This is a genomic window from Chryseobacterium sp. CBTAP 102, from assembly GCF_003201365.1.
Taxonomy (GTDB): Bacteria; Bacteroidota; Bacteroidia; order Flavobacteriales; family Weeksellaceae; genus Chryseobacterium; species Chryseobacterium candidae.
Genome location: NZ_QICX01000003.1, coordinates 1 through 115,343 on the forward strand (window position 1 = coordinate 1; position 115,343 = coordinate 115,343).

Annotated in this window: 86 protein-coding genes and 1 pseudogene (1 of these 87 running past the window's edge); 51 read left to right on the forward strand and 36 right to left on the reverse strand. The window is 36.9% G+C overall.

Going from position 1 to position 115,343, the window contains the following annotated elements; all coding sequences use genetic code 11:
* Together C8D70_RS05315 and C8D70_RS05320 are read left to right on the forward strand one after the other, a co-directional pair.
* Positions 1-183, forward strand: a pseudogene (locus C8D70_RS05315) (IS256 family transposase); the annotation flags it as partial.
* A gap of 133 nt (positions 184-316) precedes the next feature.
* Entirely contained in the window at positions 317-1,639 is a 1,323-nt protein-coding gene (locus C8D70_RS05320; RefSeq protein ID WP_146212855.1) for a hypothetical protein, read from the forward strand.
* Positions 1,640-1,748: 109 nt separating this feature from the next.
* On the opposite strand, the gene C8D70_RS05325 is transcribed toward C8D70_RS05320, so the two are convergent.
* The gene (locus tag C8D70_RS05325; protein WP_110366619.1) at positions 1,749-2,018 is read right to left on the reverse strand and encodes a heme oxygenase; all 270 of its coding nucleotides are present in this window, start codon (positions 2,016-2,018) and stop codon (positions 1,749-1,751) included.
* Positions 2,019-2,293: 275 nt separating this feature from the next.
* Here C8D70_RS05325 and C8D70_RS21165 point away from each other — a divergent pair, with 275 nt between their 5' ends.
* Positions 2,294-2,425 (forward strand): hypothetical protein, encoded by a 132-nt coding sequence (locus tag C8D70_RS21165; RefSeq protein ID WP_262509779.1) that lies wholly within the window; start codon positions 2,294-2,296, stop codon positions 2,423-2,425.
* A gap of 102 nt (positions 2,426-2,527) precedes the next feature.
* On the opposite strand, the gene C8D70_RS05330 is transcribed toward C8D70_RS21165, so the two are convergent.
* On the reverse strand, positions 2,528-3,625 hold the full coding sequence (locus C8D70_RS05330) for a calcium:proton antiporter (RefSeq protein ID WP_110366620.1): 1,098 nt from the start codon (positions 3,623-3,625) through the stop codon (positions 2,528-2,530).
* A gap of 439 nt (positions 3,626-4,064) precedes the next feature.
* On the opposite strand from C8D70_RS05330, the gene C8D70_RS05335 reads away from it, so the two are divergent.
* Positions 4,065-4,283: a hypothetical protein gene (locus tag C8D70_RS05335; protein ID WP_110366621.1), complete on the forward strand. Its 219-nt coding sequence runs from the start codon at positions 4,065-4,067 to the stop codon at positions 4,281-4,283.
* A 248-nt stretch (positions 4,284-4,531) separates the two neighbouring features.
* Here C8D70_RS05335 and C8D70_RS05340 read toward each other — a convergent pair whose 3' ends face one another.
* The 3 genes from C8D70_RS05340 to C8D70_RS05350 form a co-directional block, all read right to left on the reverse strand.
* On the reverse strand, positions 4,532-5,230 hold the full coding sequence (locus C8D70_RS05340) for a DUF1826 domain-containing protein (RefSeq protein WP_110366622.1): 699 nt from the start codon (positions 5,228-5,230) through the stop codon (positions 4,532-4,534).
* Positions 5,231-5,380: 150 nt separating this feature from the next.
* On the reverse strand, positions 5,381-7,246 hold the full coding sequence (locus tag C8D70_RS05345; RefSeq protein ID WP_110366623.1) for a T9SS type A sorting domain-containing protein: 1,866 nt from the start codon (positions 7,244-7,246) through the stop codon (positions 5,381-5,383).
* A gap of 70 nt (positions 7,247-7,316) precedes the next feature.
* Positions 7,317-12,185, reverse strand: a complete 4,869-nt coding sequence (locus tag C8D70_RS05350; protein WP_110366624.1) for a PKD domain-containing protein — start codon at positions 12,183-12,185, stop codon at positions 7,317-7,319.
* Positions 12,186-12,707: 522 nt separating this feature from the next.
* Between C8D70_RS05350 and glsA the strand changes: the two genes are divergently transcribed.
* The 16 genes from glsA (at position 12,708) to C8D70_RS05430 (ending at position 40,611) form a co-directional block, all read left to right on the forward strand.
* Positions 12,708-13,721 (forward strand): glutaminase A, encoded by a 1,014-nt coding sequence (gene glsA / locus C8D70_RS05355; RefSeq protein ID WP_110366625.1) that lies wholly within the window; start codon positions 12,708-12,710, stop codon positions 13,719-13,721.
* Positions 13,722-14,663: 942 nt separating this feature from the next.
* Entirely contained in the window at positions 14,664-21,686 is a 7,023-nt protein-coding gene (locus tag C8D70_RS05360; protein WP_110366626.1) for a type I polyketide synthase, read from the forward strand.
* Positions 21,687-21,705: 19 nt separating this feature from the next.
* Positions 21,706-25,962, forward strand: coding sequence for a type I polyketide synthase (locus C8D70_RS05365; RefSeq protein WP_110366627.1), 4,257 nt, complete (start codon positions 21,706-21,708; stop codon positions 25,960-25,962).
* Positions 25,950-26,249 (forward strand): acyl carrier protein, encoded by a 300-nt coding sequence (locus tag C8D70_RS05370; protein ID WP_110366628.1) that lies wholly within the window; start codon positions 25,950-25,952, stop codon positions 26,247-26,249. The genes C8D70_RS05365 and C8D70_RS05370 overlap by 13 nt, the downstream gene beginning before the upstream one ends.
* Entirely contained in the window at positions 26,240-27,022 is a 783-nt protein-coding gene (locus C8D70_RS05375) for an alpha/beta fold hydrolase (RefSeq protein ID WP_110366629.1), read from the forward strand. The genes C8D70_RS05370 and C8D70_RS05375 overlap by 10 nt, the downstream gene beginning before the upstream one ends.
* Positions 27,015-29,417: a glycosyltransferase gene (locus tag C8D70_RS05380; protein ID WP_110366630.1), complete on the forward strand. Its 2,403-nt coding sequence runs from the start codon at positions 27,015-27,017 to the stop codon at positions 29,415-29,417. The genes C8D70_RS05375 and C8D70_RS05380 overlap by 8 nt, the downstream gene beginning before the upstream one ends.
* Positions 29,418-29,420: 3 nt before the next feature.
* Positions 29,421-30,704 carry a condensation domain-containing protein gene (locus C8D70_RS05385; protein WP_110366631.1) on the forward strand — a complete coding sequence of 428 codons (1,284 nt, stop codon included), beginning with the start codon at positions 29,421-29,423 and terminating at the stop codon, positions 30,702-30,704.
* Complete coding sequence (locus C8D70_RS05390) at positions 30,701-31,954, forward strand: phthiocerol/phthiodiolone dimycocerosyl transferase family protein (RefSeq protein WP_110366632.1); 1,254 nt, start codon at positions 30,701-30,703, stop codon at positions 31,952-31,954. The genes C8D70_RS05385 and C8D70_RS05390 overlap by 4 nt, the downstream gene beginning before the upstream one ends.
* 62 nt (positions 31,955-32,016) lie before the next feature.
* Entirely contained in the window at positions 32,017-32,499 is a 483-nt protein-coding gene (locus C8D70_RS05395) for a hypothetical protein (protein WP_228407987.1), read from the forward strand.
* A gap of 206 nt (positions 32,500-32,705) precedes the next feature.
* Complete coding sequence (locus C8D70_RS05400) at positions 32,706-33,536, forward strand: helix-turn-helix domain-containing protein (protein WP_110366634.1); 831 nt, start codon at positions 32,706-32,708, stop codon at positions 33,534-33,536.
* A gap of 46 nt (positions 33,537-33,582) precedes the next feature.
* Positions 33,583-33,999 (forward strand): hypothetical protein, encoded by a 417-nt coding sequence (locus C8D70_RS05405; protein ID WP_076595539.1) that lies wholly within the window; start codon positions 33,583-33,585, stop codon positions 33,997-33,999.
* 314 nt (positions 34,000-34,313) lie between these two features.
* A complete protein-coding gene (locus C8D70_RS05410) occupies positions 34,314-34,835 on the forward strand; it encodes a hypothetical protein (RefSeq protein WP_076595538.1) in 522 nt (173 codons plus the stop codon).
* Positions 34,836-34,910: 75 nt separating this feature from the next.
* Positions 34,911-35,714: a molecular chaperone gene (locus tag C8D70_RS05415; protein ID WP_076595537.1), complete on the forward strand. Its 804-nt coding sequence runs from the start codon at positions 34,911-34,913 to the stop codon at positions 35,712-35,714.
* Positions 35,707-36,735, forward strand: coding sequence for a hypothetical protein (locus tag C8D70_RS05420; protein WP_110366635.1), 1,029 nt, complete (start codon positions 35,707-35,709; stop codon positions 36,733-36,735). Before C8D70_RS05415 ends, C8D70_RS05420 begins: the two co-directional genes overlap by 8 nt.
* A gap of 41 nt (positions 36,736-36,776) precedes the next feature.
* The gene (locus tag C8D70_RS05425; RefSeq protein WP_146212856.1) at positions 36,777-39,533 is read left to right on the forward strand and encodes a hypothetical protein; all 2,757 of its coding nucleotides are present in this window, start codon (positions 36,777-36,779) and stop codon (positions 39,531-39,533) included.
* Between the two features lie 118 nt (positions 39,534-39,651).
* Positions 39,652-40,611: a Fic family protein gene (locus C8D70_RS05430; RefSeq protein WP_181416099.1), complete on the forward strand. Its 960-nt coding sequence runs from the start codon at positions 39,652-39,654 to the stop codon at positions 40,609-40,611.
* A gap of 168 nt (positions 40,612-40,779) precedes the next feature.
* Here C8D70_RS05430 and C8D70_RS05435 read toward each other — a convergent pair whose 3' ends face one another.
* From C8D70_RS05435 to C8D70_RS05470, 8 genes are all read right to left on the reverse strand, one after another.
* Positions 40,780-41,688, reverse strand: a complete 909-nt coding sequence (locus C8D70_RS05435; RefSeq protein ID WP_110366638.1) for a DUF5655 domain-containing protein — start codon at positions 41,686-41,688, stop codon at positions 40,780-40,782.
* 14 nt (positions 41,689-41,702) lie between these two features.
* A complete protein-coding gene (locus C8D70_RS05440) occupies positions 41,703-42,008 on the reverse strand; it encodes a hypothetical protein (RefSeq protein ID WP_110366639.1) in 306 nt (101 codons plus the stop codon).
* A gap of 29 nt (positions 42,009-42,037) precedes the next feature.
* Entirely contained in the window at positions 42,038-45,061 is a 3,024-nt protein-coding gene (locus tag C8D70_RS05445; RefSeq protein WP_110366640.1) for a type I restriction endonuclease subunit R, read from the reverse strand.
* Position 45,062: 1 nt separating this feature from the next.
* Positions 45,063-46,874, reverse strand: a complete 1,812-nt coding sequence (locus C8D70_RS05450) for a DUF262 domain-containing protein (protein WP_110366641.1) — start codon at positions 46,872-46,874, stop codon at positions 45,063-45,065.
* A 36-nt stretch (positions 46,875-46,910) separates the two neighbouring features.
* Positions 46,911-49,991, reverse strand: a complete 3,081-nt coding sequence (locus C8D70_RS05455; protein WP_110366642.1) for a sacsin N-terminal ATP-binding-like domain-containing protein — start codon at positions 49,989-49,991, stop codon at positions 46,911-46,913.
* 42 nt (positions 49,992-50,033) lie between these two features.
* Entirely contained in the window at positions 50,034-51,362 is a 1,329-nt protein-coding gene (locus tag C8D70_RS05460) for a restriction endonuclease subunit S (protein WP_181416096.1), read from the reverse strand.
* 3 nt (positions 51,363-51,365) lie between these two features.
* The gene (locus tag C8D70_RS05465; RefSeq protein WP_110366644.1) at positions 51,366-53,714 is read right to left on the reverse strand and encodes a class I SAM-dependent DNA methyltransferase; all 2,349 of its coding nucleotides are present in this window, start codon (positions 53,712-53,714) and stop codon (positions 51,366-51,368) included.
* Between the two features lie 185 nt (positions 53,715-53,899).
* On the reverse strand, positions 53,900-54,337 hold the full coding sequence (locus C8D70_RS05470) for a helix-turn-helix domain-containing protein (protein ID WP_110366645.1): 438 nt from the start codon (positions 54,335-54,337) through the stop codon (positions 53,900-53,902).
* A gap of 300 nt (positions 54,338-54,637) precedes the next feature.
* Between C8D70_RS05470 and C8D70_RS05480 the strand changes: the two genes are divergently transcribed.
* The 8 genes from C8D70_RS05480 to C8D70_RS05515 all read left to right on the forward strand — a co-directional run bounded on the left by C8D70_RS05480 (position 54,638) and on the right by C8D70_RS05515 (position 64,747).
* Positions 54,638-55,135, forward strand: coding sequence for a hypothetical protein (locus C8D70_RS05480; protein ID WP_110366647.1), 498 nt, complete (start codon positions 54,638-54,640; stop codon positions 55,133-55,135).
* Positions 55,136-56,430: 1,295 nt separating this feature from the next.
* The gene (locus C8D70_RS05485) at positions 56,431-56,751 is read left to right on the forward strand and encodes a GIY-YIG nuclease family protein (RefSeq protein WP_110366648.1); all 321 of its coding nucleotides are present in this window, start codon (positions 56,431-56,433) and stop codon (positions 56,749-56,751) included.
* Between the two features lie 1,100 nt (positions 56,752-57,851).
* Positions 57,852-58,994, forward strand: coding sequence for a 1-acyl-sn-glycerol-3-phosphate acyltransferase (locus tag C8D70_RS05490; RefSeq protein ID WP_110366649.1), 1,143 nt, complete (start codon positions 57,852-57,854; stop codon positions 58,992-58,994).
* Positions 58,995-59,337: 343 nt separating this feature from the next.
* Positions 59,338-60,318, forward strand: coding sequence for an L-histidine N(alpha)-methyltransferase (gene egtD, locus C8D70_RS05495; protein ID WP_110366650.1), 981 nt, complete (start codon positions 59,338-59,340; stop codon positions 60,316-60,318).
* 89 nt (positions 60,319-60,407) lie between these two features.
* On the forward strand, positions 60,408-61,577 hold the full coding sequence (egtB, locus tag C8D70_RS05500) for an ergothioneine biosynthesis protein EgtB (RefSeq protein WP_110366651.1): 1,170 nt from the start codon (positions 60,408-60,410) through the stop codon (positions 61,575-61,577).
* Positions 61,578-61,587: 10 nt separating this feature from the next.
* Complete coding sequence (locus C8D70_RS05505; protein ID WP_110366652.1) at positions 61,588-62,508, forward strand: ABC transporter ATP-binding protein; 921 nt, start codon at positions 61,588-61,590, stop codon at positions 62,506-62,508.
* The gene (locus tag C8D70_RS05510; RefSeq protein ID WP_110366653.1) at positions 62,505-64,073 is read left to right on the forward strand and encodes an ABC transporter permease/substrate-binding protein; all 1,569 of its coding nucleotides are present in this window, start codon (positions 62,505-62,507) and stop codon (positions 64,071-64,073) included. Before C8D70_RS05505 ends, C8D70_RS05510 begins: the two co-directional genes overlap by 4 nt.
* Positions 64,074-64,201: 128 nt before the next feature.
* Entirely contained in the window at positions 64,202-64,747 is a 546-nt protein-coding gene (locus C8D70_RS05515) for a hypothetical protein (RefSeq protein ID WP_110366822.1), read from the forward strand.
* 207 nt (positions 64,748-64,954) lie between these two features.
* On the opposite strand, the gene C8D70_RS05520 is transcribed toward C8D70_RS05515, so the two are convergent.
* The 9 genes from C8D70_RS05520 to C8D70_RS05560 all read right to left on the reverse strand — a co-directional run bounded on the left by C8D70_RS05520 (position 64,955) and on the right by C8D70_RS05560 (position 72,832).
* Positions 64,955-66,442 carry a serine hydrolase gene (locus C8D70_RS05520; RefSeq protein WP_110366654.1) on the reverse strand — a complete coding sequence of 496 codons (1,488 nt, stop codon included), beginning with the start codon at positions 66,440-66,442 and terminating at the stop codon, positions 64,955-64,957.
* 88 nt (positions 66,443-66,530) lie between these two features.
* A complete protein-coding gene (locus C8D70_RS05525; RefSeq protein WP_110366655.1) occupies positions 66,531-67,103 on the reverse strand; it encodes a multiprotein-bridging factor 1 family protein in 573 nt (190 codons plus the stop codon).
* Between the two features lie 67 nt (positions 67,104-67,170).
* Positions 67,171-67,608 (reverse strand): hypothetical protein, encoded by a 438-nt coding sequence (locus C8D70_RS05530; RefSeq protein ID WP_110366656.1) that lies wholly within the window; start codon positions 67,606-67,608, stop codon positions 67,171-67,173.
* A 190-nt stretch (positions 67,609-67,798) separates the two neighbouring features.
* Positions 67,799-68,035, reverse strand: coding sequence for a GNAT family N-acetyltransferase (locus C8D70_RS05535; RefSeq protein WP_110366657.1), 237 nt, complete (start codon positions 68,033-68,035; stop codon positions 67,799-67,801).
* Positions 68,011-68,283: a hypothetical protein gene (locus tag C8D70_RS05540; protein ID WP_110366658.1), complete on the reverse strand. Its 273-nt coding sequence runs from the start codon at positions 68,281-68,283 to the stop codon at positions 68,011-68,013. Before C8D70_RS05540 ends, C8D70_RS05535 begins: the two co-directional genes overlap by 25 nt.
* Complete coding sequence (locus tag C8D70_RS05545) at positions 68,241-68,819, reverse strand: NAD(P)H-dependent oxidoreductase (protein WP_076597654.1); 579 nt, start codon at positions 68,817-68,819, stop codon at positions 68,241-68,243. The genes C8D70_RS05540 and C8D70_RS05545 overlap by 43 nt, the downstream gene beginning before the upstream one ends.
* Positions 68,816-69,838 (reverse strand): saccharopine dehydrogenase, encoded by a 1,023-nt coding sequence (locus C8D70_RS05550; RefSeq protein WP_110366659.1) that lies wholly within the window; start codon positions 69,836-69,838, stop codon positions 68,816-68,818. Before C8D70_RS05550 ends, C8D70_RS05545 begins: the two co-directional genes overlap by 4 nt.
* Positions 69,839-69,891: 53 nt before the next feature.
* A complete protein-coding gene (locus C8D70_RS05555; protein WP_076597656.1) occupies positions 69,892-70,458 on the reverse strand; it encodes a Crp/Fnr family transcriptional regulator in 567 nt (188 codons plus the stop codon).
* A gap of 604 nt (positions 70,459-71,062) precedes the next feature.
* Positions 71,063-72,832: an aminopeptidase P family protein gene (locus C8D70_RS05560; protein ID WP_110366660.1), complete on the reverse strand. Its 1,770-nt coding sequence runs from the start codon at positions 72,830-72,832 to the stop codon at positions 71,063-71,065.
* A 215-nt stretch (positions 72,833-73,047) separates the two neighbouring features.
* Here C8D70_RS05560 and C8D70_RS05565 point away from each other — a divergent pair, with 215 nt between their 5' ends.
* The 6 genes from C8D70_RS05565 (at position 73,048) to C8D70_RS05600 (ending at position 78,981) form a co-directional block, all read left to right on the forward strand.
* Positions 73,048-73,485, forward strand: coding sequence for a DUF6526 family protein (locus tag C8D70_RS05565; RefSeq protein ID WP_110366661.1), 438 nt, complete (start codon positions 73,048-73,050; stop codon positions 73,483-73,485).
* A 200-nt stretch (positions 73,486-73,685) separates the two neighbouring features.
* Positions 73,686-74,792, forward strand: a complete 1,107-nt coding sequence (locus C8D70_RS05575) for a DNA topoisomerase IB (protein ID WP_110366662.1) — start codon at positions 73,686-73,688, stop codon at positions 74,790-74,792.
* Positions 74,793-75,805: 1,013 nt separating this feature from the next.
* On the forward strand, positions 75,806-77,431 hold the full coding sequence (gene pruA / locus C8D70_RS05585; RefSeq protein ID WP_110366664.1) for an L-glutamate gamma-semialdehyde dehydrogenase: 1,626 nt from the start codon (positions 75,806-75,808) through the stop codon (positions 77,429-77,431).
* A gap of 375 nt (positions 77,432-77,806) precedes the next feature.
* Positions 77,807-78,028, forward strand: a complete 222-nt coding sequence (locus C8D70_RS05590) for a cytochrome C551 (RefSeq protein WP_110366665.1) — start codon at positions 77,807-77,809, stop codon at positions 78,026-78,028.
* Positions 78,029-78,240: 212 nt separating this feature from the next.
* Positions 78,241-78,459 carry a thioredoxin fold domain-containing protein gene (locus C8D70_RS21310; protein ID WP_410493705.1) on the forward strand — a complete coding sequence of 73 codons (219 nt, stop codon included), beginning with the start codon at positions 78,241-78,243 and terminating at the stop codon, positions 78,457-78,459.
* A gap of 309 nt (positions 78,460-78,768) precedes the next feature.
* The gene (locus C8D70_RS05600; protein WP_110366667.1) at positions 78,769-78,981 is read left to right on the forward strand and encodes a hypothetical protein; all 213 of its coding nucleotides are present in this window, start codon (positions 78,769-78,771) and stop codon (positions 78,979-78,981) included.
* Positions 78,982-79,299: 318 nt separating this feature from the next.
* Here the strand turns inward: C8D70_RS05600 and C8D70_RS05605 are convergent, their stop codons facing one another.
* Complete coding sequence (locus C8D70_RS05605) at positions 79,300-80,928, reverse strand: AraC family transcriptional regulator (protein ID WP_168801980.1); 1,629 nt, start codon at positions 80,926-80,928, stop codon at positions 79,300-79,302.
* Positions 80,929-81,229: 301 nt separating this feature from the next.
* On the opposite strand from C8D70_RS05605, the gene C8D70_RS05610 reads away from it, so the two are divergent.
* Positions 81,230-82,390, forward strand: a complete 1,161-nt coding sequence (locus C8D70_RS05610) for a thioredoxin family protein (protein WP_110366669.1) — start codon at positions 81,230-81,232, stop codon at positions 82,388-82,390.
* 72 nt (positions 82,391-82,462) lie between these two features.
* On the opposite strand, the gene C8D70_RS05615 is transcribed toward C8D70_RS05610, so the two are convergent.
* Positions 82,463-84,085, reverse strand: coding sequence for a hypothetical protein (locus C8D70_RS05615; RefSeq protein WP_110366670.1), 1,623 nt, complete (start codon positions 84,083-84,085; stop codon positions 82,463-82,465).
* A gap of 585 nt (positions 84,086-84,670) precedes the next feature.
* Positions 84,671-85,693 (reverse strand): 3-oxoacyl-ACP synthase III family protein, encoded by a 1,023-nt coding sequence (locus tag C8D70_RS05620; RefSeq protein WP_110366671.1) that lies wholly within the window; start codon positions 85,691-85,693, stop codon positions 84,671-84,673.
* A gap of 73 nt (positions 85,694-85,766) precedes the next feature.
* On the opposite strand from C8D70_RS05620, the gene C8D70_RS05625 reads away from it, so the two are divergent.
* The 4 genes from C8D70_RS05625 (at position 85,767) to C8D70_RS05640 (ending at position 89,348) form a co-directional block, all read left to right on the forward strand.
* Positions 85,767-86,666, forward strand: coding sequence for a CorA family divalent cation transporter (locus tag C8D70_RS05625; protein WP_076597668.1), 900 nt, complete (start codon positions 85,767-85,769; stop codon positions 86,664-86,666).
* A 108-nt stretch (positions 86,667-86,774) separates the two neighbouring features.
* Positions 86,775-88,361, forward strand: coding sequence for a patatin-like phospholipase family protein (locus C8D70_RS05630; protein WP_110366672.1), 1,587 nt, complete (start codon positions 86,775-86,777; stop codon positions 88,359-88,361).
* A 58-nt stretch (positions 88,362-88,419) separates the two neighbouring features.
* Positions 88,420-88,899, forward strand: a complete 480-nt coding sequence (locus tag C8D70_RS05635; RefSeq protein WP_110366673.1) for a hypothetical protein — start codon at positions 88,420-88,422, stop codon at positions 88,897-88,899.
* Positions 88,896-89,348: a hypothetical protein gene (locus tag C8D70_RS05640; RefSeq protein ID WP_110366674.1), complete on the forward strand. Its 453-nt coding sequence runs from the start codon at positions 88,896-88,898 to the stop codon at positions 89,346-89,348. The genes C8D70_RS05635 and C8D70_RS05640 overlap by 4 nt, the downstream gene beginning before the upstream one ends.
* A gap of 44 nt (positions 89,349-89,392) precedes the next feature.
* Here C8D70_RS05640 and C8D70_RS05645 read toward each other — a convergent pair whose 3' ends face one another.
* Positions 89,393-89,923 (reverse strand): NAD(P)H-dependent oxidoreductase, encoded by a 531-nt coding sequence (locus tag C8D70_RS05645; RefSeq protein ID WP_110366675.1) that lies wholly within the window; start codon positions 89,921-89,923, stop codon positions 89,393-89,395.
* A 91-nt stretch (positions 89,924-90,014) separates the two neighbouring features.
* Here C8D70_RS05645 and C8D70_RS05650 point away from each other — a divergent pair, with 91 nt between their 5' ends.
* Together C8D70_RS05650 and C8D70_RS05655 are read left to right on the forward strand one after the other, a co-directional pair.
* Complete coding sequence (locus C8D70_RS05650) at positions 90,015-90,380, forward strand: winged helix-turn-helix transcriptional regulator (RefSeq protein WP_110366676.1); 366 nt, start codon at positions 90,015-90,017, stop codon at positions 90,378-90,380.
* Positions 90,381-90,455: 75 nt separating this feature from the next.
* Complete coding sequence (locus C8D70_RS05655) at positions 90,456-90,965, forward strand: hypothetical protein (RefSeq protein WP_076597672.1); 510 nt, start codon at positions 90,456-90,458, stop codon at positions 90,963-90,965.
* A gap of 179 nt (positions 90,966-91,144) precedes the next feature.
* Here the strand turns inward: C8D70_RS05655 and C8D70_RS05660 are convergent, their stop codons facing one another.
* The gene (locus tag C8D70_RS05660; RefSeq protein WP_110366677.1) at positions 91,145-91,705 is read right to left on the reverse strand and encodes a DNA-3-methyladenine glycosylase I; all 561 of its coding nucleotides are present in this window, start codon (positions 91,703-91,705) and stop codon (positions 91,145-91,147) included.
* 181 nt (positions 91,706-91,886) lie between these two features.
* On the opposite strand from C8D70_RS05660, the gene C8D70_RS05665 reads away from it, so the two are divergent.
* A complete protein-coding gene (locus C8D70_RS05665; RefSeq protein WP_146212857.1) occupies positions 91,887-92,243 on the forward strand; it encodes a hypothetical protein in 357 nt (118 codons plus the stop codon).
* Positions 92,244-92,297: 54 nt separating this feature from the next.
* Positions 92,298-93,311, forward strand: a complete 1,014-nt coding sequence (locus tag C8D70_RS05670; RefSeq protein ID WP_110366679.1) for a TQO small subunit DoxD — start codon at positions 92,298-92,300, stop codon at positions 93,309-93,311.
* 945 nt (positions 93,312-94,256) lie between these two features.
* Here C8D70_RS05670 and C8D70_RS05675 read toward each other — a convergent pair.
* The 4 genes from C8D70_RS05675 to C8D70_RS05690 form a co-directional block, all read right to left on the reverse strand.
* Entirely contained in the window at positions 94,257-95,834 is a 1,578-nt protein-coding gene (locus C8D70_RS05675; RefSeq protein WP_076597676.1) for a DHA2 family efflux MFS transporter permease subunit, read from the reverse strand.
* 140 nt (positions 95,835-95,974) lie between these two features.
* Positions 95,975-97,078, reverse strand: a complete 1,104-nt coding sequence (locus C8D70_RS05680) for an HlyD family secretion protein (RefSeq protein WP_076597677.1) — start codon at positions 97,076-97,078, stop codon at positions 95,975-95,977.
* 16 nt (positions 97,079-97,094) lie between these two features.
* The gene (locus tag C8D70_RS05685) at positions 97,095-98,411 is read right to left on the reverse strand and encodes a TolC family protein (protein ID WP_110366680.1); all 1,317 of its coding nucleotides are present in this window, start codon (positions 98,409-98,411) and stop codon (positions 97,095-97,097) included.
* Entirely contained in the window at positions 98,395-99,021 is a 627-nt protein-coding gene (locus C8D70_RS05690) for a TetR/AcrR family transcriptional regulator (protein WP_228402647.1), read from the reverse strand. Before C8D70_RS05690 ends, C8D70_RS05685 begins: the two co-directional genes overlap by 17 nt.
* A 240-nt stretch (positions 99,022-99,261) precedes the next feature.
* Here C8D70_RS05690 and C8D70_RS05695 point away from each other — a divergent pair, with 240 nt between their 5' ends.
* Positions 99,262-99,492, forward strand: coding sequence for a hypothetical protein (locus C8D70_RS05695; RefSeq protein WP_110366681.1), 231 nt, complete (start codon positions 99,262-99,264; stop codon positions 99,490-99,492).
* A 54-nt stretch (positions 99,493-99,546) separates the two neighbouring features.
* On the opposite strand, the gene C8D70_RS05700 is transcribed toward C8D70_RS05695, so the two are convergent.
* Entirely contained in the window at positions 99,547-100,665 is a 1,119-nt protein-coding gene (locus C8D70_RS05700; RefSeq protein WP_110366682.1) for an ATP-binding protein, read from the reverse strand.
* Between the two features lie 331 nt (positions 100,666-100,996).
* Here C8D70_RS05700 and C8D70_RS05705 point away from each other — a divergent pair, with 331 nt between their 5' ends.
* From C8D70_RS05705 to C8D70_RS05715, 3 genes are read left to right on the forward strand one after another with little or no spacing between them, the layout of a single operon-like run.
* A complete protein-coding gene (locus C8D70_RS05705; protein ID WP_110366683.1) occupies positions 100,997-102,313 on the forward strand; it encodes a hypothetical protein in 1,317 nt (438 codons plus the stop codon).
* 1 nt (position 102,314) lies between these two features.
* Entirely contained in the window at positions 102,315-102,905 is a 591-nt protein-coding gene (gene lptC / locus C8D70_RS05710) for an LPS export ABC transporter periplasmic protein LptC (protein ID WP_076597683.1), read from the forward strand.
* Between the two features lie 11 nt (positions 102,906-102,916).
* Entirely contained in the window at positions 102,917-103,960 is a 1,044-nt protein-coding gene (locus C8D70_RS05715) for an anhydro-N-acetylmuramic acid kinase (RefSeq protein WP_110366684.1), read from the forward strand.
* Positions 103,961-104,273: 313 nt separating this feature from the next.
* On the opposite strand, the gene C8D70_RS05725 is transcribed toward C8D70_RS05715, so the two are convergent.
* On the reverse strand, positions 104,274-104,663 hold the full coding sequence (locus tag C8D70_RS05725; RefSeq protein WP_076597685.1) for an orotate phosphoribosyltransferase: 390 nt from the start codon (positions 104,661-104,663) through the stop codon (positions 104,274-104,276).
* A 36-nt stretch (positions 104,664-104,699) separates the two neighbouring features.
* Here C8D70_RS05725 and C8D70_RS05730 point away from each other — a divergent pair, with 36 nt between their 5' ends.
* Positions 104,700-105,308, forward strand: a complete 609-nt coding sequence (locus C8D70_RS05730) for an NUDIX hydrolase (RefSeq protein ID WP_076597686.1) — start codon at positions 104,700-104,702, stop codon at positions 105,306-105,308.
* A 157-nt stretch (positions 105,309-105,465) separates the two neighbouring features.
* Here the strand turns inward: C8D70_RS05730 and C8D70_RS05735 are convergent, their stop codons facing one another.
* Together C8D70_RS05735 and gldJ are read right to left on the reverse strand one after the other, a co-directional pair.
* Positions 105,466-106,737, reverse strand: coding sequence for a UDP-N-acetylmuramoyl-tripeptide--D-alanyl-D-alanine ligase (locus C8D70_RS05735; protein WP_110366685.1), 1,272 nt, complete (start codon positions 106,735-106,737; stop codon positions 105,466-105,468).
* Positions 106,738-106,890: 153 nt separating this feature from the next.
* A complete protein-coding gene (gene gldJ / locus C8D70_RS05740) occupies positions 106,891-108,492 on the reverse strand; it encodes a gliding motility lipoprotein GldJ (protein WP_076597391.1) in 1,602 nt (533 codons plus the stop codon).
* Between the two features lie 164 nt (positions 108,493-108,656).
* On the opposite strand from gldJ, the gene porU reads away from it, so the two are divergent.
* Both porU and porV read left to right on the forward strand, forming a co-directional pair.
* Positions 108,657-112,559 (forward strand): type IX secretion system sortase PorU, encoded by a 3,903-nt coding sequence (porU, locus tag C8D70_RS05745; RefSeq protein ID WP_110366686.1) that lies wholly within the window; start codon positions 108,657-108,659, stop codon positions 112,557-112,559.
* Positions 112,560-112,619: 60 nt separating this feature from the next.
* Positions 112,620-113,783, forward strand: coding sequence for a type IX secretion system outer membrane channel protein PorV (gene porV, locus C8D70_RS05750; protein ID WP_076597393.1), 1,164 nt, complete (start codon positions 112,620-112,622; stop codon positions 113,781-113,783).
* 138 nt (positions 113,784-113,921) lie between these two features.
* On the opposite strand, the gene blaCHM is transcribed toward porV, so the two are convergent.
* Complete coding sequence (gene blaCHM / locus C8D70_RS05755) at positions 113,922-114,680, reverse strand: CHM family subclass B1 metallo-beta-lactamase (protein ID WP_110366687.1); 759 nt, start codon at positions 114,678-114,680, stop codon at positions 113,922-113,924.
* A 231-nt stretch (positions 114,681-114,911) separates the two neighbouring features.
* Here blaCHM and C8D70_RS05760 point away from each other — a divergent pair, with 231 nt between their 5' ends.
* Positions 114,912-115,343: the start of an FUSC family protein gene (locus tag C8D70_RS05760; RefSeq protein WP_110366688.1), read on the forward strand. It continues 1,839 nt past the right edge of the window; only the first 432 of its 2,271 coding nucleotides appear in the window; the start codon lies at positions 114,912-114,914; its stop codon lies off the right edge, out of view.

Consider the following 115,343-nt stretch of genomic DNA (forward strand, 5'->3'; position numbering starts at 1 on the left):
CTCAACGGAAAAATCAGAAAATACACCAAAAACAAAATGTCTTTTCCTACAGATGATGCCGTCATGAAATCAGTGTATCTCGCTTTAAAAGAAGCTACTAAAAAATGGACAATGCAAATTCAAAATTGGGGTATTGTTCTCAACCAATTTATGCTTATTTTTGAAGAAAGGCTCAGGTTATAAAATCCAAGCCCTGACTTTTTAACTTACACACTTTGTGGGATAGTGTCATTTTTAAATGCTGTTGTCTTTTTTACAATTAACCACAATCTATTTCAGACACTTAATTAATAAAAAAATATTTTTATTATGTGTTATGTTATCAGGCTTATTAGGCTTTTTTCTCATTCCTAATGAAAACTCAAATTATGTTACTTTTTATTGCAATAATTCATCCATTGTTAGTAATAAGTATTGGATTGGTAATCTTTCAGGTGTTTTCTCTAATTTAATTATTTATGTATTACTTTTTTTTATCATAGCAGGAGATAAAGAAAAAGACATTGTTGCTGGTTATTATATAAATGAAGATTTGTCTCCATTACATCCTTTTTTTAAAAACTTATACAAAATTTCAGCAAAATATCTAATCTCATTATTGCTGCTTTTGGTATTAAATTTATCATTAATCTTAGCCAATAGTCAAAATGTTAATATTGTATTATTTATTACCCCTATTTTATATTTTTGTATTCCATTTTTGCTATTTGTTTCTGCGCTTTGTTATTTCATAGAATATCTTTTAGAGAATAAGTATATCAAATATTTTATTTATTACTCTTTTTTTATACTGCTTATTATTTATGATGATAAGCTTTTATACATTACAGGCCATTCAGAACTTTTTCTTTTTTATAAGAACCTAAATGTTCCTGTGAAAAACTTTGCAATTGGTTTTATTTCTAAAGAAAAAGTACTAAATCTAATAACAGTAAAACATTTTATAAAACCCAACTTTACATTTTATAAATTATTAATAATATTTTTAACTATCCTTATTACTTATATTTTGTCCTTTATTAAAATTAAAAGGATTTTTACCACTAATAATAGTAATGATGATCTGATTTATTTGAATAATTCTTCAACTGATATTAAAAATGATGATTTTTCAATTGAAAATAGATCTAATGGTAATCAAACAGACTTATCCTTGATTAGTTCTTTAAAAAAAGATTTCTTTTTATTCAGAATTAGCGTTAGTAATAAATCATTATCGTTTTTTTTCCTTTTTTGGATTCTCTCATTTATTGTACAGGAAAATTTTTTCCTTTTTACATTAGTGATATTGTTATTATTAAGTACTAAGGTAAATGATTTCTTCTTAGGTAAACCCTATTTTTATAATACGTTTATTTATGAAAAATTATATAGCTTTCCGTATATATTATATTTTATATCAAAATTTATAATTGTTTTGAGTTTTTATTGTTTATTACTTGTCCCATATTTTTTTCGTATTGGAGAGATACATGTTATTTTATTACTTATATTAAATTTTTCAATTATTTCAATTTTCCAATTAGCAAGTATTCATTTATTAAAAAATACTACTGTAGCAAATATTATATTAATTGTCATGTATGTAAGCTATGTTTCAAAATCTCCATTAATTGATATACTTTATTATAAATTTTAAAAAATCCCTTACAATATTTATGATAGAAATAGATCAAATTACCTATCTATTTTAAAAATGTTATACACTAATCGGGTGAATGTATGAAGTACTTCATTGTAATCAATGTTCAGATAACATCATAATCATTCATTATTGTTACGAAATAATGTTCAATTATTTCCTTAGCATTTTGGCACATCACTAAAAGGTCTTCTTTATGCGTATCTTCAAAAATAAAATCATCATGAACCTCAATAATAAACTCAGTCACTTTTTCAGTATTCATGAGATCATAAGCGATTAAATCATTTAAGTTATCTAATCTGCATTCTTCCTTAAAAAAGGGAAGCTTTCGGGAAATGGAATTTTTAAACTGAAAAAGACGTATTGTTTTCATAGCTTCTTCTATTGGGTTAATAATATAAATCTGTTTATCGTATAAACTGTATGAATGCTCAAACAGGCTTTTTTATGGATTCAGCGGTTAGATTTTTTTATCGTAATAAACAGGGATAAAAAGTTCTATATATCCAGAATAGTTTTACATATATCCTACCTTTTATAAGTCTTCCAGATTTCCAAGACGCCTTTGTTTCAATTGTTTATAAAAACAATTGCAAAGTTTTTCTTTTTTAAGGGGTGAAATTTACCGTTACAAAAAAATATTTCACAATGTCAAAAGAAAAAGACGGAAAAAAGAAATCAGATAAAACTCAACCTGCGAAATCTCCAAAAGAGAAACGGGAAGATAAAATAAATAAAAGAAGATACAGGGAAAACGAAGCCCGAAACAGCCATAACTGAATACGATCTCTGATCAAAAACGACATTAGACTTTGGGACTGAAGCTGTTTTAAACCCCGGCTAGGCAGTCCGGCATAATCCCTTAGTTTGAATACAAGGAACTTATGGCACTATCGTAATGAAAAGGTAAATTAAAAATATAGCGATCAGTACAATTCCCTGCATGATATTCGTTCTGCCCGTTGCCAGTGAAACGGTAATGATAAAAAGGGATAGTCCCAAAAGTATTGTTGATTTAATGTCTATTCCTAATGACATTCTTATCCCGGTTATTACAGATATAATGGCAATGGCAGGAATACTCAGTCCGATACTTGCCAAAGCAGAACCAAAAGCCAGGTTGAGTGAGGTTTGGATCTGATCACTTTTTGCCGCTCTGAATGCTGCCAGCCCTTCCGGAAGCAAAACAATTCCGGCAATAATGATACCCACCAGAGATTTTGGAGCTCCTGCTGAAACTACTATATGTTCAACATCTTTTGAAAGAAGTTTTGCCAGTAAAACGACTATTCCAAGAGACAAAACCAACAATAAACAACTAATAAACAATTGCTTGCGGGAAATCTTTTCATGAGTATTCTGTACAGGCTGACTGACGGATCGTTTATTTTGTGGAGAAATGAAAAAGCTTCGGTGTCTGAAGGTCTGGATCATGGTAAAGCCAAGGTAAAGCCCTAAAGAAATCAAAGCAATAAAAAGCAACTGAAAGGAAGTATACTCTCCTCCGAGATGGCTAACCGTATAATTAGGCAGAATAAGCACAAAAATAACAACAGAGGTAAGAGTAATGAGTGCAGTACTTACCCCCTGTAAAGTAAAACTTTGTTCCCTATATCTTAAAGAGCCAATTACAATGCAGCCTCCGATAATTCCGGTAAGGATTATCATCACTGCTGCAAAAACCGTATCCCTGGCAAGAGTAATAGTTTCTAACCCTTTAGCTCCCATCATGATTGAAATAATAAGTCCTACTTCTATCACTGTAATGGCAAATGCCAGAAGCAAAGTTCCGAATGGTTCACCCAGACGATGGGCAATGAGTTCGGAATGATACACCGCAGCCAAAACACTTCCCATTAAAAATAAAGCCAGAAGTACGGAGTAATACCCTGAAGAAAAAACAGAATTTCCAATATAAGAAAGCCATGCCAGAATGGGAACCAAAAACGTCCACATTCCTAAATATTTTTTTGTATCCATATAAAACAGTAATTTTTGTTGCGATCAACTGTATTCTTGAAAAAATTAACAGGATAGATATTTCCATTAAAACAGTTTTTACAAAGGATTTGAATATGCTCTGAAAGAATATCAAATAATGAAAGAAAAAGAAGTAAATAAAAACAAACTTATAGACCTGCTCAACAGTTCAGAATAGTTATTTAACAAGATACGAATAATCAACCACTTATTTTAGAATTATATATTATTAGTATTTTAAATTTTCTGATTCTTGTCTTTCCTCTTAAAACTCAGATCATATTCCTTCTTTTTTGAACCTCTGTCCCAGACACCTAACAATCCGAAAATTTTATAAAGTGTGATATGTGCAACAATAAAAAAATAATCTGTAATACAATAGATGAAAAAACATCCAACTTTGTAGTGTAGCAATTATGTTACACTAAAATTCAACCTTATGGACACAAACCGCAACAAAGGCGAAAAATTCTTTAAAACTCCCGGAGACTGGATTGAACAGTCAAAACAATTGAAAGAAAAATTTTCAATATTAACGGATCACGACCTGAAACTTGAAGAAGGTAAAGAAAAGGAAATGCTGGAAAGAATCGGAAACAGACTAAGAAAAAATCGTGAAGAGGTTCTCAGTATTATAAAAGAAATTAATCTTTCATAAATTGTCTCAAAAAAACAATTAAACACCACAAAAACAGTTATTTATAAAAATTTCTAACTATAAAAAAGGATGGAATATTAGAGAGTTGTATCCCTTTTATGTTCAGTAGCTTCTACTCTTTCAAGTTTAAATAAATAGCAAAAAAGGGTAATGTTTTAGTATTGTTTTACAGAGATATTTTTATCAAAAATAAAATCTAATATCAGAGATGTTGGATTTTATTTGTCTTTGAAAATATAACAGATCACTTAACAAATCAACAGCAGCCTGTACTCTCCATCATTTTCAACAGGTGCTCTGTGAACACAAGGTAAAGCCTCCTGATCAGGATGATCTACTGCAATGCGCCAAAGATGGCCAACCCCTAAATTGACAGGCTCTGCATTGGGTTTAGGCTGATAATGCAGATCAAAGAAATACTCTTTCAGGAAGTCTTCAAATTCTTCTTCAGTACCGTCATGTAATTTTCTGAGCTGTTCACGGATTTCAGGAATTAAAATTTTCTGTTCCACCTGATCATTGGGTATAATATCACTCGCTGTTCCATGATAAGTACAAAGAAAAGTGTCTGTTCCTACAGGTGAACGGTCAACATGATAGGAGTACACATCTGTTGAAATAAAACCGAGTTCCTCATCGCGCTCATAACATTTAAGCAAATTAAGAACCGGAGATGCTCCGAAATCTGTTAATAACTGCAGGTCAATCAGGATAATTTCTCTCGCCATACTCCCCTCTTCCGACAATTCCAATGCTAAGAGATCTTCGCCGGAAACTTCTGTAATATCATCTTTCAGCTGAAGCTTTGTGGCAATTTCTTTAAAGTCACCCACTAAATTTCTATGCCAGCAGACTGCATTCACAGTGCCTTGAAAATGGGTATTCACAAGTTCAGAAAAGGAAGAAACCATACCTACTTGATGATGGCCGGAAAACGTTTTGCTCATATGTTGGAATAAACAATTTCGCTGCTTAATTCTTTACAAAAATACGGAATAGATTTTTCAATTACATCAGATGAACTCTACAAAAAAACAGCATCCTTTGCAAAGAATGCCGTTTATATATAAGGGTATTAATTTTCAGTTTTGTTTTTGTTACTTCTTTAGTATTTTTTCCGTTACTGTAGAAGATTTTGTTTGAAGTTTGATGTAATATACTCCTTTTTGAAGAGAAGATAATACGATCTGTTCCTGCATCATATTCAAAGTTCCCTGTTTTACCAGCTGCCCGGCTGCTCCAAAGATTTCATAAGAAACCAAAGGCTCTTTGCTCCTGATGGTAAGTACATCCTGAACCGGATTAGGGTATAATTGCATTCCGGCCTGAGCAGCAGTTTCTTCTACTGACATCTGGCTGCACGCTGATTTAGCAAATTTTGTAAAAAAAGATTGAGATTTCCCTCCTGCTACATTAACAGCCATTGTATTGACATTATCATTGGCATCTGTAAATAACTGATCATGAAAAAAGCCTCCCACTACATAGTTACCGTCATTATCTGCTGCAACCGCCGTAAATTCATCGATAACATAAAAGTTACTGCGAATCTCTCCTGTTCCCAAAACATCTCCGGTATCTTTGTTAAGTCTCACCAATAAAGGATCTGATCTGTCTCCATCAGGACGTAGCATTGCATAGCTGCCCCAGACATCAGACCAGCTTCCTTTGGCGAATGCTATCTCGTTTCCATTAATGGCAATTGTTCCTTTGGTAAAACGATAGCCAAACTGAAGACCAGACATTGCTTCCGGAGTTCTTGCCCACTGTACCGCACCTGAAGCATTCATTTTCATAACAAACGGAACGGCCTCCACATAGCTTCTCAGAGGAAAAGTATAACTTCCGAAAGTAGCAGGCACCGTTATTCCGTTGTAATAACGTCCGGAAATATAAATATCTGAAGTCACCGGGTCTTTTATAATAGAATGAATTTCGTCATCCGTACTTGTTGTACCATTATTAAGTTCTTTTCTCCATACCTCAGCCCCTGTAGTACCGTCAAAAGCAAATACATAAGCAGCTTTCGTAAAAGGAACATTATTATAGGAAAGATCAACCAGATTACTGAATCCGGGATCCATTCTTTTACCGGCAATATAATAACGATTCAAGCTTTCATCGTATACAACATTCACTTTTCCCTCTCTTCCAACAATATTTATTGCATTTCCTGTGATAGGAAGAAGCAAAGGAGCCGCCGGGGTCATATTTCCATTATCATAATTGAACTTAACCGCATAATACTGATAGGTTGACGTAAAGGTGGAAGGTACGGTAATTAATCCGTTTAAATGGGTTCCTGCTCTGAATCCCATTACAGCGTGAATATTTTTGGAAGAATCCATATACATCATTTGAACATCACACATACGGGAGAAATAGTTAACATCTCCCTGTAAAGATTTGCTCCACGCCAGTGTACCATCCGAAGTATTATATTTTAACAGAAAAGCTGCTTTATGGGCAGGCTCTATTGTTTGGTCATAATAAGTATACAGGGGCTGTGTATGAGTATCATCAAAATGTACAGGAACCGCATCAGGATCTCCTACATAAGAATTGTTATAAAGCGTTGCCATCACGTATAATCCTCCGTTGTTATCCACTTTAATATGCCATGCATTTTCTCCGTCTCCTGAACCACCAATGGGTCTGGACCATCTTATATTTCCCGCACAATCAGCAGAGAACAGAAAAAGATCACTCAGCCCGTAATTGGTTACAGAAGTACCATTCAGGTTTTGTCCCTGTTCGCGCATCGTTGCAAGATAATAAGTGTTATTGTTGTTGTCCACTACAATATCCCTTATGGATTCATCAAAGACATAATGAAAGCCCGGATCTGCCGAACCTGTTAATCCTCCTGCCTGTTTTCCCCATTGCCATTGATAAGCCTGACTAAAAGATAATCCCGGTAGTATGAGAAGGAGTGCCCAAAGTTTGTTTTTAAATTGTATCATAAAAATTCATTTAATTATCACATACTATAAAAAACAGTGTTCTCCGGAGAGAACACTGCTTGATAAGCTACTAATTTTTAATTAGTTTTCCTTGTAATGAGGTATCTCCCGTTTGTACGATAACAATATAAACACCCTGCAGCCAGCTGGTAACTTCCACGTCTACCTCTCCGGAAGCCGTTTTCAGTTCCTTACGGAATTTGACATTGCCCATGGCATCAAAAACCGTAACCTGTTTTGCCATTAATTTTTCATTGCCCGTATTATACGAGATTTTCACTTTTTCCTTCGCAGGATTTGGGGTCATTTTCAGAGAAGAAACTGAAGTTGCCATCACACTTCTTCCTGCATTTTTCATACCCATCCAGTTAGGATCTACCGCTTTGGTAGTAAACTTACATGTTTCATTGGAGAATAAAATCTCATCAGCACCCTGGAAGCCTGAGTTTGGATAGAATGCCAATGGATTAGCGTTCATATCATACACTCCGCCTGCCGGAATCGTAATAATAGATGGAAGATAAATTCCAAATCCATTAAGACTGGAAACGGTAAGGCTGATCGGCTGGCTTCCGCCATTGTGGATAATACCATACACATTATAGTGATCTCCAACCCATTTCATATCTTTGATACTTGCTTCCAGTTTACATTCTGTTTCGAATCCACATTCTTTACCTGGATAGTAATTCATGGTTCCGGAAGTAAACTGACATCCAAGATGATCAATCTGTAACTGATAGGTTCCTGCAGCACCAATATATAAAGGATAAATATAATCATTGTTTCCACTCTGGATACTGTTTCCGAACAGCTGCCAGTCATGATGATCAAAGACTCCTTTTGGTCCTAAAACATAATTCTTTCTGAGACATTCATCATAACATCCTGTCGGGAATACCCACATCAGACTCTCAAGACTTAATGGCACCTGTGTATTACCTACAACTTTACATCCGCTTGGTGCAGTGTAAATAACCTGATAAGCACCACCTTCGTATACTGTGATAGACTGACCTGTCATTCCGTTGCTCCAGTTATACACTCCTGCAGACGGTCCTGATGCTGTTAACACAACCTGATAAGGCTGGCAGCTTACCATATTATAAGTTACCGAAACTGGTGCCGGAGGGCTATTTACAGTAACTGTAAAGCTTTTACTGCTTGTACATCCTAAAGTACCCGGAGTTCTAACTTCCAGTGTATACACATAAGTACCTGCAGATAATGGTCCTGTACTTAGAGCAATCGGATAAGGAGCAGAAGTCCATGGTACGACTACTGAATTTCCTTTTTTCCATTGATATTCCAATGTATTATCCGTTACAATACCAGTAAGTACTGCTGATGATCCTTCACAGATATTAGCTGTTCCTGCTATATTAACATATGGAGGGTTTTTAAGCGTTACAGGTATGGCTTTAGTACTCATAATACTTGTTCTGCATCCGTCTGATGATACCAGCACCGGCCAGTAGTTACCAGATTGTGTTGGAGTAAATACAGGAGAGTTTGGTGCACCTGGTACAGCCTGAGAACCATTCATCCAGATATATTGGTTAGGAGATCCAAGCGTACTGGTAAATACGATATTAGGAGCACTTCCAATACAAGCTACCAGAGCAGGAGGCGCCATATCACCATCCAGAGTCGCCTCTTTTACATTAACACCAATTACACCAGAACTATATTCACATCCCATAGGAGTTTTAATTTTCAGCTGAATGGTTTTTGTTCCTGCAGTATTATATGTTATTGTAGCATCTGGTCCTGTTGTAACGTAAGAGGTACCATCAAAGATCCAGGTATATGTATTTCCCGGAACATAGTTTATAGGACTGAACGTAACAGGTGAACGTGCACATAGCCAGCCTGGAACCAGGAAGGTGGTATCAGGAACAGGAGCTAATGTAATTGTCTGTGTAGTGGTACACGTTGGTTTCCCTGGTGCAGACACTGTCATTGTAAAGGTATAAGTACCCGGCGCAAGATTATACGTGGCCGATTGTCCTGTTTGAGCAGGCTGTCCCGGCGAAGTAAATGTATAGGTTATAGACGCAGGATTGATTTCAAATATCGTAGAGGTATTGAAAAGCGTTACTGTATATCCGCTTCCGTTACAAACTGTACTGATATTGAATTTAGGCTCATAGTTCTTTCTCACTTCTACCCCTTTACTGTACCAGCATGAACCATATCTCAGACGTACAAAAACAATGTGCGCGCCTGCAAGATTAGTCTGATATACTGGTGAAGCCGTTCCCTGACCGGAAACTAAAGTAAGTACAGTATCTGACAACCATTGGATCTCATCCGGAGTTCCGTTGTATGTTAAACCTGAAACAGTAATCGTGTTACAAGCAGACCATGCCGGAACGAAGTTAATCTGAGGGTTTGCCGTACAACTTCCACTGCTCGGGCAAGACTGAGTCACATTAATGTTCTGTGAAGAAACCACACAACCGTTAATATCTACAGCCTGCACTCTGTACGTTCCAAAAGCACCTGCTCCTGAGATGGTATATGAGTTGGTAGTTGCTCCTGGTATCATACTATTATTTTTATACCATTGCCAAGACAAGATATTTGTAAGTCCTGTAGAACTGTTAGCCGTAATAGTATACGGTGTCATCGTGGCAGGATCACAAACTGCAATATTATATACCGGAGAAACAGTAATAATAGTTTCAGGATATACAATAAAGTTAGCACTTGCCGTAGGCTTATAATTACATCCATTAGTACCTGTATAAGTTACAACAACCGTTTGAGAAACATTGTTTCCTGAATTGTTCTGGATATATCCGTTATTCGGGAAGCTGTAAATTCCGGCAGGATTAAATGCTGTAGTATACGTTCCACCAGGAAATGTGAAAGTCACACTTGTCGCCGAAGTAATGGTTCCCTGATTTACTGTAAAAGTAAGATTTGAACCCAAACAAATTCCACCAACATTGGTAAAGCTTACTACCGGAAGCTTTATTAAAGATACCGGCATCGTGATGATTTTTGTCACTCCGCATTTTACTACTTTCAGAATCAGATCAGTAGTATCTGTTGAAGAAATCTCGTTGAAGTTTACCGTGATATTAGCTGTACCCTGTCCTCCCACTACACTTCCGAAATTGGAACTTGCAAATGACCATTCCATAAAATCCGGAACAATACCATTCAGATTAGCACTGAATGTTTGGGTACTACTCGGGCAGAAAGGTCCTGAATTAGCATTAATACCAATAGTATTAAGGTCCAATTTCGTTACATTAAACGATTTCGGAGCTGAAAGACATGCGGCACTGCTGATAGATTTGTTCTGTGCAGATACTGTATATGATGTAGAACCGGCATTAAATATAACAGTAACAGATTGTCCTGCATTACTTCCCTGAATGGTTCCGTTGGTAACATTCCAAACCGGTACCATACCAGGATCTACTGAACTGATGGTATAAACATAAGGTTTTCCGGGACATACTTTTGTTTCTCCGGAAATGGTTCCGTTAGGTGCCTGTGGAATTGGTAATACCTTAATAATTCTTCCATTACTTTCACAACCTCCTCCTTGCTTGGTAGCCGTCACAGTATACGTTCCCGCTGTTGCAAAGTTGTAGTTGAATATTCCTGTCATTGGTGGAGAAGTATAAGTAGATGTTCCCGTTGTCACCTTCCAGATCACCGGTACATTAGGAACTGCTGTAAATCCCTGGCTAGTTCCTGCACAGATTTCATCCACACCACCACTTACCAATACTGGTGCTTCTACTACGATATCTATAGAAGCCTGTCCTTCACATGTCAATAAAGTATTGAAATAATTTGCCGTAAGGTGATAAGTACCTGGCTGATTTGCTTTGAAAACAATTTCATTTCTCTGCTGGGTGTTCGTCAGCTGACCTCCTGCCGGACCTGTCACATTCCACTGAACGCTCGTTGTAGGCCACTGAGGAATTGAATAGGTATACTGTCTGCCAGTACATATCACTTCCTGTCCTTTAATTTTTGCATTTTTTAAAACAACAGGAATTTTAATTGTCGTCCACTCAGGACAAGCACATTCTGACATGTACATTACATATCCGAAGCCGTCAAGCGGATCAACCTGATCCCAAACAACTTCGATTTCGTTACCGTTATTGTTAACAATTGATCCTCCGATAACTTTCCATTGTCCTTTGTTGCATCCATCCTGTACATTATATTTTTCAGTACTGCCTTCACATACTACGGAAGCACAGTTGATCTGTACAGGATCTGCTTTTAATACCTTGATTTGTTTTTTAATTCTATCCTGGCAACCACACTTGTTCGTTACCGTCAACTGAATAGTATAGTTTCCTGGATTAGCATACAAATGAGAAGGCTCAAAAGCGGTAGAAGTTGTACCATCTCCAAAGTCCCAGAAATAATTAACAATATCCGACCCGCCGTTCTGTTCAGAAAGGTTATCGAAATAGATTGTCGTATTCTTACATACAGTATCGGCAAGATTTAACATTTCAAATTTAGCAATTGGCCTGTTAATCTTTTCAATACAAATAGTCTGTGTTTCCACTGTTCCGTCATTATAGGTGATGACAGCCTGTAAAGATCCGTTACCTGCTGCTCCCCAGCTTACATTGGCCACGGTGTTCGAGGGTCCTAAAATAGCTGCAGTACCTCCCGAAACAGTCCATTGCACATTGGAAACATTCGGTCCCTGAATCTCATATTTTACCGTTGATTGTTCACAGACACGGAGACATTGGGATGAATTGATGTAGGAATAGGCGATTCCGTTGTCAGGGATCTGACCGTCTTTTTCGCCGCGGAATTCCTGGCATCCAACCTGGGCGGTCCATGTAATTCGAGCTTGTGCTTGTAGTACCCAAGGTACCAGAAGCCAACATAGCAGGAGCCATCTGAAGATGTGCTGCCTACCAAAATAGGTGTTGTTTTTCATAGTTATTAAAAAAGTGTTATTAATTTTTTGTCAAATTAATAAAAATAACAATACAAAAATCATTTAATCGTGAAAAAACAACATTATTTCACAATTGAATTCCAACAATATAGATTAATTCATGATTATATGTTATTTCACCAACCTATTAGTTATGGAAAAAAATCCTTGTCTTTGCTCAATTTGAGAGCAACAACCTGATTTCAACAGAATAAAATCATACATTTTGACCTATTAAAAACCAAAACCAACAACCAAAAATCAAATTAAATTATTTTTATACTTAAAATTGACGATTAATATTAAAATTAATCACATTAAAAAAAGATAAAAACAGCAAACTTTTTATCCACTTCTTCTTAAAAATCTCCAGTGTTTTCAACAATGCAGTCTTCTCCTATAAGTATCACCCATTCTTATCATAATCTGCAAGAAAAATCATGAGAATTGCCGACAAGATTAAAATAATTTATCTTTGTTTCCTGAGGATTATCATAAACATTATATTTCAACACATCCTATATGAAAAACAACAGCTTTTTACTCTCCGCAAAAGGAATCTGTACTGCAGCTTTTCTTTCCTTAAACACAATCCTTTATGCACAGAAAGCAGCAGATATCTCAACCCTTTCAGAAAAAACATTAAGTACCATTCTGGAAAAAAACAGAACGTATTATACTCAGGGAAAAGTAGCAGATTACATTCCTGAGCTAGGGAAAATGGATGCTAAGGCAATAGCTTTTTCAGTAGTTGATAAAAATGGAAAAGTATTCAATGCCGGTGATGTTAATAAAAAATTCACCATGCAGAGTATTTCCAAAATCATATCATTAATGGTAGCAGTAAACGAAAAAGGAGAAGCTCATATTTTCGACAAAATGGGATATTTCGGATCAGATAAACCCTTCAACCACTTTTCAAACCTTGAGACTACGGGAAAGCCGCTTAATCCAATGATGAATGCCGGAGCAATTCTTACCACTTCACTAATCTCCGGGGATGGCGAAAAACCATTCCTTAAAATACTGGATATGGTAAGATACATTACCAAAAATCCATCCCTAGATTATAACAAATCAGTTTACGAATCTGAAAAATCAACAGGCCACCGAAACCGTGGTATGTTTTACATCATGAAAAACAGCGGACTTATTTCCGGAAACGAAGACCAGCTGGACAATTATTTCAAGCAGTGTTCCATTGAACTTACCGCTGAAGACCTCGCAAAAATAGGTTACTTCTTTGCCAACCAGTGCGTTAGATTCGACGGAGATGCCACTTACAAAAACTCAGATACAGCAAAATTAGTAGAATCACAAATGCTGACAGCCGGAATGTATGAGTTCAGCGGTGAATATTCAAGAACAGTGGGCTTGCCAAGCAAATCCGGTGTCGGGGGCGGAATTACGGTAAGTGTTCCGGGAAAAATAGGAATCGGGGTATTCAGCCCTGCTTTAGATCAACATGGAAATTCTCTGGCCGGGTATCATATGATATTAGATCTGGCAAAGCAGTACGGATTAACTATATTTTAATATTTTCAGTAAACCTATTAGTAAGCAGATCGTTTATCAGCTATTCAAATCAATAAAAACGACACAATACATCCGTAAAATGGCTTATTAGTCAAAAAAAACATCAACAATCAACACATACAAAAACAGTAAGCATATCAGACACTTACTGTTTTTTTTATGAATTTCGGAAAGATATTTAAATTATTATTAAAAATATCTATCTGTTTATTTATCAAAAAGATATAAAAAGTTCATAAATAATTCAAATTAAATCACAATATATTGATTAATTTTAATTAAATTAGCTTTTTAATTTTATCAGATTCATAAAGGTATTTTTTACATTTTTGAACCTTATCTAGGGTATATTATCTTTTTGTAATATACCTGAAAACAATTCTCTTGTTTTTGAAATATTTTATTTTTTATTCCTATATTTGACTAACATTTTTTTTAACTATAACTATTTATAGTTAAAAAATATAAGATTGTACCGGCCATGTTTCTAAGAATAAGGAAACAATAAATATACTTTAATAGCATTTGAACAACAGATATTTTTACATTAAAAAATTGTTATCAAATAACATTTATGATTAAAGATATATTACAGTTTCATTATTTTTATTTTCTCATCACCTCAAATTGCTATTTATACATATAATATAAGCTTTTTTGCAATGAGATATCATTAATCATTTCTATACCGTAAATGCTATGAAAAACCTGACCAAAATCTGGCTATTATCCTTTGAAAAGCCAGATATAATTACTATAACACAAAATCTATCTGTAACTGACAGATCATTAAATAATTATCATAAAACAATATTAATTTTTAGCGATTTGATAAAAACCAATTTTATTATATCCTAACAAAAAGTAATGGTCTTACTATGCAAAGACCTTGCATTCTGTTATTAAACTCTTGCTATCATTCAATAATTCAATTAACACGCCATGAAAAAATTAACCATTATTGGACTGACGCCTTTTGAAAAGCCGGACGTTAACCTTGTATCCCGACTGCACCAGGCAGGTGCATTGCCCGTACTAAGTTTAGGAAATGAGCTAACGAAAGCCCAGGAAGCGTTACATCAACTTGATCAGATAGACGTACCATCCTATGGTATTTATTTTTCTAACGATGATTTCACCACTCTTCAAATTCCTGAAAAAGTAAGATTTGCGATCCTTCCGTTCGGAATGTCTAAGCCACTCAATATACCTGTTATTTTTCAGGTAACCAGTTTGGAAGAGGCCACACAGGCTGAACAGTCAGGAGCAGAAGGAATCATTATCAAAGGAAATGAAGCGGGTGGATTAGTAGGCTATGAGTCCACATTTGTATTATTCCAGCGTGTGATCAAAGAAATCCAGAGCATTCCGGTGTGGGTACAGGGAGGAATAGGCATCCATACCGCAGCAGCAGCAAAAGCTTTGGGAGCAACAGGAATTGTACTGGACAGCCAACTGGCTCTGTTTCCGGAAAGTTCGGTCCCTCAGGACCTGAAAGAAATCTGCTCAAAACTGAATGGTACAGAAACTAAAGTGATTGCTAACCATCGTGTACTGGTAAGACCCAATTCACCGGTTTTACCTGAGAATGCAACTGCCGAAGATCTGAGACAATACTTTACAGGTCTAGACCTCAGTACATGTTACATCCCAATGGGACAAGATATTTCATTAGCAACAGATCTGTATGAAGACTTCAAAACCCTGAGAAAACTGATTTTCGGTTTCAAAGAAGCCATGTATGGACACCTGAAGCAGGCAAAAGCACTGAAAGTAATTGATAAAAACAACTCTTTAGCTCAGGAATTGGGTCTGAACTACCCTATCGCTCAAGGTCCAATGACCCGTGTAAGTGATGTTCCTTCATTTGCCAATGCAGTAGCAGATGCCGGAGCTTTACCCTTTGTTGCTTTATCCTTATTGAAAGGAGAATCTGCAAAATCTTTGGTAATGGATACCAAAAAGCTGGCTGGTGAAAAAACATGGGGTGTAGGAATTTTAGGATTTGCTCCACAGGAATTAAGAGATGAACAGACATCATATATATTAGAAGCAAAACCTCCTGTAGTTTTGATTGCCGGAGGAAGACCCGCACAGGCTAAAGTATTTGAAAAAGCAGGAATAAAATCATTCTTACACGTTCCTTCCCCTGCCCTTCTGGATATTTTCCTCAAAGAAGGCGCGAAAAACTTTATTTTTGAAGGGCGCGAGTGTGGAGGCCACGTAGGCCCTTTGTCCAGTACAGTTCTCTGGGAAAAACAAATTGAACGTATTTTAAAAGAAGATCATCCTGAAAACATCAGTGTCTTTTTTGCAGGAGGAATTCATAACGCCTTTTCAACCGCATTCGTTTCTATTATGGCTGCACCATTGGCCGCAAGAGGAGTGAAAATCGGGGTATTGATGGGTACAGCTTATCTGTATACCCATGAAGCTGTACAAACGGGAGCTATTCAGGAAGAATTCCAGTCTCAGGCCATGCAGGCGAAGGATACCGTTTTACTGGAAACTGCTCCCGGACATGAAACCCGTTGTTTAAATACAGCTTTTGCTCACCACTTCAATACAGAAAAAGCAAAACTTCTTGCCGCCGGAATGGATAAAAAACAGGTATGGGAACAGCTTGAAAAATTAAATGTAGGCCGTTTACGTATTGCCGCTAAAGGAATAGAACGTCAGGGCGACAAATTGGTCAATATTCCTAAAGATGACCAACTGGACTTAGGAATGTATATGATCGGGCAGGTAGCCACCATGCAGAATCGTGTGATCTCATTGGCAGCCCTTCATCAAAGTGTGGTAGACAATTACAAACATATTCAGGATGCAGTATTACCGGAAGAACCGGTTTCTACGGAAAAACCTCTTGATATCGCCATCGTAGGGATGGAATGTATTTTTCCTGGTGCTAAAAACCTTGATGAATACTGGAGAAATATCATTTTAGGAAAAGACAGTGTTACCGAAGTACCGGATGAAAGATGGAATAAAGACCTTTATTATAAACCTGATTCCAACGAATCGGATGTATCTCATTCCAAATGGGGAGGATTTATTCCTAAAATCGATTTCGATCCTTTGGCATTCGGGATTCCGCCACAATCGCTCGCAGCCATTGAACCTACACAGCTTTTAACCTTATTAGTTGCAAAACGTGCAATGGAAGATGCCGGTTATGGCGAAAAACACATCAACAGAGAAAACATTTCTGTTATTATAGGTGCTGAAGGAGGTAATGACCTTGCCAACAGCTACAGTTTCAGAGGATATTATAAACAGGTCTTCGGAGAGCTTCACGAAGAAGTAAAAGAAGCCTTTCCACATACCACCGAGGATTCTTTTCCAGGTATTTTGGCCAATGTGATCGCAGGTAGGATTACGAACCGTCTGGATTTGGGCGGAAGAAACTTCACAGTAGACGCAGCCTGTGCTTCTTCTTTGGCCGCTATTGATCTGGCTTGCCAGGAACTTGTATTAGGAAAATCTGATATGGTTCTTGCCGGAGGTGCAGATTTACACAACGGAATTAATGATTACCTGATGTTCTCCAGCACGCATGCCTTATCCAGAAAAGGAAGATGTGCTACATTCGATGGTGATGCAGACGGTATCGCTCTTGGAGAAGGTATTGCCATCCTTGTTTTAAAAAGATATGAAGATGCTGTAAGGGATGGAGATCGTATTTACTCAGTAATAAAAGGAGTTGGAGGATCCAGTGACGGAAAAGCGTTAGGTTTGACCGCTCCTAGAAAAATAGGCCAGGTAAGAGCCTTAGAGCGTGCTTATTCCCAAGCTGGGATCAGTCCAGCTTCCGTAGGTCTTGTAGAAGCTCACGGTACAGGAACAGTAGTAGGTGACAAAACTGAATTAAGTGCATTGACTAATTTGTTCAGCCGTTCAGGAGCTTTACCGGGGCAGACTCATCTAGGTTCTGTGAAAACACAGATCGGGCATACCAAATGTGCGGCAGGATTAGCAGGATTAATCAAAGCTTCGCTTGCGGTATATCACGGTGTAAAGCCGCCTACCCTTCATCTTCAGCAGCCTAATGCCTATTACAATGCTGAAACCAGTCCATTTGCATTTCATTCAGAAAGTGGATTATGGTCAGAAAAAAACCGTTATGCAGGAATCAGTGCTTTTGGATTTGGGGGAACCAACTTCCATACGGTCATTGCCAACCATCCTAAACAGGATAATTCCATTGCCATGCAGTCGTGGCCTTCAGAATTGTTTGTGTTCCGCGGAGATAACTATGAAGAAGCGAAAGAACAGGCAAGTCAGGTTAAAGTATTATTAGAAATTAACGATGGTATTCCATTAAAAGATATTGCTTACAGTTTAAGCATCAGTTCAGAAAAGCCAATTCAGTTCAGTATTGTTGCAGACACTGCCGAAGACCTGATGATGAAGCTTGAACTTGTATTGCTGGGAATTGAGACAAAAGACACTTTTACCGTGAATAAAAAAGAAGGTAAAGTAGCATTCACATTCCCCGGACAAGGCAGCCAGAGAATCAATATGGCCCGTGACTTATTTGTTGTTTTCCCAGCCATGCGTAAGATTATTGATGAGTATCCTGAACTTGAAAAAGTAGTTTTCCCATCAAAAACCTTTAATGAAGCTGATTTAAAACAACAGAAAGAAACCATTAAAGATACGCGTTTAGCACAACCACTTTTAGGAATTGTAGACCTTGCACTGGCAAAATTCTTAGAATCATTGGGCATCGTTCCTGATATGCTGGCAGGTCATAGCTATGGTGAAATACCAGCTTTATGTTTTGCAGGAGTGTTTGGAGAAGATAAACTGGTTGACTTAAGCGTTCAGAGAGCTCAATCTATTTTAGACTCAGTAGAAGGTGGAGATCCGGGTTCAATGCTGGCGGCAAGTGCTACTCCGGAACGTTTACTGCCAATCATTGCTAAAGTAGAAGGATGTTATCCCGTAAACTTTAATGCTCCTACTCAATGTGTTATCGCAGGAAGTACAGAAGCCATCAATACTTTACTGGAAGTACTTAAACTGGAAGGTATTTCTGCTAAAAAACTGGAAGTTGCCTGTGCTTTCCACAGTCCGTTACTGGCAAAATCCAAGGATTTATATGCGGAAATACTGAAGGATATTCCTTTCAGTGAAATGCAGATTCCGGTGTGGTCTAATACTACAGCAGAAGTATATCCTTCAAATCCATCAGAAATAAAAGAAAGACTTACCGACCATCTGGTACAGCCTGTAAGATTTGTAGAACAGCTTCAGGCCATGTATAACGACGGTGCAAGAATCTTCATCGAAGTAGGACCAGGAAAAGTTCTTACCGGATTGACCAAATCCTGTCTTGAAAAAGATCAGCTTACCCTATATGTAGAAGACAACAGCCGTAATAAATTCAGTCATCTGCTTTGCATGCTGGCACAATATTTAGGAACTGGCAGAAGCTTTAATATTGATAAACTTTTTGACGGCAGAAGTGTTACGATTATCGATCTTAACCAACCTGAGCTTTACAAGAAAAGCCCTGCTATCTGGCGTGTTAACGGGCAGACAGCCCACCCAACTACCGGTAATCTGCCATCTAATGGTGCGTTGCCACTTATAAACCCTATTCCCATGAACAATTTTACCCATCAACCACAGACACCAGCAACTGAAGCTCAGTCTACCGCTGAACGTATGCTGCAGGAATATTTAAACAGTATGAAATTAATGATACAGGCACAGCGTGATGTGATGCTTTCCTTTATGGGACAGAATCCTCAGGCATTCCCTGCTCCTGTATACCATTCACCAGCACCAGCTGCTGCACACCAGCCTATATCTACGATTCCGGTTCAGCCTGTTCATCAGCAACCCGTAGCTGCAGCTCCTGTAAAGCAAGCTCCGTCAAGAGATATCAAATCCTTATTATTACAAGTAGTAAGTGACAAAACAGGATACCCTCAGGAAATGCTGGGTATGGAAATGGACCTGGAAGCGGATTTAAGTATCGACTCTATCAAAAGAGTTGAGATCATCGGAACACTTCGTAACGAACTGGGAACTCTGGGCAATGGAAATACCAGTGAAGACACCGTTATGGAGCAGCTTGCCGGAATAAAAACTTTAAGTGGTCTTGTTTCATGGCTTACTGAATTTTCTGGAGCTGAAACCACTGCTGCGACTAAAAAAAAAGGATCAGCTACTGAGCCTGCAGTTTCAAAATCACAAGCTCAGCCGGCATTCTCTCTTGAAGACCTTCAAAATGCAATTCTGAATATCGTTAGCGAAAAAACAGGATATCCAAAAGAAATGTTAGGAATTGATCTTGATCTGGAAGCTGATTTAAGCATAGATTCCATTAAACGGATGGAAATCATCGGTGATCTTAAAACTAAGATCGGATTTGGTCAAAACCTTGAACAGGCTGATGATGTGATGGAAAAACTGGCGGCCATCAAAACTCTTCGTGGTCTGGCAAGCTGGATCAGCGAAATGAATGGGGAAACCAACGAAACCACTCACGAAGCGAAAGAAGAAAATACTGCAGAGCCAACCCAAAATGTACTCTCACGTCTTCGTTTTGACATCACTCCTACCGATGCTTCTAAAATACAAAATACAGAAGTATTGCAGGGAAAACGCTTTGCGATTACACAAGATGACAGCAAGCAAACCTCAGCCATCAAAGATGCGTTAGAAAAACATGGAGCTATTGTAGAGCTGGTAGATACATATAAAGATCTTTCAAATATCGACGGATTAATTATGTTAGACCTATTCTCTGCGGTTGATAAGCCAAGTATTATCGATCACGTAGATCTGATCAAAAAACTGGATTTTGATAAAGCAAAATGGGTATATCTTATTTCAGATATTCCAGCACACCTTCAGGAAATTACAGATGCAAGCATATTACGTCATCATCAGGGATATCCGGGACTTTTCAAAAGTTTAGCAAGAGAATTTGATAATACAACTTGTAGATTAATCAGCCTTAGTACGCCTCAGGAAGTAGATCAGATTGCTGAAATTACGTTGAAAGAAATCCTTACCAATGATAAACCTGCTGAGGTGATTTATAAAAACGATCAGAGACACCAGGTAGACATCATTCCTTCTCCATTATCAACAAGCTTGAATGAAGCTCATATCCAATTAGATCAAAAATCTGTGGTATTGGTATTGGGAGGCGCACAGGGAATCACTGCCGAATTGGTAAAACACATGTCTCAGGCGTATCCTTGTACTTATATTCTGGTAGGAAGATCAGCGGATCCAAGAAATGATATTTCTGCGAAAGATTTTGAGGGAATGAAAACCAAAGAAGAAATCAGAGGTTTCCTGATCAAGTCAGGTCAATTCACTTCTCCTGCAGAAATAGAAAAAGAAACAACGAAGATTTTCAAAAACAATCAGATCCTGCGTACGATCCGTGATATGGAAGAGCTTGGAAATACCATCATTTACCAATCACTGGATCTTTGTGACGAAGAAGGTTTAAGCAATCTGATCAGCAGTATTTATGAAAAATACAACCGTCTGGATGGAGTGATTCATGGAGCAGGTCTTTTAGAAGATAAATTATTCAAACAAAAGACAACAAGCTCTTTCGGACGTGTATTTGACACCAAAGTGAAACCACTTCGTGTATTGGCAGAACAGCTTCGTTCAGACTGCCAGTTTGTAGTTCTGTTCTCAAGTATTGCTTCTGTATACGGCAACAAAGGCCAGACAGATTATGCTGCGGCCAACAGTGTACTGGATGATTACGCCAATGCTTTAAACAAAAGATTAAAAGGAAAAGTAATCTCGATCAACTGGGGACCCTGGAAAGGAGCCGGAATGGTTTCTTCCACCCTTGAATCAGAATATGAACGCAGAGGTATTTCTATGATCCCATTGGATGAAGGAAAAGAAATCTTCCTTAACGAGATCAAATACGGAACGGAAAGCCAGGTGCTGATCATGTCAGGAAATAATTGGTAAAACGCTGTATAAATTCAATATGAAAAAAACAGATGTAGCTGTAATTGGCCTATCCTGCGTCTTTCCCGGGGCACAGGATGCCAAAACTTTTTGGCAGAATATTGTCAATAAAGTTGATTCTACCGAACTCGCTCCGGAGCATCGGATAGATCCGGTTCATTTCAGTGATGTCACAAGTCCCGTTGACCGTTTTTACTGTCAGCGTGGAGGATTTATCCCTGACTATACTTTCGATCCTACCGCATTTGGTATTTTGCCATTAGCCGTTGAAGGAACAGAACCTGATCATCTGCTTACACTTGATCTGGTACAGAAAGCACTGGAAGATGCCGGCGTATTCCAAAAAAATACTTCCCTTGAAAAAGCGGGAATTATCATCGGTAAAGGAAACTACACAGGTCCAGGTGCGACCCGAGCTATAGAAATTGTAAGAACCGGAGAACAGATTTCTTCGTTATTACAGGAATTGCTGCCTCAGGTTTCTTCTGTGGATATTGAAAAAGTAAAACAAGCTTTCCAACAACGTAAAGGACGTTTCGCGGCCGATACTGCGATGGGATTAATACCCAATCTTGTAGCCTCTCTTGTCGCGAACCGCTTCAATTTAGGAGGCGCTGCATTCACTGTAGATGCCGCTTGTGCCTCTGCTTTGATTGCTGTAGATCATGCTGTACAGGAACTTCAGAGAGGCCGTTCCGATATCATGATCGCAGGAGGCGTACACACAGGCCAGAATGCTGCTTTCTGGAGTATTTTTGCTCAGCTGGGAGCCATGTCACGCCAACAACAAATCAAACCGTTCAGTAGTGATGCTGATGGTCTGTTGATTGGTGAAGGATGTGGTTTTGTTGTACTAAAAAGACTGGAAGATGCCATTCGGGATCAGGACAAAATCTATGCTGTGATCAAAGGAGTAGGCGTAAGCAGTGATGGTACCGGCACCAGCGTGATGAGTCCATCTGTAAAAGGTCAGTTGAAAGCACTGGAACAGGCATGGATGAATGCTGATTTAGATAAAAATAAAGTGGGATATCTTGAAGCTCATGGCACAGGAACTCCCCTTGGAGATAAAACAGAACTTCAGACCTTAGCCCAATTCTTCGGGAAAGAAGAAACCGCTCCTACGGCAGGTATCGGATCTGTGAAATCCAATATCGGGCATGCTATGCCGGCAGCAGGAATTGCTGGACTAATTAAAACCTGTTTAGCATTACATCATGATACTTTACCACCAACCTTGTATTGTGAGAATCCAACTTCGGAGATGCAGAATACAAGGTTTGAACCTGTACAGAAAGCCAGAAACTGGTCAAAAACAGGACTGCCAAAAGTAGCCGCAGTGAATGCTTTCGGATTTGGAGGAATCAATGCTCATGTTGTTTTGGAAGGCTATGATATGCCGAAAAAAGATCTGGTATTGATATTGGCAAGACACACCCATGAAGAACTGCTATCTGCATTACAAAATAATGAAACAGCTATTGGCGAAGGAGATTTTAGGGTTGCGATATTTGATCCAACACCTGCCAGAATAGAAAAAGCCATAAAAATTGTTTCCAAAAATATCATCTGGAAAAACAAACAGGATATCTGGTACACTTCTGCTCCGTTATTAAAAGATGGCAGTAAAGTAGCCTTTGTATTTCCTGGATTGGATGGACTGGCAAAAGGTGAAGTAGAAACGGTAAGCCGTTATTTTGGGCTTACAGCTCCTATTGAAACGGAAGGTGAAGGACTTTTAACCGATGCTTTAAACGTTTTCAACAATTGCAGTATCCTTGATAATTCATTGAAAAAAATGGGAATTATCCCGGATATGAATGCAGGACACAGTTTAGGAGAATGGTTAGCCGGTTATTCTTCAGAATTAGCAGAAGCCAACTCTGTAAAAGCCTTAATTGATGTCCTTCACCCTGAAACTTTTGAATTAAAAGATTCCAAATTCATCGCCATAGGAGCCGGAATTGATATTATAAAACCTTTTATTGCAGAAATTTCAAACCTTTATGTATCCAATGATAACTGCCCTAATCAGGTGATTCTTTGCGGAAGCAATGCAGCTTTGGATGAATTGGTTCCTTTGTTAAAGGCAAAACAGATTTTCCATCAGGTGCTACCGTTCCAATCCGGATTTCACTCTCCTTTTATCGCAGATAAACTGGATGTGATCCTTGCGGGAATGGAAAAAGCACAGTTCCAGCAGACAAAAATACCATTATGGTCTGCTACCACCTTAGAGCCATATCCTGCAGATCAGGCAGCGATCAGAAAACTGAGTGCAGAGCATTTGGTAGAACCCGTTCGTTTCCGTGAACTGACAGATAAATTATACGAAGAAGGCGCAAGAGTTTTCATTCAGGTCGGTACAGGAGGACTGATTGGATTTATTGATGATACTTTGAAGGGGAAAGCCTTCAGTACCATTGCTTCCAGCGTTCCGACCCGTTCTGCATTAGCACAACTACAGCGTGTAGTGGCTTCTTTATTTGTAGAAGGAAAAACAATTGCCCTTGATTTTCTGGAGATTCAGAATCATTCGAAAAGACCTTCAGGAAAAGGTATTAAGCTGGAATTAGGTTCTCCTATTATCCGTAATTTTAAAGAAGTAAAAGCCTTGGCTCAGTCATTTGATATGCCAAAACAATATACAGCAACGGCTTCAGCTATTGCCACCAAAAGTGGTCACCCGCTGGTACAGGCATTCCAGGATAACGTTGCGGATATGATCCGTATGCAGGAAGAAGTATTGACTTTATTCCAAAACCGTCCGGAGATCACCATCCAACGTCCGACAGCTCCAACAACACATGTTGCTCCAAAAGCACCAAGAAGTACAACCTTCTCAAAAGACTTGTATGTAACTCTGGAAAGCCATCCTTATCTGATCGACCACAGTTTATTGAGACAGCCTAAAGGATGGGCTCATGTTGCAGATATGGAACCGGTGATTCCGATGACGATGATCTTCGAACAGCTTGCAGAAATTGCAGAAGCTGAAGTTCCGGGAACATTGGTGCATAAAATCATGAATGTAAGCGTATTCCAATGGATGAACGTTGCCAAACCTTTCGAAAAAACCGTAAAAGGAGAATGGCGTTCACCGAATCACGCTTATCTTGATATTGAAAACTTTGCCAACGCAGAAGTAATTTTAAAATCAGCTTCTGTTGCAATACCTAATTTCAATCTTTCCATCGGTAATCTTTTACCTATCGAAAGAACGCCTGAAGAAATCTATGACATGCACATGTTCCATGGAGACAAATACCAGGGAATTACTGAAGTTTCAGCCGTTGGAGACAAAGGAATTATCGGAAAAATAAAAGGAAACGGTGGTAAAGGTTCTTTGCTTGATAATGCAGGACAGTTATTCGGACTTTGGCTGCAGCTTACTTTAGTGAAAGACCGTATTGCATTCCCTGTAAAAATCAGAGATATTGAATTCTTCGGAGATATGCATGATCAGGAAGGTATTTTTGAATGCACCTGTATGCTGACGGAACTTAATGATGAATTTGCCATCGCAGATATCATCCTGAAAAGAGACGGAAAAGTATGGTGTGCCATTACCGGTTGGCAAAACAGAAGACTGGAAATTGATGCTCCGTTATGGAATGTTTCCATGTCACCGCTGCACAACCGTCTTTCGGAAGAGATCGCTCCTGAAGTTTTCTTCTTCCATCAGGCATACACCCGAGTCGCTTCATGGGATTTTATCCTGAAAAGATATTTCAACCAAACGGAAAAACAGCACCACCAACAATTATTACCTAACAAGAAGAAAAACTGGATGGTAAGCCGTGTAGCAGTGAAAGATGCTGTAAGAAATCTCCTTCGTCAGGAAAAAAAACATGCCTGCTTCCCGATCACCTTTGAAATCCGTTCCGATGAAGTGGGGAAACCTTACCTCATCAGTGATTTTACAGAAGACATTCATATTTCTTTAGCTCACAAAGGAAAAGAAGCCGTAGGAATTGCGAGATATGGAAAATCTGTAGGAATTGATATGGAACTGATGGAAGAACGCAGCTCAGGATTCTATGACATGGTATTTACCGACAAAGAATTAACCTTATTAAAAGACAGAGATCAGGCAGAATGGACCACCCGTTTCTGGGTAGCCAAAGAAGCTTACGGAAAGTTTCTGGGAACAGGACTGAAAGGAAATCCTAAAGCCTTCGAAGTCGAAATGATAAAAGATGATCACCTGTGGATCAACAACATTGAAATCAAAACTATTAAACATAAAAATTATATTATCGGATGGACACTGTAAACGCAACATTAAAAATGAACCACGAAGAACTTTTTATTTTATTAAAAGGTTTTATTACTGAAGTGATAGGGGCTGAATTTGTAGAAGAGATGGATATTACTCCTGAAAGTTCATTCACCAAAGATCTTGAAATGGACAGCATCGAGATTGTCTCTTTCTCTGAAAAGATCAAGGCGCATTTTGGCGATCAGATCGACTTTACAGGTTGGTTATCTTCTATGGATCTTGACCAGCTTATTAATCTTGACCTTAGTATGATCATCAATTATATCTACGAATGCCAATAATCACTGTCAATAACAGACAAGTTCATATACAGGAACTCAACAAAGGAGCCGAACAAACCGTGGTACTCATCCACGGTATGTTCAGTAACCTGTCCATTTATTATTTTAATATTGCCCCTGTACTGGCCAAGCATTTCCATGTGGTGATGTACGATCTGAAAAGCCACGGTATGAGTGAACGCTTTTTGGATGGGTACGATCTTGACAACATGTCATCCGATTTAATAGGTTTAATAGATCACCTTCAACTGGAAAAAGTACACCTTGTCGGCTATAGTTTCGGAGGTCTTATTGCGTTGAAAACAGCTTTAGAATATCCTAACCGCGTCAATCAGCTCGTGGTGATGGAAGCTCCGGATCCTCAGGATGAAAAAGCCCGTAACATCATTGATGAATACAGCAAAGAATTTCTTGAGCACTATGTCGCCAATTTTACAGACACTACCAAAGTACAGATGGGTAAAAGACAAATGGAAAAGAACCATCGCATGTATGAATTTCTGTTTAATCAAACCACCATTAAAGCAGATATGATCAGGGAAAAAAATTTCCTTGGTGAAGCTGACTTCAAGGGATTGGAAACTTCCACTTTATTGCTTTATGGAGCTGATTCCAACTGCAGACCTACAGGTGAATGGCTGCAATCTCAAATCAGCCAGTCTGAACTTGAATTAATTCCGGGTGATCATAATATTCCTATCCAGGAACCTCAGCTCATCGCTGAAACGATCACTCAATTCTTATCTAAAATTTTAACACAAAACCATGGCTAAATTTGCATTTATAGTTCCACCATTAACAGGACATGTCAACCCTACCTTAAGCATCGGTGCTACGCTGCTGGAAAGAGGACATGAAGTAGCCTGGATCAGCCTTGACCCGACTTTAGAAGCTAAACTTCCCGAGGGAGGAAAATTATTACTGATCCAATACGATCAGACCGACGAAGAAAAGAAAGAAAGTGAACAATATCTCGATATTATCTCCAAAAAAGTAGTGTATGGTATAGACAGCGTTAAGTTCCTGTATGAAGAGGTTCTTATCCCGCTGAACAGACATTGCTATAACGGAGTTGTTGCTTTATTAAAAATAGAGCAACCCGATTTGATTATCGGGGATCATCAGTTATTTGCAGCTCCGGTTGCAGCCAAAACTCTTGGTATTCCTTATGCCACTTCTGTTACCGCTCCGGCAGCCATCAAAATTATGAATGAGCTTCCAAAAGTACACGAATGGGAAGTGAATCAGATCCTAGATTTACAGAAAGAATTGGGTTTCCATGAAGAACGCTCCCTGGCAACTTCAGATCTGTTGACACTTGTTTTGACTTCCAGTTATTTCTTTGGGGAAATGGATGATCTGCCTTCTCAATATCAGTTCACAGGTCCGGTTCTTACGGAAAGACGTATCTCATGTGAGTTTGATTGGGACCGATTAAAAAGTGCTGACAACAAAAAGATTTTAGTAAGTATCGGAACAACCTTCGATCATGATCATAAAAAAGCATTTTTCCAAAAGGTCATTGATGCCTTTAAAGATGAAGATCTGACTGTTGTAGTCGTCTCCGATCCACAACTTTTCGAACAGTGGCCGGATAACTTTATGGTGTATCAACAGGTTCCGCAACTGGATCTGCTGCCTCATCTTGACGGCGTAGTTTGCCATGGCGGTCATAATACCGTTTCTGAAACATTATCCAACGGAATTCCTTTGGTTGTGATCCCAATTGCGTATGACCAGTCGCATGTTGCAGGACGTGTGGTGCGTACAGAAGCAGGTGAGCGTCTTAATTTTAACCGATTTAAAGCCCATCACCTGAGAGAAGCTGTACAGCAGATTCTGAATAATCCAAGCTATGAAGATGCTGCCCGAAAAGTTGGACAGTCTTTTGTGGAAGCCGGAGGTTCAGCTACAGCAGCCAATTTATTGGAACAGGCTTTATCAAGAGCTTCAAAACCTGAAAAACCGTCTAAATTTTTATTCGTAGTTCCTCCGTTTTTCGGACATATAAGCCCTACCTTAAGTGTGGGAGCAAGCCTGATTGCTCGCGGACACGAAGTAAAATGGTTTGGAATTACGCCTTTAGACAGCAAACATATTCCCGAAGGAGGTTCTTACTTCTATCCTGAAGAAGATCTTATTCCATACCAGGAGGAAATCGCCCGGATTTTAAAAAGACAGGATGACGGACCCGCATGTTCCGGACCTGAAGTCATGAAACTGGCACTGGAAGAAACCTATGTTCCTTTCGCTAAAATGATGATGCCGGGATTAACGAGACTTACTGAAAGCTGGATGCCGGATGTGATTGTAAACGACTGTATCACTTTCGGAGGTGCTCTTTTCGCTCATAAACATCATATTCCTTGTGTAACGACAACTCCGGTTCCTCCGGATGTGATGGGAGACACGGAAAAAAGTGCCCCTAAAATCTGGGAATGGCAACAGAACTTAATCAAAGATCTTCAAAAAGAAGTGGGCATTCATGAGGAAGGCATTTACATCCATTCTCATAAACTGAATATGGTGTTTACTTCACAGGCTTTCGCCGGATTTGAAACCGTTCCGCCTCATATGAAATTTGTAGGCCCGGTAAAAGGCCGTCCGAATGATTCCCCATTTGACTGGGATAAATTAAACGCTTCTGCCACTCCAAAGATATTTGTATCGTTGGGAACACTGCTGGTAGATATCAGAAAAGCATTCTTTGAAAAAATCATCGCTGCATTTAAAGACCAGCCGGTTACCGTAATTGCCGCTACTCCACCGGAAATTTTTGAAGAATGGCCGGATAACTTCATCGTGAACAGCTTCGTTCCTCAGTCTGCGGTGATGCAGCAGATGGATATGGTGATATGCCACGGTGGTTTCAATACCGTAAATGATACTTTCCGTAACGGATTACCTATGTTGATCACGCCAATCGCTTACGATCATTTCCATATTGCAAAACTGATCGAACAGGCAGGCTGCGGAATCAGTATACGATACAAAAGACTGCGTGTAGATGCCCTTCGTGAAACGGTTTTTGAATTATTGGAAAATCCTAAATACAGAGCCGCCGCTCAGGAAGTCAGAAATACATTTACCCTTGCCGGAGGTAATGATAAAGCGGTAGAACTGTTAGAAAATTTTGTACAGGAACATTCAACATTAGCTTCTGTGTAGCCTATGAATCCACCTATAAAAAGAAGACTGTTATTTGGTGAGCGCATGTTGCTGGGAGACGGAACAGAACCCTTCAACGTGGTTATTGCGTTCCGGCTGAGAGGTTCTTTTACATTAAAAGAGATCCAGCAGGCTCTGGCACGAATCCAAAATAAACATCCATGGCTGAGAGCATTGATCAGTTATGACGAAAAAAATATTCCCTGGTTCAATGTTCCTGAAAAACCTGCTTCTATCCCTGTAAGAATCATCACCAGACAAAGTGAAGATCAGTGGCAGGAAGAATCCAGAAAAGAATGGAACACCAATTTTAATTACGAAAAATTGCCCCTGATCCGGTTTATCTGGATCAAGGGTGAAAACGTTTCTGATATGCTGTTTGCGTTCCACCATTGTTTATGCGATGGTGGCTCTGCTATGGCTTTTTCACATGAATTCCTGAAGGTACTGGAAAATCCTGCTGCTGAAATCGGGGTAGAAAAACCAATTTTAGGCATCGAAGATGTAGTTCCGGCCAGTATTCTGAACAGCCGCCGGCAGAAACTGAAAGCCAGATTTATCGGAAGGCTGGCTGCTACTGCCATCAAATGCATTCCCGTAGGTAGGAAAGCCGTGGAAAGACAGAATGACTATCTGATCCACTGGAAACTGGATGAAACCGTGAGCAAACAATTAATTGATTACTGCAAATCTCAGAAAGTAACCGTCAATACATTTTTGAGTGCAGCAGTATTGCAGGCATTTAAAAAAGTAAGAGGAGAAAAATCTTTCAATAAAGTTTCCTGCCCGGTGGATATCAGACGTTTCGCCAGGCAGATTAAAGAAGATCATATTTTTGCTTTTGGATTAATGATAGTGGTTTCTTCTGATGAAAAGCTAAGTTTTGAGGACAATCTAAGAGTGATGCAGAAATCTGTGGAACAGAAGACCTCAAAACTGAATCCTTATATCACGATGATGGTGATGGAATCCGGGCACGATGCGCTGAATAATTTCACCAGGCTTTTAAAGAACGGGAAATCTTCCAACGACTGTATGTTTTCCAATCTGGGACGTATTAAGATTCCTCATCAGTATAAAGCTTTCAGTGTAGATACTATTTTCAGCCCTACAGTAATAGGACCTTTAGGAAATACAACTACGATGGTGACCTCAACCTACCGTGGTGAAATGGATTTTTCATTCATGGGAAGCGAAGGATATTTACCTTACACCGATGCATTAGCTGTCCGTGATGAGGTAATACAGACTATTCATTCACAACTAAAACAAATGGCAGTATCATGATCAAAAGACCTTTAATGATGGTGGAAAGGATCATGTATGTAGATCCGGAAACGCCCTTAAACTGTATTTACACGGCAAGAATCAAGGGAAAAATTCCTGAACAAAATTTTAAAGCTGCTTTAGTAAGAATCCAGCAGAAGCATCCTATTCTGAGAACGAATATTGATCATAACATTGGATGCTATCCTTTTTTTATGGGACAAAGAGATATAGAACCTATTCCCCTTCGTATTGTTGAGCGTAAAACAGACGAGGACTGGTTTAAAGAATCTGAAAAAGGATGGTTTAAACTTTTTGAAACACCCAAAAAGCCATTGGCCGAAGTAGTATGGGTAAAGGGACAGGATACTTCTGAAATTCTTTGGATCATCCCCCACTGTATTTCAGACGGAACAACCGGAGTAACCTTAATTCGTGAACTTTTAAGCTTGCTGGACAATCCATATGCTCCATTAATTCCTTATGTTGCTTTTGAATCTGTTGATGATTTCCTGCCTTCAGATTTTAACACTGGAATAAAAAAATACAAAGCCAGCTTTTACCTGCTGTTTGCTAAAGTATTCTTTTTCATCCAAAGAAAAAGTAAAAAGAGAAACCAGGGAAAAAATTATGCGATTCACTGGAAAATGACTTCAGAGGACACCAAACTGATCACTGAAAAATGTAAAGCTAACGGAATTTCTGTGCATGCTTTGTTGTGCTCCTCGGTGATGCAGGCCTTTCGTGAAGTTCAGGGAGACCGTGCCAAAGGCAAAGTGATCAGTCCTGTAGATGTGCGGCATTTTATTCCGGAGATTAAAGAAGATCATTTATTTGCTTTTGCTCCTACAGTAGAACTTTCTGTGAAAAAAAACAGCAAGGATGTTATGAGCAATGCCAAAGAGATCAAAAAGGATCTTACTGAGAAAATCAACAAGATGGAAGCCCGTGAACTTCTGTGGATGGGTGAACACATGCATCCTGTTGTGGGGCGTATGATCAATATGCTGAAATCCAGTGAAGGCGGACATGATATCACCTTATCCAATATGGGAAAGGTAAATATCTCTAATGATTACAAAAATTTCAGTCTGGAAACAGTCTTTAGTCCTACCGTAGCTTTCCCATGGCTGAATTCAAATACTTTAGTCACCAGTACATACAACCAACAGATGGACTTCACTTTCATGTCCAATGAAAACTTTCTTCCCAAAGAAGAAGCTCATCTGATCAAAGATAAAGCCATCGAGTTATTGACCCTCTCTCTATGAAATTTAAAATAAAGCCTCCGAAACCCAGACCTATAAAGAAAACCACCCTCAAACGCTTTCTCATGAAGCGTACAATTTACTATGTCCTTCCGAATGTATTTTTTAATTTCATTATTGCCTATGCCAGTTTCAAAGAATTGGGCTACACGCATTTCTTTTCGGGAACTCAAAACCTGGCCCGCCTTACCCTGCCGATGGCGGTCTTCCTTCCGGTAGTTCTTACTATTGATATCATAAAAAGAGTAACGGATGCCGCCAGCCAGGAAGCCATAGATTTTACGGTGGACGAACAGTTGAATATCAAAAAACTGATGACCAAACTAAGCATTTTACACGGTTTGATTACCGGATTATTGGTATTATCCATCCTCTATATAGGACAGTATAATTTCTCAAAGGATTATAAACTGGATGCAACAGCAATGGCTGTGGTAGTGGGAATACTGGCGGGAATATTATCTGTGATTTTTGTGTATTTACCAGTATGGAGATTAAGAAGATGGATGTGCAAAGTAACACCAGTACCAGCAGATATAAACCCATAATTTTAAATAAAAACTGCTACAATACTGGATATCATTTAATTAAAAATAAAAAAAAATAACCATATCCGGATGATCATGAGGTTACAGATCATTTTTATGCACAGATTTAATTAATTTTTTTCTATGAAACTTAATATTTGATAAATTTTTTATATTTATATGGAAAATTTGCAAGAATTTTTCTTGAACAGAATGACCCACAATGTATGTACAAAATAACGGATCAGTTAAAAAATATAGGATTCAGTATCAATCGTTTAGATTACCTTATCAATAGAAATAACAACAAAAGAGAATTCAATACCTTGGAATATTTTTGTATCTATATTATTCTGGAAGATATCCAGTTAACGATAGATAATGTTCCCTACCCATTAAAAGGGGGAAATATTGCCTTCGTAGGCCCGCAAAAGAAAATCGTTTTCGGGGAAACCAAAAGATCAGATGTCTATTCCATTGCATTTTCATCCAGTTTTTATGAAAGATCAACCAAAGACAGCCTTTTTATCAATTCCCAGCTTTTTTATAATTATAATTCCGACATATTTATAGCTCCTTTCCTCGATGCAGAACAGATGAGAGTGATATTCCTGGAACGTATGGAAACTTTCCGGAAAAAAGATGAAAGCCTGTATATCTCTGCTGCCCATAATGCCATAGAAAGACTGATGCTGGACGCCCTTTTACATATTCCCACTGAAGAAATCAAAAAGGATATCAAATTTGATTATATGTATTATGTGAACCGCTTCAAAGTTCTGCTGCAAAGAGACTACAAAAAGGCAAAGAAAGTAGCATACTATGCAGAAGAACTTAATATCTCACCAAGGAAACTCACTGAGATGACAGAGTATGTACTTGGCAAAACAGCCAAACATATCATCATTGAAAAGCTCATTATCGAATGCAAAAAAGCTCTGAGTTTCTCAAACTCCACAATCTCTGAGATATCTTATGACCTGGGTTTCAGCAATGAAGGAAATTTTACCAATTTTATAAAAAAACATACGGGAAAAAATCCCTCCGAAATGAAATAATTTGTATATTTACATAAGTAACCTTTTGGGGAAAAATATAGGTTATATGCTTGCAAAGTACATTTTATTCATTTTGTTATATTTTGCTTTTACAAAATCTTTTGCACAGGCAGCAGACGGTTTAAGACTTAATGTAAGGCTTTATCCGGTGCAGATGCTTGCTGTGGGTACAGGATTTTCGGACGAGGGGAATGAGTCTTCCTTCCGGGAGGTTCAGTCTGTAATGATCTCAAGTCCGTCAGGGTTTCAGCTTAATGCACAGTATGATGAATATTTAGGTACAATCGGTAATACCGATACCAACAGAGAAAGATCTGAAGAATATCATCTTATCAGCCATCACAAAGGAGTGGTGCAAAAGAGATATATTATCGATCATGAGTTAGAAGATGCAATAAAAAATTTAAGCTCCAACACCAACTATGAGCAAAATTTTTTAATACTAACTCTAATTTCTCAGTAAAAAATCAAGCAAAGCCTTAAAAAAATAATTATGCACTGAATAACAATCTTGCAATTTATTCATTCCCTTTATATTAAGTAAAATTAATGTTTAATATCAATAAAGCATTTTTTTTACTTTATGGTGATTTTATCAGCATTTAAATGATACTTTTTATGTAATTATTCATAAAAAGAATTCATGCATGTGTGCTTATTTCTCTGTAAAAATTCACAAATAATAAGTATTTTTTCACAAAGATCCTGATGTTCTTTGTATTTACCTTTGCATCCGCAATTTTAAAATAATTAATACAAAAAAACGTCTTTAACCTTATGAAAAAATTTATTTTAGCATCTTTCGCTATCGTAGGATTCTCTACATTAAAAGCACAAAATGTAACACTGAATGTTAGACTTAAGCCCATCCAGACTCTTGTCGTTAACAACGCTCAGAAAATCGTTAACTTAGACTACGTAACTAAAGATGACTATGCAAACGGTGTAACTTCTGTAAACGCAGATCACTTAAGTATTTACAGTACAGGAGGATTTCAGGTAAAAGTAAAAGGTGGTAACGATGTATTAGAGTATGGAGGTAAAAACATCCAGGCTAACAGCATCCAGATTAAAGCAAGCGCAGGTTCTGACGCTGTAAACGGTGCTCAATATGCTCAGAATGTACAGTTATCAACTAACGAAGCAACTTTGGTAACTTCTTCTGCTGGAGGGGTAGACAAAAAAATTAACATTGAATACACAGGAGCCGGAGGTAACACTTACCTGAACAATTATATTGCCGGACAGGATCCTACAGTATACACTACTCAACTTACGTATACCATTATTTCTCAATAATAGCTATCATTATGTAATGATAAAGTGTTGTACCTACCACAACACTTTATCAACACTTAAAAACTAATCTCCGTCATGAGCAGACTTTCTCTTCTCCTTTTCAGTCTTCTTTTCCTATCCTCTTTTTACGGATATGCGCAAACAGGAGTTTCGGTTTCGCCGCCAAGACTGTATTTTGAATCGGGGAACGGAAACAGCAATACCCAGACCATAACGGTAACTAATGTAAGTGCCAAAAATTCTCTGGATCTTGCCATAAGCCTTGGAGACTGGGAATATGACGGCAAAGGTGAGAATGTAACATATCCTGCCAATACCCTTCCCTCTTCCTGCGCAAGTTGGGTTTCAGTAAAAAAAGAAGATAATTACTTCACGCTGGCTCCGGGAGAAAAAAAAGATATTGAGGTAACCATTACAGTTCCTAATGTGCTTTCAGACCAATTGGCTGCCCATACGGCTGTTCTGTATGTAAGCCAGATGAATCCGGTAGATGATGTGGATCATAAAGGCGCCAACATCAAAGTAAGCATCCGTTCAGGAATCAAATTATTCCACAAGATGCCTGCCGCCAAAACTAAAAAACTTGAAATCCAGAATCTGGTATACGGAAAAACAACCAATACAGTCAACCTCTTTTTTGACAACCAGGGAGATGTATGGGGTGACGGAAAAATATACACTGACTTTGTGAATACCCAAACCGGAAAAAAAGTGTCACTGGACCCTGTTATCTTTTATACTATGCCCGGAAACAAAAGGGAAATGGATATCCCGCTTCCGGCAGGCCTTGAAAAAGGAAAGTATACCGCTTCTGTAATGATTGATTACGGAGACAACAACAATCTGGAATTAGGAGAATTAAGTTTCAGCTATGAATAGTAAAACATTCTTCTGTTTCTTGCTGTTGATTTCCCTGAACTGCTTCTCACAGATCAATTACAACTCATGGGTGAACAGTTACCTGCAGATTAATTCTTACAGCGGAAATACCAATCCTGACGCTTATACTTTTACCCTGGCTGGTAATGGAGTGTTTAACATTCCTTACTGGAAAATATCCATGAGGCTGAAACAGCCTATCACCTCTACGGACGGGAATTATACGATGCCTGCCAACAAAATATCATTTCAGCCGGTTTCCACTTCAGGACAGGCTTATCCGGGACCTGTGCCCACCATTCCTCAGATCGGAATGCCGTTAAATACTTTTCTTCAGGCCAACCAGGAAGTCTTTTTAATTCCACAATCCAATGCAGCGTTATACAATCAGCCGCCCCAGCCCAATGGCTACTACAACCTGCAGGTAAAATACAGTCTGACTGTTATGGGAGGATCTTATCTGGGAAGCTACCCTTCCTGGACCAGATTTAACGCTCCAATACAGTTTACGGCGTATGACCAGTACAACAATATTATTGGCAGGGCTGATCATAATTTTCAGATTCACATCGGAACGCTCAGCGGAACTCCGACCGATGTACCCGAAATGTCGCTTCAGTTTTCTGCAAAAGCAGTCAACGGTTCACTGGAATTCAGGAGCATATCTGATTATGTTAACGGAGTAAGTGTCATCTATTCTAATGGACTGATTGTAAAAAGCAATACCAATTATCAGATCAAATTACGTTCTCTTCAGGGGCAGTTCAGCTCTCCAGCCGGAAATTTTATTCCTTTGGAAACCGTAAAACTTAATCTCACCCCCGTTTCAGGGAATACAGGCAATGTATATCCCATCTTACTGAGTGCTTCTCCCCAGCTTATCGCTACAGGAGGTTCCACCGGAAATTCCAGTCTATATTATGATATCAGATATTCCACCAAAGCCAATGATGAAAGGCTGATTAATGCCAAATCGGAAGAATATTCCACCACCCTTCAATACGAGATTATCCCCCAATAACCATGCTTCAAGACCTGTTCAAAAAAATCTTTTTCATTTTTTTGATTTCGTTTCAGATATGGATTCCGGCACAAAGCAGCTCCGGAGTAAGTCTTGATATCCGGAATGAATCCAGAACAGATAAAACAGGGATACTGGATCTGATCATCGTCCTTGACAATCAAAGCACAAATGATTTCAAAGGAAAGCTGAACATCACGATTCCTCAAGGTTTCAGAAATATTTCAGGAAACAATCTTCAGGTTGAAATGAAGCCTGGTGAACACCTTTTCTTACCTGTAAAAATACTGGTCAGCAATAATGCCGTTTCGGGAGAATCCCGTCTGGGTTTCCGTCTTTCGGACCTTCAGAATAAAACAACTACAGAAAAAGAAATACTGCACACAGTTACTGAAAACAATGCCATGCGCATCACTGCGGAAAATCCTCTGATCTATGTGAATAAGCCTACGGATTCAGTAGAAGTAAGGGCAAGGGTTTCCAACCTTGGGAACAGAAAGCAGAATGTAACGGTAGTCTTTAAAATTCCGGAAGCTGAGCAGGGAAATGCTTTTATAGAAAAAAAAGGAAGTATTGGTGTACAGAAAGACTCTGTGTTTGTGTTCCGTTTTCTGCCTTCCGGAATCAGATCCCGCAGTCCTCAGATTTCCGTTACTATTGCAGGCTTCAGAGAGCCGGACAGAGAAATATTCGGCAATACCAGTGTCTCTATCCAGAATGTTTCTTCAGTGCAGCGTTATGAAGATATGGAATCCACTGCTTTTTCCAATTTTACCAGGAACACCATCACCGCAAGTTACAGGCATGCCGGAGAAAACCTGGATATGTATCAGTTGGTAGGTTCGGGAGGCTTCAATCTTCCTTCAGGATATATTTTCATCCGGGGGAATATCTATACCATGACGAATCAGAGCGATCCTATTGTGAACAACACCTATCTTACCTATCACAGGGAAAAGAGCGAATTCACGATCGGAAATATCAATAAATTACTGGAACTCTCTATGTTTGGAAGAGGACTGGAATATGCCTACACTTCTCCAGATAAAAACAAGAAAATTGAAGCTGGTTTTGTAGACCAGACGTACAGCCTCATCGAAAGAAATTCTTTTCTGAAATATGGCTATGGATTTTACACCAGAGGAACTCTTGGGGCTCAAAATGCTTCCCGTAATATCTCCGGAACGTATATTTTCAGGGATGATCCTTACGAAAAAGCCAGACATCATGTAGCCGGAACAGACCTTCAGTATGCCTTCGGCAAAGACTGGAAAACGAATACCAAGTTATATGGCGGACTGAGTTTCTACGAAAACAACCAGCCCGCGAAGCCTTCCCTGGCTTTGGAATCACAATATTCCGGAATGATCAAAAAGGTGAATCTGAACGGAAATTATTTCTACAGCACAGATTATTATCCCGGAAACCGAAGGGGAATCCTGCAGATCCAGCAGAATTTCTCTGCAATGGTCTTCAAAGACCATTATGTATATGCCAACATCATGGCTTCCAACTTTTCGCCTAAATTTTACTTTTACAACAACACCCTGAATTCAAGCAATATAAGACTGGATACAGGAATCAACTTCCCTAAGAAAGGGAATTTCGGGATGGGACTTGGATATCAGTATCAGGAAGAAAACTCCAACTCTTATAATAATTTCTTCAATGCACAGCCTTATGAGAAAACGAAACAGCTGAAAGCACAGCGTTTTACGGAATACCTTACCTGGCTGAGTCCTGATAAGCAACATACCTCCATCTTAAGCATGGAGACAGGATTGGTTCAATATCCGGACAACGACAAACAGCAGTTCCAGATGAAAGTAAGCGGAACTTACAGCTACAAATGGCTTACCGTGAACGGGATCTATCAGCACGGAAGTTATTTCCTTTCCGAATATGCTTTTTCGAAAATGATGAATCAAAGCATTCCCTACGAAAAGCTGTCCCTTTCTGCTTTTGTGAATAAAAACTTCTTCAACCGTCAGCTGAATATCACCTCAGGGGTTTCTTATACGGATGATGTTCTGTATGGAAAATCACCTTCCGGCTTTATGAACCTGAAGTACTCAAGGGAAAAGTATGCCCTGTACCTGAACTCTTCCTACTTCAGCTATACTGCAGGAAGTTTCACCAATAATCTGTTGACCGTTGAAGCCGGTGTAACCGTCAATCTTAGAAACAGCACGCTGGATCCGGGTAAAAAAGGCAATATCAAAGCCTTTGTTTATTATGACCTGAATGAAAATAATGTCTATGATGAAGGCGACAAAGAAGCGGCAGGCTACCTGATTATGCTCAACAATATTTCATTTAAAACCGACCCTTCAGGTTCTATCAGTTATCGCTCCATTCCTTACGGAAAGTATGCCCTGAAACAGGTGATCCAGCAAGGCTGGTATTATGATGAAACCGAATTTACGGTAGACAAACACCACTACTCTTTTGAGATTCCTCTTCATCAAAACGGAACTACCCAAGGAAAAGTAACCTATGATTTTGATTCCAAAACCGCAGTAGATTTCACACCCAAAACCGGAGGTGTTCTCTTCAATATTTACCGCAACGAACAGTTAGTACAGCACATCATCACCGATGACAACGGGGAATTTGCCTCCTTCCTGCCCTCCGGAAATTACAGGATTGAACTGAACAAAAACTCTCTGCCTTCCAACACCTATTGCGAACGCTCTACAGATACCTTCAAAGTGGAAGCCGGGAAAATAGTAAAACTGGAACCTTTTGTGATTAAGGTAAGGGAAAAGGTAATCAGGGTGAAGAAGTTTGGGAATTAGAATGATAGAATAAAAGTTATTAGTTGTAGACTTCAATCACTAGTTTATTTTCAAAATATCTATCCGGTTCTCATATAAATCCCTATCTTTGATAGTATCATATGATACTATCAAGAATATGAAACCTCCCTATACCATTACAGACACCATTTTATTCTTAGTGGCTTCTATTTCTGAGAAGATAGGAGAAATCAATGCATCACATCTTTATAAACCTGTCACTGAATTAAGAAAGAAAAACAGAATCAAAACCATTAAGGCTTCATTGGAAATTGAGGGGAATACTATTACTGAAGAGCAGATAACTGCTTTGTTGGAAAATAAAAGAGTCATTGCTCCTCAAAAAGATATTCTTGAAGTACAGAATGCGATACAGGTGTATGAAGAAATCAATCAGCTTAATCCTTATCACTTAAAAGATCTGGAAAAAGCACATTCCATTCTGATGAAAGGTCTGGTTGCCCATCCCGGTAAGTTGAGAACCACTAATGTGGGCATCATTAAAGGTTCAAAAGTAGAACATATAGCACCGGGAGGCACCATGGTAAAAGGATTAATGAAAGACCTCTTTGCTTATCTGAAAAAAGACAAAGACCTGATTTTAATTAAAAGCTGTGTCTTCCACTATGAGTTTGAATTTATACATCCTTTTACAGATGGTAACGGAAGAATGGGCAGGCTCTGGCAAACCTTGATTCTGATGCAGCAATATCCTGTATTTGAATATTTGCCCGTAGAAGCCCTCATTAAGCAAAAACAGGCTGAATATTATAATACTTTATCAGAATCTGATAAAAAGGGAAATTCTACCCCTTTTATAGAATTTATGCTCGGTATAATCCTCGAATCTCTACAGGAACTTTTACAATCTCAAAATAAAACATTGTATACAGAAGACAGAATTTTCTTATTTAAAGAGAAAGTAAAACAAAATACGTTCAGCAGGAAAGACTATATGCAGAACTTCAGAAATATTTCTGCCCCCACTGCAAGCAGAGACCTGAAATGGGCGGTTGAACAGGGTATTTTATTAAAATCCGGAGAACAGAGGCTGACAGAATATTGGTTTAAAGAATAATGTTATAATGGCTGTGATTTTTGTGTATTTGTCACCGGGAAGATTGAGGAGATGGATGTGTAGGAGGATAGCTTTGGAATTAGTATCCAAAATATATGAGTTAAATTGAAATTTGATATGAAAAAGATCTGTATATTAAAATATCAGATCTTTTTTTAATTATTGAATTTAGAGAGCTTGCTTCACAAGACTCATAATATATTCTTGATTTTCTGTATCCTTAACAATTATTTCATAGTCTCCATTTCCATTATGGCCTTTAAGATCAGAAACATCTCTCATGATATTTTTAGGATCATCAAGTTGTCCTTTTTTAAGATTAATCCACATTTTCAATGAATTGGCTTGTACCTCTATATCAATCACATTTGTTTTTGTTTTAAATGCGATATACCACTTTTTAGGATGTACTTCCAGCTCAGAAGATAAGTTTAAAATCGCCTGTTTATAGCTTTCATAAAGCTCAATTACAGAATCATTTTTACCCGAAAGATATAGCTCTTCCGTATATACAGTAACTTCTTTAGTTACTTTATTTATAATAGAATTTTCTTCAGATTTCACCTCCTTAATATTAGGAGCTGCTTTAGATTTTTTTATAGGATTAATCAGTATAATATCATTTTCATACTGTTTAATTTCCCAAAGTTCTATTGGTAAATCTTTAAAATTGGAAGCCTGCTTTTGAAAGTCGGTAAATGCAGGAGACACAAAAACAACTTTAGACTGTGACCAATCAATATCTGCACGTTTAATGGTTTCATTTTGGCTTTCATTATACTCAACAATGAAATCTGCTTTGTATTCCAGCATTAAATTTAAATATGAAACTCCTTGGTCAACTACAGAAAAGTGTCTGTCTTTTTTATATTCGATAATCACAAAAGAATTGTTTTCACTATCATAAGCCAAAGTATCAATTCTGTTTGCTTTTATAGTAAACTCAGACTTTATAAATTTCAAATTGGTTAAAGTTTCGAGATTAGATTCAAAAACATTTTGAATATCTTTTTCAAGCTTAAATGATTTCTCGGCTAAGTTTTTTAGCTTTTTTTGATCTATACTATATAAATACATCTTATTATATACTGTTAAATTATATCGGAATCTTCTCCAAAATGCTCTTTAAGCATTCTTTCTAATAATTGGATGGCCCTGGATTCTGCAAACTGATTTCCATCAGAATACAGATCAAAAATTAAAATTCCTTTTTTCTGGTCTATACTATACTTAAAATAAAAATGATCAATATACTGCGCTCCTTTATGAGAAAGCAACTCATCAGAATCATATTCCCAACTACGAATTTTATTATGATCTATTTTATCAAATAAATTTTCAATCAACTTTTTCGGATTAGCTGTTGTTAATCTCAGTGAATCAATTTTGGTTTTCATGTTATTAATTTAAATTATAATGTGGAGCTTTAAATATTAATTGCCTGCTTAATCATATTGTAAAAAGCCTGATAAAAAGAGGAATCCTGAGCATATAATTTATAAAGCTCCAGTTCCTGTTTTCTTTGTTGAGACATTACTTCATCAAGAATTTTTTTCAATGCCAGATCTCTATTTTGTTCATCTGTATTTTGGGCAACTTTCATAGTAAAATCAGGATGTGCCTGAACTGATTTACTTAAAGAAATAAATTTGACTCTTTGATCTTCAGGAGTAGCTTCCCAACCCTGAAACCACTTTTCATTGAAGCCATTAATAATCCTTTCTAATTCATCTTTCTCAGCTTCCCCATGTGCGCCTCTAACGTTTGGATTCTGAGGAGTTAATTCTGTTTCAGAATCGTCCAGAGATATAGAAGTATTCAGTTTTACTCTTTCCAAACCATAAGTTGATAAATCTACTGATTCTAAAAGCTGATCTAAAGCATCCTGCTCTTTATCTTCAATTTTTAATTTTGGAATCAGAAATTTTAGAAACCAAAAAAGTTTTTCCCAAGAAACCATTTCGTAAGGAAGAATAGCTGCAATTTGTCCGTAAATCTTTACAAACTGTTTAGCTTTTATTTTATAATCTGCTTTTTGGTTATCATCTAATTCAAGATCTGAAACAAATCTTTGAGCTGCCACATCTATGATTGGGCTTAAAAATTGAGCGTCAATTTTATTAAAATACTTTTCATTAAAATCCTCTACTTCTGCCTGTTCATAGATTCCCGAATCATCTAAGCTGTCTTTTAATTCGTGCAATACATTAATATCAGTTGCACTGTTTAATGTAGTAGAAGTATAAAAAGGATCAAAGGATGTTTTAATATCTTCTACAGAATTAAAGAAATCCAATACAAAAAGATCTTCTGTTCGCTTATCTAATTTATTGGCAGAACGATTCAATCTTGATAAAGTCTGAACAGCTAAAACACCTTGCAGTTTTTTGTCTACATACATAGCAGAAAGTTTGGGCTGGTCAAATCCTGTAAGATATTTATTCGCAACTACCAGTATTCTGTATTCATCTTCATCAAACTTATCTTTAGTTTCGCTTTCTGCAAAACCATTCATTTGAGCTTCAGTGTATTCTATACCGTCTACTGTTTTAGTTCCGGAAAATGCGATCACAATTTTAAAAGGATTGCCTTTCTTCATTAACAGTTCAGCAAACGCCTTATAATATCGAATAGCAGATTCTATACTTTGTGTCACTACCATCGCTTTTGCCTTTCCCTTCAGCTTTTTTGGATTTACCACTGAGCTTGTAAAATGATCAAGCATTATTTCTGCTTTCGTACCAATGGTTTGCTTATGTTTTTCCACATAAGCTTTCAATTTTTTTTGAGCTTTTGAGGTATCGAACAACGGATTGTCTTCTATAGATTTTTCTAATTCATAATAACTTTTGTAAGTTGTATAATTAGCTAAGACATCTAAAATAAATCCTTCTTCAATGGCCTGTTTCATTGAGTACAAATGAAAAGGTTTGAAGGATCCATCTTCCTGTTTCTTTCCAAACTTTTCTAAAGTACTGTTCTTAGGCGTTGCCGTAAAGGCAAAATAAGACGCATTCTTAGTCATTTTCCTGGCCTGCATCGCTTGAAGGATCTTGTCCTGATAATCTTCATAGTCCTGATCCTCTCCTTTATTTCCAATAGCTTCATTCAATTTATCAGCAGAACTTCCGGATTGCGAACTATGTGCTTCGTCAATTATAACTGCAAATTGTTTATTGCTCATATCAGAAATATCTTTTACGATAACAGGAAATTTCTGTATAGTTGTAACTATAATTCTTTTGCCATTTTCCAATGCTGTTTTCAGGTCAGCAGAACTATATGCAGCTGCTACAATATTTTTAACTTCAGAAAATTCTTTAATATTATCCCTCAACTGCTTATCTAATAGTCGTCTGTCTGTTACCACAATCACAGAGTCAAAAATCGGCTGATTGGTTGATTTATTTCCTGCAACCGCATTATTTTCAGGATAAGCTTCTATAAGTTGGTACGCCAGCCAGGTAATAGAGTTGGATTTACCCGAACCTGCACTATGCTGAATAAGATAGGTTTCTCCAGCTCCTTTTTGGGTAGTATCTTTCATTAATCTTCGAACTACATCCAGCTGATGATATCTTGGAAAAAATAAAGTCTTTTTATTTAAAGCATCATTTTCACTACCGTCAAATCTTACGAAATGCTGGATAATATTAGCAATACTATCTCTGCGTAGAACATCCTGCCAGAAATAGGAAGTTTTATGACCAAAAGGATTGGGTGGATTTCCTTTCCCAAAATTATTACCCAGATTAAAAGGGAGAAAAAAGGTTTTAACCCCATCCAATTTGGTAGTCATATAAATCTCATCAGTATCTACGGCAAAGTGAACAATACACCTTCCGAAATTGAGTAAAGGCTGTGTTGTATCCCGTTTATATTTGTATTGATTAACTCCGTGTACCTTAGCGTTCTGCCCTGTCCATTGGTTTTTGAGTTCTATAGTAGAGATAGGAATACCATTGATGAAAATCACCATATCTATTTCTTCTAGTGGATTGGCAACTGAATACCTTAATTGTCGGGTAACAGAAAACTGATTACTCTCAAAATTATCTTTAATACTTTGACTGCTATTCTGTAAAGGAGCTACATAAAACAGCGTAAACTGTGCATCATCAACTGCCAGACCTTTACGAAGCAGTCTCAAAATACCATATTTTTTGACCAACTTATCGAAACGGTCAAGAATTTTAATTTTCCAATCCGACTGGCGTTTTAGTTTTTCCAGCTCTTCTTTTTGCGTGGTTTCAAGGAAGTCCCAAAAGCGAACCTCATCCAAAGCATATTTTGCATTGAAGTCACCAGGGTTTCCAATATAGTAACCATTACCGTTGTAAGGAGCATTTGAATCTGCTACAATTCCATTTTTTATATCTTCTGTTGAAATACCACAGAGTGCTTTTTCTATGGCAGTTTCCAGGGCGAGTTCGTTAGTTTGTGATGGCATATTACTGATCTAATCTGTTGTCATTAAACTTCCAGGTGTCCAATACTAAATCAAGAATTTTTTCTTGTCGTAAATTTATACTTCCTTTATTCCATTGTGGAAATTCAAATTTATAATTGGATTTAAACTTATTTAATGCAGTATGTGCTCCAATTGAAAATTCATGATCTAAAAGCTTTGTACTGATTATAGAAGAATTTTTATACTCATTCTGCTTTTTTTCATACCAGTCAGAATTTAAATCATTGAAATTATTTACAGCTTGATTAATTGTTGATTCCAACAATGTTACATTTCCCAGTCGGTATACGTAACTTCTGTAATCAGTCATATCTGCAAACTCATCTGTTAATAAACCATTTTTAGGTGTTTGTGGCAAGATGTGTTCTATTTGCAATGTATTGAGAAAGTCTTTTCCCTGAATAGGCAAATTACATTTGCTGAGAATGGTGTTTTCTATTTTTCCCAAAACATATCTTTCTCTATAGTTTGGGCTGTAATGTAAATGCGAAATTGTTTTAAACTTCGTTATAAAATCGCCCAATTTTTCTTTCAAATAAGGAATCATTGTTTCTGAAACAATATTAGCTACAGCTAAAATGTCTTTTTTATCGCGCAACTTAATCGCCCATTTCGAAAACAAATTTTCATTATACTTAGCCTGAATTCCAAGAGTATTACTATAAAAGAAAAAGCTTTCGAGTTGTTTTCCTAAGTATTCTATAACTTCATCCGAGACATTTTCGTGTAATGCTAAAAGAAGAATAAGATGCTGTCTGGATCTATATTTATTTATAAATCCAATATTGGTTATACTTGGATATGTTCCACCATCTTTTACCAATTCGGTTGCAATCACTAACTCAGAGTACCTTTTAGACAAGGCTTTCAACTCTTTAGCAAAAACTACTGGGTTTGTTTCATATTTTGTTTGTTTTTTCCCTTCATCAGTTAAAAACCATTTGTAGATATCATCTTCACGCAGAATCCCATCATAATAACGGGACATTAAAAAATATCTTAAAAAACGTAAAGGTGTATTTTCTTCACCACATTTTTGAAGATTAGAAACAATTTCCTTCCAAATATCTTTAATTGAATTAAACTCGTTTGGTTTAGCAGTGCTGAATAATAGATTTTTTACCAAATCCATTGCATTGAGACTGGAGCCTCTTTGATTTATTGTTTCAAATATTTTCAATGCACTGCTAAGATTTTCAGATTCAATAACTACCAGCTCAATTTTAGTTAGGAAATACCTCGCATATTTTACCAATGAATCTAAGCTTTCTTCTAAGTACAGTTGCAAATGACTGTAAATTTTAAAATACGCTTTTTCCATCTTTTCTATGGAGGCTGATCTTTCTTCGATAAAATCTTCCTTTACGATAAGATTTTTAAGATACCCTTTACTTTCTTCATACTGTAGTTCAAGCCTCAACTGTGTTTCATCGCTGTCCATATCGAAATCTGAAAGTAATTCTTCAACATTTTGTAAATATTTCGACTGTTTTGAATCTAACGCTTGCTCTTGCAATAAATCACGCAGGGCACATAGGGTAAGAACTATTGTTGTTAGTCTTTGCTGGCCATCAATTACATCATATTTTTCTTTATTGGCTACAATAATAATTGAACCTATAAAGTAACTCTTCTGTGCATGAGTGTTTTCATCATATTCATTATCTATATCAATTAAGAATTGCTCAACCTGGTCTTCTGGTCTCCAAACATATTCTCTTTGATAATCGGGAACTATAAAAAAGTAATCTTTTAATTTGGATATACTCTTAACTTCTGCTTTTATTTCCATATTTAGCTTTGTCTTTTGTTGAAATTCTACTATAAATTAAGCATTAATCATATGTTCTTTTAATTTATCAATAAAATCTTTAAATAAAATACCTTTAGTTTCAATTCTTTTTTGAGGAATATGCCCCCTGAATTCAATCAATTTTGTATTGTCAATTATTTTTTCAAACTCCCTATTTTCTTTTATTAGTTTCTCAAACTCATCACCTAAATCTAAATTAACACTGATATCATCTTTCAATTCAGTAAAGGAGATAGTTTCAATATCTATTTTATTCTTGGATTTGTAATTAGCCACATTAACTGTAATGACTGCATAATTCTCTTTATTATTCGCACAACGTTCGACTTGTCTTTTACTTAATGCCACTATGCCTTCAGAATCCCATCTTGATTTAACTTCAATATAGTAGATGGGTCTATCCGATTTATATATTATAAAGTCTTGTCCATTTTGTTCTTCAACACTTGTTAATTTTTGATCTGATGTTGATTCTATAATTTTTATTGTATCTCTCAATGAAGAATTCAATTCGCTTTCAATTATATCTTGGATTTTTAACCCAACTTCATTTATATATATTAAATGATTGGATTTTCTACTCTCCTCCTTTTGCTTTTCTTTACCTGCACGTACCAAGTCACTTAGATTATCAATTTTTGCTAGTTCACCTAACAAATTAATTTTTTCTGGCTTGACAGAAAGAATACTAAATAAGCTTTGCCTTGTACTTTCATCTTGAAATTTATACATTAAAATTTCTTCCTTTACTGCATTTATTTCTCTTAGCCAAATACCCCAAGTATATGGTTTTGAAGAAATTTTTTCAATTAAACCAATTACAACTTCAATAATATTTTTATCAACCGGAATAAATCTTCTTTCACTATTAAGCTTTTGTTCTATTTGGCTGCCTAGTTCAGCCCCCGAAACAAAACTACTATGCTGAAGAAAACATTCAAAGCCATCAAAAACTAAGTCATTGCGAATATCTCCGTCTAAAATTTTATTCCATTCATCTTTAAAAACTTCGTCTTTTACATTATCTTTTTTTAAAACAGATTGCGACTTCAAACAATAATTTTGGTTAGGAATACACTCCATTTTGTGCAAAAGTTCCTCTTTAAGATTTGTATTGGTATACATTATATTAATAATTTCTTTTAAATCATTAATATTTGTTTCTACATCATTTTTAACAATGTCTTTGATATATAAATTTGCCAGTAACTTAATTGCAGGTTGATAATTCATTTCAACAGTAGGCGAAGGCAATTCGTCAAAAGTAGGTTCAATTTTATATATTCTATTGTAGAATGAATTAAGATCAACATTTTGTTGCGTAATCCTATTTAAGCCAATGAATTTATTTAAATATTCAGTTAAGTAAGAGTATTTGATTTCTCTTGAGGAAAGTGATATTTTTTCTTTTTCAAGATTATCTAACAATTCATTACAAAATTTACTAAAATCCTCTTTAAATTTTTCTCTGTTATAGATATTTATATTCTCTAAAAACTCAAAATCGTCATGAATATATTTTTCACTAACTGATGCATTGATATTATTTATTATCTCTATAAGCAATGTTTCTTTATTCTCCCATTTTACAAGATTTTCAATTGTTTTGAAATCTCCATGCATATTTGGAATAAGTGACACTTTATTAAGCAAAGTAACATCTGTTCTGATTTGCTTTATAAATTCTTTATAAGATTCTTTACTATTTATAAATTCATAATTTGCACCACTTTCAATTGAAACAATTTCAGCTATTTTATTTAATGATAAAATATTAAAATTTTTGTCTGCATTTTTATTCCAACTATTTATGTACTCGCTAAGAATACAATATGTTTCATAGGGTGGAATTTTACGAAATTGCGTCAATAAAGTATATAATTCTTTTTTTGCTTGTTCTTGTAATCGTAAAATCGTTTCGTCAAAAAATTCAAGATTACTAAGAGCATATTTTTCACCATCAAATTCAAGACGTTTAATATCCTTAATATTTTCAATGAATTCACTTTTCAAATTTTTCTCAAAACTTGAATCAGAAGCTGTAAATGAAATTTTAGCCATATCTACAATTGACACATTTTCATCTTCTTTGATTCTTTTTAGTGCTAATTCAAATGCAATTTTTAATAAGCTTTCATTGATTTCAACATCAATTTTCAACTCCTCATTTTCTTTTATTTTATGCAGATAATCTCTCTCCCTATTAGGTTTAAAATCATTAGCATGAATGATGAAATTATAACCTGCACTGCCAGTATCCATCAGAGGATAAAAGAGAAACTGTTTTGGAATCTCATCAATAATTCGCTCTTCATTTGCTAATACTACTACAACCTTATTTTCTTTATCTTTTAATATTGGTACTTTTATTGGCTCATTATTTACCATTATAGAAACTTCTCTGTCAGAACTCTCATTCCTTTGATATTTTAATGTGGTATTATCATATGTAAGTTTTACTTGCGAAAGTTTATCATTAAAACAGAATATATAGGGTAATACTGTTTCAACATATTTGAGCATCGAGCCAATATGTTCTTTACCTTTATCAGATGCAACATACTCAAAAGAAGTATATTGTAAATGATCTTTTTGAGCTAATTTTAGATCATCACAAAGTGTTTCTATTTTATCATCTTGTGAAATAAGTTTATCTGTAAGTTCATCAATACTTACAGCATCCCGATCAATCTCAAAGTTTTTTAATAATCTATAGCTATTATCGTCAGTTAATAAAGAGCCATTGACAAAAATCTTTTTCCCATAAATATGAGTACTCAAAAAACCTGTTCCGTACTGACCTAGTTTTTCACTATTATCTCCGTAAGATTTTCCTACACTATATTGATTTATTAATCCACCAAATTCATCATCTGTAAATGGTCTACCATTATGTTTAAATAATAGCCCCATATCTGTTTTTGCAATTTCAATGATCCCATTTTCCTTTACGGTGTCCAAAGCATTTTGGAATAGCTCCCAGATCGCTCTTTTCTCAGCATATTCGGGAACTATTTCCCTTATTCCAGTAAAAATCTTATTTGCTGAAGATTCAAAGAACCCTCTCTTTCGTTTATCTCCGTAAGATGCACACATTCAATTTTTGTTTTATGTTATTAGTTTTTTATTTGTTTTATTTCAGCTCACCCTCACCTTCCCCGTCACCACATTATCTATCAGCACCGTTTTATACTCTTTCAGCTTCTCTATTTCCTGCTGCTTCAGCAATATAGCTTTTTCTATTTTCTTATTCTTTGCGTTATATTCAGAAAGAATTTCTTTTTGTTCATTTATAGGTGGTACAACAACACTTAATATAGAATACTTATCAGCACCAATATTTTCTATGGTAGCTTTATTGAAAATTGCAGATTTCCAATTATCAAATAAATTAGAATTAGTATAAAGATAAAGATAGTCACTTAAAATAATCTCTTCGCTTGCTTCTGCCTTTATCAAATATCCAGCAAAAGAGTAATGCTTTTCGAAAGACATTGAAGTTTTGAATTGATAGCTCTTCCCAACTGTAGCTCCACTTCTTGCAAAAAGAATATCACCATCTTTTAGTAAATAATCTTTTCCCTGCTGCCAAGTTAATGACAATTTCTTTTCTTCAGATAACTTTCCATCAAATCCAAAATCAGTAATTCTAATATATCTTGGTAATTCTAAATCATATTCAACTCCTGATTCGTTTGCTCCATATTTTAGTTTTGAACTTAAACAATACTTCAACTTTCTCACCTCCCAATGCTCCGGAATTTCCCCTATCCAATCCACACCACTGTCTTTAATTTTTACATTCTCATCCAACCCTTTGGTAACAGCTTTTTGGATGAGAATTTGACGGCGTTCTTTCAGCAGTTCGATTTCTTTTTCCTTGATGGCAATGGTTTGATCTATTTTAGAAGTTTTGTCGTCAAGAAAGGTAGCAATTGTTTCTTGTTCAGAAATATTAGGATACACAATTGGTAGATTAGAAAGAACTCCCATACCAATATTTTGTTGAGTTCCAAAACTCCAGTTGAGTTCAACGCTTTTCTTAAAATAAATTGATTGTAATACAAAAAAAAGAAACTTTGGTTTTAATCTATAGCTTGATCTAAACACAGCTAAAGGTGACCAAATACTAAATTCTAAATCCGTTTCAACTATGGCAATATTTCCTGTAGTTGCTCCTGATTTAACCATATAAATATCATTTCTTTTGGGACTATATTTTTTACAGAACTCGTCATGATCTTTTTGCGAAATGTAACCTCTTTTTTTGGTAAAATCTAAACTATTATTCTTAACAGCTTCTGCTGAAATAAATGGAATACCAGTCTCATACAAAATTGGAGTAGTATGTGGACCATCTGTTATTGGTATTTCAAGCAAATTTTTTACTGCGGTACGTTTCCAATGCCTTGGAATCTCCCCAATCCAGTCTACACCGCTGTCTTTATATTTTTCGTATCGCTGCATCATCTAAAAATTTAAAATTTCAGCCAGCAATCCATCGCCTTCCTGTTCTAATGCAAGAATATCTTTCGTTACTTCTTCCAAACTTCGTAATGGTATAGGTTGATAAAAATATTTATTGAAGCTTAATTCATACCCGATCTTTACAGAATCCAGTGCAATCCAGCTTTCTTCTACATAAGGTTTTACTTCTCTCAGAAAATACTCCTGTATATTATCTTTTAAAGGAATGCTTTCACTGTCACGCAGGTCGCTTTCGGTTTCATATATGGTATATTCCCCTTTCTTAGTTGTTGGGAAATAGCCATAATAAGGTAAGTCTTTTTCTGTACAACCTAAATAATCCAGTAAATCAGACAGTTTTTGACTGTTTAACTTTTCTACTTTTTTGATGACTTTATCAGCTTCTTCATCATACCAGCTTACCGTATCAAGAATCTGTTTCTTTTCAGAAGCAGAAAGTTTGGTTTTATCCAGCTTCAGAACTTCATCTACTTTAGCAACAAATTCATTAAAATTGGTATATACTTCTGTTCCCAATACTTCCATCAAACGAACTGCTGTTTGGTAAAGCTGCTCCTGTCTGTTCCAACTTTCTTTTTTTAGATAAACTGCCAATTGCTTAGCATTAATATTCAGGTCATGCTTTTCTATGTAGTTTTCAACTTCTTTTTTGTATTTCTCTAAACCTTCGTACACTTCCATCCCATAGGTATCATACAGCTCTTTTGAAAATGCAGGTTGAGATTTATCCCATTTCAATGCTTCAATTTTCTCGGAAGTAAATTGAGATTTCAAACGTTTGGGTCTTTCTATATTAACTTTATAATATCCAAAGTCAGCATTTTCAAAAACTTTACTGGCGATATTTCCAGTGTCTTTTTTGTCAAGTTCATCCAGTTGAAGATAACACTTGACAATCTCCTGAATATGCTGTTTGGTAAGTTCACAGTTTTTATTACCAAGATTTTTTCTCAATTTCTGATACATTTCACTGGCATCAATCAGCTGAACTTTACCTTTACGTTGAGCAGGCTTATTATTGTTGAGAATCCAGACATAAGTGGTAATTCCTGTATTATAAAAAATATTATTGGGAAGCTGGATAATCACATCCAGCAAATCATTTTCAATAATGTATCTACGTATATTGCTTTCTCCACCACCTGCATCTCCTGTAAACAGGCTCGATCCATTGTGAACAGACGCAATACGGCTACCTATGGTATTTTTGGAAGTAACGGCTTTCATTTTATCTACCATTTCCATCAGGAAAAGCAATTGACCGTCGCTGCTTCTTGGTACAGCGTCAACAACTTCTTCTTCGCCCCAGTAATTTTTTAGTTTGATAAGAAATCGGTTGTCTATGACATCTTTTCCGTCTTTAATGTACTTCTGTTCACTCGCCCAGCTTTTTCCATATGGCGGATTAGACAGCATAAAATCGAATTTCGTTCCGGCAAATTCATCCGTAGACAAAGTAGAACCTACTTTGATGTGTTCAGGATCTTTACCCTTAATCATCATGTCCGATTTGCAGATGGCATAGGTTTCATCATTTACCTCCTTTCCAAAAAGATACACCGAAGTATTAGTAGCTTTAATTTCGCCCTCTTCATCTGTGATAAAGAGTTCAGACTCCGTAAGCATTCCACCTGTTCCGCAGGCTGGGTCGTATATGGTAATCACTGGTGGAATTTTATCCTTAATCGGTTCAAACACCAAATGCGTCATCAGGTCGATGACTTCTCTTGGCGTATAGTGTTCTCCGGCTTCTTCATTGTTCTCTTCATTAAATCTTCTGATTAATTCTTCAAAAACATAGCCCATGCCAAGATTGGTCAAAGCAGGTAGTTTTCTTCCCGAAGTATCCGGTTTTTCAAAAGGCGTAAGATTGATATCCGGTGACGTGAATTTCTCCAACACATCCAGCAACACATCCTTGTTTGCCATATGTTTGATCTGTGCCCGAAGTTTGAACATCTCAATAATTTCCTGCACATTGGCACTGAAACCATTCAAGTAATCTTCAAAATTTCCAAGCAGAATCTGCTGGCTGTTAGTTGCTGAAGCATAAAGACTTTGGAGTGTCCATTCGCTGGTGTTATAAAAAACATATTTAGAAGCGGCAGTCAATCCTTTATCATCAAAGCCTGAATAATCATTTTCTTTTTGATATTGAGCCTCCTCAAGTACATCAAGTTTAGTTGGCTCCAGCAATGCGTCTAATCTTCTTAAGACTACCATTGGCAGGATAACATCCCTATATTTCCCTCTTACATAAACGTCTCTTAAACAATCATCTGCAATACTCCAGATAAACGAGACCAGCTTGTTGTGTACAGCGTGATTCATTCAAAAATTTTAAAGAGCACAATTTACAACTTTTGTGGCTACTGCTAAATAAGGAAAACCGTAAAAGGTAAAATAATATATTAAAGATTTGATCTGTTTTTATACACTTTAAAAATAGATCTTCTCATCATTATCAAAATAAAAAGGTTCAGCACGTGCTGAACCTTTTTAATATCTTAAATAAATTATTTCCTTTCAATCAACCTTTCCAGCCTCACCATCATCTCATCCTTCTCCTTCAGCATCCTTTCATAAAGTTCCATCTTTTCATCGTTTAATTTCTTGATCTCTTCTAGTGCTTCCAGCCATTTTTCAGTAGTGTTAATAGTAGGATTTATCTGAAACACTTGACCTGTTGCATTATCATTGACAGTAGTCACTGTATTCGCAATAATATTCACAGCCTGCTCCTCATCAAAATTCTGAAATGCTTCCACCGGAATTTTCAATACTTCAGAAATTCTTTTCAGTACAGGGTCTTCAATAATTTCTTTCTGTTCCAGCAGAGAAATTTTCTTCTGGCTCCAGTCGTCCCCAAGGTCAAAAGCCAGTGCTTCCTGCTTGATGCCCAGCATTTCCCTGAATCGTTTCACATTGCGTCCCTGATGTATTTTGTGTTCCATGATCAATCAATATGTATGAAGTTCTAAATATAGAAAAATATTTAGAAAAACACGGCTTAAAAAGCAGCTTAATTACAATCTCAGTTCTTCACCATGATACCCTGGAAACGGACCTCCTCTCCTATTTCGCCATTTCCGTTTTTACAGCCTCTTTTTTTCATCAAAAACAACAAAAAAACAAAAGCTGTTATCAGGTTTTCACTTTCTGGTGAACACCTTCTGAAAATCTTACAACACTCTATTTTTCTATGCATTACACTCGCTATATTTGATCCTGCAAACCCAAAAAAGCACAATATTATGGCACTAGACAATTTAATCAGTTTAAGTTTCACTACTGAAGAACTTACTCAACTCGATAAGGCGTTACAATCTATTGAAACAGTGTTATCAGGAAAAACCATCAACCTTACCCCGGAAGAAAGACAACAATACGGAAGTATTGCAGAACAGAACAAACTCTTTGTGAACAAAGCCAAAATCTACATGGAGCAATATCCCCAGTATATTCCGAACTTTTTAGATAAAGCGGAATTCGATAAAGATTATCTGGGAAGAGAACAGGTAGAACAACGCCTGCAAATCATGAGCTCATTAACAGAACAGCTGTCTGATACTAAAGTATTACTGGATCATGATAACTATCACAACGCCATCACCTTCTATAGAAACATGAAATTCCTTTCAGGAGAAAATGTACCGGGTACCAATGTCATTTATGAAGATATGAAACAGTTTTTCATCACTACAGCCACTTCTACCCCTCCGGTAACTCCCTCTGATGAAGTAAAGAACTAACTACAATCGGTCATACAAGTATCAACAGGCGGTTCTTAAGTTCCGCTACCCATTTCTACAAGTGTCTGTACCCCCTTACCCAAGGGGGTATTACCATTTAAAAACTGCCTGCAGGTTATTAATGAAGTGCCTGCAACTTATTCCGAAATGCCTGCAGACACTTAACCAACTTGTTGCCGTTATTTCAAGACCGGTTGTTAATACATAGACAACCTGTTTCAGGGGCTTAGGTATACCGTTACAGGTATTTAAGAAGTAGCTGTGGACACTTGTATAAGTGGCTGGAGTAATAGGTAATAGTGGCTGGGATTATTTTTGAGTTTTCAGAGAATGCTGTTTAGACTCCTGAATGACAAGGTGGGTGCTTATGTGTGCGTGTAATGATACTTATCTACTCCGAATCACCATACAAACTATCCGCGTAGACTATCCACAACGTTTGTCATTCCGTAGGAATCCAGGCACAGAAAGCTTTCTGATGATAAATGAGGATAAACTACTGTTTAGATTCCTACGGAATGACAAAGTGGGCGCATGATGATGCATGTAATGATAATTATCTACTCCGAATCACCATACAAACTATCCGCGTAGACTATCCACAACGTTTGTCATTCCGTAGGAATCCTGGCACAGAAAGCTTTCTGATGATAAATGATGATGAATTGACAGTGTAGATTCCTGCGGAAAGACAAGGTGCGCGAATGATGATGCGTGTAATGATACTTATCTACTCCGAATCACCATACAAACTATCCGCGTAGACTATCCACTCCAATTGTCATTCCGTAGGAATCCATCCACAGAAAGCTTTCTGATGATAAATGATGATAAACTACTGTTTAGATTCCTGCGGAATGACAAGGTGGGCGCATGATGATGCATGTAATGATACTTATCTACTCCGGATCACCATACAAACTATCCGCTTAGACTATCCACAACGTTTATCATTCCGTAGGAATCCAGGCACAGAAAGCTTTCTGATGATAAATGAGGATAAACTATTGTTTAGATTCCTGCGGAATGACAAAGTGGGCGCTTATTTGTGTGTGTGTGTGTACATGTGCATAGTTACTTGCTTCAGACATAATACAAACTGCTCGCTTAGCCTATCCACAACGTTTGTCATTCCGTAGGAATCCAGGCACAGAAAGCTTTCTGATGATAAATGAGGATAAACTATTGTTTAGATTCCTGCGGAATGACAAGGTGGGCGTTTATTTGTACGTGCATTACCGCTTATTTCCTTCAGACATCAAATTTTTTGTAACTTTTGTAAAACAAATACACAAATGACTGCATTTTCAAAAGGAAGATATACCTACTATATCTATATTCTTACCAATAAAAACAGAAAAGTACTTTATACTGGTGTTACAGGAAACCTCCATAGGAGATTGTATCAACACAAAACAAAGCTAAATCCAGGCAGTTTCACAGCAAGATATAATCTTGAATTTCTAGTTTATTATGAAAAATATAATTGGATTCACCATGCTATTCAAAGAGAGAAGGAAATCAAAAACTGGTCAAGAATGAAGAAACTTGAACTGATAAGGAGCACAAATCCTAATTTAGAATTTTTGAATTACCTTTTTGAAAATTGGATTTAACACTTACATTTCATATGAATTACCAAATTGGATATCGTCAGATTAATAAAGTAAACAGTTCGTAGAGAATGTTTTAATTCGGAGGGTAAAATAAGAGCTTAGATTCCTACGGAATGACAAGGTGGGTGCTTATGTGCGTGTAATGATACTTATCAACTCTGCAGCGCCTTACAAACTATCCGCTTAGACTATCCACAACGTTTGTCATTCCGTAGGAATCCAGGCACAGAAAGTATTCTGATGATAAATGAGGATAAACTATTGTTTAGATTCCTACGGAATGACAAGGTGGGCGTTTATTTGTGTGTGTACATGTGCATAGTTACTTGCTTCAGACATAATACAAACTATCCGCGTAGACTATCCACTCCAATTGTCATTCCGTAGGAATCCAGGCATAGAAAGTATTCTGATGATAAATGAGGATAAACTACTGTTTAGATTCCTACGGAATGACAAAGTGGGCGCTTATTTGTGTGTGTACATGTGCATAGTTACTTGCTTCAGACATAATACAAACTGCTCGCTTAGCCTATCCACAACGTTTGTCATTCCGTAGGAATCCAGGCATAGAANNNTGTGTGTGTACATGTGCATAGTTACTTGCTTCAGACATAATACAAACTGCTCGCTTAGCCTATCCACAACGTTTGTCATTCCGTAGGAATCCAGGCATAGAAAGTATTCTGATGATAAATGAGGATAAACTACTGTTTAGATTCTTACGGAATGACAAAGTGGGCGCTTATTTGTGTGTGTACATGTGCATAGTTACTTGCTTCAGACATAATACAAACTGCTCGCTTAGCCTATCCACAACATTTGTCATTCCGTAGGAATCCAGGCACAGAAAGCTTTCTGATGATAAATGAGGATAAACTATTGTTTAGATTCCTGCGGAATGACAAAGTGGGCGCTTATTTGTGTGTGTGTTTGTTTGTGTGTGCATAGTGAACGGATGAAGGAGTGCGTCAAGATACTTATTGCACAGTTGTTTTAACCAACTCCTACGCCCCTCATAATACTTTAACACCCTTTATAGCCTCTCCCCCGATAAATTTTCGTTCTTTTGCAAAAAGTTTTAATTTTTACCCAACCGCATGTCTAAGTTTGATGAAATCCGGTATTTCAATGATCAGGAAGTCAATGAGAGATTACAGAGCATAGCCCGTGATCCCATGATGAAAGCCTTTATGAATTTTACTTTTCCTGATACAGATGAGCAGGTTTGGCTGGAACAGTTTAAGAATGTTCATTCCATCAGTGATTTTCAGCATCAGTTTGTAGCCTATGCCGTTCGCCAGATCCTTTCAAAAAGTTCTGACGGTTTAACGACTTCAGGATTTGATAAGCTGGATAAAAACACCTCTTACCTTTTCATCTCGAACCACAGGGATATCGTCCTGGATACTTCATTGCTTAATCTGGTATTGCTGGAAGGCGGTTATGTAATGACAGCTTCTGCCATTGGGGATAATCTTGTCCGCAAGAATTTCTTAAACGTACTGGCTAAACTGAACCGTAACTTCCTGGTACAAAGAGGACTGCCACTTCGTGAACAACTTACCAGTTCACAGACGATGTCTGAGTACATTAAAGAGCTGCTCCTTCAGGAAAACCGTTCTGTATGGATTGCCCAGCGTGAAGGCCGTACCAAAAACGGCAACGATTCTACCCAGCAAGGGGTTTTGAAAATGCTTGCCATGGCATCCGGAGATCAACCTGTTATAGATTATTTTAAAACATTAAAGATTGTTCCGGTCTCCATCTCCTATGAGTATGATCCTACAGATTCGTTAAAAATGCCTCAACTGCTGGCACAGCACAGGGATGAGGAATACATTAAAGGTAAAAATGAAGATTTCACCAATATCATCAGCGGAATTCTGGGACAAAAGAAACGCATCCACCTCCATGCAGGTGATGTTCTGGACAAAGAACTGGATGAAATTGCAGCCACCATTGACAACAAAAATAAACAGCTGCAGGCCATTGCACAGGTGATTGACCGCTCCATCATCAGTAATTATAAGCTTTGGCCAACCAAGTACATTGCTTATGATCTTCTGCACAACACAAATACTTACGCTTCCAAATACACAGAACAGGAAAAACAGTTATTTGTCCGCAGGCTTGAAATGCGTATTGATCCTTCAGATCCTGTTTCCAGAGAGTACTTCCTGACCATGTATGCCAATCCTCTGGTGAATAAACTAAAGGTTGAAGAGGGTTTTGAAAGCTAGCTTTAAATAATAAAGTGGCTGCCTCCTATGTTTGCAGTCAGTTACGAGCGTGGGCTGTCGCTCCTGCTGGGATTAACAAAATTTAAAATAATGTTAAATGTTTAAATCCTTAGGTTCTTTCTATCCGCTTAATACCGGATTATTGGCTTTATAACCCTTACACCATCTTTCTGCCGGAATAATTCGTGATGGGTAAAAAAGTACCACATCTGTTAAAAACATCAATATTATCATTCTATTAAAAGTAAAATTGTTTATATTTAGTTAGATATATTCAAAAAAATCCATGTTGTAAAAGGCAGGATAATTGCAATAATCTACAAAATCACACAAAATAATACTTATGAATGTACAGCTGGACCCACAATCTAAGACTGAAAAGAATGCTGATCATTTCCGTTCAGATATTTTGAACGGACTTAAAAATACTCCTAAAAAATTATCTTCAAAATATTTTTACGATAAGATAGGAGATCATCTTTTTCAGCAAATTATGGATATGCCTTCCTATTATCTGACCCGTTGTGAACTGGATATTTTCAAAAATAAAACAGATGAACTTATTGATCTCCTTATTCCCGGAAATGAATCTTTTGACCTGATTGAATTAGGGGCAGGAGACGCCATGAAATCCACCTATTTACTTGAAAAGCTGATCAGCAAAGGGGTTAACTTCACTTATATGCCGATTGATATCTCAGGAAATATTCTTTCCATACTTCATAAAAAACTGAGCAGCCAGTTTCCGGAAATCAAAATAACCTGTCTGGAAGGAGATTATTTTGAAATGCTTCAAAAAGCAGCTTCATTATCTGACCGGAGAAAAGTTGTGTTATTTCTGGGAAGTAATATCGGAAATATGACTCCGGAAGAGGCCGAAGATTTCTGTCTGCATCTGAATAAAAATTTATCTCAAAAAGATCGTGTCCTGATAGGTTTTGATCTAAAGAAAAATCCGCATATTATCCTGAATGCCTACAATGATAAAGAAGGAATTACAGCTTCTTTTAACCTTAATCTTCTTACCCGCATTAACAATGAACTGGGCGGTAATTTTGATCTGAAACAATTTCAACATTACCAGACTTATGATCCCGTTACCGGAGCCTGCAGAAGTTTTCTGATAAGCCTTATCAGACAGGATGTGACTATTGACAATACCAGGATTTCTTTTGAAGAAAACGAATTGATCGATATGGAAATTTCCCAAAAATTTTCTTCCGAAAAAATCAGGGAATTAGCCCAAAAAACAGGTTTTACCATCACAGGAGAGATCAATGATTCTAAAAAATGGTTTGTAGATACCATCTGGCAGGTACAATAAAAAGAGATGATACACACAACGCATCTGCAAAAGTGAAAAAATAAAATATCCTTCTTTCATTGAACTTCAATCATTAAAAACTAAAAGACATGACCCCAGAGATCATCACAAAAGATATTACTAAAAAGTATATGGACATCCGCAGACGTTCTGAAGAAATCTGTGCCCCACTGGAAATAGAAGATTATGTGGTACAGCCGATTGTAGATGTAAGCCCTCCGAAATGGCATCTTGGCCATACCACATGGTTTTTTGAAACCTTCATTCTTACCCCGCATTTTCCGGATTACAAGGTTTTTGATCCGCAGTATAATTTTGTTTTCAACAGCTACTATGAGACTATCGGAGCGCGGGTGATCCGGACCGACCGTGGAAACCTCAGCCGTCCTTCTGTTTCAGAGGTGTATCAATATCGAAAATATGTAGATGAGCATATGGAAGCTTTTCTTGAAAGCTCATTTCTGACAGAAGCCCTTAAACCGCTTTTGGAACTGGGGCTTAACCATGAGCAGCAGCATCAGGAGTTATTAATTACCGATATTAAATATATTTTGGGACATAATCCTCTTTTCCCAGCCTATACAAAAGAAAAATCCGTACAAATGAACTCCGGAGATCTGGAAATGCTGAGGTTTTCTGAAGGCATCTATGAAATTGGATTTAAAGGAGATGAATTTTGTTTTGATAATGAACTGGGAAGGCATAAAGTATATCTTACAGACTTTGAAATTGCCAGCCGGCTTGTTACCAATAGTGAATATTTAGAATTTATGAAAGCAGGCGGATATGAAGATTTCAGATACTGGCATGCTGAAGGATGGGACTGGGTGAAACAGAATTCCGCAAAATCTCCACTGTACTGGCATTATATTGAAGACCAATGGATGTATTACACACTCCATGGCTTACAGGAAATAGACCCTCATGCCCCATTGTGCCACATCAATTTCTATGAAGCATCTGCTTTTGCCTCCTGGAAAGGAATGCGTCTGCCCACTGAAGAAGAATGGGAAACGGCTTCGGATTATTTTGACTGGGGAACACGCTGGGAATGGACAAATTCTGCTTATCTGCCCTACCCTCATTTTAAGAAAGAAGCAGGAGCTGTAGGTGAGTACAACGGAAAATTCATGATCAATCAAATGGTTTTGAGAGGGGCTTCAGAAGCTACTCCCCCGGGACACAGCAGAAATACATACCGTAATTTTTTTCAGCCTGATTTAAAATGGCAGTTCACAGGAATAAGACTTGCTCAGTAATTTTTTACCGATGATCACAGTAGAATCCATTTCAAAGAGCTTCAACGGAAAAAAGGCAGTAGATCAAATTTCTTTTCAGGCACTTGATCAGGAGATCCTTGTTCTTTTAGGAACCAGCGGGTGCGGGAAAACGACCACACTTAAGATGATCAACCGCCTCATAGAAGCAGATTCCGGAAATATTTTCATAGATGGCAAAAATATCCGTGATCAGAAAGCCGAGGAACTGAGAATGGGAATTGGTTTTGTCATGCAGCATTCGGGACTATTTCCCCATTATACCATTCAGCAGAATATTGCGGTAGTTCCTGAGCTATTGAAATGGGACAAAAAGAAAACAGAAAGAAAAACATATGAGCTTTTGACCAAGCTTCACCTTTCTGAAGAGATACTTTCACGATTTCCTCATGAATTAAGCGGCGGACAGCAGCAACGGGCAGGCATTGCCAGAGCACTGATTGCAGACAACCCTGTTTTGCTGATGGACGAACCTTTCGGAGCACTCGATAATATTACCAGGGCTGATATTCATTCGGAATTTAAATCGTTGGAAGAACTTAAAAACAAAACCATCATATTGGTTACCCATGATGTACAGGAAGCCTTTGAGCTGGGCCACCGGATATGTCTGATGGATCAGGGAAAAATTGTACAGATGGGTACTCCCAGGGAAATGCTTTACCATCCTGCAACCCATTTTGTGCGCAATTTTTTTGCTGAAAACAGGCTTTTACTGGAATATAAGGTAACGGCTCTACATCATATCAGCCCATTTCTCCCTCCGGAAAATTCATACTTAAGGCGATACAGTACATCCAATACCAGTGTGTGGGATATTTTACAGCAATTGAGTTCTGATCACCAAAACGCTGAGGTTTACGAGCAACTGGTCAGAGCGTTTAATCAGTATAGAAAATCACAGATGGTATGACGCAGCAACAGAGTTTTTGGCAATTTATTGCTGAACAGCAGGAAAAGCTCACCACCCAGATCATTCAGCATCTCGGGCTTACGTTTTTGTCTTTGCTTTTGGCCATCCTTGTTGGAGTGCCTTTAGGAATACTTATTTCCAGAAAAAAAAGACTTTCCAGCCCGGTGCTGGGCATTGCCGGTATTTTACAAACCATTCCGAGTATTGCATTGCTGGGATTTATGATTCCTGTTTTCGGCATTGGTCCGAAGCCAGCCATTGCCGCTTTATTAATCTATGCTCTTCTTCCCATTATGCGGAATACCTACACTGGAATTATGGGTGTAGATCCCGCAGTGATTGAAGCTGCTAAAGCAATGGGGATGAACAAAAGCCAGCTTCTTTTTAAGGTAAAACTTCCTTTGGCCATGCCGGTTATCATTGCCGGTATCAGGACTGCTGCTGTAATTAATGTAGGAGTGGCTACACTGGCTTCTTTTGTGGCAGCAGGTGGTTTGGGAGAGTTTATCTTCGGAGGCATTTCACTCAACAATACGAATATGATCATGGCTGGAGCCATTCCGGCAGCATTATTGGCTGTTTTTCTGGATCAGTTCATTGCCATGATCCAGAAATCAGGTTACCGTTTTTTTCAAAAACTGAAATATATTCTTCCTGTTATCCTTATTATTCTGGGAGCAGGCTATCTTCTGACTTTTGTATCACACCGGACAATTAAGGCGGGTTTTACACCGGAATTTATGGGTAGACAGGATGGGGACATCGGGCTTCGTTCAGTATATGGGCTTAACGTTAATCCCCTTGTGGTAAGTGATGCAATTATGTATAAGGCTGCGTATGAGAATGAGCTGGATCTTATCAGCGGATATTCTACAGATGGCAGAATCAAAGCTTATGATCTGTATGTGCTGAATGATGATAAAAAAATATTTCCGCCTTATTATGCAGCCCCTATCATCAAAACCAAAACACTGAAAAAATTTCCGGAATTGGAAAAAACCTTAAATCTATTGGCCGGGAAGTTCAATGATTCTATCATGACGGATCTGAATTACAGAGCTGATCATCTGCATCAGAATCCTGAAAAGATTGCAAAGGACTTTCTCATCAGAAATAATCTGTATAAAAGCCCAGGAAAAGGAAATGCAGGAACTGTCAGGATTGGATCAAAAATCTTTGGGGAACAATATATTCTCGCAGAAATGTATACTATGCTTATTGAAGGGTATACAGATTATAAAGTGGAAACCAAAACGGGTTTAGGGGGAACAAAAATATGTTTTGATGCCTTAATGAATGATGCCATAGACTTTTATCCTGAATATACGGGAACAGGGCTTCTGGTGCTTTTAAAACCTACAGCAGAGACCATCAGAAATGTTTCCAAAAGTCCCGACATCACTTATCAGTATGTGAATTCAGAGTTTGAAAAACAATATGGGATCCAATGGCTGAAACCGTTGGGGTTTAACAATGCCTATGCTCTGATGATGCGAAGAAAGCAGGCAGAAGAACTTCATATCAAAAGCATATCTGATCTTGCTCATTATTTTGATGGAAACTAAATTTCTGTTGACAGCCCGGATAGATTGAACAAAGACTATTTGTATTTTTTCTCAACAACAGGAAAAGTCTTCTGAAATCCCTCATTTTTTTCAAAAGCCCTATCTTCGTACCTTAAAAAATGGACAAAATGAAGAAATTCCTATTGCTGGCTTCGGCTGTATTTTTTTTCCAATCCTGTATGGTAAGAGCTGCTACAAAAGTAGTATCAGGTGCAGTAAACTTAAGTTATAAAGCGGTAAAAGGTACAGTAAACGGAATCAGCTGGGCAGTAAGCAAGGCGAAGGGAAAAATAGATGAAGACCGTTTGGATGGTACGTGGAAAGTAGTGGGTGTTTATCGTGGTTCTTTTGAGGACTTTTCAAAGGATCAGAATCCTGATGGTTCGTTTACTTCGGAATGTACGGAAGGTTTTGACCAGATTGTTTTCAAGGCCAAAAAGTCTAAATTCAAGCCGGTGCACTGCAGCACACAGGATGAAGATTGGGTGAAATATTCTATGGAGTTTGGAAAAAATCCTTCTACCAAAGAAAAGGAAAATTATATAGAATACAATTCCAGCAATTATATTTCTGTGATAGATGTCACCAATAAAACAATGGTTCTGGAAGGCAATCTGATGCCCAAATTAGGATTTTCCGGTGGTAAATTGTATCTCCTTGAGAAAGTAAAATAGAAATACAAAGGGTGAGGTTATTTCAAAAACTGCTCTGCAATAAAATAACCTCCTCCTATTACTGAATGACTCCTGCTGCAATGATGATATAATATTGCCACATAGCTTTCGTTTTATTTCTGTTCATCCCATTTCATCCTGAAAACAAACACTTACCTATTTCAGATCGACACTCCGATTACACAAATATTTTTATTGTATAAACAGTTATCTGGTTTCTGTCTCTACGATCTTCTTTCCTTCCTTACCCAGATAATGTAGAACCAGCTTCTCATACACTTTATAACCATCATCTACATTGGTAAAAATTACAATTCCTTTTCCTGAATTGGGCAATACGATGGTAATACACTGCGTGCCAAGATCGGCGCCGCTGTGGGATAAAGCATAATCACCATTTCCGAGATCATAGATTTCGAATCCCAATCCGAAGTATTTATTTTCTTTCGTTTTTACCTGTTTTCTGATCATTTCCTGAAAAATTTCCGGTTTCAGATTCTTCCCATTCATGACACTGACCATAAAATTCCCGTAATCTGTTATCGTGGTATGGAGATCATCGGCGGCATTAGCCGTTTTATTTTTCACGGTTGGATAAGCTTTACCTTCTTTATCATATCCTATGGCAAATCTTGATTCATCGGTATTCTGATCCCAAACATAATTGGTATCATTCATCCTGAGTGGCTGAAAAATATGCTCTTTCGCAAGCTGATCGAGTGATTTTCCAAATTTCTTTTCCAGAGCCTTCCGAAGGTATTCAAAACCTTCACCTGAGTATTGGTATTTTGTGCCGGGATCAAACTGAAAATTCAGTTTTTTGTCTGCATTCATCCATCTCCAGTTGGGAAAGCCAGTCTGATGGCTCAGGATCAATCTGGTGGTTAATTGGGTATGCCTTGGATCAGCCACAATATCAGGATCAGTCCAGTATGCATCTAAAGGCTCATCAAGCTTCCATTTCCCAAGACTTATCAACCGTAAGGCAACCATTGCTGTAACAGGTTTGGTGAGAGATGCTACATTGAATAAGGTATTGGAAGGTGCTGAAATTCCGTTCTTTATCCCGCCAAAAACTTTTACCTGCTTTAGCTTCTCATCTTCGATAATTCCCAGTCCCAGAGCAGGAATGTTGTTTTCTTTCAGCCAATTTTGCATCGACTGATCGTTATCAAACATGGTTTCATTATCGGTAGTCTGCTTCGGATGGTGATTAAAACTCAATGAATTTTTAAGCTTCCACTCAGCATTTTCCAATATCCATAAATGGGTAAACTTTGCTTCCCCGACTAATTTCTCAGCCTGACTCCCCATTTTTTCATAAAACAGATGATCCCCGTTCTGAATGGCTGCGTAGATCTTTCCGTCTTTATACATGGGATAAATTTCTGTGCTTTTATTAATCAGAACTCTTTTTATCTGGTAAGTTTCCGGAGATTTGCATAATCCGTTTTTAAAGTCAGTGATAAAATTTTTTCTGTCCTCGAAACCGCCTTTATCGTGATAAAATTCAAACCTGTCGCTTAACAGACTTTCCATCTGCTTCGTGTTGCAGGTATTGTAGCCCACAGAAAAAAACAGGCTGTCTTTCGATATAATGGTTTTGTAAAGAGGATCGGTTTTTTCTGTCTGTGCCTGCATGATGTTCACAAACAGAATTAAAAAAGGAAGGATAAACCCTGAAGACTTTGTCATTGTTATTTTTTATGACAAAGATTCAATTTCATTTTGTTTTTCTGCTAAAAATGAACCCGACAAAAACCCGACAAAGGCCTGACAGGATTTATATCATACTGAATTTCAGCCTGAAATAGAGTTTTTTATTTTTATCGATTTCTGCTGCATTGCGAAGGATAATCAACACATTGGAAAGCACAATCAGAATCATAAGGATCAGGGTAAACTGTTTTCCGAACTTTAAAAAGATTCCGAGCATGAAGGTAATAGGAGCCATTACTGTCCAGATCATCTGAACCGAAATAATCTGCCTTGCCAGACTGTTTCTCTGTTTCATACTGTGCATGAGTATGAGCGGAACAAAAATATTCAGTGGAGGTAAAAGGGTAAAAATTAATGAGGAAAGATTAATGATTTTAATATAAGAATAGTTGATTGGATTCTCTTCTTCTTTTACTTCTATTTCCACCTCATTTACTTCTGAAAGTACTTGAGGCTGTTCCTGCTGTAATTCAAACTCTTCTATTCCTAAAGTCTGCGCCAGTACTCTGAGCGTATGTCCTTTAGGTTCTGTTCCTGCTTCTATACGTTGAATGGTTCTTACAGATATTTTTGATTTTTCTGACAGTTCTTCCTGAGTCAGATTTTTTTGTTCTCTTATGGCTTTTAGCTTGGACATGGTATGCCTTCCGATTAATTTTCGTCAGCTAATTTACATTTTTTCAGGTCCGGAAACAAGATACAGATTACTCCTGTTCTTCCTTTGACTTCTTTTTTAAAGTTTCCGCTTCAGAGTTTTTCCCTCCGAAAAGCTTTTGGGTATAGGTATACCAGATTCCGCATAAAGAGATGACTATCAGTAATGAAATAGTGAGCCACAGCATTCTGAAACCGTAGTTTTCAGCAATAAAAGATCCTAAAAGTGGGGAAAGGAATAAAGCAGCCGAAAATATTCCTCCAAATAGACCCATATAAGCCCCTATATTTTTGTCTTCCGCCCTTATAGACGTGATTGCTGATAAAAAAGGGATTACCCACACATTGAATTCCTCCGTCAAGCAGACCCGAAGAAATGGCAGAACCATTGATCCTGAACGGTAGATCAGCATAATAACAGAAAGCATCCAGGACTCCCTTGCTAATCCTTTATAAGCATCTGAAAAAAAAGTAATGATATTGCTCATGTCACTTTAAGGCCAGTATTTCTTGAATAATTTTTCCGGAAAACACATATACTTCTTTCTATGGTAATTGAACTGAGTAATCTCCGAAACCCTGAAAAATATCATCTGCTCTTTCCGGGATATGAATGGGCAAATAATAATCACCCAATGAATGAGCAAAAAGTTTTCAGGATTCCGGAATTATTACACATTAAACTTTCCTGATCAGCAGATAGAAATGATGAAGATCATAGAACTGATTGTTTTTATAAACAGCATCAATAGAAATTCCTTCTTCAAGAAAACCGTTGTTTTTCAGCACTTTCATAGGAGCTGTATTATATTCAAAAACTCTGGCAAAAATCTGTTTCAGATCCAGGTTGTTTATGGCATAGTCTATGAGTTTTTTCGTTGAATTGCTGACTATTTTCTTTCCCCTATCCAGAATCCGGGCTCTGCGCTTTTTCTGTACACTTCAGGTTGCTTAATAAGACTTATCATTCCTGCAAAATGACCATTGTATTCTATCGCAAACGTAAGCTGAGAATCTTCCGCAGATACGATATCAATAAATTGAAAGGCATCTTTAAGGGTATAGGGATGAGGAAATATATCCCTCATATTGTCCCATACTTTTAAAAATTTCGGGCAGCTTATTTTTGTTTCTTTCCAAGCTCCTTTACTTTCTTCAGCCATTGAGACCGCTGTTCATCCTTAGAATTCCGGATTATGCCAATATAAGTCAGTTTAACAGGTTTTACCCCACAATATTCCAGTACAGATTTTTTAAGCTGATTCACGCTGGGCCTGCCAAAAAACAGACGGTAATACCAACCCGGCTGGTCTAAAGTGGTAATAATGTGAGCGGTCTTTCCTTTCAACAGCTTGTCCCACCACACAGAATTTTCACGGTATTTATAAGCCATTCCGGGTAAAAAAAGACGGTCTATAAATCCTTTCATTAGCGCCGGAAATCCTCCCCACCAAACCGGGTGTATCCAAACCAAATGATCTGCCCACTGAATAATTTCCCAGGCTTTCAACAGATCCGGCTCAAGCTCCATTCTTTTCTGATATCCAAACTGTAAGTTGGGATTAAAGTTTAAATCCGTAATTACTATTTCTTTTACTTCAGCTCCAGCTTCCATTGCACCTGATCTGTAAGCTTCTGCTATCCCAAAATTGAAAGAATCTTTGTTGGGATGTCCGTTGATAATGACTGTTTTTTTCATGATTTCACCTTAATATTGATGGAATCATAGGCATTAAGCTGTGCCATTAATGATAAAGGCTCATGCAGCTGGTGGCTGAAATACACTTTATTTTGATGAGGGTTTCTCAACAGTTCCTCGGTATGCAGAACGGCAGATAAAGCGGTTAGTTCTGCCTGCCCTTTTTCACTCTGCAAACTCAGCTTCTTTTCTCCGGAATGGCTATTAACTACAATTTCAAAGACCGCCTGATCTCCGTTACCACTGGATCCAAAAATCATTTTTCTTTCCTTTAATGACAAAATATTGTAGATTCTGAGATATTGAAATGATCCCAGCAGCCAGGTAATGAATCTTGAATTATAAGTCATTTTCACACTTACATCGGAAATCCTTTCTACTTTGTTGAGAATATACAGATCGGGCACATCAAAATTATAGGCATTTCTTTTCCCTATCCCAAAAGAAAAATTAAAAGCTTCTGTATCCAGAAAATGCCTTATAAAAACCTGCTTATCATTCTTATAATGCACAAAAGGAACTGCTACGTTTTCTGCCATAAAGTGAGCTGAACTCTCGCCTGCAAGATCCTTTACGGAATAATAGACAAAGAGTTTTACTTCATTAATATCTCCTGAGTCTGAAAGAATATTAGCCAACCCCGGGACAATCCCGCCCATCCATCCTGAGCTGAAGACAATTCTGCTGTTGATGTCGGATTTTCTGGCAATATCATAAGCTTTCACCAAAGCCGGAGTAGGCTTGGTAATATCCAGATAATCTATTTGATGATCAATGGCAAAACGAAGTACATGATCTTCTTTATCATTCACAGAAAGAATGATGAGTTGTATTTTCTTCTCAATGATCACTTTAAAAGAGGAAGGATCTGTAACATCGATTTTCAGGTCTTTGTCTGTTTTTCCCCCTTTTCTTCCTCCGATGAAAACAGTAAGATGAGGATTTCTTGATTTCAGAATCCTGGAAATTGTTTTACCAACCAATCCATTGCCACCAATAATTAAAATATTTTGCTCCATAACTTTTTTTGACAAAAGTAGAGAGCCGATGTTTCAATAAGCAGGACAAATGTCTAAAAAGAAACTTCCTTTCTGATGCGGCTCAGGTGACGTTGGGTAATGCCAAGGTAGGAAGCAAGATACTGTAATGGAATATTTTGAATATAATCAGGATGTTTTTTTAATAATGTTTCGTAACGCCGGGCAGCGCTGTCTCTTTGCAGCTGAAAAAACCGTGTTTCAAGTTCAAGATATTCCTGTTCGGCAATAATCTTTAAAAATTTTGTCCAGTTTATGCTATTCTTTACCAGTTCATCTACCGCTTCTTTTTTAAGGATAATCACCTCTGCATTAGTAATGGCCTGCATACTTTCTTTACTCGGGCATCCTGAAACAAATGAGGAATAGGCAGCGATCATATGATTGGGAAACCGGAAGCAGTAGGTCATATCTTTTCCATCATCAGAAGTATAAAAAGAACGGAAAATACCAGACTTTACCAATCCTACTTCCTTACAAAGCTCTCCTTCCTGTATGAAATATTCATTTTTACTGATATGTCTGACTTCGGAAAACTTAAGGAGTTCTTCAATTTCATTCTCTGAAAACAGATTAAAGCTTCGAAAATATTCACGTTCCATTCTATAAATAAGTTTCAGCGAAAATAAATAAAATACTTCTTTGTAAACGCTGCGTTTTCATTTTTATAGAATTCTATTTTAAGAAAGCAAAGACGGAGACTATCTCAAAAATGAAATAATTTGGCTTTTGTCATTGACTTTGTCGAATCTTCGATTTCTGACGAAGGAAAAATCTCATTAATAATCAGAATCGTGAGATTCTTCACTACATTCCTGAACTGCGTTCGCAGACTTTCAGTCTGTGTTCAGAATGATACTTTTAGACTTGGGATAGCTTCTTTTTAAGAGAAGGAATAGTCATACAAATTTCAATTGAAAACAAAAAAAATCATCTCAGGACGAGATGATCTACCGTTTTGAATTTACTTGAGTTATTTATGAAGATATGAATGATGTTTTGTTGTAACAAAGATAAGTCAACCTTATTTTTTATGCATCAGTGAAATCCCCAGAATTATATCCGTAAAAATACGGTTGTATAAAAAGAAAAGTCCTGCAGGAAATACCTTACAGGACTTTGGATTATCTAACAATATTCAGTTTAATATTTACAATTCAGGGTTTAAAGTTATGATGGTCATCTGCTTTCACCTTTGAATCTTTATTAAAGAGGGCTTACCAGTTGAAGGAACCATTCTTTAACTTCACCTTCCAAGTATGGAGCAAGCTTTTCCTCACAGGTTTTATGGTAACCGTTCAGCCAGGCGATTTCGCTTTCTGAAAGCATTTCTTTCACCACTGTATCTTTGAAGAACGGACAGAATGTTAGTGTTTCAAATTCATAGAATGTTCCGTGAATTGTTGTTTCTGATTCTTTTACGGCAATAAGATTTTCGTGACGAATTCCATAATGTCCTTCAAGATAGTACCCCGGTTCGTTTGAACATACCATTCCCGGAAGAAGTTCCTGAGGATTCAGATCTTTTCTGATATTTTGCGGTCCTTCATGTACATTCATGAAACTTCCTACCCCATGTCCCGTTCCGTGGTTGAAATCTTTCCCTTCCATCCATAGCGGAAGCCTTGCAATAGCATCCAGTTGTACTCCTTTTGTTCCTTTCGGGAATTTTACCATTGATAAACGGATCAGTCCTTGTAATACCAATGTTGAATTTCTTTTAAACTCTTCCGATGGTGTTCCTAAGGCAAAAGTTCTTGTAATATCTGTAGTTCCTTCAAGGTACTGACCTCCTGAGTCTACCAGGATTGTTTCCTCGTTGGTTACTTCTTTGCTTCCTTCTTTTTTGGCAGAATAGTGCATAATAGCACCGTTATCTTTATATCCTACGATAGAACCAAAGCTTTCTCCGACAAAATTTTCACCTTCTGCACGGAATCCTTTCAGTTTTTGTCCTATAGAATATTCATTCATCGTTTCTTTTCCTGCATTGTGCGTTAGCCAATAAAGGAATTTTACCATGGCTACTCCGTCTCTTACCATTACTGTTCTGAAACCTTCCAGCTCAGCTTCATTTTTCTGGGCTTTCATCAGGTTGCCGGGAACCGGAGCTTTGATAAACTGATTGTCTGATTTTAATGTTTCAAAAATCTGTTGGTTGCTGTTCGGAGAAACCAGAACTTTTTCGTTTTTGAAGGTCTTCAGGTAATTGTAGAATTCTTCGTAAGGCATCATTTTTACAAAGGAATCATCCATTTGTTTTCTGGCTGCCACTTCCATTTTCTCTAATCCTGTGAACAGAACAGCATCATTTTTAGTGATTACAATATATCCTAAGAATACCGGATTGCTTTCTACATCACTTCCTCTCAGATTCAGTGTCCATGCCACATCATCCAGACTTGAGATAATGTGTACGGTAGCTTCCTGCTCTTCCATTTTCTGACGGATTGCAGCAATTTTATCGGATACTGATTTACCAGCTCTTTCTACCGGATGAACAAAAATAGGATTAGCAGATGGAGTTCCTCTGTCTTTCCAGACTTCTTTTAAAAGCGGAGCATCTGCAAGTGTAATATTTTTGGAATTGAATTTTTGAGAAAGCAGTTCCCAGTTGGCATGAGAGGCTGCAACAGCATTTACCGCCACTTTACCACCTGCTGGAATTTCTGAAATAATCCAGTCGATATAATTAGGAGTTCCTTCCATCCCATCTTTAAAAAGATCAATTCCGGAACCTTCCAGTTCAATAGCAGCTTGTGTAAAGTATCTTCCGTCTGTCCAAAGTCCCGCTTTGTCTTTGGTAACTACCACAAAACCGGCAGAACCTAAGAAACCTGACAGCCATGCTCTCTCCTGCCATTCTTCAGGAAGGTATTCACTCATATGCGGATCTGCAGAATATACTATAAATGCATCAACATTATTTTTCTGCATTTCTTCACGAAGTGCAGCAACTTTTTCCTTTGAAGTCATTCTTTTTATTTTTAACCACCGAAAGTTACAAAAAATTTGATGTCTGAAGGGTAAATCTACCGCTATTTTGCTTAATAATTCTTTATTGTAAATGAGTTCAAATAAAATCAAAATACTAAATATATTTCATAAAAGAAATCATTTTTAAGTAAAAAAAACTACCACATTATCAAAATAATAATTTTTTTGGAAAGATTATTGCTTCATTCTATATCATGAAACAGCAAAACTATAATAACCACAGGAAATTTTATCCGCCCTATCATTTTATTTATCTTCCATTACTTATAATAGTGGAGATTTTAGGAATTTATAAAATCTGGGACGACCCCGGAAATCAGCTGATCTGGATATTATTTTCTGTTGTAATTTTTCTGCTTTTTTATCTGGCATTCATGACAAGACAGCATTACGCGCTGGGACTTCAAAACCGGATGGTGATCCTGGAGTTTAAACAGCGTTATTTCGAGATTTTCAATAAAAGATCGGATGAAACTGCTGAGAAACTGAAGTTCGATCAGATTGCTGCATTGAGATTTACGTATGATGAAGAGTTCAAAGAGCTTTTATACAAAGCACTTCATGAAAATATCTCAGGAGACGAAATTAAAAGGTCTATCAAAAAATGGAGAGCAGACCGACTCCGAATCTAGTACACCCACAAAAATTGAAACCTATGAAAAAATGGAGCTTTTACAGTATTACAATATTAATGTTGTTGACACTCACAAGTTGTGAAGCTGTAGAAACGATTTTTAAGGCAGGAATGTGGTGGGGAATAATCTTAGTCTGTGTGATAGCAGGGATTCTTTTACTGATTTTTTCGAGGGGTAAAAACTCTTAACCATGTTTTATGGAGAAGAATACAGACTTGGAGATGATTTCTCACCTTAAGCCTTCAAAAATTGTTAAAATAATGAAGGATCCGGAAGCTTCTGCAAAGGCGGTGCATCTTGTATATACCACCGATGCAGAAACCGCCGGAATTACCCGTAAAAAAACCGGAAAGAAATACTCTTATTATAAAGACGGAGAAAAAATAAAGGATAAAGAAGAAATTACCAGGATCAATAAACTGGTAATTCCACCTGCCTGGGAAAATGTCTGGATCTGTGCTCTTGATAACGGCCATCTTCAGGCAACAGGCTTTGATGTAAAAAAAAGAAAACAATACCGCTACCACCCTCTGTGGAGTGCTTTAAGAAATCATACAAAATTTTACAGGATGCTTCAGTTCGGGTATGCATTACCGGACATGCGTCTGCATATAGAACAGGATCTTGCCCTGAGAAATTTTGAGAAAAGAAAAATTCTGGCTTTGATTGTAAGCCTTATGCAAAGAACCAATATCCGTATTGGAAATAATGTATATGAAAAGCTGTACGGTTCTTTCGGCCTGACCACATTAAAGGATAAACATGTAAAGGTAAAAGGACAAAAAATTTCTTTTTCTTTTAAAGGAAAGAAAGGTATTATGCATAAAATTGACCTCAGAAGTAAAAGGCTGGCAAGGCTGGTACAGAAATGCAAGGATATTCCCGGGAAAGAGCTTTTTCAGTATTTTGATGATGAAGGAAACCGCCATTCTGTAGATTCCGGAATGGTCAATGAATATATCAAAGAGATCAGTGGTGAAGATTTTACGGCTAAGGATTTCAGAACATGGTCCGGAACCGTAAGTGCTCTGATCGCTTTTAAAGAAATCGGGTATGCAGAGAATGACACTGAATATAAAAAGAAGGTAAAAGAAGCCCTCGACATTGTTGCAGAACACCTGGGAAATACATCGACGGTCTGCAGAAAGTATTATGTTCATCCTTTAGTCATCAACCTTTACGAGAACAATACGATCAAAAAATATCTTGATGAACTGGAAGTCATAGAAGAAAATGACGGAAAAGCCGATCTTACAAAAGAGGAAAGACTGGTTCTGAAGATTCTGGAAAACGAGAAGATGTAGAATATGGAAGAATGGAAGCTGGGAAAGGGAAGTTATGAAACTCCTAAAACAGTTTTCTGAATTCTCAACTTATTTTGATCAGACTAATGCACAATATTTCCGGCATCTGACTTCCCGCTTCCATCCGGACTATATTGAAATCCTATTGTTATTCAAAAACTGAACTCTGTACTCTTTTGGGGTAATCCCTGCAATCTTTTTGATATGTAAAATGGGAATGATTTTTACGGATTGGTATTGACGTGATTACAAACCATACCGGATCATTAAAAATGAAGAAAAGTGATTAACAGTCCGCTATCTGCAGGCAATGATATAGAATGTATCTTGGCGCTGTAATATAATCACCGTTTTGAACAGCAGCAACCTGTTTATTGTAAGTATAGCCTGCAAAGAAATAGTGTAGCCAATGCTGTGCAAGTAATGAATCAAATTTCACTTTCTCGCAGTTATTGGAATCCTGTATATCTGAAAAATTGTAAATTTCAGGCTGCGTCTGCTGAAGAAGATTAATTTTTGAAATGATTTCAGAGTATGAACGAGTTTTTCCTTTCTGCGCAAGAAGAACCGCACACAACGCTGAGAAAAATAAGACTTTTTTTCATACTTGTTTAATAATGATGTAAAATTAGAACAATCCCAACCCTTCGCCTTTCAAAAAGATTATTTAAAATGTTCAAAATTGCAGTAAAAGTGAATTTATATAAATTTAACATTCTGCCATAAATCCTTTATTTACAGCAGTTAACAGTTGTTTTTAAACCAGGACAAATCATTTATTATCCTTATTACTATAATTACAACAAACGGATGATTTTTTTTGTTTAATCTAAAAAACAAGATAAATATGTTAATATTCCATACCGTTTACAATTAAAAACGAAGTATCTATTATTAACTGTGCTGCATCGGATTTTATCTGATAAAAACAGGCGGTATTTTTTCTTTCTTTATAATTATTGTAAATTTGTATACACATCTTATTTAAATTTAATAAAATAATAAAACGTAATATGTCAAAAGCAATTTCGCAAGTACCATTAGCGGTAAACGAGCCTGTAAACTCATACGAACCGGGATCTCCGGAAGTTAAAAGCCTTATCGACACTTATAAAAAAATGTGGGCTGAAAAGGTAGAAATCCCAATGATCATCAATGGAAAAGAAGTAAAGACTGATACAAAAGTACAGCTTCAGTCTCCACAGGATCACGCTCATGATTTCGGGTTTTACTACCAGGGTGGTATGCAGCATGTGGATGACGCTATCAACGCGGCATTGGCAGCTAAAAAAGAATGGAATGAACTGGGCTGGGAACAGCGTGCAGCAATTTTCTTAAAAGCAGCTGATCTTTTGGCTGGTCCTTACAGAGATGTAATTAATGCTGCAACAATGATCGGACAGTCTAAAAATGTACATCAGGCTGAAATTGATGCAGCTTGTGAGTTCATCGATTTCCTAAGATTCAATGTAGAGTTCATGACAGAAATGTATGCTGAGCAGCCGGTTTCTGACAATGGAATCTGGAATCGTGTTGAATACAGACCATTAGAAGGATTCTGTTTTGCCGTAACTCCATTTAACTTTACCGCAATTTCCGGAAATCTTCCGACTTGTATGGCAATGTTAGGAAATGTTGTGGTTTGGAAGCCATCTGACAAGCAGGTATATTCTGCAAAAGTAATCATGGATGTATTAACAGAAGCGGGTCTTCCTGCAGGGGTTATCAACATGATCTTTACGGATGGTAAAGAAACGGCTGAAAAAGTATTGGCTCATAAAGATTTCGCAGGTCTTCACTTCACTGGTTCTACAAAAGTATTCCAGGGAATGTGGAAAATGATCGGTGATAATATCCACAACTACAGAACATATCCAAGAATCGTTGGAGAAACTGGTGGTAAAGACTTCGTTATTGCTCACCCGTCTGCTAACGTAGAAGCTGTAGCAACGGCATTGGTAAGAGGTGCTTTCGAATATCAGGGTCAGAAATGTTCTGCGGCTTCAAGAGCGTATGTGCCGAAATCTCTTTGGGCTGATGTGAAAAAAGTAATGGAAACTCAGATGAGCTCTATTAAAGTAGGTTCTCCAGAAGATACTTCAAACTTCGTAAACGCTGTAATTGATAAAAATTCTTTTGAAAAATGTAAAGGATATATCGACAGAGCAAATGCTTCTGACGAAGCTACTGTGGCGATCGGTGGAAAATATGACGATTCTAAAGGATGGTTTGTACACCCAACGGTAATTGAAACTACAAATCCTCACTACGAAAGTATGGTGGAAGAGATCTTTGGCCCGATCTTATCAATCTACGTATATGAAGATCAGGACTGGAAAGAAACGCTGAAACTGGTAGATTCTACTTCTCCTTATTCATTAACAGGTTCTGTATTCTCACAAGACCGTTACGCAATCAGCGAAGCATACAAAGCTTTAGAAAATGCATCAGGTAACTTCTATATCAATGATAAACCTACAGGTGCCGTAGTAGGCCAGCAGCCTTTCGGTGGTGGCAGAGCATCAGGAACCAATGATAAGGCAGGTTCTAAAATGAACCTTCTGAGATGGGTTTCTGTAAGAAGCGTAAAAGAGACTTTCGTTTCTCCTAAAAACTACAAATATCCTTACCTAGGGTAATTAATAAATAATGATTAATAAGTAATAGGCAATGAGTAATTGTTGTCTGTTCTTGGAATACAGCCTCGGAATTTCGGTTTCGGGGCTTTTTTGTGGAGTGCGAGACACGAGGTTTGAGAGTGGGAAGGTTTGAGAGTTTGAGGGTTATAGCGTTTGAGAATATTAGAGTATGAGAGTATTTCTGGTAATAAAGTATTTTTTGGACTACAATCAACATTAAACACTATACGTTAAACTCGCATATCCCGTATCTCGAAACCCAGTATCTCCACTAACATCTTTTAACAAAATTTACCGATATTTTACGATTCTCCCAGCCTTGTTAGGAATAATTGTTGATTTTTTTATTAATACAACACCACAAAATAAAATAATATGAAAAAGTTATTGCTAACAGCCGTCGGAATAGGAATATTTACAGTGAGCTGTGGAACCAAAGAATCGACAATGTCAACCAGTAGCCGTGATTCAGCAACAGTAGAGAACACACAGAAAAATATAGATCCTGCAGCTACTGATACCATGACTACAAAAATGAAGAATCCCGACTCTATCCAAATGAAAAAGGATTCTGCGGCAATGTCTCCTGTCAAATAGTATTTTATACCTCTAATTTAAAATGGAAATCCACAAATCACTCATTGTGGATTTTTTTATACTTTCTACTATCATTTTTTTATCTTTGATGGAAACAACACAACAATGATAAAAAAATTTCAGCTGCCTTATCTTATCAAGATATCAAATTTGATAATGGTGCATTTCCTGAAATTATATCCAAAGCTGAAAAATACTATAAATCAGTATTTATTAATGCTTATACATACTGGTGTGATCCCTGTAAACTCATGGCTAAAAATATATTCATCCTGCAATCTGTGACTGAATACTATATCCAGCATTTCATAAATGTAAACATTAATACAGAAAAAGGTGTAGGGATTGAATTAGTAGAAAAATACCACATAAACTCTTATCCCACTTACTTATTTATTAATGGAAAGGTGAGCTTATTCACAGAGGTTTAGGTTATTTTACAGAAAAAGAGTTTATTCAACCCGGCAAAGATGCAGATGATGCAAATAAAAAGCTGAATTTCTGAAAAAAATTAATTTTCTTCAACACTAAAATGATCTGTAGCCTTATTCAGGGTATATAAAGATCTCTTTAGGTAATATACAGATCCTTCAAAAAAGATCATGGAGAAAGGCTGTGGCAGCAATTCTTAACATCAGAAAATATAAAGAGCGGTGTTTTATTTCCAAAAAAAGTGTTTGTTTACAATTGCATTCAAGATTTATTATATTTACTCAAGAAAACCAGTCAAAAAAATTACTATGAAAAAATTATTCTCTACAGGAGCAGTTGTTGGACTTCTTTTCCTTGGAAGTTGTGCTCAAAACAAAGAAAAAAGAGAAGAATATAAAGAAGCTCATAATAAAGATTCTCTAAGAAACAGGATGGGAGACTCCGCTGTAGCCAATTCTATACAGACTCCGGCAGCTGCCGATACGTCAAAAACCAAAACCGACAGCACAAAACTTAAATAAAATCACAAATCCACAGATTACTGTGGATTTGCACTTAAAAAAACTTGACTGAAAAAAAACCGGGCAATCAACCCCGATTATGATATATGATTTTCTTCCTGCTCAGAAGAATATATCATTAAAAAGCTAAAAATGGGAATCGCAGTTTGTCTTATAATGATCTTAATTCAGAAATGAAATAAAAGTGATAAGCTGTAACAGAATTGTGTGTGTACTGTGAAACTGGCGCAAAGATATGATAGCAAAGGTTTCCTTTCAAATAATAGGTTGTTCATTTTCGTGAAAATGGCAAGATAGAATTAAATTAAGCCTCTCTTTTTAATCATTTTCAGGAAAATGAACATTTTTATCTGATGTGTTTTCAGCATCCAGATATTTGATATATGCTGATGGAGAATAGTCTGTAACCGCTTTAAAGACGGCGGCAAATTTGCTGTGTGAAGAGAATCCGCATTCGTCAGCCAGAATACTTATTTTATATTGTCTGTACTTCTCATCATTAATTAGTTTGTCTACAATATAGTTGATTCTTAAACGATTGATATACGTTTTGAAATCTGCATTTTTATGCTGATTGATTACGTAAGACAGATATTTTGTATTGGTATTCAGTTCCCCTGCAAGAAAAGACAAAGACATTCCTTTATTGTTATAAAGATTACCTTTTTCAAAATCTTCAAGCAGTTCAAGTAATTTCGATTCGGTTTCGGAAGTCATCAGGGAATCATTCCTTCTTCGGTCTGCTTCCGAGTCTTTTTCATCAACTTCTTCCACAAATATATTCGAAAACTCAGAATCGCCGGATTGAGCTAAAGGATAATGAGTTCTGCTACTGATCATATGTAACTGAGTTCTTATAATATTTCTGAATTTTGAGCGTTGTTTTCTCTGCTTTGTCCTGAATAAAACAAGTAAGCCAACCAGCGAAGTAAACAGAATGACAATGGCAGTATTTTTCACCAGATTCATCTGCCCTCCTTTCTTATTGCTATTCCCTTTCAGAGTCTCAGCTCCCATTGTTACAAAACTTTGATTACGGGCTGCTATGCTGTCATAAGCATGCATATATTTCACCGCATATAATGAAGCTTTAAAATTATCTCCTATTCCTTCATAGTAATCATTTATATTGGAATAAACTGCTTTTTTTAGTTTAAGACTTCGGGATGTATCTGCAATTTTTTCTGCTTTTTTAAGATACCGTTCAGCATCGTTCCAGTTTTTCTGCTTTAGGCGGATCCCTCCTAATCCATTGTATACCAATCCCAGGGTACAGCTTCCATTTTTAAGCAATCCTTCTGCTTTTCGGTAATAACTTTCGGAAACAGAATAATCATTAAGTTTGAAATAGACATCTCCCAACAGCTGATAAGAAGCTGCTGCTGTTCTGTTCTTATTATTGCTGTTTATTTTTCCAAAATATTTCAGAGAGGACTCAATATTCCGTATTGCATTGGGAAAATTCCCCATCTCCATTTCATAGAAGGCCATTTCCTGATTCAGGAGTCCAGCCGCTTCATTACTTTTCTGAAAATCAACAATCTGTCCTGAAGCATACAGTCCTTTTACAATATATTTTTTGGATCTTTCGTATAACCCTACCTGTCTATATTGCCTCGCAAGTAATCTGGTCACCACAGCCATCCATTCCGGATCATTAATCTGATTGATCACAGAATGGGCATTTTCACTGTAACAGATTGCTTTTTTAAGTTCACCTGCATGCTGATATAGTTCTGAAGAGAGCACAAGGCATTTTATTTTCTCTGAGGGTTTTTGTGCCTTCATGTAGAGAGAATCTGCAGTTTTTATTGCTTTGGGTAAATCCTTATAGGCTGTTACGGAAGAAGTTCTCTCACAGATAAGGTCAAAGTTACTTTTTTTCTGAGCGAATAGGGGGACTGATATTGTCAGCAGAAACAAAAATTTCAAAAGACTTTTAGTCATAGAAGAACAAATTATTATTTTGATTTTATAATAATTCATCATTATTTTTACGGGAGTGTCTTTTTGTTTTTTACAAAACTAGTGATATTTTATTTTTTATTAAAACATTATATTGAAATTTAATCATTTAACACAAAACAATCATTTACGTTAATTTTAATAATAAAACCAAAATAATAAAAGATTATCTTTAATACAAGCTGACACCTGTATTAAAATCAAAGTTCCTGTGTAATTATTTTCAATATGAACGGCTCATGTGTCATCATATTTATTACATTTGCAGGGAATAAAAAGTTTTATGAAAAAAATAGCAATACTTTCCTCAATCTTTATAGGAGCCCTTGCATGGGCGCAGGGAATCAAATTTGAAGAAGGCAATTTCGCCTCTATTCTTGCCAAAGCAAAAAAAGAAAAAAAACTGGTCTTTATTGATGCATATGCCTCATGGTGTGGACCTTGTAAACTGATGGTTAAAAACATTTTCCCTCTTCAGTCTGTAGGAGAGTATTACAACTCTCACTTTATCAATGCTAAAATTGATATGGAAAAAGGAGAAGGAATTGAGCTGGCCAAAAAATATAATGTAAAAGCATTTCCTACTTATCTTTTTATAGACGGAAACGGTGAAGCGGTACACAGAACATTAGGATATGTGGAAGAAAAAGACTTTATCCAGTTTGCAAAAGACGCAGAAGATCCAAACAAAAGACTCACTTCTCTGAAGCAGCAGTTTGAAAAAGGGGAAAAAGATCCTGAGTTTTTAAAAAATCTTGCGGTCCTTACCATGTATAACGATGCTGAGTTTGCCGGGAAAGTTCTTAACCGTTACTTTCAGCAGAAAACAAGTTTAGATCAGGAAGATATCCAAATGCTTCTTTCAGGAGTACAAATTACAGATAGTCCTTTGTACAAAATTTTCCAGGATAAAAAAGCTGATATCATTAAATTCTTCCCTGAGGATAAATATGAAAAGTTTGATAAAAATATTAAGCTGAACACCATTTCTAAAAAAGCCTATAATCCGGATACAAAGAAATGGGATGACAGCTATTTTATGGCTGAAACCCAGAAATTCCTGAGCAAAGAAGAAGCTGATAAGATCTTAAAAAGAATGAAAGCCAACAGAGCTTTAAAGAATAAAGATATTCCTGAGTATGAGAAATTAATTCTTGACCTTTACAAAGATTATTCTGCAGTTGGTTCTGATGAACTGAATTCTCTAGCATGGAACTTTTTTGAAAATGTAAGCAATAAAACTTCTCTGGAAAAAGCCATTGCCTGGGCACAGGAATCTGTAAAGAAAGATCAGAATTTTGCCAATACAGATACTTTAGCGAATCTTTACAATAAGGTTGGTGATAAGAAAAATGCAAAAATGTGGGCTGAAAAATCTATTGAGCTGGCCAAAAGTACAGGACAGGATTCTTCCGACACGGAAAAGCTATTGAAAAGTCTTTAATTGGATAGACATTAGTTAATAATAAAACCGCAGAACTGAGGTTCCGCGGTTTTTTATTTATTTTGTAAATGCTTAGTTATTATATACTAAAATCTGCATCTTAGTAAGCATGGATTCTGTATCACCATTATAACCTCCATAACCAGAAGGTACAAAATTCACCGTTGCAGATCCGAACCATGCAGAATATTGTACTTTAAATGTATAAGTTCCTGCTGTAAGGGTTACTGATTTCAAAAATGTCACCGGAACCGGCATACTTCCCAAAGCTGTGCCTCCAGGAAAGCTTCCTGCTTTAGAAGCAAAGGCTGAAGAAATTTTTGTTCCGTTTTGTACAAGGGCAAAAACCCCCTGACTCGAGTTACCGTCTACCAATGTTGCATATCCCAAAACAGTAAATAAAAAGGTCTGAGTTCTTCCTGCAGGAACTGTCAGAGTAATTGTTGCGCCTGGCACATCAATTGTCGTTCCCTGTGCGGCTGTAGCAGCAGTAGTTCCCTGTACATAATAAGCGCCGTTAATAGTTCCGCTTATTGTATTCAGGGTTTGCCATGTTGGTGCTGCTCCTGCCCCGCCGGATGTTAAAATCTGCCCTGAAGTACCTGCACTGCCCGCAGTAGTGCCATTACCTCCCACATTGATTTCATTGGTAACCTGTAAGGCACCATTAACGTGTAGAGCTCTTTGCGGTGTAGATGTTCCTATACCTATTCTTCCGGAATTAGCATCTGTAAGATACATCAGCTCGTTGGGAATCCGCCCAACACTAAAAGACAGGTAACGATCCCCTGTTGCCGTTGTTGTGGAAACATCACCAAAGTTAATACGTGAAATAGGTCCTGTAAATACTGAAGATGAAGATTTCATATTAATACCGAAATTATCTGTACGGTTACCATAGCCAAACCCATCTTGTCCAACATTAATATCCAATGCATTTTTAGTCTGGGCTGTAGTAACTGCTGCATTAAGCAACTGACTGCCTTCTACGTGTAATTTACTTGAAGGAGTAGTGGTTCCAATTCCCAGACGGTTATTGGCAGCATCCACAGATAAGGTAGTTCCATCTACAGAAAATGCATTGGTCTGTGTTCCTGTAAATGTAAGGGTATTGGCTCCCTGTGTTACCGTTCTGTTCCCTGCAAGAGTACCGTCTGCGGTATAGATATTAGTAGGGGAAGCTCCAGCTGCTCCTCCGTCGGTAGACCTCCAGAATGAATTGCTGAAAACAAATTCCAATGCTTTGCCATTAGGAATAGTAACGCCATCCAGTGTAGCCCCAAATCCACCTGTGGTATTGTTATAAACAATAAGCCGCTGGCCCGGGTTGGGAGCGGCAAAGGCAGAAATGGCCACCGTAGCTGTAGCGGCTCCGGTAAGCTGTACCTGGCTTACATTAACCGGAATAGTAACAGCATTACCCGCAACGGCTAAAGCAGTTTCACGGTTGGTAATGGCCCCATTAACATCCAATGTAGTACCGGGAGCAGTAAGCCCGAGCCCCAGATTACCATTAGAGATCATCACCAGGTCATCTTTAGCCTGAACGGCATTAGGAACTCCTGTTGTCGGATTATTCTTTAACCCGTCAATATTAAATACTCCCTGAGGATTGGAAGTGTTAATCCCAACTTGTGATTTTACCACTAAAGAAAATGTGGTAAACAAGCCTGCTAGTAATAAATTTTTTCTCATAATGTATATATTTAAATTAATATTTGCTCATACAAACTTCTTAATAAGCCACTTGTATTACTAAACTGAATGGCTGGGAACGATCTTTCAGTTTTATAAATATTTTTAAAGGAATAATTTTATTTAAAGTTACAAAAAAAACATACACAAGTAACTAAATACCTAAAAATCTATCACTTAAATATAAAATTTAATATATAAACAGCAAATTATCTGAAAACAAAACACAATTAAGTGAAATATTTATAAGAGAAAATAGACTTTAATAATGTAAAAATTATTTAAAAAAAATCCTTATAAAGGGATATTACCCATCAGTAAATGAACAAGAAAATGGACAAAATCATAGCCGGAAATGTATAAAGCCATTCTCTATGCTAACGAAATTTGTATAGCTGGCAGCAACACCACATTATGCCTGGTTAATAGTTTTTTGACAAGAAAGCTTTATCTCAAAACCTAATAATGCCGGCAGATCATCCTTTGCATGAAAATTGTTCACCGGCAAAGAGTGTGGGGAATAATAAAAAAGTCCTTTTTAACTGGTTGTAAAAAGGACTCTTCTAATTTTCATATAGGAATAAATTAATATTCAAACAAGACGCTTCCCCACGTAAATCCGCTTCCGAATGCTGAAAGAAGTACAAGGTCTCCTCTTTTGATTTTCCCTTGTTCAATCGCTTCGCTTAAAGCAATGGGAATAGAGGCTGCTGTTGTATTTCCATATTTCTGGATGTTATTAAAGATTTTATCCTCCGGTAATCCAAATTTTTCCTGTACAAACTGAGCAATTCTCAGGTTGGCCTGATGTGGAATGAACATGTCAAGATCTTCAATGGTTTTTCCAGCTTTATTCAATGCCTCCATCATCGTTTCAGGGAATCTTGTTACCGCATGTTTGAATACGAAGTTTCCGTTCATAATAGGATATACTTCTTTGTTTGTTACATTTTCAGGATCTCTTCTCATTCTGTCACTCCATCCGTATTTTGATCCCGGAAACTGGGTACAAAGATCGTCTGCATATTTTCCTTCAGAATGCATATTCACCGCTAAAATATCTCCTGCATTTTCATTTTCTGATGCAGAAAGAACAACAGCTCCTGCCCCATCACCGAAAATGACCGATACACCTCTCCCTTCGTCAGAAAAATCAAGTCCGAAAGAGTGAACCTCTGCTCCCACCACCAGAATATTTTTATAAGTACCTGATTTGATGAATGCATTGGCAACGCTCATAGCATATACAAATCCTGAACACTGGTTTCTTACATCCAATGCTCCAATGGTATCACATCCCAGCATATCCTGAAGTAATACCCCACACCCCGGAAAATAATAATCCGGCGAAAGCGTTGCAAAAACAATATAATCAATATCTTTTGAGGTAAGGCCGGCATTATGGATGGCTTTTTCTGCAGCTTTAAACCCCAGATAAGCGGTAGTTTCCTGAGAGTCATCTCTGTTTTTTCTATGTCTTCTTTCCTTAATACCTGTTCTTTCTGTAATCCATTCGTCATTGGTTGTCATGAGTTTTGCCAAATCATCATTTGTAACAACGTTATCTGGAACATAAAATCCGAACCCTTTTATTGTACTTTTAATCATATAGTTTTTTAATTTTGGCAAAGATAAAACTTATTTAACACATAGTTTTTCAAAATATTAGTATTTTTACTTTATGCCAATTGATACGATATACAGAACCTCCCAGTGCGAATGGGTAGATGTAGAGGCTCCTACTTTAGAAGACCTGAAATTTCTTCATGAAAGATATGAAATCAACAATCTTCTTCTGGAAGATACGATGGATCCTAATCACCTTCCGAAATATGAAGAAGACGGGAATGTAAAATTCTTTTTACTCCGTGAAAGTACAGAGCTGGAAAGAAAGAATTTGAACACCATCAGTGATATCAGTACCAAAATCGGGATTTTTCTGGTGGAAAATACCATTATTACCATCCACAGGATGAAGACCAGAAGTATTTCAGATACCAGAAAAAAGGTTTCTTTGATTCAGGAAGATCTTAAACCTCAGCAAATCATTCTGATGATTGCGATATTGATCATGAAAAGCTTTGATGATGAATCTTTAAGTCTGTTCGAAACAATGGACAATATAGAGAATGAAATTTTTCTTAAAAACACCAATCATACCAGCCAGATCCGCCGTCTTTACAAGCTGAAACGAAAATCAGGATTAAATTCCCGTGTATTGGTAATTTCTACAGATGCTATTGATAAATTTAAACTGCTGAATTTACAGGACTCAGAAACTGTTGATCTAAAAGATAAACATAAAGATGTGGTTGCCGATTTTGATCATTTAAATATTCAGATCACCAACCTTATTTCTATGTTTCTGGCACTTTCGGATCAAAAAGCGAATCAGGTGATGAAAGTTCTGGCGATTTATTCCGTTTACTTCTTACCAATTACCTTTATTGCCGGAGTTTATGGGATGAATTTCGATAATATGCCTGAGCTTCATCATAAGTACGGATATTTTATAACATTGGGAGTAATGGCAACGGTTGTGATCAGTACGTTTATTTATGTGAGACGAAGACAGTGGTAATTTAATATAAACACAAAGTTGCAAAGAAGAATATGTTATTATATTCTCAGTAAAATAAAACACTGTAGATTACTTTTTGACTTTAACACACCATCAAAACAAAATACCATGGCTCCTGAAAACCTTAACAAAATTCTGGAAGATTCTTCTCTGTCAGATGCATCCAAGGACAAATTGCTTGCTTTACACAGGAATATCTCTGCCAAAGAATTCTCTGATCTTCTGGATCAGAATGGTAATCAGTATATAGAATTTGTACAGGAAGGAGGTGGCGTCTGGGGAAGTGCATTGGTAGGCTATCTTTATGGGTTGGAAATATTTGGAATCCGTTTTCTGAAAGTAGCAGGAACGAGTGCCGGAGCTATTAATACCATGCTTATTGCTGCCTGTAAGACCAAAGAAGAACCTAAAAGTGAACTTATTAAGGATATTCTTTTCAGCTGGGATTTTTCGGATTTTATGGATGGAAAAAGTTATGTAAAAACGACTCTCCATGCGATGCTGAACAACAAAGATTTCTTTAAGATCAATGCTGTTATTGCCGCTATCCTTTTTATTATTCTGATCAGTATTCCTTTTCTGGCATCATCATCAACAATACTGAACGCCAAACTGATGTTTCTGATTCCCCTGATTCCGGCTGTTATTCTCTCTTTCTGTATCCAAAAACTGTATAATAACTTCAGGAAAGAAAACAGCGGACTGAATCCCGGAAATACCTTTCAGAATACCATGCAAAATGCACTGGATCAATTTGGAATACAAACAGTTGCCGATCTCAACAAAAAATTCATTCAGAAAGGACAGGAACTCAATCTCAGCTACCGCTATGGGAACGGGCAGGAATATTATCAGATGGCTTTGCAAAACATTGAAAAAATTAAAATCAAAAATCAGGAACATATCGACCAGACCCGATACAGAATTTTCTATGAAAGTGCGGTCAATAATGACTATTATAAAAACAATCCGTTTTATCTTCTTACATCAGAATATGTTGTTATTGCCACTGATATCAATGCCAAAATTAAAGTAGAACTTCCTACGATGGCCAATCTCTACTGGTCCGAAGAGGAACTGAAACATATCAGTCCTGCCGAATTTGTAAGAGCTTCTATGGCAGTTCCTTTTTTCTTTGAACCTTTCCAGAAACAAATCAATAGAGACGATGATTCCGTAAAATATGCCTGGAGATACTGGATGAATACGAAACCCGAAGACATTAATCCTTCAGGAGTTTTCATTGATGGTGGCAGTATTTCCAACTTTCCTATTGACCTGTTTCATGCGGATGAAGTTTTTTATCCCAGAATGCCTCTTTTTGGAGTGCAGCTAACCAGTGATTCAGCTATTCTCTCTGAAAAAGGAAAAACAAGTGAAGAAATCCTTAAAACACCTTTCAGCTATGCCGGAAATATCATCAACACTCTGAAAGGTTTTAATGATAAGACATTCCTTACCAAACATACTTTTTACCGTTTATACAGCATACAAAGCGTTAATTGCGGTACCAGCAGCTGGCTGAATTTCTTTATGAAAAAAGAAGAAAAGGAAGATCTTTTCAACAGAGGTTTTCAGGCTGCCCTTGATTTTCTCAACACATTTGATTGGGAAAAGTACAAATATGAAAGAATGATGCTTACCATGAAGGAGAAAAAAATACTGAAAGAAGAGGATACGCCTACTGTGGGATAAAGATTTTATAGTAATATGAAATACAAGAAAATCAATAGAATCTTTAAATAAAAAATAGATGAACTGGATTATAAGAAGTACAAAGAAAGTAAAATTCCATACTAATCTTCAGGAAGTTTTAAAGCCTATATGGGATGATCTTGCCATTTATAAATGGATTTTGACAGATTTAGATTTTATATCTGATCAGACTCTTCCCATTAATTTTGATGAAGATTATTTTGTGTTGGATCATCCGGAATTTGAACTGCTCTATCAAAGCAATACTCAGATCATTTGGGGGATCATTTCAGCCGTTCCAAATAATATTGAACCCGATACTTCAGCCATTTCTATCTTATCTGCTGAAGATACAAGTGTTTGGGAATCTAATCAATTTTTAATACCAGAAAGTATTTTAGAAATTATTGCTTTTGACAGCGGGTATACTATTGTAAAATTTAAAGATAAAAGTCTCTCAGATCAATTTGAAAACTATTTTAAGGAACAAGTAATAGATCTGCAAAAGTTCAATGAGAAATATATTAATCGAACATGAAAAAATTGATCTCAGAAAAATTTCATATTATTCTTTTGATACTCACTTTTGGATTTATTATATTCTGTTTAATTAGTGCTAATTCAGGAATTAATGATCTGCTCAAAAGTCCGAAATATACCATTGGAGAAGCTATATCGGACTGGCATCACAAAAACAATAATGGTGTAGGAATAGATTATAAATATCATGTTAATGGTATTACTTATTCTAAAACTGCTAATGTCTCTTATCAGAAAGGAGATAAATTCCTGATCATTTTTGATTCTATAAAACCTGATAATTCGGCAATACTTGACATCTACTCTATTGAAAACTATCTTATAGATTTAAAAGTTCCTTCAAAAGGTTGGAAATATCAGGATGTTCCCTTTAATATTGATAGTAATACCATAAAGAAATATATTCAGGACTGGAATCCAGAGCCTTTTGAATATATTCAGAAATAAAGTTGAACTCTTGAATTCCAGAGCCCAACTTCATTTTTATATTGTTATAAATTATCCAAGAATTCCAGATACATCGGAACACTTCTGTTGATCCATTCATCGGAAGAATCTCTTTCAATTCCGTAATAAACAAAGGGTTCTTTATAATCGGCTTTTATATAATCAAAAGTCAGTTCATAAGGTCGGAGAAGTTCCTTCATCGTGTATTTATATTCTCCGGCTTTAGAATATCCATCTTCATCTATTCCTGCGGTAACAGCCAGTGATATTTTCTTTCCGGCCAGTTTGAAACCGCTTTTGCTTCCATACGCCCAGCCATATAAAACCACCTCATCCAGCCATTGTTTGAAAAGCGGCGGACTGCTGAACCAGTAAAAAGGAAACTGAAATACAATCTTGTTATAAGATTCCATCAGCTTTTGCTCTTCTGCTACATTGATTTTTCCATCAGGATAAGCCTCGTACAGCTGATGAACAGTATATTTTTCAGGGTGTTTTTTTAACTCGTCGATCCATTTTTTATTGATCGCTGATTTTTCAATATCAGGATGCGTCACAATCACTAATGTTTTCATTATGCTTAAATTTCTGATACAAAATTACTGAACGTTACTTACATTTTGTACATTAGCAACCTATTGTATGGTACTATAAAAAATGTAAGTAATGACAAAAATAAAAGAAAGCTCTACCAATTTTGCCAATAAAAAAGCCCTTGCAGATGAATGCCCGGAAATCTATGCATCCAACATTATCGGAGGGCAATGGGCATTGGCAATCTGCTGTTATCTGATCAATGGAAAAATGAGATTTGGTGAACTTAAAAAAAAGCTTCAGAACATTACCGAACGTATGCTTACCCTTCAGCTTCGCAGGCTTGAAGAAGATGAAATCATCACCAGAACCGTGTATGCCGAAGTTCCTCCAAAGGTAGAATATGAACTTACAGAAATCGGGTACAAGCTGAAACCCATTATCCTCGAACTCGAAAAATGGGGTAACGAACATAAACAGATTATGGAAAAGAAATAAAAAGATTGGTTAAAGAATTTTCATAGTATAATTTTTTACCTAATTTAATTCTTATTAAATATTAAAACAATCTCTATGAAAAACCTTACTTTTTTTCTCTCTTTTACGGCTCTCACTTTTTTAGGAAATCTTCTGAATGCACAAAAAATTTCTGATGGCCAAACACTTGAAGTCAACGGTATGGCTGTTACCTTTACTATCCTCAATAAAGAAAGTATAGAATCCGGTGGAAAATCCTATGACCGTTATAAAGTTTCTGCAACCATAAAAAATACATCAGATAAGGCATACAATATCAGACTCTCTGCTTTTCCTCAAATTGTAAGCGGTATAGGTCTTGTGGAACTTGACTGCATAAATGCAACAGGAGCCAGGCTGACCTCAAAAAAGATAGAATTAAAAATGAAAGCCCAGATGATCAATGTTACTTACTCTGCCTACGACAAATCCGGAAAATTTGTTAACAGTACAATCCCTGTAACCGGAAGTTATTACTTTGATCCGGGAGATACCATCAGTGATGATGCAATTTTCATTGTTCCTCAAGGTGAAAAACCGGATGTTTCCGTAAGAAGTATGAAATAGAACAGCACTTTATACAATCTCTTTGTACCCTATTCAATCAGTTTAGAAGTTGATTGAAGCTTTGAAAGGGTAAAAAAAATGGATTCCTCCGGAATGACACAGTGTATGCATAATGTCAAACAGTCCTATATGTCATTCCGGAGGAATCCAGGCTTATTAATTGAAAGAATAGCTGTATTCTACTTCCTCTCAGCCTCTTTCCAAAAAGGTTTTTGATCCAATACTTTCGAATGAATTGGACAGGATTCATGGTGAGCTCCCTTCAGATATCCGGTGCTCATAAGAAATTCATTGACAATCTCTCCTCCTGTGAATTTGAACGTTTTCTTGAATAACTTCATCCATTCCTGCAATGTTTTGGGGTGATGATGTTCCAGCCATTTTTCGAATGAACCAAATTCCTTTTGAAGCTCAACAATTGTTTTTGCATTTTCAATGGCAGCATTCACTTTCAGTTTGTTTCTGATAATCCCCGGATCATTTAAAAGTCTTTCACGGTCTTCCTCCGTATAGGCCGCTATTTGCTGAATATTAAAATTGTCATACGCTTTTCTGAAGCTTTCTTCTTTTTTCAGAACCGTTTCCCAGCTTAGTCCTGCCTGGTTGATTTCCAGAATCAGTCTTCCAAACAGTTCATTATCATCATGGATAGGATATCCGTAATAGTTGTCATGGTAATTTTTGTGCAGTTCTTTCCTGCTTTCAGGCTGCATTCCTTCTATGGCTAAACAATAACTCATTGAAATATTCTGTTTAAATTCTAAATAATATGGTAAAGATAAGACAGCTTTGTGACAACTGTCCGTCAGCAGTATTTTAAAGTTAATAATAATTCTATCTTCAAGATAATTTTCTGCAATTTATTAAACTTACATTGAAATAAAGTGTAGTTTTGTAATTATGCCCAATTCAGGACTTCATATGAAAAACTATAAAGCAGTCATTACGCTGCTTATATTGGTCTTTTCATTGTCTCCGTGCTCTGTAAAAAGAAATGTTCTTGATATTTTTGATGTTCAGCTCATCAGCGGGCTGAATAAGGCAAAAACAACTACCTCAATTTCCTTCAGCTGTGATTCCGCTTTTGCTTCTTCAGAAGCTGCCGTTTCAAAAACCAAAATTCATCACCGATACAATAAATTTTTATCCGGTTTTAATTCTGGTAAATCCAATTTTTTTGAAGAAAAGGCTTTTCTCAATAACTATTCCGGGTATTCTACCGGTAACAGCCCTCCGAAATATATTCTGTTTAAAAGACTGAGACTTCATCTGATTTAATTTTTTCAGATCAAATTATAAAAATCAGTTTTTTACAATACAATAGTAATTTCAATGAAACATATTTTAAACAGCCGGTCTACAGACATGGCCGGATTATATACTTTATCCCTCCGCATGGTGATCGGATGGACTTACTTTTCAGCGTTCTGGCGCAGATTGATCCTCGAAAACAAGCTTATTCCTGATGAAAAGGGATATATCGGGGAAAAATTCAATCATTTTTTACCCAATGCACTCGGAATAAAACCTATTATTGAATATCTGGTGACTCATCCCGATGCTTTACAACGCTCTATGATGATTTTTACCATTATTGAAGCGGTTGTAGGATTATTCATTATTCTCGGATTATTTACACGGTTAATGAGTATCGGAATTTTCAGTCTTGCCCTCGGAATATTACTGGGTTCAGGCTGGCTGGGAACAACCTGTCTTGATGAATGGCAGATCGGAGTTTTAGGAATTGCCGGCGGATTCGTACTGTTTCTTACCGGAAGCGGTCCTTATTCACTGGATTATTATTTCATGAAGAATAACAAAAGCTTCACTCAAAAAAGATGGTTTCAGTGGCTTGGCTCAGGAAATGTTCCTGTCTCAAACCCAAAAGTATTTGTGCTCGCAGGCTCAATTATTATATTTGGATTGACTCTTTTTACCAATCAGTATTTTCATGGAGGTGTATGGGGAGCACTGCATAATAAATCGGTAAAACCAAAACTGGAAGTTTCAAATATCTCTCATCAGCATTCAAAGTTAACATTTGAAGTCTACCGGACGGAAGGAGCTGATGTATATGGTTCTTTCCTGATAGGAATTCATATTCTGGATAAAAACGGAAAAGTTTTAAAGGAACTTGATCATAAAGAACTGGCCGGATTTTCTAAAGAAAATATTCAAAACCATTATGTTGCCAAAGTAAAACCGGGAAAACACAGTCTGGTAATTCCATTGGGAGCAAAAGCTGATGTAACTTTGAATATTGATGATATTTTCCAAAAAAATGATATCCACAGTCTGAAACTGATTGATGTAAGTGGTATTGAATGGATAGAGAAAATTGATTAGGAGTTCGGGATGCAATGCGTTCGTAGTATGTTTTGGCTAAAAGCCAATCCATGATTATTAATAGCAAAAGAGGCTGTCTCAAAAGTCAAACAATCTGGCTTTTGTCATTCTGACGAAGGAAGAATCTCATTGATAACCAAACATATGAGATTCTTCACTACATTTCATTTCGTTCAGAATGACACTTTTGAGACAGCCTCTCCTATTGAATGCTGTTGTACAATTTCCGGGTATTATTCATGTTGGAGGCTATTTCCCGGAGACGATGACATGATAGCTGCATGTGCTGTCCGGATCAAGCCTGAGTACTTTAATATCCAATAAAACATCCAGTCCCATAGTCTCGCAAATGCCCTGTATAAAAAGGTTTGACCACTGACCATTTCAACAGACCTGCAATTTGCAGACTATGAGTGATTTTATGGTAACGGTCTACTCCTTTAATGAGCAATTCGCATTTGTAGTCATTTAATTCTTTAAATTCAAAATTATATTCGGGACTGGATGTAAAAATGGCTTCCATCAATATTTTTGCAACAGCAGGAATTCCAGGCTGCAGGTTGGGTTTCGCTTCAAAAAATCATGGTTAAGTTTAAATAATAAGTCTAAATACAATATTCAATACAGCTTTCCTGAAATTAGAAATTTGTCTTCATAAAATATGAAAACAAATAAAAAAAATCCTTCGGTTGGTATTAATATCCGATGTTTAGATGAAGATCCGGTACTGTATTCCTGTAAGTCCTTTTTGAAAAAACTGCGGAAAGGTGAGGGAATTTATTCATATCTTTTTCATTTGGTGATGTAAAGCTAGAAAAAATAAATAAACTCTCCAACAAGTGATATTATTTTTTATTTAACAAAATGAGAACAAAAGGTATTGTTTTTCATTATTTTACAAAATAAAAAACCTTCGAGAATTTCGAAGGTTTTTTTATTTAAAATTTAGTGCATGGCTTCACTCAAATCTATTTTTTCTTTACTCTTTCTTTCTTTTACGAGTAAGATAAACGGAATACATATCAGGAATACGATTCCGAGGTAAAGAAATACATCCATATAAGATAAAACAGTGGCCTGTTTTGTTACAGATAAGTCGAGCATTTTATAGGCAGCATTCATTGCGGCATCAGGAGTCATTCCTTTCGCAATAAAATTGGCTTTCAATGCGGCCAGCCTTTGCTGAACATCAAAACTGTTTTCGTCCAGATGGGAAATTAAGTTATTTCTGTACTTCTGTCCTGCATTGGCAATAAAGGTAGTGATGGCTGCAATCCCGAAAGATCCTCCCAGCTGTCTCATCATCCCTGTAAAAGCCGCTCCCTGCCCAATCTCCTGCCCTTTCAGTGTACTTAATGACAAAGAGGTAATCGGAATAAATAATAATCCCAAGCCTGCTCCTCTTACAATCAGCATCCAGAAGAAGGCATCTTTGCCGGTATCCGGTGTCAGAATTTTGTATCCCCAGAAGCTGTAAACGAAGAAGATAAAGAGTCCTAATGAAACCAGGATCTGCTGTTTTGCTCCTTTTGCCAGTAGTCTGCCAATGATAGGCATCATGAAAGCCGTCGTTAACGCAGCCGGAATCATCAAAGCTCCTGACTGAAGTGCCGTCCATCCCAAAATACTCTGGGTATACAATGGAACAATGAATGTAGAACCGTACAATCCAAATCCAAGAACGAATGACATCATAGTTCCGATTCTCAGGTTACTGTTTTTAAGTACTCTGAGCTCAACAATCGGATACTTGAAGGTAAGCTCCCTCCAAAGGAATAGTATAAATCCTAAAACTGCTGCTACAGTGAAGGCTACGATCATTCCGCTTTCAAACCAGTCTTCTTCATGTCCTCTTTCCAGAATAAACTGTAATGAACCTACTGTTACTGCCAGTAAAGCAATTCCAATCCAGTCTACATCGGAAACTTTACGTTTTTCTGCATATTTCGGACTTCTTACAAACTGAAGGGTCATCAGCGTAGCTGCAATTCCAATCGGAATATTAATATAGAAAATATACGGCCAGCTGAAGTTATCAACGATATATCCTCCAAGAGGCGGCCCTAATGTAGGACCAATAATTACTCCCAGACCATAAATTGCCTGAGCCATACTTCTTTTTTCAATCGGATAAGATTCCGTAATAATCGTTTGTGAGGTTACCAATAAGGCTCCACCTCCGATTCCCTGCATCAATCTGAAGAACACAAGTTCCCAGATATTGGTCGCATTTCCACATAAGAATGAAAATACGGTGAATATAATGATGGATGCCGCAAAGTAATTTCTACGCCCAAACTGCTGTGAAAGCCAGCTCGTCATCGGAACAATGATAACGTTCCCGATGGCATACGCTGTAATCACCCACCCTACTTCTGAAAGCGTAGCTCCAAGATTTCCCTTCATTTCATTCAAGGCAACATTAACAATCGTGGAGTCTACAATTTCAAGAAGGGCACAAAGGATAGCTGTAATCGTAATGATCACTCTCCGCGCTCCATATTCTACTAATGAATCCTGCATAAGTTTTTTTCGATGTGAAAAGTCAATTGTGAATTGTGCTTCGCAAGTGAATAGTGAATTTTAAACAGTCCATTTAAGTTAACTGCAAAGATGATTCACTACTGACAACGAAGTTCATTGACTTTTAACAATTTTAAATGTTATTTCAAAGCAACTTCTGCCTTCACGTTCATTCCTGTTCTCAATCTTTTGGCAATATTCTTATCAAGATTTACAAAATCGATTTTTACAGGAAGTCTCTGAACTACTTTTACGAAGTTCCCACTTGCATTATCCGGAGGAAGAATAGAGAAAGTAGCTCCTGTAGCCGGAGAGAAAGAGCTTACTACTCCTTCAAATTCCTGATCAGGAAAAGCATCAATCTCAATTTTTACTTTCTGGCCTTCTACCATTTTATCTACCTGTGTTTCTTTAAAGTTGGCCACCACCCATTTCTGGTCGTTTTTAACCAAAGCAAACAGTTGTGCTCCCGCCTGCAGATACTGACCTGCCTGTGTAGGGACTTTTCCAACGTATCCATCTTCAGGGGCAAGAATTACGGTGTATGATAAGTTCAATTTTGCATTTTCTACATCTACTTCTCTTTGTTTAGCCACAGAACCTGCCACGCTGATTTGTTGTGAGCTGGCAGCTGTCTGAGAAGAAGCAATATGTGTTTGCTGGGCAATCTGATTTCTCTGGTCTACCAACACCTGTAACTGTCTGTCTGCAGATTGTTTTGCTGCCAAAGCCTGCTCATACTGCTGTTCTGTAATAGAGTGATCTTTTACAAGATTGGCATATCTCTTCAGATCCTGAGAAGTTTTCCAAACATTTACTTTTGCCGCTTCAATCTGGGCATTAGCCGTTACTACTGCTGCTGCTGAAGAGCCTATATTTTTTGAAGTAGCTGTGGTAGCAGCTTCTGCATTGGAGATATTGCTTTTGGCAGTAGATAATGCTGCCTGAGCCTGTTCAAGAGCCATTTTCTGATCTCTGTTATCCAAAATCACCAATGTATCTCCTTTCTTCACAAACTGATTGTCTTTTACTTTTACCTGAGCTACATAACCGGAGATTTTAGAAATTACCGGTGCCATATTGGAAGCAATCTGAGCATCATCAGTCTCTTCGTGATACTGTCCGTAAGTATACGCTCTGTAACCGTAGATTCCTCCTCCAATTACTACTGCTGCTAAAATGATAGGAAAGATTAAACTTTTTTTCTTTTTAGGTTCAGCTGCCTGTGTATTATTATTTTCCATTTTGGTTTCGATCTGATTATTTAATTGTTAAAGTTCCTGTTGTCTGTAATAGTTTTCTGTATGCCAGTGCGGCATCTGCCTTAGCATTGATCACGCCAACGTTGGCAGCAATCTGTGCAGCGTCTGCATCCAATAATTCAGTCATGGTTGCCAACCCGTTGTCGTATTTATTTTTGGTAATTCTGTAATTTTCATTAGCCTGTTCCGCCGATTTTTCAAAAACAGCAATTCTCTTTTTTGAATAGTCTGTGTTTTGGTACTCTCTGTTCACATCAAGCTTAATATTATCATTCAATAATTCATCAGTAGCGGCAAGCTGTTTCTCTCTTGCCTGTGATTGTCTCAATGAAGAATTTTCTTTCCACAGGTTGGATAAGTTATAAGAAACCCCGATTCCTACATTGATGGCATTGTATACCGTAAGAAACTTAGGAATGTCTGCAGCTACATAACCTCCTGTAAATGCGATGGAAGGAAGGTTTTCTGCTTTTGCAGCTTTGGAACCCAGTTCTGCGGCTTTTCTCTTCTGTGCCAGCGCCTGTAAATCTTTACGGTTTTCTCTGGCTTCAGTAACGTAAAAATCAACAGGTTTTACGTCTGATCCTTCTTCAATATAATTTTCATCTATTGTAAGTTCTGTCGTTTCAGGAAGACCCAATAAAAGATCCATATTGATGTTGGCAATATTGTAGTTATTCTTAGCTTCCAACAGCTGAAGTTCAATATTTGAGGTCTGAAGATTTGCCTTTAATCTGTCGTTTCTTGCAATCAAACCATTGTTTTCCATTTTAAGGAAGGTTTCATCTCTTTTTTGGGAAGCGGCAAGATTTTCTTCAAAAACCTTGATGGACTGGTTAGCCTTAAAAAGGTTATTATAAGCCTGGGCAACGTTATAAGCAATGGCAATTTTATCATTCTCAGTGCTTAATTTGGAAGCTTCTACCAGATATTTAGCAGACTGAATTCCGTACTTGATTCTTCCACCACTGTAAATAGGAACGCTAAGATTTGCTGAACCGTAAACTACCTGATGTATCTCAGGTCCGCCAGCTCCTCCTGCAAGACCAGGAAGTTTGATATCAACATTCGGTTTTATCGGAAGATACATATAGCTGCCCGACACTTTTAATTCCGGTAGTTGTCTGTTTTTAGCCTCCAAAAGATCAGCAGTAGCCTCTTCGATTCTGGCTGCATCGATCTTGAGATTCTTGCTGTTCTGGATTCCCAGCTGCACGGCCTCGTCAAGAGTAAGTGTTCTTTTCTCCTGAGCATTTGCATTTGCTATTCCTAAGAATAGTGATAATGCAATCACTGAGTTATTTATTCTCTTCATAACCTAAAAGGTCTTTTAGTAAATATTTAATATGTTTATTAAGTTCTGTATAGTATTTTTCATCAAAAGCTTCTTCGTCTTCTGTTTCATTCAGGAACTCTTTATACATTTCTTTCGCATTGAATGCATAAAACAAGGTTCCGCTTACGGTAGAATGAAGCAGATAAATGGGCGGATTTTTGGTAAAAACCCCATTTTTAAGACCACTTTGCAATATTTGCGAATACATGGAAAGGAATCCCATTTTGATTTGCTTCAAAAATTCTACAATCTGAGGATTCTTGGTATGCAGCTGTTCTCTCTGCATAATCCTGTAGAAGCATTTTTGAGTCCGGATCCTGTGCGAAAACTGATCAATTACTCTTTCAATCTTCTGCCATTCGTTGATGTCTGTTCTTCCCAAAAGATCTTTTGAAAAAAACTGACCTTCATTCATTCTGTATTCCACTAATTTCTCATAAAGTTTTTCCTTAGAGCCAAAATAATATGAGATCATAGAGATGTTTACATTAGCTGCCTTTGCAATTTCCCGGGTGGAAGTTCCTTCGAATCCCTTTTCTGCAAAGAGCTTCTCAGCAGCGAATAATATATTTTCTTCTTTTGAAATCATGTTAGTGTTCATTTTTCAGGGCGCAAATGTACACAAGTTTTTATTCAAATCAAACGATTGATTGATTTTTTAATATAGATTTAATTTATTGTAAATAAAAGACTATTTCTATAATACGATATGAAACTGACAGGAGATGATTCATTTCCTGAAAGAACTCTCAATAATTAGCAGATATAGTTAAAATTTTATCAGTGTTAAAAAAAGTATTACATTTATCCTCTTTAAAAATTTTATATTATGAAAAAAATATTTTCAATGGCAGCAGTAGCTTTATTCACACTAGGATATGCTCAGGAGAAACCAAAAGAAGGAGGATGCTGCGCTGGAAAAGATAAAAAAGAATGTTCTGTAAAAGACAAAAAGGCATGCACAGATAACCATCATAAAGATTGCGGCATGAAAACAAAAACAGCGGAAAATACTCCTAAAACAAAAGATAAAAAAACGGTAAAAATAAAGAAAGCTTAATATAGTCTTAAGTATAGAAAATAAAAACTCCGGTGAAAGTACCGGAGTTCTGTTTTATGTGCTTTTGTGAATATACCTTGATAATTTTATCCCAAGATCGGTCCAGACGATTTTAGGATTTCCGTTTCTGGTCAGGTGCAGGTCGGCCGTATTGATTTCTTCTAAGATGTTTTCAATATTGGCTCCACTGATAAATTTAGAAAACCCGGCCCAATTGAAACCGTTCGCATTGATCTTTTTATACACCAGATTCTCAGACTGATAGTTCTGAAGTAATGCAAGCCTGAAAATTTCAGAACAATAGTTGAGGAAGTTTTTTTGCTTTTCTCTGTTCCATCCTGCAATTTCTCTTGCCCAGGAAATGATACTTCTGAGATATTCCGGTTTCTTTTTTACCATAAATGCATCTCTTACCCATTGTACAAAAAGCTTTTCAAACTCATTGCTTTTGTATCCTGAATTCAGAAGCTTAATGGCATCATTAAGATCTCCCTGTGCTTCATGAACAATCTCTCTTACTTTATCTTCTGAAACTGAAAAATTCTTTTTAAGATAGTTTTCAATATCTTCATCATTAATTCTCGGGATCTCTACAATCTGTGTTCTGGAAAGAATAGTAGGAAGAATGTCGTTTGTACTTTCTGCAGTAAGAAGAATGACAGTTTTTGCCGGTGGTTCCTCCAAAAATTTCAAAAACTTATTGGAAGCCGCGATATTCATTTTATCGGCCCTCCAGACGATAAGAATTTTGGTTCCTCCTTCAAAACTTTTTAAAGAAAACTTCTGATTCTGATCATCCACTTCATCCGCAGAAATAAATAACTGTTTATTTTCTGATTCTAAAAAAGCAGTCCAGTCATCATAGCTTGCATAAGGAGAAGCCAGGATCATCTCTCTGAACTCGTCAAATTTATTTTTACTTAATGAGTTTTTATTGTCTGTAAAAACCGGAAAACTGAAATGCAGATCCAGGTGATTGAGATGCTCTACCTTCGCAGCAGCATGTTCGTTTTCCTGACTGAAAATCTCCCGTGCATAAGCCAATACCATAGGCAGTGTACCGTATCCCTCTTTTCCTACAAAAAGCTGGGCATGGCTCACTCTGTTTTCAGCAATGCTTTCTCTAAGAAGTTTTTTCAGATTTGTCTGTCCGGCGATGTTCTCCCAATTCATGTTTCAAAGATAAAAAATCTTACTTCAATTCATAAAATTAAGTCTGCTTAAAATAAAATTGTTGGAATATCTATAATAAAAATCCTTTTACACAAGCAATACATAAAGGTTTTTACAACTTAAAAAAATTAAACAGAAATCTTAAGAAATAAGAATATACATAAAGACTGTTCACTACAGAGCAACATTCTTCATAGCAAAACTGACATTTTATATTGTTGAAAATTTGCATTTTTCTTTTAAAGAAAGGCCCTTAACAAACTTTAACCACATATAATTTTTACAATTCATTAATATTTAAGATATTTGCGCATTGTTTTAAAAATAAAGAATGAAAAAAATCTTTGTAGTATCATTCATATCAGTTGGATATTTTCTGAATGCACAGAGTCTAAGCAACTCTCCTTATGCAACTTATGGAATTGGAGATGTGAAATATGATAATACGATCGAAACTGCTTCTATGGGAGGTATATCTACTGCTTTTATAAGTGATTTTACCAGTAGTTTCAATTTTGCCAACCCGGCAAACAACGCCAATTTTGAACTTACGAGTATCAGACTGGAAGCTACCAACGAAAACAATTATTTCAAATCGAATTATAACGATATGAAATCTACAAAGCATTCTACGTATCTTTCCAATATTTCGATTGCATTTCCATTATCTTCCAAAGTGAAAATGGGGATCTCTTATCAGCCATACAGCTCTAAAAGCTACGACATCGTAACAGAACAGCTTGCCAGTGATAACACGACTCCTCTTTACAGAAATAATTTCAAAGGAAGCGGAACATTGAATACCGCTCAGATTGCTGTTTCTTATAAGATCAGTCAGGAATTATCCGTAGGGGCAAAAGCCAATCTTTATTTTGGAGACCTTAATGACCTTAATGAATTCCGTGCTTACAACAGTAATCTTGGAACCTATTTAGGTGAATATGTTAATGGTTATGAAACTAAAAACAGAGTCAGAAACTTTAATTTTACGCTGGGAACAAGTTACCAGACTTTAAATACACGTACTGATAAAAAGTTCACAGTAGGTGCTACTGCTACCTTTGGGAATACCAGTAATATGACTACTCAGTACACCAACAGCACGTACAGATATTCTGATGCTCAGGAAACCACCAAGCTTAGCGGATCTGAAACCATTATTGAACAAAAAGAAACAAAATCCAAGAACCTTCTTCCATTACAGGCTTCATTAGGAGTTGGATATGGAAGTGAAAACCATTGGTTTGTATCAGGACAGGTAGATTATAAAAAAGGAGAAGATATCTCTTATTTTGGTAAAGATTTTAGTTTCCAGGATACCTACAGAATTTCTGCAGGTGGATGGTATCTTCCTAACTATAACAACTTCAGAAACTACTTCTCAAGAGTAATCTACAGATATGGAGCTTTCTATGAAAGAGGAAATCTGAATCTGGAGGGAAACAGTATTAACAAATTCGGTATTTCTGCCGGAGTAATGTTACCATTCAAGAATAGTAGTATTACAAGAATGAGTGGTCTTGAAATCGGATTAGAAGTTGGTAAAAGAGGAACTCTTCAAAACAACCTGATCAACCAGAATTTCGTCAACCTGAGAATTGGCTTTAATTTTGCCGATAAGTGGTTCAGAAAGACACTTTATAACTAAAATGAGCTTTTCAAAAAAAATATCATATAAAAATATAGCATGCCTTTTTAGTTGTGCTATATTTTTTATACTGACATCCTGTGAGGAGGATCTTACCAAAAGAAATGGCAGCCAAAGCAAAAATTTCCCTTCACAGATCATTAACAATGCCAATATTATACAGCGTGACTCCGGCTTTGTTACATTAAAAGCCAAAGCACCCATCATTGAAAAATACGAATTGATTGACAGTCCGTATGTAGTAGCCAGAAAAGGAATTGATATTGAGTTTTTTGATAAAAAGAAGCCCAAAGTTCCAGGACGAATTACCGCTAAATATGCCCGAATTTTTGAATATAAAAAATTCTACGAAGCTAAAGGTGATGTAAGAATAAAAACCAATGAAGGGCAGAGGTTTGCCATGCAGAGTATTTACTGGGATCAGAAGAAAAACAGAATCTACACCAAAGACACGGTTTATGTTACCATGGAAGACGGTTCTACACTGGTAGGTGCCAATGGGATGACTGCCAAAGATGATTTTTCCGAATACACTTTCTATAACAACTCCGGAGATTTCAGTTCCAAAAGAATTTCTGAAAACAAAAAATAAATCCAAAAAGAATGAAAGCTGTGGCTATTGGACTGATGTCCGGGACAAGTCTGGATGGTTTGGATATCTGTCTTGTTGAATTTGAAAAGCAGAACACGTGGACCTTTCAAATCCTGAAAGCCGAGACCCTCTCCTATTCTGAGAATTGGGAAACCCAACTTAGAAACTCCATTCATCTTTCTTCTGAAAATTTATTGGAACTGCATTCAGCGTATGGCTTTTATCTTGGACAACAGGTTAAAAAGTTTATTCATCAACATCGGCTTGAAAATATCGACCTTATTGCCTCTCACGGACATACAGTTTTTCATCAGCCTCAAAAAAAATTCACATTACAAATCGGCGATGGCAGAGCCATTAAACTGGAAACCGGACTTCCTGTTATCTATGATTTCCGAAGCCAGGACGTATTGATGAATGGAAACGGAGCACCATTGGTTCCTATAGGCGATGAATTACTTTTCTCCGGATACAGCGCTTGTCTGAATCTGGGCGGATTTTCCAATATTTCTTTACGTTCAGAAGGAAAAAGAATCGCTTTTGATATCGCCCCGGTAAATATTGTTTTGAACCATTTGGCTCAACAGCTTCATAAAAATTTTGATGAAAACGGAGCACTGGCAGCAAAAGGAAAAATAGATGAAACTCTACTGAATCAACTTAACGTCCTGGATTTCTATCAGATTTCGCATCCAAAATCCCTGGGAATAGAATGGTGCCATCAACATATATTTCCACTTCTTGAAAATATTGAAACATTGGATGCACTGGCTACTTTTACAGAACATGCTGCGCAGCAGATTGCCAATGTCATCAATCAATATAGTATAAAAGACATCCTTATCACTGGTGGAGGTGCTTACAATACCTTTTTAATTGAAAAAATAAGAGCGAAAACAAAGGCAGAAGTGATCATCCCTGAAAAAGAGATCATCGATTATAAAGAGGCACTGATTTTTGCCTTCATGGGCGTTTTAAAAATGAATAATGAAATCAATGTGCTTTCTTCTGCAACAGGAAGTACAGCTGATCATTGTTCGGGAGTTATTGCTTAGATATTTGGTCATGTTTCAAATATGTTGCTTTCCATTATTAACAGACTTTGACAAAGAAAATTATAATAATTGACTTATGCTTTAATTAATACTAGAGATTAATGATTAACAAAGGTTTTCTTATTGAGAACCCTTCAGCAGGCTCAGGGTGACAGGTCGAATACCAACCGAAATTTTTAAGCGTTGTCAGGCTGAGCCTGTCGAAGCTATTATTACAAAATAATTTAAAAGCAGGTAATCTAAATGGTTGACTGTTTTACTTTTACCAACTTTCCTCTAAAAACAAAAAAAACCTTCATTTTGAAGGTTTTTATTATTTATAAGCTTCGATTTTATCGGTAAGCGTATTGATAAAGTTCTGTAACGGCTTCTCTACCATCATTTTGATAAATGGATTGAATTTCCCTTCAAATAACATCTGAACCTCAGTCTGGTTTTCGCTGATCGGGTTTAATGTGGCTGTTAATGAGAAATCCAGGCTTGAACTTGCAGATCTTAAAACAGCTTTGTGATCATCCACCTCATCAATTTTTAATGCGATTTCAGGCATTCCCTGTAATCCAAATTTGAATCCGTTATCTCTTGTTTCAAATTTCTGAAGACCATCCGGCATAAAATCTTTATAATTTTCAGGAGATTTCAGCAACTCTGTAAGTTCTTTAGATGATTTATTGACAATAATCTTTCGTCCTTCTAAATTCATTTTTTATTTTTGTATTTAAATTCTTAACTATTACAAATGTATAAAGTTTTTGTCAACGAAAAAAAATTATTACTATCTAAGCATCCTGAAGATCTTGAAAAAAAGCTTGGGTACGAAAATTATACAACTTTAGAGATCGCTCTGGATCTTCTGGAGAATACTTCTGTGCAGGAACTGAACGTGTATGGAGAGAATTTGGAAGAAATCTGGCAGGAATTTCAAAAGCTGTTCAGAATTATAGAGGCTGCAGGAGGTCTTGTTAATAATCCTGAAGGCAAAATTCTTTTTATCAGAAGACTTGGCAAATGGGATCTTCCTAAGGGTAAGATGGAAAAAGGAGAATCCAGAGAAGAGTCTGCAGTACGGGAAATAGAAGAAGAAACAGGTTTGAGTGATGTTGAACTTGTAACATTCATCAATACGACCTATCATATTTATGTAGAAAGAAACGGGGAGAAAATATTAAAATGCACCCATTGGTTTGAAATGAACTTTGATGGTGAAGACACTTCCAAACCGCAGATAGAGGAAGGTATTACCGAAGTTGCCTGGAAAACGACATCAGAAATTGAAAATGAAGTTTTTCCCAGTACTTTCAAAAATATTAAACTTATTGTAAAAGAATTCTGGAATTTGAAGAAATAAATAATAAGGCTGGAAGCTGGAAGAGTGAAGCCGGAAGTTACGATCCGGCCAATTACTTCTTCAGGTGATTTTTAACAATGAAATTTTATAAGGCTGAATAAAGAACAACTCTTTGCCCATCAGGAACTTCCCTCTCCCAGCCTCCAGCTTCCTTACTTTAAATAAAGTCAATCACTTTCTCCAGAGCAATTCCTCTGGACCCTTTCAGCAATATATTCTCGGACTGAATTTTATTCTGTTTTAAATACTCTATTAATTCTGCTGTATTTTCAAAAGCAAGATCTGAAGAATTAACCGTTTTAAAATGTTTACCCACTGTAATAATTTCATTAAAATGAAGATTCTGAGCGAGTTTTAAGATATTCTGATGCTCCGTCTCACTTTCGTCACCCAATTCCAGCATATCGCCGATAATAATGGTTTTACGGCCTTCAAAACTGATAAAATTATTTAAGGAAGCGGTCATAGAGCTTGGGTTGGCATTATAAGTATCCAGAACCAAAGTTCTGTCCTCTTTTTTCACCACCTGAGATCTCATATTCGTTGGGGTGTATAGCTCCAGAGCGTGCTTTATTTTTTCAAAGCTGATTCCGAAATGAAGTCCTAAACTTGCGGCTGCACAAAGATTGGTAAAATTATATTCTCCTGTGAGCTTTGAAACAGCTTTTACTCCCTGATAAATCAATCCTACAAAATGTTCTTCTGAAAAAGATTCAAAATGATAATGAGAGGTTTCTGCTCCAAAAGTAATTTTAGGGGAATAGTTTTCAGTTTTCTCTACCTGAATAGGATCGTTTTCATTAACAACAATAGTTCTGTTATTGTTTTTAAGATAATCGTAGAGCTCAGACTTTCCTTTAATTACTCCTTCAAAACCTCCGAATCCTTCCAAATGAGCTTTCCCGAAGTTGGTAATATATCCGAAATCAGGCTGCGAAATGGTACACAGGAATTCAATTTCTTTCTGATGGTTGGCTCCCATTTCAATCACAGCCATCTCATGCTCCGGTTGAATGGAAAGGATGGTCAGCGGTACTCCGATATGGTTATTCAGATTTCCAGCGGTGTACTGAACATTAAATTTTTCAGAAAGAACCGCATGAATCAACTCTTTGGTGGTTGTCTTTCCGTTACTTCCTGTAAGTCCTATAAAAGGAATATTAAGTTTGCTTCTGTGATAGATTGCCAATTGCTGTAAAAATTCCAGGGTAGACGGAACATAGAAAATGCTTTTATCTCTGTTTTCAAATTCCGGAAGTTCAACAATCACTGCCAAAGCTCCGTCATCAATGGCTTTTTCCGCCAGAGTAGCTGCATTGAAATTCTCACCGGAAAAGGCAAAGAAAATATCATTCTCTGCTATTTTTCTGCTGTCAATAGTTACTTTTGCAGCCTGCAGAAATAAAGGATAAAACTGTTCTATATTCATGTGGAAATATATATTTTTTTAAAAGAAGTCACACGCAATCGCCAAATCTATACAAGTATTTTAGACTTTTCAGCCAAAGCGATTTCACGGTTCAAAAATAAAAAAACCTTCCGAAAGTTCGGAAGGTTTTTTATAAGTATTTTTTGATAAATATTATCTTCTAGTTCTACTCTTATCGCTGGCTCTGGCATCCTGTGCAACACGGAACCCTACCCATCCATAAGCTCTGTTTTGATTTTTATATCTTCTTTGTCCCGGATCCAGCCAATATGCTGTATCCTGCCAAGAACCACCTTTCACAACTCTAACCTCGTTAGAAATTCCGGAAGTTCTTTCTTTGGTATCTTTCTGCAGTTTCACTCTACCGCTGGCATCTACAACGAAACTTGTTTTAGGAGCGTTGTACATATCGAATCCTGAAGCAGAATCAGAAGCTCTGTAATATTCTAATGAAGACTGTCTGTCGCCATCTCTGTAGTTTCTGTAGTCAGCAATAGTTTGTCTTTCAAATTGTCCGGGAAGTCCTCTGTAAACTAATCTTCCGTCAGCTAACGTATCATATTTGATAGTGCCTTCGTCGATCATTTTATAAGTTCCGTCACCATTTCTTACGATGGTCTGAGGCATGTTTCCTCTGTAGTAGTTGAAATCATTGTAATCTTCATCAATGATTGGTCTGTAAACGTCAGCTGTCCATTCAGAAACGTTTCCGTACATACCATAGATTCCTAAATCGTTAGATGGATATTGTCTTACATCAGAAGTTTGAGCTGATCCGTCGTTTTTCCATCCTGCGATACCTGAATAGTCACCTTTACCCATTTTGAAGTTTTCAAGGAACATTCCTCTGTCTCTTCCTTTGTTACCTCTTAATCTTTCAATTTGAGGTTTTTTTCCCAGATATTGGTTATATTCTCTGTTTTTAGCCATACCAAGAGCAGCATATTCCCATTCTACTTCAGTAGGAAGTCTGAACTTCTGTACCATTGCAGCATTAGGAGCTCTGTTAGCAGCAAGCAATCTCTGGTTTGTAGTTTTCATACCAGTTTTCTGCTGCATTCTTTTCTCATTGATATACCCTTGCATTTCAGGATCATTCGATTTGAATTTATCCATGTTGAAAGCAGTACCTCCCTGGTTGTTGGATTCGTTGATATACAAATCCTTAGCAATAATACCAGCCTGCATCAAAGCTTTTTCGTTCGCTCTGTCTGACAGCCATTCACAGTATCTGTTTGCCTGAGTCCAGGAAACTCCTACTACCGGATAGTAATCAAATTCCGGAGAACGCAGATAAGTTTCATTATAATCGTTTCTTGCTAATTTGTTGTCCCATAATAAGGTATCCGGTAAAGCACCGTTATAGATCTCCTTAAAACTCGGGTCACTTGGTGGGAATACATACTTCAACCATGTAAGGTATTCGCGGTATTCGTAGTTAGTAATTTCAGTTTCACCGATAAAGAATGAACTTACCTGCATTCTGCGAGGCGTGTTATTCCAATCGTGCATAACATCATCTTTCACTAATCCCATTGTAAAAGTTCCACCTTCTACATATACCATCCCAGGCCAACCCTTCTGCTTCTGTTGCTTTCCTGCAAAAAACCAACCCTGTTTTTCGTTTGGTTTCCAACCTGTTTTGCTGACAAATTTTTTGGTACCGCCACCTTTGCTGGTTCCTGATCCGCCACAGCTGGTTAATGCAAGTGTAGAACTTAATGCTATTAATGAAAACAACTTTAGTTTTTTCATAGTCGATATAAATATTTTCAAAGTACAAAGAAAAAATAAATTATTCAATAAATCAAGTAAACATTTGATTTTTTTGAAAAACGTTAACAAATTAATTTTATTGTATCACAATTTAATTCTAAAATTTTCATTTATTTTGTAATTTAGCAATTTCAATAGTAAACATGAAACGAAAAATTACGATTTTATATTTAATCGCTTTTGCATCAACACTTTACGCCCAAAGAAACACCATAGAATGGAATGGCTCTAAAATTCAGGATTTTGGTGACACAAAATTAAATCTTCCTAATTTTAAAAATGAAGGTTTTTCTTACAGCCAAAATAATGTTTTTATTGTAAGCAAGCAAAAAATCGGGGAAAAGCAATTAAAAATCTCAGACCTTGTCTGGGAAAGCGTTTCTAATCAGGATTTATTTGAGCTGGATAAAGGCAGACTTCCGGATTATGATGTAGCAGATGTTTCCTATTATACTTTAGAGGGTGAAAGCTATGCCAGCATCAGTATTGCTTTATTTAAAAATGTAAAAGGCCGTGTCCAGAGATTATCTTCGTTTAATGTTTCAGAGGCTTCTTCTTTTATCAATACAACAGGAACTGTTAATAAAATAGGAACCACTGGTAATCCTTTATCAAGTGGAAATTTCTATAAGATAAAAGTAGACAAATCGGGAGTATTCAAAATCACTTCCCAGTTTTTAAAAGATAACGGAATCAATCCGAGTTCAGTAAATCCTAAAAACTTCAGAATTTACGGAAACGGAGGATTAATGCTTCCTGAATACAATCAGGATCCAAGATACGGGGCTTTACAGGAAAATTCCATTCAGGTAGTAGGTGAAGATGATGGAGTATGGAATGACAATGACTACGCTCTTTTCTATGCGCAGGGTCCTGACGGATATAACCTTTATGATACCGGTAATGGAAATGGATTTAAAAGACACGATACCCGATTCAGTGAAAGAAGCAATAATGTCAAAAACATTTATGAAGATTTCTCTTACTATTATATCAACTTTGATAAGGGGGCGGGAAAAAGAGTTCCTACTGTAGACGGAAATCTTCCTGCACAGCTGATTACAAGATATGACAATTACCAGGTGATCAACAAGGATCAGAAAAACCTGTTAAAAGTAGGAAGAACATGGGTAGAGGATACTCCTTTCACCAATGAAAAGACCATAACATTAACTACCAATTCACCTATACAGGCGAATGATGTAATACGATACAGAACTCAGGTGGTTGCGTACAATTCTCAGCAGAATACAATGGATTTTAAAATTAATAATTTAAATCCGCACCCACAGCAGGTAATTCCTATGGACACTCCTTCCTATCAGTATACCTTCTATCCTGTAACATACACCGGAACATTAACTAATCTTACCGGAAACCAGTTTACCCTGGTTTATAATCCGGATATTTCCAAGAATCCAAATGGAACTTTCTATTTTGATTATGTAGAGGTTCAATATAAAGAAAATCTTGCCTTCAATGGTTCACAAATGAACTTCAGGGATTATTCCATTGTAAGCGGAAGCAACACAGATTACGGTTTCAGTATCAGTAATGCTGCTAATATAGAACAGGTATGGGATGTAACGGATATTACAAATGTTAACAGAAGAGTGAATAAAGCAGGAGCAGGCTCTTTCAACTTTGCTTACACTGCTTCTGATCAGAATTTCAATAATGAATTTGTAGCTTTCCGTGCTGATGCGGCGTATAGTCCACAGTTTGTAGGAAGAATTTCCAATCAGAATCTTGCCGCAATACAAAACGTAGATTATCTTATCCTTACCGTTCCTGAAATGATGGGCCAGGCACAGAGAATTGCCAACTACCATCAAACCAAGAATAACTATAAAGTGGAAATTGTTGACATCAACAAAATCTACGAGGAATATGGCAGCGGAAGTAAAGATCTTACCGCGATAAGAGATTTCGTAAGCAAACTCAATACTCCTCTGGGCAGACTTCAGTATGTATTTATTCTTGGGGATGCTTCATATGATTATAAAAACAGGGTTCCGAACAATTCAAACGTTGTTGCCAGCTACCAGAGTGAACAATCTTCTGATTACGTATCCTCTTTTGTGACGGATGATTATATTGTAATGACCAAGCCGCAGAATACCTTATTAATTGAAAACAATTTACCGGATGTGCCTGTGGGTAGAATTCCTGCAGCCAATGTAAGTGAAGCCGGAGATATGATTAATAAAACACTGGCATATTACAATTCTCTTCAGGGGCAGTCATCTCCTTTTGGAGACTGGCGTATGCGACTTGACTTTGTAGTGGATGATAATGAGGAAGGAGGCGGTCCGTTCCATAATGTAATGAACAACTCCCTGGTAAATATATTTGAACAGCCAGGTCAGCAGGAACTCAAAGAATATAATGTAAAAAAATTATATATGGATGCTTTTACCGCTCAGAGTACCTCTGGCGGGCGGAGATATCCACAGGTAAACCAGGCTATTTCCAATGCTATCGGAAACAGTTTGTACTTATTCTATTTCGGACACGGAGGAATCAATGGCTGGGCACAGGAAAGAGTGCTTACCAGCACAGAGGTTCAGAATGCCAACAACTTCTCCAATGTATACAGCAGATTCCCTTTTGTTTCCACCATCACTTGTGAATTCACATTATGGGACGAGCCTGCAACCAACTCTGTTGGAGAACAGTTTATTAAAATGAAGCAGGGAGGTGTTTCTACCATGATTACTTCCAGCCGTGCTATTGGAGTAGATTACGGACGTGATTTTACCAATACATTTACCCAAAATATCTTTAAATTAACCAATGACGATTTTAATTCGTTGGGAAATGCTCAATTAATTGCCAAAAAACAAAAAGGACCCAACAGTAACCACTTAAAAGTAAACTTCCTGGGTGATCCGGCTATGAAATTAAGCAGACCTCAAAGACTTCTGGTTATTGATAATATTGAAACGCCCGTTCCGGGACTGATCAGAGGTCTGGATTTTGTAAAAATTAAAGGACACATCAATAATCCGAATGGAACGCTGAACAATACCTTTAACGGAAAAGTCAGCATCAATATTTTTGATAAGAGATTAAACAAAAAAACACTCAATAACAGTGGCATTTTAACTCCGGTTTTAGATTATACTGAAGAAGGAAGTGCTATTGTAAAATCTGCAGGAACTGCTGTAAACGGAGTTTTCACTGCTGAATTCTACGTTCCTAAAGATATTAACTATGCTGTAGGGCAAGGAAGGATACTAGCCTATGCTGACAACAAGTCAACGGATGTTTTTAACAACCAGGCTGTACAGGTAGGAGATATCAATCCTAATGGAATTAATGATAATCAGCCTCCAAAAGTAAAACTGTATATGAACAACACCAATTTTGCTGATGGCGGAATTACCAACCAGAATCCTATGCTTCTTGCCTGTCTTACCGATGATACAGGAATCAACTCAACAGGATCCGGTGTAGGACATGATATTACAGTATACCTTGACGGACAGATTATCAATACAGTTGTTTTGAATGATTTTTATGCTCCGGGAGAAGGAAACGGATGTTTAAATCCAAGTCTTGCCGAATATCAGAAAGGGAATGTAACCTACCCTTTCAGAAATCTGGCAATAGGACAACATCAATTAACATTTAAAGTTTGGGATATAAACAATAATTCGACAACTGCTACGTTAAATTTTGAGGTTAAAGATGAATCTGACCAACACCTGACAATCAACCGTCCGCTGAACTGGCCAAATCCATTTACCAATAAAACCTATATTCAGTTTGAACACAATTGTGATGATATTCTGGATGTAAACGTACAAATTTATACAATAACCGGAAGATTGGTAAGAACCTTATCACAGCCAGTGGTTGCAGAACCTTTCCTGCAGGGCTTCAGAACCCCTCGTCAGGCAATAGAATGGGACGGAAAAGATGATTTTGGGTCTACGGTAGCAAAAGGTACGTATATTTTTAAGATATTTGCAAAAAGTCAAAATCAAGAAAAATGCAAAGGAAGTGCTACAGCTGTAGAAAAAATGGTACTTTTGAAATAATAAAACAAGACAATAGACAATAATATTAATAAAAAACTGATAATATATAAAAGACAACATATGAATTTAACTACTAAACTGCTATTAGGATTTGGTTTGAGTGCTGGTTTTTTAGGCTATTCGCAAGATTTAGGTAAAGTAAACCCAGTTCTTACCGGAGCTCCTTTCTTAAGAATTGCACCTGATGCAAGATCGGGAGGTATGGGAGATCAAGGGGTGGTAACCTCTCCGGATGCATTTTCACAATTCTGGAATGCGGCTAAATACCCTTTCAGCAGGACAAGTTCTTCCGTAGGTCTTAACTATACGCCTTACATGGGAAAACTTACCAATGATGTATTCTTATTATATGCTTCGTTCCATAAGTTTTTGGGGCAGGAAGAAAGATCTACAATTTCTGCGAGTATCTATTATTTTAATATGGGACAGGTAGACCTGACTCAATTGGTAGGTACGGAAATCGCTTCCATGGGTACATCAAAACCAAACGAATTCTCCATTGACGTTGCCTATGCTTTGAAACTCTCTGATTCATTCTCAGGTGCCGTTACCGGTAGATTTATCCGTTCAGACTTAGCCGGAGGTTTCAATACAGATACCACTCTTAAAGCGGCCAACAGTTTCGCAGTAGACGTTTCAGCATACTATACTTCACCAAGATTCTCCAGTATTGGTGGATATGATGGTAAAGTGAATGCAGGTTTAGCGGTTCAGAACTTAGGTCCAAAACTGGATTATACAGGAAATGAAGAATCAAGATCTTATCTTCCTACTATGGCAAGATTAGGGGTTGGATATGACATGTACCTTGATGATATGAACAGAGTTGGAATTTCTGTGGAAGGTTCAAAGCTTTTGGTTCCTGGATCTGAGTATGCAGGAATAGACCCGAATACAAGACAGCCCATCTACCAGATCCCGAATGTAGGACCAATGGCTGGTATCGGAAAATCTTTCAAAAATAAAAACAGTATCATGTACAGTGGTGCTTTGGAATATTCCTATGACAATGCATTTTCTGTAAGAGGAGGTTACTTCCATGAAAGTGAAGAGCAGGGAGCAAGACAGTTTGCTACCGCGGGGGTTGGGTTAAGATACCGTTCTTTCGGACTTGATCTTTCTTACCTGATCAATATGTCTAAAATCAACAGTGCTTTGGATAACACTCTACGTTTCGGTCTTACCTGGAACATTGGAGAAGAAACATCCAACAACGATCGTTAATAAAAGAAAAAGCAATATAAAAAAGCCTCAATACATTATTGTATGGAGGCTTTTTTATGTCAATCGTCAATCCGCTCCGCTTGTCAATTTTTGAAAACTTGAAAAAATTCACTATTCACTTTGCGAAGCAAGAATTCACTATTGACCTTTGAATAATGCAATGGTATAATCAAGGAGTTTTCCATCACCGTAGTCTCCATGTCCCGGAACTGCAATTTTCACATCGGGATATTCTTTTTTTACTTTTTCAACAGTAGCGGACCAGGCAGAAACATTGGCATCACCCAAATATCCTTTACCTGCCTCCAGCTCTTTTAATAAGCAGCCACCAAATAAAATATTCTCGCTCGGGAAATAACCTACTGCATTATCTTTTGTATGCCCTTCGTCAAAAAATTTTGCGATAACATCTTTATTCCCGACCTTTAAAATAACAGCATCATTAAAACTGTTTTCAGGAATAGCAAAATTATTTTCTTTGGCCAGCTCAATTGTTTTTGTATAAGAATAAGAAGGAATACGATGTTTATGAAACGCCATCAATCCTCCTAAACTATCATCATGAAAATGGGTTGGAATAATGGCCTTAATTTTTGCATTAAGTTTTTCATTAATCCACCGTATCAGCTCTTCTGAACTTTTATCATTGGTTGGGGTGTCGAAAACAATAGCTTCGTGATGATCTTTCACAACCAATCCATTACAGGGTACATTTCCAAAATCATTGGTCTGTTTAAAGGAAGTATGAATAAAAGAATTTTCCGAAATCCGGGTAATAATCAGGGTGTTGGATTTATAAACTTTCTTTGCCTTGAAGTTTTCCTTTTTCTGTGAACCGCAGCTCAGAATGAAAAAAGAAAAGAATATGATGAAGACATTTTTAATAGTATTTTTCATGAAACCTTTTTATTTAAACTTTGAGACAAGCTAAGGTAGGAATTCGTGGAATAAGATTTGTTACCTGTTCTGTTAAAAATGACCAATTGTGAGTGGTAAATCATTCCTATGTCTCTTCTGTCAATTTATTTTAAATAGCCCAACAGCAGAATTAAAAAAATATAACATAGAAGTTGAGAAAAGTCTTTTTTTTATGGCGATTTTCTTAAATTCAATAGCTATTTTTGTAATATGAACTATTCGGCGGAACTAAAAAAATTTGTAACCAGTCAGTATGTATATTCTGCCATCAGAATTACATTAGCAACTGTTCTGCCTTGTTTAGTCCTCGCCCACTTCGGGATTTTGAAAGAATATTTCCTTTTCCCTCTCGGAACCAGCTTTGTGGCTCTTACAGACCAACCCGGCCCTTTTATCCGAAGAAGAAATGCTCTTACTTTCGCTATATGCTGTTTTGTCTTTGTAGCGCTCATTGCCAGCCTTGTAATGAATATCAAAGTACTGGTGATTCTGGAGGTCATTGTCTTTGGGATGTTTTTTTCCCTCATTGGCGTGTATGGTCAGAGATTAGCTGCTGTAGGTTCATTATCGCTTGTGGTACTCGCCATCTTTATTGATGGACATCTTACAGGAAGCAATATCTTTAAAAGTTTATTGATTTTT

What these genes read in the sequence shown, in the direction of transcription:
- C8D70_RS05320 (WP_146212855.1), top strand. Translation starts at nt 317, where the DNA reads ATGTTATCAGGCTTATTAGGCTTTTTTCTCATTCCTAATGAAAACTCA.
- C8D70_RS05325 (WP_110366619.1), bottom strand. Translation starts at nt 2,018, where the DNA reads ATGAAAACAATACGTCTTTTTCAGTTTAAAAATTCCATTTCCCGAAAG.
- C8D70_RS21165 (WP_262509779.1), top strand. Translation starts at nt 2,294, where the DNA reads ATGTCAAAAGAAAAAGACGGAAAAAAGAAATCAGATAAAACTCAACCT.
- C8D70_RS05330 (WP_110366620.1), bottom strand. Translation starts at nt 3,625, where the DNA reads ATGGATACAAAAAAATATTTAGGAATGTGGACGTTTTTGGTTCCCATT.
- C8D70_RS05335 (WP_110366621.1), top strand. Translation starts at nt 4,065, where the DNA reads ATGGACACAAACCGCAACAAAGGCGAAAAATTCTTTAAAACTCCCGGA.
- C8D70_RS05340 (WP_110366622.1), bottom strand. Translation starts at nt 5,230, where the DNA reads ATGAGCAAAACGTTTTCCGGCCATCATCAAGTAGGTATGGTTTCTTCC.
- C8D70_RS05345 (WP_110366623.1), bottom strand. Translation starts at nt 7,246, where the DNA reads ATGATACAATTTAAAAACAAACTTTGGGCACTCCTTCTCATACTACCG.
- C8D70_RS05350 (WP_110366624.1), bottom strand. Translation starts at nt 12,185, where the DNA reads ATGAAAAACAACACCTATTTTGGTAGGCAGCACATCTTCAGATGGCTC.
- glsA (WP_110366625.1), top strand. Translation starts at nt 12,708, where the DNA reads ATGAAAAACAACAGCTTTTTACTCTCCGCAAAAGGAATCTGTACTGCA.
- C8D70_RS05360 (WP_110366626.1), top strand. Translation starts at nt 14,664, where the DNA reads ATGAAAAAATTAACCATTATTGGACTGACGCCTTTTGAAAAGCCGGAC.
- C8D70_RS05365 (WP_110366627.1), top strand. Translation starts at nt 21,706, where the DNA reads ATGAAAAAAACAGATGTAGCTGTAATTGGCCTATCCTGCGTCTTTCCC.
- C8D70_RS05370 (WP_110366628.1), top strand. Translation starts at nt 25,950, where the DNA reads ATGGACACTGTAAACGCAACATTAAAAATGAACCACGAAGAACTTTTT.
- C8D70_RS05375 (WP_110366629.1), top strand. Translation starts at nt 26,240, where the DNA reads ATGCCAATAATCACTGTCAATAACAGACAAGTTCATATACAGGAACTC.
- C8D70_RS05380 (WP_110366630.1), top strand. Translation starts at nt 27,015, where the DNA reads ATGGCTAAATTTGCATTTATAGTTCCACCATTAACAGGACATGTCAAC.
- C8D70_RS05385 (WP_110366631.1), top strand. Translation starts at nt 29,421, where the DNA reads ATGAATCCACCTATAAAAAGAAGACTGTTATTTGGTGAGCGCATGTTG.
- C8D70_RS05390 (WP_110366632.1), top strand. Translation starts at nt 30,701, where the DNA reads ATGATCAAAAGACCTTTAATGATGGTGGAAAGGATCATGTATGTAGAT.
- C8D70_RS05395 (WP_228407987.1), top strand. Translation starts at nt 32,017, where the DNA reads ATGAAGCGTACAATTTACTATGTCCTTCCGAATGTATTTTTTAATTTC.
- C8D70_RS05400 (WP_110366634.1), top strand. Translation starts at nt 32,706, where the DNA reads ATGTACAAAATAACGGATCAGTTAAAAAATATAGGATTCAGTATCAAT.
- C8D70_RS05405 (WP_076595539.1), top strand. Translation starts at nt 33,583, where the DNA reads ATGCTTGCAAAGTACATTTTATTCATTTTGTTATATTTTGCTTTTACA.
- C8D70_RS05410 (WP_076595538.1), top strand. Translation starts at nt 34,314, where the DNA reads ATGAAAAAATTTATTTTAGCATCTTTCGCTATCGTAGGATTCTCTACA.
- C8D70_RS05415 (WP_076595537.1), top strand. Translation starts at nt 34,911, where the DNA reads ATGAGCAGACTTTCTCTTCTCCTTTTCAGTCTTCTTTTCCTATCCTCT.
- C8D70_RS05420 (WP_110366635.1), top strand. Translation starts at nt 35,707, where the DNA reads ATGAATAGTAAAACATTCTTCTGTTTCTTGCTGTTGATTTCCCTGAAC.
- C8D70_RS05430 (WP_181416099.1), top strand. Translation starts at nt 39,652, where the DNA reads ATGAAACCTCCCTATACCATTACAGACACCATTTTATTCTTAGTGGCT.
- C8D70_RS05435 (WP_110366638.1), bottom strand. Translation starts at nt 41,688, where the DNA reads ATGTATTTATATAGTATAGATCAAAAAAAGCTAAAAAACTTAGCCGAG.
- C8D70_RS05440 (WP_110366639.1), bottom strand. Translation starts at nt 42,008, where the DNA reads ATGAAAACCAAAATTGATTCACTGAGATTAACAACAGCTAATCCGAAA.
- C8D70_RS05445 (WP_110366640.1), bottom strand. Translation starts at nt 45,061, where the DNA reads ATGCCATCACAAACTAACGAACTCGCCCTGGAAACTGCCATAGAAAAA.
- C8D70_RS05450 (WP_110366641.1), bottom strand. Translation starts at nt 46,874, where the DNA reads ATGGAAATAAAAGCAGAAGTTAAGAGTATATCCAAATTAAAAGATTAC.
- C8D70_RS05455 (WP_110366642.1), bottom strand. Translation starts at nt 49,991, where the DNA reads ATGTGTGCATCTTACGGAGATAAACGAAAGAGAGGGTTCTTTGAATCT.
- C8D70_RS05460 (WP_181416096.1), bottom strand. Translation starts at nt 51,362, where the DNA reads ATGCAGCGATACGAAAAATATAAAGACAGCGGTGTAGACTGGATTGGG.
- C8D70_RS05465 (WP_110366644.1), bottom strand. Translation starts at nt 53,714, where the DNA reads ATGAATCACGCTGTACACAACAAGCTGGTCTCGTTTATCTGGAGTATT.
- C8D70_RS05470 (WP_110366645.1), bottom strand. Translation starts at nt 54,337, where the DNA reads ATGGAACACAAAATACATCAGGGACGCAATGTGAAACGATTCAGGGAA.
- C8D70_RS05480 (WP_110366647.1), top strand. Translation starts at nt 54,638, where the DNA reads ATGGCACTAGACAATTTAATCAGTTTAAGTTTCACTACTGAAGAACTT.
- C8D70_RS05485 (WP_110366648.1), top strand. Translation starts at nt 56,431, where the DNA reads ATGACTGCATTTTCAAAAGGAAGATATACCTACTATATCTATATTCTT.
- C8D70_RS05490 (WP_110366649.1), top strand. Translation starts at nt 57,852, where the DNA reads ATGTCTAAGTTTGATGAAATCCGGTATTTCAATGATCAGGAAGTCAAT.
- egtD (WP_110366650.1), top strand. Translation starts at nt 59,338, where the DNA reads ATGAATGTACAGCTGGACCCACAATCTAAGACTGAAAAGAATGCTGAT.
- egtB (WP_110366651.1), top strand. Translation starts at nt 60,408, where the DNA reads ATGACCCCAGAGATCATCACAAAAGATATTACTAAAAAGTATATGGAC.
- C8D70_RS05505 (WP_110366652.1), top strand. Translation starts at nt 61,588, where the DNA reads ATGATCACAGTAGAATCCATTTCAAAGAGCTTCAACGGAAAAAAGGCA.
- C8D70_RS05510 (WP_110366653.1), top strand. Translation starts at nt 62,505, where the DNA reads ATGACGCAGCAACAGAGTTTTTGGCAATTTATTGCTGAACAGCAGGAA.
- C8D70_RS05515 (WP_110366822.1), top strand. Translation starts at nt 64,202, where the DNA reads ATGAAGAAATTCCTATTGCTGGCTTCGGCTGTATTTTTTTTCCAATCC.
- C8D70_RS05520 (WP_110366654.1), bottom strand. Translation starts at nt 66,442, where the DNA reads ATGACAAAGTCTTCAGGGTTTATCCTTCCTTTTTTAATTCTGTTTGTG.
- C8D70_RS05525 (WP_110366655.1), bottom strand. Translation starts at nt 67,103, where the DNA reads ATGTCCAAGCTAAAAGCCATAAGAGAACAAAAAAATCTGACTCAGGAA.
- C8D70_RS05530 (WP_110366656.1), bottom strand. Translation starts at nt 67,608, where the DNA reads ATGAGCAATATCATTACTTTTTTTTCAGATGCTTATAAAGGATTAGCA.
- C8D70_RS05540 (WP_110366658.1), bottom strand. Translation starts at nt 68,283, where the DNA reads ATGGCTGAAGAAAGTAAAGGAGCTTGGAAAGAAACAAAAATAAGCTGC.
- C8D70_RS05545 (WP_076597654.1), bottom strand. Translation starts at nt 68,819, where the DNA reads ATGAAAAAAACAGTCATTATCAACGGACATCCCAACAAAGATTCTTTC.
- C8D70_RS05550 (WP_110366659.1), bottom strand. Translation starts at nt 69,838, where the DNA reads ATGGAGCAAAATATTTTAATTATTGGTGGCAATGGATTGGTTGGTAAA.
- C8D70_RS05555 (WP_076597656.1), bottom strand. Translation starts at nt 70,458, where the DNA reads ATGGAACGTGAATATTTTCGAAGCTTTAATCTGTTTTCAGAGAATGAA.
- C8D70_RS05560 (WP_110366660.1), bottom strand. Translation starts at nt 72,832, where the DNA reads ATGACTTCAAAGGAAAAAGTTGCTGCACTTCGTGAAGAAATGCAGAAA.
- C8D70_RS05565 (WP_110366661.1), top strand. Translation starts at nt 73,048, where the DNA reads ATGAAACAGCAAAACTATAATAACCACAGGAAATTTTATCCGCCCTAT.
- C8D70_RS05575 (WP_110366662.1), top strand. Translation starts at nt 73,686, where the DNA reads ATGGAGAAGAATACAGACTTGGAGATGATTTCTCACCTTAAGCCTTCA.
- pruA (WP_110366664.1), top strand. Translation starts at nt 75,806, where the DNA reads ATGTCAAAAGCAATTTCGCAAGTACCATTAGCGGTAAACGAGCCTGTA.
- C8D70_RS05590 (WP_110366665.1), top strand. Translation starts at nt 77,807, where the DNA reads ATGAAAAAGTTATTGCTAACAGCCGTCGGAATAGGAATATTTACAGTG.
- C8D70_RS05600 (WP_110366667.1), top strand. Translation starts at nt 78,769, where the DNA reads ATGAAAAAATTATTCTCTACAGGAGCAGTTGTTGGACTTCTTTTCCTT.
- C8D70_RS05605 (WP_168801980.1), bottom strand. Translation starts at nt 80,928, where the DNA reads ATGACTAAAAGTCTTTTGAAATTTTTGTTTCTGCTGACAATATCAGTC.
- C8D70_RS05610 (WP_110366669.1), top strand. Translation starts at nt 81,230, where the DNA reads ATGAAAAAAATAGCAATACTTTCCTCAATCTTTATAGGAGCCCTTGCA.
- C8D70_RS05615 (WP_110366670.1), bottom strand. Translation starts at nt 84,085, where the DNA reads ATGAGAAAAAATTTATTACTAGCAGGCTTGTTTACCACATTTTCTTTA.
- C8D70_RS05620 (WP_110366671.1), bottom strand. Translation starts at nt 85,693, where the DNA reads ATGATTAAAAGTACAATAAAAGGGTTCGGATTTTATGTTCCAGATAAC.
- C8D70_RS05625 (WP_076597668.1), top strand. Translation starts at nt 85,767, where the DNA reads ATGCCAATTGATACGATATACAGAACCTCCCAGTGCGAATGGGTAGAT.
- C8D70_RS05630 (WP_110366672.1), top strand. Translation starts at nt 86,775, where the DNA reads ATGGCTCCTGAAAACCTTAACAAAATTCTGGAAGATTCTTCTCTGTCA.
- C8D70_RS05635 (WP_110366673.1), top strand. Translation starts at nt 88,420, where the DNA reads ATGAACTGGATTATAAGAAGTACAAAGAAAGTAAAATTCCATACTAAT.
- C8D70_RS05640 (WP_110366674.1), top strand. Translation starts at nt 88,896, where the DNA reads ATGAAAAAATTGATCTCAGAAAAATTTCATATTATTCTTTTGATACTC.
- C8D70_RS05645 (WP_110366675.1), bottom strand. Translation starts at nt 89,923, where the DNA reads ATGAAAACATTAGTGATTGTGACGCATCCTGATATTGAAAAATCAGCG.
- C8D70_RS05650 (WP_110366676.1), top strand. Translation starts at nt 90,015, where the DNA reads ATGACAAAAATAAAAGAAAGCTCTACCAATTTTGCCAATAAAAAAGCC.
- C8D70_RS05655 (WP_076597672.1), top strand. Translation starts at nt 90,456, where the DNA reads ATGAAAAACCTTACTTTTTTTCTCTCTTTTACGGCTCTCACTTTTTTA.
- C8D70_RS05660 (WP_110366677.1), bottom strand. Translation starts at nt 91,705, where the DNA reads ATGAGTTATTGTTTAGCCATAGAAGGAATGCAGCCTGAAAGCAGGAAA.
- C8D70_RS05665 (WP_146212857.1), top strand. Translation starts at nt 91,887, where the DNA reads ATGAAAAACTATAAAGCAGTCATTACGCTGCTTATATTGGTCTTTTCA.
- C8D70_RS05670 (WP_110366679.1), top strand. Translation starts at nt 92,298, where the DNA reads ATGAAACATATTTTAAACAGCCGGTCTACAGACATGGCCGGATTATAT.
- C8D70_RS05675 (WP_076597676.1), bottom strand. Translation starts at nt 95,834, where the DNA reads ATGCAGGATTCATTAGTAGAATATGGAGCGCGGAGAGTGATCATTACG.
- C8D70_RS05680 (WP_076597677.1), bottom strand. Translation starts at nt 97,078, where the DNA reads ATGGAAAATAATAATACACAGGCAGCTGAACCTAAAAAGAAAAAAAGT.
- C8D70_RS05685 (WP_110366680.1), bottom strand. Translation starts at nt 98,411, where the DNA reads ATGAAGAGAATAAATAACTCAGTGATTGCATTATCACTATTCTTAGGA.
- C8D70_RS05690 (WP_228402647.1), bottom strand. Translation starts at nt 99,021, where the DNA reads ATGATTTCAAAAGAAGAAAATATATTATTCGCTGCTGAGAAGCTCTTT.
- C8D70_RS05695 (WP_110366681.1), top strand. Translation starts at nt 99,262, where the DNA reads ATGAAAAAAATATTTTCAATGGCAGCAGTAGCTTTATTCACACTAGGA.
- C8D70_RS05700 (WP_110366682.1), bottom strand. Translation starts at nt 100,665, where the DNA reads ATGAATTGGGAGAACATCGCCGGACAGACAAATCTGAAAAAACTTCTT.
- C8D70_RS05705 (WP_110366683.1), top strand. Translation starts at nt 100,997, where the DNA reads ATGAAAAAAATCTTTGTAGTATCATTCATATCAGTTGGATATTTTCTG.
- lptC (WP_076597683.1), top strand. Translation starts at nt 102,315, where the DNA reads ATGAGCTTTTCAAAAAAAATATCATATAAAAATATAGCATGCCTTTTT.
- C8D70_RS05715 (WP_110366684.1), top strand. Translation starts at nt 102,917, where the DNA reads ATGAAAGCTGTGGCTATTGGACTGATGTCCGGGACAAGTCTGGATGGT.
- C8D70_RS05725 (WP_076597685.1), bottom strand. Translation starts at nt 104,663, where the DNA reads ATGAATTTAGAAGGACGAAAGATTATTGTCAATAAATCATCTAAAGAA.
- C8D70_RS05730 (WP_076597686.1), top strand. Translation starts at nt 104,700, where the DNA reads ATGTATAAAGTTTTTGTCAACGAAAAAAAATTATTACTATCTAAGCAT.
- C8D70_RS05735 (WP_110366685.1), bottom strand. Translation starts at nt 106,737, where the DNA reads ATGAATATAGAACAGTTTTATCCTTTATTTCTGCAGGCTGCAAAAGTA.
- gldJ (WP_076597391.1), bottom strand. Translation starts at nt 108,492, where the DNA reads ATGAAAAAACTAAAGTTGTTTTCATTAATAGCATTAAGTTCTACACTT.
- porU (WP_110366686.1), top strand. Translation starts at nt 108,657, where the DNA reads ATGAAACGAAAAATTACGATTTTATATTTAATCGCTTTTGCATCAACA.
- porV (WP_076597393.1), top strand. Translation starts at nt 112,620, where the DNA reads ATGAATTTAACTACTAAACTGCTATTAGGATTTGGTTTGAGTGCTGGT.
- blaCHM (WP_110366687.1), bottom strand. Translation starts at nt 114,680, where the DNA reads ATGAAAAATACTATTAAAAATGTCTTCATCATATTCTTTTCTTTTTTC.